95 protein-coding genes and 1 tRNA gene (1 of these 96 only partly in view) are annotated in these 115,065 nt (G+C 74.0%); 43 read left to right on the top strand and 53 right to left on the bottom strand.

Going from position 1 to position 115,065, the window contains the following annotated elements:
• The 4 genes in view from ABD234_RS16805 to hemE are tightly spaced (at most 39 nt apart) and all read right to left on the bottom strand, a layout consistent with a single transcriptional unit that may run on beyond the window.
• Positions 1-461, bottom strand: partial view of a ferrochelatase gene (locus tag ABD234_RS16805; protein ID WP_038374043.1) — the beginning only. It extends 739 nt beyond the left edge of the window; only the first 461 of its 1,200 coding nucleotides appear in the window; the start codon lies at positions 459-461; its stop codon lies off the left edge, out of view.
• 39 nt (positions 462-500) lie between these two features.
• Positions 501-1,247: a hydrogen peroxide-dependent heme synthase gene (hemQ, locus tag ABD234_RS16800; protein WP_038374044.1), complete on the bottom strand. Its 747-nt coding sequence runs from the start codon at positions 1,245-1,247 to the stop codon at positions 501-503.
• Entirely contained in the window at positions 1,244-2,704 is a 1,461-nt protein-coding gene (locus ABD234_RS16795; RefSeq protein WP_038374046.1) for a protoporphyrinogen/coproporphyrinogen oxidase, read from the bottom strand. Before ABD234_RS16795 ends, hemQ begins: the two co-directional genes overlap by 4 nt.
• Positions 2,701-3,882, bottom strand: coding sequence for a uroporphyrinogen decarboxylase (gene hemE / locus ABD234_RS16790; RefSeq protein WP_084148637.1), 1,182 nt, complete (start codon positions 3,880-3,882; stop codon positions 2,701-2,703). The genes ABD234_RS16795 and hemE overlap by 4 nt, the downstream gene beginning before the upstream one ends.
• Positions 3,883-3,953: 71 nt before the next feature.
• Between hemE and ABD234_RS16785 the strand changes: the two genes are divergently transcribed.
• The 3 genes from ABD234_RS16785 (at position 3,954) to ABD234_RS16775 (ending at position 6,386) form a co-directional block, all read left to right on the top strand.
• On the top strand, positions 3,954-5,486 hold the full coding sequence (locus ABD234_RS16785; protein ID WP_084148638.1) for a glutamyl-tRNA reductase: 1,533 nt from the start codon (positions 3,954-3,956) through the stop codon (positions 5,484-5,486).
• Positions 5,483-5,797 (top strand): hypothetical protein, encoded by a 315-nt coding sequence (locus ABD234_RS16780; protein WP_232226471.1) that lies wholly within the window; start codon positions 5,483-5,485, stop codon positions 5,795-5,797. The genes ABD234_RS16785 and ABD234_RS16780 overlap by 4 nt, the downstream gene beginning before the upstream one ends.
• Positions 5,798-6,017: 220 nt before the next feature.
• Complete coding sequence (locus ABD234_RS16775) at positions 6,018-6,386, top strand: VOC family protein (RefSeq protein ID WP_156954180.1); 369 nt, start codon at positions 6,018-6,020, stop codon at positions 6,384-6,386.
• A gap of 126 nt (positions 6,387-6,512) precedes the next feature.
• Here the strand turns inward: ABD234_RS16775 and ABD234_RS16770 are convergent, their stop codons facing one another.
• The 6 genes from ABD234_RS16770 to ABD234_RS16745 all read right to left on the bottom strand — a co-directional run bounded on the left by ABD234_RS16770 (position 6,513) and on the right by ABD234_RS16745 (position 16,621).
• Positions 6,513-8,630, bottom strand: a complete 2,118-nt coding sequence (locus tag ABD234_RS16770; protein WP_344358699.1) for an acyltransferase family protein — start codon at positions 8,628-8,630, stop codon at positions 6,513-6,515.
• A complete protein-coding gene (locus ABD234_RS16765; RefSeq protein WP_344358697.1) occupies positions 8,627-9,967 on the bottom strand; it encodes a M18 family aminopeptidase in 1,341 nt (446 codons plus the stop codon). Before ABD234_RS16765 ends, ABD234_RS16770 begins: the two co-directional genes overlap by 4 nt.
• Positions 9,964-12,099, bottom strand: a complete 2,136-nt coding sequence (locus tag ABD234_RS16760; RefSeq protein ID WP_344358695.1) for a DUF6541 family protein — start codon at positions 12,097-12,099, stop codon at positions 9,964-9,966. The genes ABD234_RS16765 and ABD234_RS16760 overlap by 4 nt, the downstream gene beginning before the upstream one ends.
• Positions 12,100-12,192: 93 nt before the next feature.
• Entirely contained in the window at positions 12,193-13,185 is a 993-nt protein-coding gene (locus tag ABD234_RS16755) for a glycosyltransferase family 2 protein (RefSeq protein WP_344358693.1), read from the bottom strand.
• Positions 13,182-14,444, bottom strand: a complete 1,263-nt coding sequence (locus ABD234_RS16750) for a hypothetical protein (RefSeq protein WP_344358691.1) — start codon at positions 14,442-14,444, stop codon at positions 13,182-13,184. Before ABD234_RS16750 ends, ABD234_RS16755 begins: the two co-directional genes overlap by 4 nt.
• The gene (locus tag ABD234_RS16745) at positions 14,441-16,621 is read right to left on the bottom strand and encodes a DUF6541 family protein (RefSeq protein ID WP_344358688.1); all 2,181 of its coding nucleotides are present in this window, start codon (positions 16,619-16,621) and stop codon (positions 14,441-14,443) included. Before ABD234_RS16745 ends, ABD234_RS16750 begins: the two co-directional genes overlap by 4 nt.
• A 171-nt stretch (positions 16,622-16,792) precedes the next feature.
• Between ABD234_RS16745 and ABD234_RS16740 the strand changes: the two genes are divergently transcribed.
• Genes ABD234_RS16740 through ABD234_RS16730 form a run of 3 tightly spaced genes read left to right on the top strand, consistent with a single transcriptional unit; the run spans position 16,793 to position 19,197 of the window.
• A complete protein-coding gene (locus ABD234_RS16740) occupies positions 16,793-17,554 on the top strand; it encodes a glycosyltransferase family 2 protein (RefSeq protein WP_051487097.1) in 762 nt (253 codons plus the stop codon).
• Positions 17,555-17,569: 15 nt separating this feature from the next.
• Positions 17,570-17,989: a DUF2304 domain-containing protein gene (locus ABD234_RS16735; RefSeq protein WP_051487098.1), complete on the top strand. Its 420-nt coding sequence runs from the start codon at positions 17,570-17,572 to the stop codon at positions 17,987-17,989.
• A complete protein-coding gene (locus ABD234_RS16730) occupies positions 17,986-19,197 on the top strand; it encodes an acyltransferase family protein (protein ID WP_051487099.1) in 1,212 nt (403 codons plus the stop codon). The genes ABD234_RS16735 and ABD234_RS16730 overlap by 4 nt, the downstream gene beginning before the upstream one ends.
• 27 nt (positions 19,198-19,224) lie before the next feature.
• Here the strand turns inward: ABD234_RS16730 and ABD234_RS16725 are convergent, their stop codons facing one another.
• The 5 genes from ABD234_RS16725 to ABD234_RS16705 form a co-directional block, all read right to left on the bottom strand.
• Positions 19,225-20,322, bottom strand: coding sequence for an NAD-dependent epimerase/dehydratase family protein (locus ABD234_RS16725; RefSeq protein WP_344358683.1), 1,098 nt, complete (start codon positions 20,320-20,322; stop codon positions 19,225-19,227).
• A gap of 37 nt (positions 20,323-20,359) precedes the next feature.
• Positions 20,360-21,247, bottom strand: a complete 888-nt coding sequence (locus ABD234_RS16720) for a glycosyltransferase family 2 protein (protein ID WP_038374056.1) — start codon at positions 21,245-21,247, stop codon at positions 20,360-20,362.
• An 80-nt stretch (positions 21,248-21,327) separates the two neighbouring features.
• Positions 21,328-23,433: an acyltransferase family protein gene (locus ABD234_RS16715; RefSeq protein WP_344358679.1), complete on the bottom strand. Its 2,106-nt coding sequence runs from the start codon at positions 23,431-23,433 to the stop codon at positions 21,328-21,330.
• A gap of 62 nt (positions 23,434-23,495) precedes the next feature.
• Positions 23,496-26,165, bottom strand: a complete 2,670-nt coding sequence (locus ABD234_RS16710) for an acyltransferase family protein (RefSeq protein ID WP_344358676.1) — start codon at positions 26,163-26,165, stop codon at positions 23,496-23,498.
• On the bottom strand, positions 26,162-28,741 hold the full coding sequence (locus tag ABD234_RS16705) for an acyltransferase family protein (protein WP_344358672.1): 2,580 nt from the start codon (positions 28,739-28,741) through the stop codon (positions 26,162-26,164). Before ABD234_RS16705 ends, ABD234_RS16710 begins: the two co-directional genes overlap by 4 nt.
• Before the next feature lie 174 nt (positions 28,742-28,915).
• On the opposite strand from ABD234_RS16705, the gene tgt reads away from it, so the two are divergent.
• Both tgt and ABD234_RS16695 read left to right on the top strand, forming a co-directional pair.
• Positions 28,916-30,325, top strand: a complete 1,410-nt coding sequence (tgt, locus tag ABD234_RS16700; RefSeq protein WP_344358669.1) for a tRNA guanosine(34) transglycosylase Tgt — start codon at positions 28,916-28,918, stop codon at positions 30,323-30,325.
• Positions 30,300-31,868 (top strand): PQQ-binding-like beta-propeller repeat protein, encoded by a 1,569-nt coding sequence (locus ABD234_RS16695; protein WP_344358666.1) that lies wholly within the window; start codon positions 30,300-30,302, stop codon positions 31,866-31,868. Before tgt ends, ABD234_RS16695 begins: the two co-directional genes overlap by 26 nt.
• 156 nt (positions 31,869-32,024) lie before the next feature.
• Here ABD234_RS16695 and ABD234_RS16690 read toward each other — a convergent pair whose 3' ends face one another.
• The 3 genes from ABD234_RS16690 to ABD234_RS16680 all read right to left on the bottom strand — a co-directional run bounded on the left by ABD234_RS16690 (position 32,025) and on the right by ABD234_RS16680 (position 37,196).
• Positions 32,025-32,915 (bottom strand): hypothetical protein, encoded by an 891-nt coding sequence (locus tag ABD234_RS16690; protein ID WP_344358663.1) that lies wholly within the window; start codon positions 32,913-32,915, stop codon positions 32,025-32,027.
• A gap of 137 nt (positions 32,916-33,052) precedes the next feature.
• Positions 33,053-34,132 (bottom strand): hypothetical protein, encoded by a 1,080-nt coding sequence (locus tag ABD234_RS16685; protein WP_344358660.1) that lies wholly within the window; start codon positions 34,130-34,132, stop codon positions 33,053-33,055.
• Positions 34,133-34,214: 82 nt separating this feature from the next.
• Positions 34,215-37,196 (bottom strand): glycoside hydrolase family 2 TIM barrel-domain containing protein, encoded by a 2,982-nt coding sequence (locus ABD234_RS16680; RefSeq protein WP_344358657.1) that lies wholly within the window; start codon positions 37,194-37,196, stop codon positions 34,215-34,217.
• Positions 37,197-37,308: 112 nt separating this feature from the next.
• On the opposite strand from ABD234_RS16680, the gene ABD234_RS16675 reads away from it, so the two are divergent.
• The gene (locus ABD234_RS16675) at positions 37,309-38,823 is read left to right on the top strand and encodes a DUF3375 domain-containing protein (RefSeq protein ID WP_344358654.1); all 1,515 of its coding nucleotides are present in this window, start codon (positions 37,309-37,311) and stop codon (positions 38,821-38,823) included.
• Between the two features lie 165 nt (positions 38,824-38,988).
• Here the strand turns inward: ABD234_RS16675 and ABD234_RS16670 are convergent, their stop codons facing one another.
• On the bottom strand, positions 38,989-40,581 hold the full coding sequence (locus tag ABD234_RS16670; RefSeq protein ID WP_344358651.1) for an MFS transporter: 1,593 nt from the start codon (positions 40,579-40,581) through the stop codon (positions 38,989-38,991).
• Between the two features lie 102 nt (positions 40,582-40,683).
• On the opposite strand from ABD234_RS16670, the gene ABD234_RS16665 reads away from it, so the two are divergent.
• The gene (locus tag ABD234_RS16665; protein ID WP_038374063.1) at positions 40,684-41,565 is read left to right on the top strand and encodes a helix-turn-helix transcriptional regulator; all 882 of its coding nucleotides are present in this window, start codon (positions 40,684-40,686) and stop codon (positions 41,563-41,565) included.
• Positions 41,566-41,590: 25 nt separating this feature from the next.
• Here ABD234_RS16665 and ABD234_RS16660 read toward each other — a convergent pair whose 3' ends face one another.
• Positions 41,591-42,766 (bottom strand): hypothetical protein, encoded by a 1,176-nt coding sequence (locus tag ABD234_RS16660; protein WP_344358647.1) that lies wholly within the window; start codon positions 42,764-42,766, stop codon positions 41,591-41,593.
• A 189-nt stretch (positions 42,767-42,955) separates the two neighbouring features.
• On the opposite strand from ABD234_RS16660, the gene ABD234_RS16655 reads away from it, so the two are divergent.
• The 5 genes from ABD234_RS16655 (at position 42,956) to ABD234_RS16635 (ending at position 49,693) form a co-directional block, all read left to right on the top strand.
• Positions 42,956-43,324 (top strand): MGMT family protein, encoded by a 369-nt coding sequence (locus ABD234_RS16655; RefSeq protein ID WP_084148577.1) that lies wholly within the window; start codon positions 42,956-42,958, stop codon positions 43,322-43,324.
• Positions 43,325-43,448: 124 nt separating this feature from the next.
• Positions 43,449-44,150, top strand: a complete 702-nt coding sequence (locus ABD234_RS16650) for a DUF4194 domain-containing protein (RefSeq protein ID WP_344358642.1) — start codon at positions 43,449-43,451, stop codon at positions 44,148-44,150.
• A complete protein-coding gene (locus tag ABD234_RS16645) occupies positions 44,080-45,525 on the top strand; it encodes an MFS transporter (protein WP_344358639.1) in 1,446 nt (481 codons plus the stop codon). Before ABD234_RS16650 ends, ABD234_RS16645 begins: the two co-directional genes overlap by 71 nt.
• Positions 45,526-45,554: 29 nt before the next feature.
• Positions 45,555-48,944 (top strand): ATP-binding protein, encoded by a 3,390-nt coding sequence (locus ABD234_RS16640; protein ID WP_038373614.1) that lies wholly within the window; start codon positions 45,555-45,557, stop codon positions 48,942-48,944.
• Between the two features lie 224 nt (positions 48,945-49,168).
• A complete protein-coding gene (locus ABD234_RS16635; RefSeq protein WP_344358635.1) occupies positions 49,169-49,693 on the top strand; it encodes a hypothetical protein in 525 nt (174 codons plus the stop codon).
• A 64-nt stretch (positions 49,694-49,757) separates the two neighbouring features.
• On the opposite strand, the gene ABD234_RS16630 is transcribed toward ABD234_RS16635, so the two are convergent.
• Positions 49,758-51,314: a maltokinase N-terminal cap-like domain-containing protein gene (locus ABD234_RS16630; protein ID WP_344358632.1), complete on the bottom strand. Its 1,557-nt coding sequence runs from the start codon at positions 51,312-51,314 to the stop codon at positions 49,758-49,760.
• 93 nt (positions 51,315-51,407) lie between these two features.
• Between ABD234_RS16630 and ABD234_RS16625 the strand changes: the two genes are divergently transcribed.
• Complete coding sequence (locus ABD234_RS16625) at positions 51,408-53,387, top strand: Ig-like domain-containing protein (RefSeq protein WP_344358630.1); 1,980 nt, start codon at positions 51,408-51,410, stop codon at positions 53,385-53,387.
• A 68-nt stretch (positions 53,388-53,455) separates the two neighbouring features.
• Here ABD234_RS16625 and ABD234_RS16620 read toward each other — a convergent pair whose 3' ends face one another.
• The 6 genes from ABD234_RS16620 to ABD234_RS16595 form a co-directional block, all read right to left on the bottom strand.
• The gene (locus ABD234_RS16620) at positions 53,456-54,040 is read right to left on the bottom strand and encodes a LytR C-terminal domain-containing protein (RefSeq protein ID WP_344358626.1); all 585 of its coding nucleotides are present in this window, start codon (positions 54,038-54,040) and stop codon (positions 53,456-53,458) included.
• Positions 54,041-54,042: 2 nt separating this feature from the next.
• Positions 54,043-55,452 carry a beta-N-acetylhexosaminidase gene (locus ABD234_RS16615; protein WP_344358623.1) on the bottom strand — a complete coding sequence of 470 codons (1,410 nt, stop codon included), beginning with the start codon at positions 55,450-55,452 and terminating at the stop codon, positions 54,043-54,045.
• Positions 55,453-55,719: 267 nt separating this feature from the next.
• The gene (locus ABD234_RS16610; RefSeq protein ID WP_051487002.1) at positions 55,720-57,117 is read right to left on the bottom strand and encodes a C40 family peptidase; all 1,398 of its coding nucleotides are present in this window, start codon (positions 57,115-57,117) and stop codon (positions 55,720-55,722) included.
• 629 nt (positions 57,118-57,746) lie between these two features.
• Positions 57,747-57,820, bottom strand: a tRNA-Pro gene (locus tag ABD234_RS16605).
• Between the two features lie 66 nt (positions 57,821-57,886).
• Entirely contained in the window at positions 57,887-58,810 is a 924-nt protein-coding gene (locus ABD234_RS16600) for a metallophosphoesterase (protein WP_344358620.1), read from the bottom strand.
• A 1-nt stretch (position 58,811) separates the two neighbouring features.
• Complete coding sequence (locus ABD234_RS16595; protein ID WP_038373622.1) at positions 58,812-61,205, bottom strand: penicillin-binding protein; 2,394 nt, start codon at positions 61,203-61,205, stop codon at positions 58,812-58,814.
• A gap of 165 nt (positions 61,206-61,370) precedes the next feature.
• On the opposite strand from ABD234_RS16595, the gene ABD234_RS16590 reads away from it, so the two are divergent.
• The 4 genes from ABD234_RS16590 (at position 61,371) to ABD234_RS16575 (ending at position 63,251) form a co-directional block, all read left to right on the top strand.
• Positions 61,371-61,673: a WhiB family transcriptional regulator gene (locus ABD234_RS16590; protein ID WP_051487012.1), complete on the top strand. Its 303-nt coding sequence runs from the start codon at positions 61,371-61,373 to the stop codon at positions 61,671-61,673.
• 61 nt (positions 61,674-61,734) lie between these two features.
• Positions 61,735-61,905, top strand: coding sequence for a Sp36 family protein (sp36, locus tag ABD234_RS16585; protein WP_156954159.1), 171 nt, complete (start codon positions 61,735-61,737; stop codon positions 61,903-61,905).
• Positions 61,905-62,393: a RidA family protein gene (locus tag ABD234_RS16580; RefSeq protein WP_038373623.1), complete on the top strand. Its 489-nt coding sequence runs from the start codon at positions 61,905-61,907 to the stop codon at positions 62,391-62,393. The genes sp36 and ABD234_RS16580 overlap by 1 nt, the downstream gene beginning before the upstream one ends.
• 33 nt (positions 62,394-62,426) lie before the next feature.
• Complete coding sequence (locus ABD234_RS16575) at positions 62,427-63,251, top strand: MBL fold metallo-hydrolase (RefSeq protein WP_038373624.1); 825 nt, start codon at positions 62,427-62,429, stop codon at positions 63,249-63,251.
• Positions 63,252-63,318: 67 nt separating this feature from the next.
• Here the strand turns inward: ABD234_RS16575 and ABD234_RS16570 are convergent, their stop codons facing one another.
• Positions 63,319-63,996, bottom strand: a complete 678-nt coding sequence (locus tag ABD234_RS16570) for a Crp/Fnr family transcriptional regulator (protein WP_038373625.1) — start codon at positions 63,994-63,996, stop codon at positions 63,319-63,321.
• 255 nt (positions 63,997-64,251) lie between these two features.
• On the opposite strand from ABD234_RS16570, the gene ABD234_RS16565 reads away from it, so the two are divergent.
• From ABD234_RS16565 to ABD234_RS16550, 4 genes are all read left to right on the top strand, one after another.
• Entirely contained in the window at positions 64,252-64,929 is a 678-nt protein-coding gene (locus ABD234_RS16565) for an endonuclease III domain-containing protein (RefSeq protein WP_425546803.1), read from the top strand.
• Positions 64,926-65,639 carry an NUDIX domain-containing protein gene (locus tag ABD234_RS16560; protein WP_051487014.1) on the top strand — a complete coding sequence of 238 codons (714 nt, stop codon included), beginning with the start codon at positions 64,926-64,928 and terminating at the stop codon, positions 65,637-65,639. Before ABD234_RS16565 ends, ABD234_RS16560 begins: the two co-directional genes overlap by 4 nt.
• A 173-nt stretch (positions 65,640-65,812) precedes the next feature.
• Entirely contained in the window at positions 65,813-66,199 is a 387-nt protein-coding gene (locus ABD234_RS16555; RefSeq protein ID WP_038373626.1) for a cold-shock protein, read from the top strand.
• A 2-nt stretch (positions 66,200-66,201) separates the two neighbouring features.
• Complete coding sequence (locus tag ABD234_RS16550; protein ID WP_344358606.1) at positions 66,202-67,185, top strand: DUF3027 domain-containing protein; 984 nt, start codon at positions 66,202-66,204, stop codon at positions 67,183-67,185.
• Positions 67,186-67,514: 329 nt separating this feature from the next.
• On the opposite strand, the gene ABD234_RS16545 is transcribed toward ABD234_RS16550, so the two are convergent.
• From ABD234_RS16545 to ABD234_RS16505, 9 genes are all read right to left on the bottom strand, one after another.
• A complete protein-coding gene (locus ABD234_RS16545; protein ID WP_038373628.1) occupies positions 67,515-68,654 on the bottom strand; it encodes a DNA polymerase III subunit delta' in 1,140 nt (379 codons plus the stop codon).
• Between the two features lie 40 nt (positions 68,655-68,694).
• Positions 68,695-69,453 (bottom strand): dTMP kinase, encoded by a 759-nt coding sequence (gene tmk / locus ABD234_RS16540; RefSeq protein WP_084148580.1) that lies wholly within the window; start codon positions 69,451-69,453, stop codon positions 68,695-68,697.
• A complete protein-coding gene (locus ABD234_RS16535) occupies positions 69,450-70,508 on the bottom strand; it encodes a Gfo/Idh/MocA family protein (RefSeq protein ID WP_051487003.1) in 1,059 nt (352 codons plus the stop codon). Before ABD234_RS16535 ends, tmk begins: the two co-directional genes overlap by 4 nt.
• 98 nt (positions 70,509-70,606) lie before the next feature.
• A complete protein-coding gene (locus tag ABD234_RS16530; RefSeq protein ID WP_038373629.1) occupies positions 70,607-71,461 on the bottom strand; it encodes a carbohydrate ABC transporter permease in 855 nt (284 codons plus the stop codon).
• Complete coding sequence (locus tag ABD234_RS16525; protein WP_425546801.1) at positions 71,458-72,618, bottom strand: carbohydrate ABC transporter permease; 1,161 nt, start codon at positions 72,616-72,618, stop codon at positions 71,458-71,460. Before ABD234_RS16525 ends, ABD234_RS16530 begins: the two co-directional genes overlap by 4 nt.
• Positions 72,615-73,961, bottom strand: coding sequence for an ABC transporter substrate-binding protein (locus tag ABD234_RS16520; protein WP_344358600.1), 1,347 nt, complete (start codon positions 73,959-73,961; stop codon positions 72,615-72,617). The genes ABD234_RS16525 and ABD234_RS16520 overlap by 4 nt, the downstream gene beginning before the upstream one ends.
• 256 nt (positions 73,962-74,217) lie before the next feature.
• Positions 74,218-76,911, bottom strand: a complete 2,694-nt coding sequence (gene topA / locus ABD234_RS16515; RefSeq protein ID WP_344358597.1) for a type I DNA topoisomerase — start codon at positions 76,909-76,911, stop codon at positions 74,218-74,220.
• A gap of 119 nt (positions 76,912-77,030) precedes the next feature.
• Positions 77,031-78,053 (bottom strand): phosphatase PAP2 family protein, encoded by a 1,023-nt coding sequence (locus ABD234_RS16510; RefSeq protein ID WP_344358594.1) that lies wholly within the window; start codon positions 78,051-78,053, stop codon positions 77,031-77,033.
• On the bottom strand, positions 78,050-79,585 hold the full coding sequence (locus ABD234_RS16505; RefSeq protein ID WP_038373637.1) for a DUF7059 domain-containing protein: 1,536 nt from the start codon (positions 79,583-79,585) through the stop codon (positions 78,050-78,052). Before ABD234_RS16505 ends, ABD234_RS16510 begins: the two co-directional genes overlap by 4 nt.
• An 88-nt stretch (positions 79,586-79,673) precedes the next feature.
• On the opposite strand from ABD234_RS16505, the gene ABD234_RS16500 reads away from it, so the two are divergent.
• Complete coding sequence (locus tag ABD234_RS16500) at positions 79,674-82,157, top strand: DEAD/DEAH box helicase (protein WP_344358590.1); 2,484 nt, start codon at positions 79,674-79,676, stop codon at positions 82,155-82,157.
• A gap of 33 nt (positions 82,158-82,190) precedes the next feature.
• Here ABD234_RS16500 and ABD234_RS16495 read toward each other — a convergent pair whose 3' ends face one another.
• The 7 genes from ABD234_RS16495 to ABD234_RS16465 form a co-directional block, all read right to left on the bottom strand.
• Positions 82,191-82,574 carry an Rv3654c family TadE-like protein gene (locus ABD234_RS16495; RefSeq protein ID WP_344358587.1) on the bottom strand — a complete coding sequence of 128 codons (384 nt, stop codon included), beginning with the start codon at positions 82,572-82,574 and terminating at the stop codon, positions 82,191-82,193.
• The gene (locus ABD234_RS16490; RefSeq protein ID WP_344358584.1) at positions 82,571-83,020 is read right to left on the bottom strand and encodes a TadE family type IV pilus minor pilin; all 450 of its coding nucleotides are present in this window, start codon (positions 83,018-83,020) and stop codon (positions 82,571-82,573) included. The genes ABD234_RS16495 and ABD234_RS16490 overlap by 4 nt, the downstream gene beginning before the upstream one ends.
• Positions 83,017-83,376 (bottom strand): DUF4244 domain-containing protein, encoded by a 360-nt coding sequence (locus ABD234_RS16485; protein ID WP_344358581.1) that lies wholly within the window; start codon positions 83,374-83,376, stop codon positions 83,017-83,019. The genes ABD234_RS16490 and ABD234_RS16485 overlap by 4 nt, the downstream gene beginning before the upstream one ends.
• A 94-nt stretch (positions 83,377-83,470) precedes the next feature.
• Positions 83,471-84,586: a type II secretion system F family protein gene (locus tag ABD234_RS16480; RefSeq protein WP_344358576.1), complete on the bottom strand. Its 1,116-nt coding sequence runs from the start codon at positions 84,584-84,586 to the stop codon at positions 83,471-83,473.
• Positions 84,583-85,761: a TadA family conjugal transfer-associated ATPase gene (locus ABD234_RS16475; protein ID WP_344358573.1), complete on the bottom strand. Its 1,179-nt coding sequence runs from the start codon at positions 85,759-85,761 to the stop codon at positions 84,583-84,585. Before ABD234_RS16475 ends, ABD234_RS16480 begins: the two co-directional genes overlap by 4 nt.
• Positions 85,749-87,026, bottom strand: coding sequence for a CpaE-like family protein (locus ABD234_RS16470; RefSeq protein ID WP_344358569.1), 1,278 nt, complete (start codon positions 87,024-87,026; stop codon positions 85,749-85,751). Before ABD234_RS16470 ends, ABD234_RS16475 begins: the two co-directional genes overlap by 13 nt.
• A 416-nt stretch (positions 87,027-87,442) precedes the next feature.
• Positions 87,443-88,243 (bottom strand): exodeoxyribonuclease III, encoded by an 801-nt coding sequence (locus ABD234_RS16465; RefSeq protein ID WP_344358566.1) that lies wholly within the window; start codon positions 88,241-88,243, stop codon positions 87,443-87,445.
• A 96-nt stretch (positions 88,244-88,339) separates the two neighbouring features.
• Between ABD234_RS16465 and ABD234_RS16460 the strand changes: the two genes are divergently transcribed.
• Together ABD234_RS16460 and pyrE are read left to right on the top strand one after the other, a co-directional pair.
• Complete coding sequence (locus ABD234_RS16460) at positions 88,340-89,185, top strand: SDR family NAD(P)-dependent oxidoreductase (RefSeq protein ID WP_038373643.1); 846 nt, start codon at positions 88,340-88,342, stop codon at positions 89,183-89,185.
• Between the two features lie 56 nt (positions 89,186-89,241).
• The gene (gene pyrE, locus ABD234_RS16455; RefSeq protein WP_344358561.1) at positions 89,242-89,802 is read left to right on the top strand and encodes an orotate phosphoribosyltransferase; all 561 of its coding nucleotides are present in this window, start codon (positions 89,242-89,244) and stop codon (positions 89,800-89,802) included.
• 94 nt (positions 89,803-89,896) lie between these two features.
• Here pyrE and ypfJ read toward each other — a convergent pair whose 3' ends face one another.
• Positions 89,897-90,817 (bottom strand): KPN_02809 family neutral zinc metallopeptidase, encoded by a 921-nt coding sequence (ypfJ, locus tag ABD234_RS16450; protein WP_344358558.1) that lies wholly within the window; start codon positions 90,815-90,817, stop codon positions 89,897-89,899.
• Between the two features lie 119 nt (positions 90,818-90,936).
• Between ypfJ and ABD234_RS16445 the strand changes: the two genes are divergently transcribed.
• The 3 genes from ABD234_RS16445 to fbaA all read left to right on the top strand — a co-directional run bounded on the left by ABD234_RS16445 (position 90,937) and on the right by fbaA (position 93,468).
• Positions 90,937-91,611, top strand: a complete 675-nt coding sequence (locus ABD234_RS16445; protein ID WP_344358555.1) for a DedA family protein — start codon at positions 90,937-90,939, stop codon at positions 91,609-91,611.
• Complete coding sequence (locus ABD234_RS16440; RefSeq protein ID WP_344358552.1) at positions 91,595-92,263, top strand: TrmH family RNA methyltransferase; 669 nt, start codon at positions 91,595-91,597, stop codon at positions 92,261-92,263. The genes ABD234_RS16445 and ABD234_RS16440 overlap by 17 nt, the downstream gene beginning before the upstream one ends.
• Before the next feature lie 179 nt (positions 92,264-92,442).
• A complete protein-coding gene (gene fbaA, locus ABD234_RS16435; protein WP_038373651.1) occupies positions 92,443-93,468 on the top strand; it encodes a class II fructose-bisphosphate aldolase in 1,026 nt (341 codons plus the stop codon).
• A 147-nt stretch (positions 93,469-93,615) separates the two neighbouring features.
• Here the strand turns inward: fbaA and ABD234_RS16430 are convergent, their stop codons facing one another.
• The 6 genes from ABD234_RS16430 to ABD234_RS16405 form a co-directional block, all read right to left on the bottom strand.
• Positions 93,616-93,936, bottom strand: coding sequence for a DUF2516 family protein (locus ABD234_RS16430; RefSeq protein ID WP_038373652.1), 321 nt, complete (start codon positions 93,934-93,936; stop codon positions 93,616-93,618).
• 146 nt (positions 93,937-94,082) lie between these two features.
• Complete coding sequence (locus ABD234_RS16425; protein ID WP_038373653.1) at positions 94,083-95,375, bottom strand: FUSC family protein; 1,293 nt, start codon at positions 95,373-95,375, stop codon at positions 94,083-94,085.
• Positions 95,372-95,809 carry a hypothetical protein gene (locus tag ABD234_RS16420; RefSeq protein ID WP_038373654.1) on the bottom strand — a complete coding sequence of 146 codons (438 nt, stop codon included), beginning with the start codon at positions 95,807-95,809 and terminating at the stop codon, positions 95,372-95,374. Before ABD234_RS16420 ends, ABD234_RS16425 begins: the two co-directional genes overlap by 4 nt.
• Before the next feature lie 107 nt (positions 95,810-95,916).
• Complete coding sequence (gene ygfZ, locus ABD234_RS16415; protein WP_344358545.1) at positions 95,917-97,029, bottom strand: CAF17-like 4Fe-4S cluster assembly/insertion protein YgfZ; 1,113 nt, start codon at positions 97,027-97,029, stop codon at positions 95,917-95,919.
• The gene (locus ABD234_RS16410; protein WP_038373657.1) at positions 97,022-97,666 is read right to left on the bottom strand and encodes a heme-binding beta-barrel domain-containing protein; all 645 of its coding nucleotides are present in this window, start codon (positions 97,664-97,666) and stop codon (positions 97,022-97,024) included. Before ABD234_RS16410 ends, ygfZ begins: the two co-directional genes overlap by 8 nt.
• 193 nt (positions 97,667-97,859) lie before the next feature.
• A complete protein-coding gene (locus ABD234_RS16405; RefSeq protein WP_038373658.1) occupies positions 97,860-98,609 on the bottom strand; it encodes a hypothetical protein in 750 nt (249 codons plus the stop codon).
• Between the two features lie 156 nt (positions 98,610-98,765).
• Here ABD234_RS16405 and mshD point away from each other — a divergent pair, with 156 nt between their 5' ends.
• The 10 genes from mshD to ABD234_RS16355 all read left to right on the top strand — a co-directional run bounded on the left by mshD (position 98,766) and on the right by ABD234_RS16355 (position 108,608).
• A complete protein-coding gene (gene mshD, locus ABD234_RS16400; RefSeq protein WP_344358539.1) occupies positions 98,766-99,674 on the top strand; it encodes a mycothiol synthase in 909 nt (302 codons plus the stop codon).
• Positions 99,671-100,621 carry an NUDIX hydrolase gene (locus ABD234_RS16395; RefSeq protein ID WP_344358537.1) on the top strand — a complete coding sequence of 317 codons (951 nt, stop codon included), beginning with the start codon at positions 99,671-99,673 and terminating at the stop codon, positions 100,619-100,621. The genes mshD and ABD234_RS16395 overlap by 4 nt, the downstream gene beginning before the upstream one ends.
• A gap of 172 nt (positions 100,622-100,793) precedes the next feature.
• Positions 100,794-101,333 carry a DUF4190 domain-containing protein gene (locus tag ABD234_RS16390; protein ID WP_344358534.1) on the top strand — a complete coding sequence of 180 codons (540 nt, stop codon included), beginning with the start codon at positions 100,794-100,796 and terminating at the stop codon, positions 101,331-101,333.
• A 260-nt stretch (positions 101,334-101,593) separates the two neighbouring features.
• Complete coding sequence (gene pstS, locus ABD234_RS16385) at positions 101,594-102,709, top strand: phosphate ABC transporter substrate-binding protein PstS (protein ID WP_344358531.1); 1,116 nt, start codon at positions 101,594-101,596, stop codon at positions 102,707-102,709.
• 112 nt (positions 102,710-102,821) lie between these two features.
• Positions 102,822-103,793: a phosphate ABC transporter permease subunit PstC gene (gene pstC, locus ABD234_RS16380; protein WP_344358528.1), complete on the top strand. Its 972-nt coding sequence runs from the start codon at positions 102,822-102,824 to the stop codon at positions 103,791-103,793.
• A 9-nt stretch (positions 103,794-103,802) separates the two neighbouring features.
• Positions 103,803-104,972: a phosphate ABC transporter permease PstA gene (gene pstA / locus ABD234_RS16375; RefSeq protein ID WP_344358525.1), complete on the top strand. Its 1,170-nt coding sequence runs from the start codon at positions 103,803-103,805 to the stop codon at positions 104,970-104,972.
• 34 nt (positions 104,973-105,006) lie between these two features.
• Entirely contained in the window at positions 105,007-105,786 is a 780-nt protein-coding gene (pstB, locus tag ABD234_RS16370) for a phosphate ABC transporter ATP-binding protein PstB (RefSeq protein WP_038373665.1), read from the top strand.
• A gap of 114 nt (positions 105,787-105,900) precedes the next feature.
• Positions 105,901-106,716, top strand: coding sequence for an ABC transporter ATP-binding protein (locus tag ABD234_RS16365; protein WP_344358522.1), 816 nt, complete (start codon positions 105,901-105,903; stop codon positions 106,714-106,716).
• A complete protein-coding gene (locus ABD234_RS16360; RefSeq protein ID WP_344358520.1) occupies positions 106,713-108,065 on the top strand; it encodes an FtsX-like permease family protein in 1,353 nt (450 codons plus the stop codon). The genes ABD234_RS16365 and ABD234_RS16360 overlap by 4 nt, the downstream gene beginning before the upstream one ends.
• A 219-nt stretch (positions 108,066-108,284) precedes the next feature.
• Complete coding sequence (locus tag ABD234_RS16355; RefSeq protein ID WP_344358517.1) at positions 108,285-108,608, top strand: rhodanese-like domain-containing protein; 324 nt, start codon at positions 108,285-108,287, stop codon at positions 108,606-108,608.
• Positions 108,609-108,665: 57 nt separating this feature from the next.
• Here the strand turns inward: ABD234_RS16355 and ABD234_RS16350 are convergent, their stop codons facing one another.
• Positions 108,666-109,262: a PadR family transcriptional regulator gene (locus ABD234_RS16350; protein WP_344358514.1), complete on the bottom strand. Its 597-nt coding sequence runs from the start codon at positions 109,260-109,262 to the stop codon at positions 108,666-108,668.
• A 121-nt stretch (positions 109,263-109,383) separates the two neighbouring features.
• On the opposite strand from ABD234_RS16350, the gene ABD234_RS16345 reads away from it, so the two are divergent.
• Entirely contained in the window at positions 109,384-111,825 is a 2,442-nt protein-coding gene (locus tag ABD234_RS16345; RefSeq protein ID WP_344358512.1) for a M28 family peptidase, read from the top strand.
• A gap of 54 nt (positions 111,826-111,879) precedes the next feature.
• Here the strand turns inward: ABD234_RS16345 and ABD234_RS16340 are convergent, their stop codons facing one another.
• A complete protein-coding gene (locus tag ABD234_RS16340) occupies positions 111,880-112,632 on the bottom strand; it encodes a CPBP family intramembrane glutamic endopeptidase (protein WP_425546802.1) in 753 nt (250 codons plus the stop codon).
• 115 nt (positions 112,633-112,747) lie between these two features.
• Here ABD234_RS16340 and ABD234_RS16335 point away from each other — a divergent pair, with 115 nt between their 5' ends.
• Both ABD234_RS16335 and ABD234_RS16330 read left to right on the top strand, forming a co-directional pair.
• Positions 112,748-114,085, top strand: a complete 1,338-nt coding sequence (locus ABD234_RS16335) for an amidohydrolase (protein WP_344358507.1) — start codon at positions 112,748-112,750, stop codon at positions 114,083-114,085.
• Complete coding sequence (locus tag ABD234_RS16330; protein ID WP_344358505.1) at positions 114,082-114,813, top strand: SDR family oxidoreductase; 732 nt, start codon at positions 114,082-114,084, stop codon at positions 114,811-114,813. The genes ABD234_RS16335 and ABD234_RS16330 overlap by 4 nt, the downstream gene beginning before the upstream one ends.
• The last annotated feature ends 252 nt before the right edge of the window (positions 114,814-115,065 follow it).

The following is a 115,065-nucleotide window of genomic DNA, read 5'->3' as shown; positions in this document are numbered from 1 at the left end:
TAGGAGCGGGACTTGGTGATCTCCACCTCGCCCAGCAGGCCCGCCTCGTCCAGGCGCTGCGCGAAGTCCTCGCGGTACTGGCGGCAGCCCGAGTACGAGGAGTACGCGCTGGTGATCAGCGCCAGCACGCGGCGGTGGCCGTCGGCGTGCAGCCGGGTGAGGGCGTCGGCCGTGTACGGCTCCCAGTTGCGGTTGCCGAAGTAGATCGGCAGGGAGACGTCGCGGCGGGCGAGCTCCTCCTCCAGGGCGGCGATGAGCGCACGGTTCTGGGCGTTGATGGGCGAGCGGCCGCCGAGGGCGCGGTAGTGGCCCGCGACCTCCTCGAGGCGCTCGTCCGGCACGCCGCGGCCGCGGGTGACGTTGCGCAGGAACGGGATCACGTCGTCCTGGCCCTCCGGTCCGCCGAAGGAGGCGAACAGGACGGCGTCATAGCGCGGGGAGACGGGAGCGGGGGTGGTCATGGGGTCTTCTCCTCCGGAGCGGTCGGGGCGGGCGCCGGCTCAGGCCAGCAGGGCGGCGACGTCCTCGAGCGAGGCGAGGCGGCGGCCCGTGTGGAAGGGCAGCTCGTCGCGCACGTGCAGACGGGCCTTGGAGTAGCGCAGGTGGCGCATCATGTCGACGAGGTCGTGCAGGTCATCGGCCTCGAAGGAGAGCAGCCACTCGTAGTCGCCGAGGGCGAAGGCGGCCACCGTGTTGGCGTTGACCTGCGGGAAGTCCCGGCCCAGCAGGCCGTGCTCGCGCAGCATCTCGGCACGCTCGGCGTCCTCCAGCAGGTACCAGTCGTAGCTGCGCACGAAGGGGTAGACGGTGATCCACTCCTTGCGGGTCATGGAGTCGACCATGAACGAGGGGACGTGGCTGCGGGTGAACTCGGCCTGGCGGTGCACGCCCATGGCCGCCCACTCGCGGTTCAGCCAGGTGCCCGGCAGGGAGCGCTCGAACTCGCGCAGCGCCGCCTGCAGCGCCTCGGGGCGGTCCGCCGCGAGCCACAGCATGAGGTCGTCCTCGGCGCGGAACCCGCTGACGTCGTAGAAGCCGAGGATCTCGACGTCCTCCGCCTCGATCAGCGCGACGGTCCCGGCCAGGGCCTCGAGGATCTGCTCCGGGGCGACCTCGCCGTCCTCGGTCAGGCCCGAGAGGCGGCGGAACACGGTGTACGAGGTGTACCGGGTGACGTCGCCGCCGGAGCCGGTGCCGCGCTCGGCGGCGTCGCTCGGGGTGGGACCGGGGTGGTGGCTGCTGCTCATGGACGGGTTCCTTCCGTGATGGGTCGAGGGGCCTTCGTGGGGCGGTGGGCGGCGCGTGCGGCCTGGTGGGCGCGCACGATCGCGTCGATGCCGGTGCCGGAGCGCCAGGAGCCCACGAGCTCCAGCGAGGCGGCGGCGGAGCCGGGCGGGGCGTGCTCGAGCAGGTCGCGCAGCGCCTCGAGGGCCGCGCGGTGGCCGGGCCCGGGCTGGCGCATCGCGCGGGACCAGTCGATCACCTCGGCGCCGAGGAGGTGCCGGGCGGTCAGGGGCGTGCCGAGGATCGCGCCGGCATCGGCCAGGGCGAGCTCGCGGATGCCCTCCTCGTCGGGCAGCTCCTCCCCGGGCCGGCCGTAGGACAGCCGCACCACGTGCGGGGAGGCGGCCTGCGGGTGGGCGGCCCGGGCGGCGGCGGCCACGTGCTCCCACTTGGCGCTGGCATGGGTGAGGGCCTTGGCCCGCACCCCCGGGGTGCCCGGGGCGACCAGGGCGCCGGTGCCGCTGGGCAGGGCGTCCAGCGCCGGTGCGTCCAGGACCAGGGCCACCAGGCGCACCGGGGCGGAGGGGGCGTCGGGGATGGCGGCGGCGATCTCCGGCGCGGCCTCGCGCAGCAGCGCCGCGGCCGCATCGGGCGGGCAGGCCAGCACCAGGCGGTCGGCGACGCGGCGCTCGCCGGCGGCGGTCGTGGCCCACCAGCTGCCGTCCTCGCGGCCGATGCGGGCGACCGGGGTGCCGGTGCGGATCTCGCCCCCGGCCGCGGCGATCCGCGCGGCGAGGCGCTGGGGGAGGACGGCCATGGTGGGGGTCAGGGAGCGGACGTTCGCGCCGGCGCTGCGGGTGCCGGGGGCGCGCAGGCGGCGCACCGCCGCGGTGAGGGAGCCGTCCTCGCGCAGGCCCGCGAGCAGCGCGGGGGAGGCGGTCGCGAACTCGAGGACCGCGGGATCGGCCGAGTGCACGCCGCCGACGACGGGGGCGACGAGGCGCTGCGCGACGCGGCGGCCGCAGCGGGCGGTGACGAGATCGGCGACGCTCGCCCCGGGGCGGTCACCGAGGCGGGCGGGCAGGAAGCGCTCGGCGGCGGCGCGCAGCGCGCCGGTCCAGCCGAGGACGGCGCGGGCATCGCGGGCCAGGGGACGGGCGGGGATGCCCAACAGGGCGGGCGACGGGGCGCGGTGCGTGCCGGCGGCGGAGACGACGCGGCTGGCCAGGCCCGTGCGCGGGGCGACGGTGCGGTCGGCGAGGTCGAGCTCGGCGAGCAGCGCGTCCACGGCGCCGGAGGCGATCGAGTACGCCTCCGCGCCGATGCTGAGCGGCACCCCGGCGACCTCGCGGGCGGCGATCGCGCCGCCCGGTTCCGGGGCGGGCTCGAGCAGGGCGACCTCCCGGCCCTGCTCGAGGTGGCGGGATGCGGCGAGGAGCCCGGCCAGGCCCCCGCCGATCACCAGCACGCTCTCGGTCATCGCTGCTCGTGCAGGAAGGCGACGAGGTCGGTGAGGACCTGGGGGTCGGCGTCCGGCGGGACGCCGTGGCCGAGGTTGACGACGTGGCCGCTGGCCGCGGCGCCGGCCGCGAGCACGGCGCGGGCCTCCGCGAAGCGGGCCTGCTCGGAGGTGAACAGCACTGCCGGGTCGATGTTGCCCTGCAGCGGGGTGCCCTCCGGCAGCTGGGCGAGGGCCTCGTCCAGGCGGATCCGGTGGTCGACCCCCATCACGGTGGCGCCGGCCGCGTGCATCGGGGCGAGCAGGTGCGCGGCCCCCACCCCGAAGTGGATCCGCGGCACGGGCAGGTCCGCGACGTGCGCGAACACGGCCGCAGAGTGCTTCTGGACGTGCGCGGCGTACATGTCGGTGCCCAGCGAGCCGGCCCAGGAGTCGAACAGCTGCACGGCCGATGCGCCGGCCAGGATCTGGGCCCGCAGGAACCGGCCCGAGAGCTCCGCCACCCACGCCGCCAGGCGGTCCCAGACCTCCGGCTGCGAGCGCATCAGGGCGCGGGTGCGCAGATGGTCGCGGCTGGGCCCACCCTCGACCATGTAGCTGGCCACGGTGAAGGGGGCGCCGGCGAAGCCGATCAGCGGCGTGGTGCCGAGCTCGCGGACGGACAGCGCGACGGCCTCGCGGATCGGGTCGAGGGCGGCCTCGTAGGCATCGCCGACCGGCGGCAGGGCGTCGACGTCGGCCGCCGTGCGCACCGGGTGCTCGAAGACGGGGCCGACCCCGGGACGGATCTCCACGCCGACGCCCGCGAGCAGCGCGGGCACCACGATGTCGGAGAAGAAGATGCCGGCGTCGACCGTGTGCCGTCTCACGGGCTGGGCGGTGATCTCCGCCACCAGATCCGGCTTCACGCACGCCTCGAGCATGGTCGTGCCCTCGCGGACGGCCCGGTACTCGGGCAGCGACCGGCCGGCCTGGCGCATGAACCAGACGCTCGCCGGAGCGGTCGTGGCCTCCCCGCGCAGGCGTGCCAGCAGCGGCGCATCGGCGACCCCGCCGGAGGCCGCGGAGCGGAGGAACGGGTGGTCGGAGGGGAGGTCCGAGGCGGAGAGGGCGAGGGTCGCGGCGGCCGCGGGGGCGAGCGGCTCAGGATCTGACGACCTGTCGTGAAAAAGGGCCTCTGACGTGCTGTTCTGTGTCATGACGCACCTATTGTGCACACGTTTCCTGCGAGCCTCGAGCCCCGGGCCGGTGCGGGCCTAGACTCGAGGACATGCTCGTCGCCGTCCGCGCCACCCATGATCACCTCGATCTCGGAGTCCTCGATGCGCTGACCCGTGACGCCGGCAGCCTGCCCGCCGTGATCGGCGAGGTGCTCGCCGAGCGCGCCGACGCCGAGCCCGCCCTGGACGGCTGGGTCGTGGTCAGCACCTGCAACCGCCTCGAGGTCTACGTCGACGCCCGCCGCTTCCACGACGGCGTCGACGTCATCGTCGAGGCCGTCTCCCGCACCAGCGGCATGAGCCGCGACCTCGTCGCGCTGTGCTTCGAGACCGCGATGGACGCCCCCGTCACCCATCACCTGTTCGAGGTGACCTCCGGTCTGCGCTCCCTGGTGATCGGCGAGGCGGAGATCGGCGGCCAGGTGCGCAGCGACTTCGAGGCCGCGCGCGCCGAGGGGCTGACCACGACGCTGCTCAACGACCTCTTCCAGCTCGCCTTCCGCTACGCCAAGCGCGTGGCCACCGAGGCGCCCGTCGGCGCGGCCGGCCGCTCCGGCGTGGCCGTCGCCCTGGACCGCGCGTCCCAGGCCCTCGGCGGTCTCGGCGGGCGCCGCGTGCTCGTGATCGGCACCGGCGCCTACGCCCGCCTCGGCGTGGCCGAGCTGACCCGCCGCGGCGTGCGCTCCGTGCTCGTGCACTCGGGCTCCGGCCGCGCCCCCGCCTTCGCCGAGCGCCACGGCGTGGCCGCCGTGCCCGCCGGCGGCCTCGATGCGGCGCTGCGCGAGGCGGACCTCGTCCTGGCCTGCTCCGGCCGCGGCACCAGCCTGTTCCCCGAGCAGCTGCTCGAGGCGGGGCCCACCCTGATCCTCGACCTCGCCCTCCACTCCGACCTGCACCCGCTGCTGCGCCACCTCCAGGGCGTGCGCGTGATGGGCCTGGCGGACCTCGCCTCCCAGCTCGACGACGCCGCGGAGCCCGCGCTCGTGACCGCCCAGGCGATCATCGCCGAGGGCGCCGCGGAGTTCCGCTCCCGCCAGCAGGTGCGCCGGGTCGACCCGGCCATGGCCGCCATGCGCCACGCTGTCGCCGAGAGCGCCGATGCGGAGATCGCCCGCCTGCGCCGCGATACCTCCGACGACGTCGCCGATCAGGTCGAGCGCTCCATCCGCAAGATCCTCGCGAAGGTCATGCACTCCCCGGCGGCCCGCGCCCGGCGCCTGGCGGAGAACGGCCACGCCGACGAGTACGTCGAGGCCTTCCACACCATCTTCGGCATCGACATCTCCGCGCACCGCGAGGGCGAGGCCGATGGCCAGGAGACGGGCCCCGACGGCTGGATGCGCCTGGACCGGACGATCCCGCCGCGCATCAGCGAGGACGCCGCCTCGCTGACCGCCCTCGACTCCCGCGGCGCGCCGGCCACCGCCCTGGCCTCCGCCCGCTACGCGCGCATCGCGATGACGGCCTGCCCCGTCGACCACGGCATGGGGCGCCACGCCTCCGTCGAGGCCCCGGCCGTGCCGGAGGCCTCCCTTGCCGCCGATCCCGCCGCCCGGCCCGAGATCCTGGGAGCCGCCCGATGACCCGCCCCGACACCCCGGCCGCCTCCGACCCGGCGGCCGCCCGCGAGGAGCAGGGCCGCGCCATCACGCGCCTGCTCGCCCTGCTCGAGACCGAGGACGCCCTGGACCCGCGCGTCATGGAGGCCCGCGCCGAGCTCGCCGAGGCCACTGCCCGCACCGGGGAGTACGAGGACGCCATCAAGCAGGCCGACGAGCTGCTCAAGGACGCCCAGCGCGAGCACGGCCCCGAGCATCCCACGGCCGTCCGCTCCGGCGCCGCCGTCGACCTGATCCTCGAGCTCGCCGGCCTCGCCGGTCTCGAGCGCGCCTGAGCAGCGTCTTTGTGCGCTGGGAGCCGACATGGTCCCAGCCCTCGAGGTGACCTGAGACGTCGGGGCAGGCGCTGGTCGCCAGAACCAGGTGAGGGGATCAAATGGTCCTGCAGGGAGAACTTCTGTAGGGGAATCGCTGCAGTTCGACGGCAAGCCTGGGGCACGTCGGAGGGTGTCTAGGTGGGGCCGGGGACGAGTGGAACCTGGGTAGGGTTGGACGATGGAAGATGCACCCGTTCTGCACAATCCCGTAGTGATCATCGACGTCACAGACCTGGTCAGATCAGGTGAGTTCTGGGGGCGTTTGCTTGGAGTCACGCCCGGATCACCTCGCAGCAACGGCGACTACCTGACCGTCGGCCCCATCGCCGTCGGGGCATCGTTGGTCCTGCAACGTGTGGAGGAGGCGCACCTCCAGAAGAACCCAGTCCATCTCGACTTCCAAGTGGCTGACGTCGAAGATGCGCTGCAGCTGATCATCAGCCTTGGAGGGAAAGAGCTTCCGACGCACTTCACCGGTGAAGGCGTCACGGTCGCCGACCCGGACGGAAACGAGTTCTGCATTGCTCCTGCTTCCCGGAGCTCATAGGTCCTCCCTGCTCGCCGATTCGCGCTCCACTTCTCGCTCGGACATGCAACTTGTGTGTGGTCCGACGGCCCCAATCACCGATACGGGTGATTGCTCGGTGGCTGGTGAGGACGCTGCGGCCGCGGGTCACCACCGCCAGCCGGCGGCGTCCAGCTGGTCCTGCAGGGCGCCGGAGGTGCTGCGCGCGTAGGTCCCCGAGATGTGGTCCTCGTCGAGGTAGACGGCGACGTTCCCGATCACCGGCCGGCAGGTGCCCTCCGGGCAGTACAGCGGCGTCATGTCCACGGGGACCACGGGAGCGGGACCCTCGGCATCGGCCCGGGCCAGCAGCTCGGCATCGGGGCGCTGCGGGGCGAAGATGTCGGCGGCGGGGACGGTGCACAGCGGGGAGTCCGCTCCGTGCTCCTCGAGGCACTCGGTGGGCTGGACGTCCACCAGCCGCGGCTGGTCGCGGAAGGCGAGCACCGCGATGCCCCGCTCGGTCAGCCGCGACAGGCCGTCCTCGATCCCCGGGGAGACCCGCTCCTCGGGGTCGTACGTGACCAGGGTCGTGGTGGTCGCGACGGCATCGGGAGGGGTCTGCTCCAGGTATGCGGCCACGGCGTCGTTGTGGGCGGCGCACTCCGGCCCGCGGTTCTCCGTCCCGGGGGAGTAGGGGCAGGACTTCTGCCACAGCATCATGACCCGCCACCCGTTCTGCTCGGCCAGGGGGATGATCGCGCCGGCATGCTGCTCCATCCGCGAGCTGCCGACCACCACGATCACCGGGTCGTCCTCGTCCCCGGGCGTGATGGTGCAGCTCTCCCGCAGCCCCGGGTCGCGCGGGGCGCGGTCGCCCTCGCACGGCTCCGGCGCGAAGACCCAGTCCCGGGCGGCGTTCTCCGGGGCCGGGAGCACGGGGGCGTCGGGGTCCGCTTCGGGATGCGGCGTGTAGTCCTCGGCGAGGACCCGCGCCCCGGGGTTGTCGCGGGAGGCCCGGGCCTCGGCCTCCGCCCGGCGATGCTCGAGGACCTGCTGGGCGCCGACGGCGGGGGCGAGGCCGGTCACCAGCGCCAGGGCGGCCACGGCGCCGGCCCGCGCGGGATGCGCATCGGCCCAGGGCCAGCGGCGCACCGGGGTGTCGACGAGCTTCGTGAGGAGGTGGGCGAGGACCAGGCTGAGCACGATGAGCACGGCGCCGTCCAGCAGGCCGGCGCTCTCGCGGCCGCGCCCGGAGAGCCACAGCACCAGCAGCGGCCAGTGCACGAGGTACAGGGCATAGGCGACATCGCCCAGGAAGGCGGCCGGACGGGTGCTGAGCAGGGCATCGGCCGATCCCCGGACGCCGGTGCATCCGGCCACGAGGATCAGCGCGGCGCAGGCCAGCGGCCAGGCGGCGATCCAGCCGGGGAACACCCCGTCGACGTCCAGGATGATGCCGCAGGAGATCAGCCCGGCCAGGCCCAGCCACCCGGCGAGCACCCGCAGCACGATGCCGCGGGCGGCCATGGCCTGCTCCAGCCGCGGCATCAGCAGCGCCAGCAGGGAGCCGGCGGCGAACTCCCAGGCCCGCGCGGCGGTGTCGAAGTAGGCGACGGGCTGGTCGACGGCGGTCGACCAGACCGACCAGGCGAAGGACGCCGCCCCGACGACGGCGAACATCAGCACCAGCGCCCGATGGGGCCGCCGGCCCAGGGCCCGCGCGACCAGCCCGGTGCCCGCCATCAGCAGCGGCCACAGCACGAAGATCTGACCCTGCACCGACAGGGACCAGAAGTGCTGGAGCGGAGAGGTGCCGGAGTCGTGGGCCGCATAGTCCACGGAGCGGTCGATGAGCACCCAGTTCTGCACGTGCAGGAGGGAGCCCACCGCGTCGTCGAGCAGGTTCGTCCAGGTCGACGGCGGCATCCACAGCAGCGCGCCGGCGAGCGTCGCCAGCACGACCACGGCGGCCGGGGCGAGCAGGCGCTTGAAGGTGCGTGCCAGCAGGGTCGCGACGTGCACCCGGTCCCCGCGCTCGAGCCGGGCCGCGATGGTGCCGGTGAGCAGGAACGCGGAGATGAACAGGAACACGTCCACCCCGCCGGAGACCCGGCCGATGAACACGTGGTACACGACCACGAGACCGATCGCCGCGCCCCGCAGGCCGTGCAGCTCGGGCCGGAACCGCCGCGGGGCGGGCCCCGACGCGACCCCGGCGCCCGCCGCGGCGGCGGAGGGCCCGGTGCCGGGAGGCGGGCCGGTGCTCGCTGCGGCGCCGCTCACCCGTGCAGGAACTGCGCGAGCCCCCGGCGCAGGTACAGCGGATCGGCCACGGCGCACATCTCCCGCGCCGAGTGCATGGACAGCAGGGCGATCCCCAGGTCGATCGTCACCATGCCCAGGCGGGTCGCGGTGATCGGACCGATGGTCGAGCCCGAGGGCATGGCGTTGTTGGCCACGAAGCTCTGCAGCGGCACGGCGGCCCGCTCGCAGGCCTCGGTGAACACGGCGATGCCCACCGCATCGGTCGCGTAGCGCTGGTTGGCGTTGATCTTGAGCACCGGCCCGGCGCCCAGGCGGGGCCGGGTGACGGGGTCGTGGCGCTCGGGATAGTTGGGGTGGGCGGCGTGGCCGGCATCGGCCGAGACGACGATCGAGGAGGCCAGCGCACGCCGACGGCTCGCGTCGTCCCCGCCGAGGGCGGTGTGCATGCGCACCAGCACGTCCTCGAGGAACGGGCCGGCGGCGCCCGAGCGGCTCGCCGAGCCGACCTCCTCGTGGTCGTTGGCGACCATCAGCGCGATGGGCGCCCCGGCGGAGCGGGACGAGGAGCCGGCGACCGCGATCAGGGCCTCGACCTCCGCATGCATCGAGGAGAGGTTGTCCAGCCGCGCCGAGGCGAGGAACTCCTCGTGCGCCCCGAACACGGCGGGGGCCTGCGCGTCGACGGTGACGACGTCGTACCCCAGCACGTCGTCCTTGGCCACGCCCGCGGCCTGCGCGAGCAGTCCGAGGACGTCGACGGGGCCCAGGCCGATCACCGGCTGCATGTGCCGCTGCGGGTCCAGCGTGAGGCCGTCCTTGGTCACGCCGCGGTCCAGGTGCACGGCCAGCTGCGGCAGGCGCAGCACGGGGCCCGTCGCGACGAGCACCTCCTCGCCGCCGCGCAGGGCGAGACGGCCGGCCAGGCGCAGCTCGCGGTCCAGCCAGGAGTTCAGCAGCGGCCCGCCGTACACCTCGACGCCGACCTGCGCGAAGCCCTCGGCGCCCAGCTGCGGGTTCGGCTTGAGCTTGAGGGCGGGGGAGTCGGTGTGGGAGCCGACGATCCGCCAGGGGGTGGCGGCGTCGGCCTGCGGCGGGGCGGACCAGGCGATGATCGCGCCGTCGCGGATGACGTAGCGGTTCCCGCGCACCTCGGGCCAGTCGGCGTCCTCCTCCAGGCGCGTGAAGCCGGCGTCCTCGAGGCGGCGGGCCGCCTCGGCGCAGGCGTGGAAGGAGGACGGGGACGCGGCGACGAAGGCGCCGAGGTCCTCGGCGGCGGCGCGCGCGGCGGGGGACGGGCGCGCCGGGGTCGAGGGGGCGTCGGTCAGCGGGTCCTGCGCGGAGAAGGCGTCGGTCATCCCAGCATTGAACCATCTGTGCCGGTGCAGGGCTTGATCCGCAGCAGCTTCGCCTCGCCGACCTGCGCGACCACCTCCGCCGCGCCGCCGGTGGAGATCTCGTTCAGCCCCACATAGGTGGCGCGCCGCCCGAACAGCTCGCGGGGACCGAAGTCCAGGGCGTACTCGACGTTCAGCTCGTGCGCGGCCTCGCACACCTCCGGGTCCTCGTCGGCCTCGTCCAGGGCCCGGTTCAGCAGATGGACCTCCTCGGGGGCCTCGAAGCCCATGAAGCGGCTGAGCACCTGCCGGTCCGAGATCGCGTAGGCGAGGGCTCCGCCGTTCCACGGGTTCACGGCGATCACGGCGTCCTCGGGCACGTAGTCGGGGACCAGCTCGAGCAGTGCCTTCTCATCGGGGGTGAGCAGGTCGTAGCGGGTCCAGTTCAGGGCCGCCTGGTCGTGCGCGAACCGGCCGGCGGGGCCCAGGGAGGCGAGGGCCGTCCCCGCGAGCACGGCCAGCACGGCGGCCAGGGCGAGGGCCGGGCGCACCGGGGCGGTCCGCCGCGGGGACGGGGGGACGGTCGTCTCCGCGGCGGCGCGCTCGTGGCGGCCGCGGGTCAGCACCCGCGGGCCGATGCGCACGACCTGCTCCCGCGGCGCGGCCGCGGCACCGGCCCCCGCCGCCGCGGCGGACGCGGCTCCGGGACGCAGGCGGCCGGTCAGCAGCCCCGCCAGGGAGTCGAGGCCGAGGGCGAGGATCGGCACGCCCGCCGCCACGGGGATCGCCGCGATGCGGTAGGTGTCGGAGTACCAGTTGCCGGTGATCGCATAGCGCAGGTCCAGGTCCCACACCGAGGCGGAGACCATGAACACCGCGGAGGACACGGCGAAGGCGGGCAGCAGCCAGCGGCCCTGGCCCCGCAGCAGCACGCCGACGATGGCCGCGGCCATCGCCAGGCCGACGACCACCACCGGCAGCCCGCCGGTCCCGGCCAGGGAGATCGCCTCCAGGAACGACCAGGCGTGATCGGTGTACGGCCCCCAGACGGCCGAGGACTGCGAGGGGCGCAGGCGCGGCCAGATGACCACGGCGATCGCGGTGAGCAGGACCAGGACCGCGAGCGCCCGGAGGAGCAGGCCGCGCCGCACGGGATCGGGCGCGGCGGAGCGGCGCAGCGCCACCAGGTGCGCCCCGGCGGCCCAGGCGGCGGCCGGCACCGCCAGCAGCAGCGCGGCGAACACGCCCTGGGGGTGGGAGAGCGCCAGGGCCAGGCCCGACAGGGCGAGCAGCCCCAGCAGCGGGCCCAGGGCGATGCGCTCGCGGGCCTCGGGCACGAGACCCACCAGGTGCGCGCCCAGCAGGATCAGCGGCGGCAGCAGGACGGTGGACAGGAAGTTCGGCCACACGATGCCCCAGGACATGAGCATCAGCGGGAAGGCGGAGGAGATCCCCGACAGCGCCCCGGCCAGGAACAGCCCGAGCCGGCCGGAGCTCGTGCACAGCCGCACCAGGGCGACCAGGCCCACCGGCCACACGAGCACCGCCAGCACCAGCATCAGCACGTTGGAGCCCAGCACGATGTCCCCGCCGCTGAGCATCACCACGAGGCTGGTCAGCTGGTGCCAGGCCGAGGGGTAGAAGGTGCCGTCGGCGCCCGGCATGGCGGTCATCGTGCTGACGTTCCAGGCGGAGGCGGAGCCGGTGTCCAGCACCCAGCGCACGGCGTTGAGATGGAAGACGGCGTCGTACGTCTGGCTGACCGCGTCGATCGATCCCATCATCACCAGGGCGCGGACGAGGGTCACCGTCCCGCCCAGCAGCACGCCGGCCGCGATCACGCCCGCCGTAGCCGAGGCCCGCAGCCGGTCCCGGGCGGCGGGGAGCAGCCCCCGCAGCTCCGTGCGGCGCCGCCACAGCAGCGGGGCGCCCACGAGGAGGCCCAGCAGCAGCGGGGCCAGGGGGTTCCAGGGGAGGCCGATCAGGGCGCAGCCCTCCGCGGCGACGGTCACCACCGCGATCGACAGCGGGGTCAGCACGGCGGCGCGCGCCAGCGGGTGCATGCGCAGGCCGAGCGCGAGGGGCAGGCCCGGCAGCGCCAGCACGGCGAGGGAGGCGAGGGCGGCGGCCGCCGTGGCCAGGACCAGGATCACGTGCACTCCGTTTCTTCCGTCCGCGTGGCGCCAGGTCATCGTACGGCCCCGGGCTGTCCCCGGGATCCAGGCGAGGGCCGTGCCGCGCCGGGGTCAGCCGCGGGCGGCGCCGCCGTAGCGGCGGCGCGTGCGCCCGCGCACCGCGGCGGCGAACAGGCGGGGCCGGGCGAGCAGGAGCGCGGCGGCGATCCCGGCCGCGGGGCTCGTGCGCAGGGCCGCCGGCAGGACGCGGGCGGACAGGTCGCGCCGGCAGGCGGACAGGACGGCGCGGGAGCCGTCCGCCCCGGTCCCGGACAGGGCCGCGGACTGCGCGATGAGGACGGTCAGCAGCAGGTGCAGCACCGCCATGTCCTGCGCGGCGCCCTCGCGCACGGCCGGGGGCAGGTGCGCGCGCACGAAGCCGAGGGCGGCGTCGCGCTCGACGCGCTCGGGAACGCGTCCCCAGGTGAGAGAGTCCGGGCTGATGCGGTACTCGACCAGCGGCGCGGGCAGCGAACGGACCGTCCGGGCCCGCGAGAGCGCCACGATCACGCCCGCGAGGTCCTCGAAGCGGTGCACGCCCCGGGGGAAGGGCTCCGTCCCCAGCAGCGCGCGGCGGAACGCCTTGTCCCAGGGGAACGGGGTGATCGCATCGCGCATGGCGGCACGCGCCGCCTCCGGTCCGGTGAGCAGGCCCTGGCGGCGGCTGGCCTCCTCGCGCACCTGGCTCCCCGTCCGCACGCGGCGGCCGACGACGACGGCGTCGACGTCTCCGGTGAGGGCCCGATCCACGGTGTCGAGGAATCCGGGCAGCTGCACGTCGTCCGCGTCGAGGAAGGCGACGATCTCCCCGCGCGCCCTCGCGAGGCCGGCGGTGCGGGCCGCGGAGACCCCGGCGTTGGCGTCCAGGGACAGCACGTGCACGCGGTCCGGGGCGGCCGCGGCGGCGGCCCGGGCGGCCTCGGCCGTGGCATCGGGGGAGGCGTCGTCCACCACGATCACCTCGACGTCCGGCCGGCCCTGCTCCAGCACCGACGCGATCGCGGGGCCGATGCTGCCCTCGGCGCGGTGGGCCGGGATGATGACGCTGATGCGCACCGCGGTCATCGGGCCCCCTCCGCCCCGGTGGCCCGCCGCAGCAGGAGCAGGTGGGCGGCGATGCCGAGCATCGGCCCGAGCAGCAGTGCGAGCACGACCCGCAGCTCGAGGCCCAGCGGGACCCACAGCACGGCGACGCCGATGGCGCTCGCCAGCAGCCAGCCGGCGGCGTAGTCGCGGTGGCGGTCCACGGCGAGGGCCGCGGTGCCGCTGAGGGTCAGCAGGGCCACGGTGCCGCCGGCGAGGGTGAGACCCGCCCAGGTCAGCGGGTGCGAGTCGTACAGCGGGTTGACCAGCCGCAGGGCGGGAGGGCCCAGCAGCGCCGCGAGCACGGCGGCCCCCGCGGCCAGCAGCGCGATCCGCGCCATCACCGGGGCCAGGGCCTGCAGCGGACGGTCGCGGTGGGCGACGAAGGCGGTGATCGCCATCCCCTGCAGCGCCTGCAGCGGGATCATGATCGGGGCGCGGGTCAGCGACAGCATGAACAGCAGCGCGGCGACGGCGGCGGCGTCCTCGCCGCGGGCGGAGGCGTCGATGAACGTCGGGTAGGCCGTCACCAGCACGGCGGAGCAGGCGGCGGTGAGCATCGCCCCCAGGCGCCGCCCCAGCAGCTCCCGGCCGGTCAGGGCGACGCGGGCGCGGGCCGCGGCGCGCCCGGCCCGCGTGGCCAGTACCATCACCACCCACACGAGGACGGCGGAGGCCGCGGCGAGCTGCAGCAGCGCCAGGCCGGTCCCGGCGCCCACCGCGCCCAGCACGATCGCGAGCCCGACCAGCGCGCAGGCCAGCAGGCGGAGGATCGCCTCGCTGCCCATCAGATCGGCGTAGGGGCGCCATCGGCCCCGGCCGGCGAGGGTCCCGGCGACCGCGGTGTGGCAGGCGTACAGGCCGGCGGCCACGACGACCACCGCCACCGCGCCCACGGTCCCCGACGGCAGGCGCCCCGGCGCCCACAGCGGGGCGGTCGCCGCGAGCAGCACGGCGGCGGCCGCGCCGATGCCGGCGGCGGAGCCCAGCACCCCGGTCCCGGCCCGGCCGCCCAGCGGCGCCGGGGCCGCCGAGACCGCGCGGGTGGTCTCGTGCTGGATGCCGGAGAGCACGCCGAAGACCCCGAACAGCACCGCCCAGAACACGAGGAACTGGCGGTTGGCCTCCGGGGGCAGCGCCCGTGCCGCGAGCGCCATGATCGCGAAGCTGGAGACCGCGGCGAGCAGGGAGGCCAGCAGGATCCGGCGGGTGTCGCTGCGCTGCACGGCGGGAGCGGTCATGGCGAGCAGGCGTCGATCCGGTACAGGGCGGCCTCGCCCTCGGAGTCGACCAGGGTGAAGCCGGGGGCGTCGCCCAGGTCGTGGAAGCCCGGGAAGTCCCAGGGGGAGCTGTTGACGTTCTCCGAGCCGAAGTCCAGGACGTAGTCCGCACCCGTGTCCTGCACCGCGGCGCAGACCTCCGGGTTCGTGGAGGCCTCCCGCAGGTGCTGCTCGAACATCTGGTCCTGCGGCGAGGCGTACTCCAGGGTGTGGTGCGAGGTGGTCGCGATGCCCGTGTACGGGTAGGCCATGGAGCTGCCGTTCCAGGCGTTGGTGATGATCACCGCGTCCTGAGGCACCGACGCGGGCAGGCGCTCGATGAGTGCGAGCTCGTCCGCGGTGAGGACGTTGGACTTCTCGTCCAGCCGGTAGCTCCAGCCGGCGCTGCGCTCGGCGAAGCGCATCCAGTCGGTGTCGTGGGTGACCTGCAGCGTCAGCACGCTCGCCACGATCGCGAGCAGCGGCCACAGGGCGCGCCGCGGGGCGCGCGGGAGCAGGGGGCCCAGCACGTCGGCGGTGCGCCGGGTCAACAGCGCCACGCCCAGGGCGGCGATCGGCACGGCGGGGATCGCGAGGACGGCCGCCAGGCGGTACGGGTCGTTGTACCAGACCCCCACCAGGGCGGTGCGGGCCTCGCCGTCCTCCCAGCCGGAGATCGCGACCCACAGGTAGACGACCACGACCCAGGCGCCCAGCAGCTCGGCGCGCCGCACGCGCACGGCGGCGTAGGCGCCCATCAGCAGCAGCACCATCAGCGACCAGGCGGGCATGCCGGCGGCGGCATCGAAGGTGAGGGCGCGGCCGATGGCCTCCGGGATGCTGGAGCTCGGGGGCCAGGTCAGGGCCTCCTCGGGCGGGCGGATGATCGGCCAGATGGCCCGGGCCCCGGCGAAGAGGCCGTACGCGCCGGCGGCCAGCAGCAGCACCGGCAGCACGGTGCCGCGCACGCGGGGATGCGCGGCGCGCAGCAGCGCCCCCACCGCGCCGACGGCGGCGATGGGGATCACCATCGCGACCAGCGACATGGAGGCGTTGGGGTGGGCGAGGGACATGCCGATCGACCCCATCAGCCCGCCCACGACCACGGCGGTCCAGGAGATCCCGTCGCGGCGGCCGATGCGCAGGAAGCGCAGCACCAGCACCAGCATCCCCGGCAGCAGCGACAGGCCCAGCAGGTTCGGGTAGAGCACGCCGAAGACGATGAACAGCAGCGGGAACAGCGGGAAGGACGCGGCCAGCACCCCGGCCGGCAGCAGCCCCAGCCGCAGCAGCGAGGAGGGCAGCACGGCCCGGCACAGCAGCACGATGCCGGCCGGCCACACCAGGGCGCACACCGCCAGGGCCATGGCGTTCGTGGCCACGACGATGCTGTCGCCGCCCGTGGTCAGCAGCACGAGGGAGACGGTGTCGTGCCAGGCGGCGGGGTAGAAGGTGGAGTCGCCGGGGGAGGCGGTCATGGACAGCAGGTCCAGGCTCGAGGCGCTCGCCCCGTCGAGGATGTAGCGCACCGCGTTCTGGTGGAAGATGTTGTCGAAGGTCTGCGAGAGCGCATCGGGCACGCCGATCACGCCCGTGACCGTGCGGGCCAGGAGCACGCCCCCGATGACCATCGCGAGGATCGTCAGCAGCTCCACCGAGGTGAGGATCGACACCGCCCGGGCCCCGGGCGTGCGCCGGCGGGGGACGGCGGTCCCGGTGCGGGGCGGGCCCTCGGCCTCCGGGGCACGTTCGATCCGCGCCGCAGGGGCGGCGCCGGAGGCCTCGACGGACGCCTCGGTCCTCTCGGACGCCTCGGCGTCGTCGGAGGTGCCGGCATCCTCCGGGGCATCGGCCGCGAGGGGATCATCGGCCTCGGCCGCTTCGTCGGCGGCGGCGGGGCCGCGACGGCGGCGCAGGCGCGAGGAGATCACCCTCACGGCCCAGAACAGGGCGCCGACCAGCACCGCGAGTCCCCCTGCCGGCAGGGGGCCCCAACCGATCCCGGCCATCGGCGCGAGGATCGCGGCGACGGAGATCAGCGCGAGGGAGAACAGCGGCGCCAGGCCCCAGGCATGGGCGGGGCGCAGGCGCAGGGCGGTGGTGCAGACGAGCCCGGGGACGAACAGCCAGGCGGTGGTGACCGCGAACGGGATCAGCATCGGAGCCCACGTCGCCACTGAACCCTCCGTCTCCCCGTCCGTCCGCGAGGCCCCACTGTATCGGGCGGCGCGTCGCCGCCGGAAACCGGGACGGTACGCTGGCCCGGACCGGCTGGCCGTGCGACCGCCGGGGATTCCTGGGACGGCACCGGCATACGGGGGAGCGAGCGGATGGACGAGGGCGCGGCCCGGCTTCTCGTGATCGTGCCGGCATGGAACGAGGAGGAGACCGTCGGCGCGACGGTCCGCGAGGTGCTCCAGGCGGTGCCCTCGGCCGACGTCCTCGTCGTGGACGACGGCTCGGTCGACGGGACCCCGCGGATCGCGGCCGAGGCCGGGGCGAGCGTGCTCAGCCTCCCCTACAACCTCGGCGTCGGCGGGGCGATGCGGGCCGGTTTCCGCTACGCGCGCCGCTTCGGCTACCCCCAGGTGATCCAGGTCGACGCCGACGGCCAGCACGATCCCCGCGACATCCCCCACGTGCTCGAGGGCCTGGAGCGGGCGGACATCTCCATCGGCGCCCGGTTCGCCGGCAGCGGCGAGTACACGGTCCGCGGCCCTCGCCGCTGGGCGATGGTCTTCCTCGCGGCCGTCGTCTCGCGGCTGGCCCGCACCCGCCTCAGCGACGTCACCAGCGGCTTCCGCGCCGCGAACCAGCGGGCCATCGAGCAGTACTGCCACCACTACCCGGCCGAGTACCTGGGGGACACCGTCGACTCGCTGGTGGTCGCCGTGCGCTCCGGGCTGCGGGTCACGCAGGTCGGCGTGCACATGCGCCCGCGCCAGGGCGGCACCCCCTCGGCCAACCCGGTCAAGGCCGCGCTGTACCTCGGCCGCAGCGTGTTCGCGGTGATCGTGGCCATGACGCGCGCCCCCGTGCGTCCGGAGGACCGCGGGGACATCCGCGAGCGCATCGCCCGGGCCGAGGACTGAGGACGAGGAGACGCCATGCCCAGCTCGCTGTTTTTCGGAGTGATCGCGGTCGCCGTCCTGGTGACGGTGATCGTGCTGATCCGCTCCCGTCTGCTGCGCGAGAAGTACGCCGCGCTGTGGATGCTGGTGGGCCTCCTCGTGGTCGTCCTGGCCGTGTTCCCGCGCGTCCTGGAGGTCCTCTCCCGGGCGGTGGGCGTCGCGATCCCCTCCAACCTCCTGTTCGTCCTCGCGATCCTGCTGCTGCTGGGCGTCGCCCTGCACCTGTCCCTCGAGGTGTCCCGGCTGGACGAGGAGACCCGCGTGCTCTCCGAGGAGTCCGCGATCCTGCGCCTGCAGGTCGAGCGGCTCGAGCAGGCGGTGCTGCCGCCCCGGCCGGCCGATGAGGACGAGGCGGCGCAGGCCCGCCGGGCCGCGGATCCCGAGGACCCCGCGTGAGCGCATCCACGGCGGCCGGCGCGCAGGACGCGGCGCCGCGCGACGGTGCCCGACCGGCGGGGATGCTCATCGGCCGCCCCTTCTCGCTGCAGCGCAACGGGATGAACCTGGTGCGCCTGGTGCTGGCGACCTCCGTGCTGTTCCACCACAGCTTCCCCCTGCTGGGCCTGGGCGAGGGGCCGGTCTGGGGCGTCGAGGCGATCGGCGGCTGGGCCGTGATCGGCTTCTTCAGCCTCTCCGGCTACCTGATCATGGCCTCGCGGCGCACCAAGACCTTCGGGGAGTACCTCACCCTGCGCATCGCCCGGATCTACCCGGCGTTCCTGGTGTGCCTGGCCGTGACCGCGCTGGTGTTCGCCCCGATCTCCTGGCGCCGGGCCCACGGCTCGCTCGAGGGCTTCTGGACGGCTCCGGCCATGCCCTGGCAGTACCTCTGGAACAACATCACCCTGAAGATGACCACGTGGAACGTGGCCGGAACCCCGCTGGACGTGCCCTACCCCGGGGCGTGGAACGGCTCCCTGTGGAGCCTGTACTACGAGTTCTGGTGCTACCTCGTCATCGCCGTGCTGGGCATCCTCGCCGTCGCCCGCCGCCGGGCCTGGCCCGTCCTGCTGCTGTGGGCGGCCTCGGTGGCGTTCTGGGTGCTCGTCCACCGCACCGGGCGCTTCGACATGATCGGCTTCGACCTGCAGATGCTCGGCAAGCTCCTGCCGTACTTCCTGGCCGGCAGCGTCCTGCAGATGCTGCGCGGCAGGATCGGCATGCACCCCCTGCTGGCGCTCGCGGCGGCGGCCGGGTTCATCGCGGCGGTGCAGTGGGACCCGGTGATCGGCGGGCAGATCGCCTCGCTGTGCGGGACCTACGTGCTGCTGTGGATCAGCCACGTGCTTTGGTCCCCGGGCTGGGTGCGCCGCCACGACATCAGCTACGGCATGTACATCTACGCCTTCCAGGTCCAGCAGCTGCTGGCCGTGCTGGGCTTCGCGAGCCTCGGCTACTGGCGCTACTCCCTGCTGGCGCTGGCGGCGACGGTGCCCTTCGCCCTGGCCTCCTGGTTCCTGCTCGAGCGGCCGGTGCTGCGGGCCGCCCGGCGCAGCATCGCCCCGCCGGCCGCTGCGGCGGCCGGAACGGCGACGGCCGGTGCGCCGACGACCTCAGGGCCGGATCGCACCGACGAGAGCATAACGTCGCCGGGCGGCTCCTGAGCGCAGGGGCGGGACGCCGAGCGCGGCTCAGGCCGGCAGCGGCGGGACGGAGGGCTGGGCCTCGATCCAGGCGACGAGACGGGCGACCCCGGCCTCGAGGTCGTAGTGCGGCTCCCAGCCGAGCGTCGCGCGCGCGGCCTCGATGTCGGCCCAGGCGTGGCGGACATCGCCCTCGCGGAACTTCCCGGTGACGTGCGGGGCGGGCGCCCCGTAGGCCGCGGCGATGGTGCGGGCGGCGGTGCCGATGGTCTGCACCTGGCCGGAGCCGATGTCCAGGGGGTCGGTGCTGACGTGCTCGGCCGTGGCCGCGGCGACCACGGCGGAGGCCACGTCGTCGATGAGCACGAAGTCGCGCCGCACCTCGCCGTCCTCGTACAGCGGGATCGAGCGGCCCTCGCGGGCGTAGCGGCAGAACAGCGTCATGATGCCGGTGTAGGGGTTGGCCATCGCCTGGCCGGGGCCGTACACGTTCTGCAGGCGCAGGATCGCCGCCTCGACGCCGAAGCTCGCCGCCCACACCCGCAGCAGATGCTCCTGGGCGAGCTTCGTGGCCGCGTACACGCTGACCGGGTTCGGCTGCACGCGGCGGGCATCCATCGCCACGGGCTGCGCGCCGGGGACGTCCCACTGGGCATCGGCCAGCGTGGCGGCGGTGCGCTGGGCGGGGTAGAAGATCGCGGCCTCGCCCTCCTCGTCGGTGCGCCGCCAGGCGCCCTCGCCGTAGACGGCGCGGGAGGAGGTCAGGACGATCCGCCCAGGCCGCGTCGGATGGGCGGCGAGGGCGTCGAGCATCCGGGTGGTGCCCAGCACGTTCGCCTGGGCGTGCCGGCTGGACTCGGTGAGGGACTGGCCGGTGCCGGTCTCCGCGGCGAGGTGGACGACCACCTCGGGCCCGTCCTGCCCGACCCGGCCCAGGACCTCGTCCCAGGTCGCCGGCTCGCAGATGTCGCCGCGCACCAGCTCGACCTGCTCGGGGAGGTCCGCCGGGCGCTGCTGGGCGGGATGGATCTGCGGGTGGAGGCTGTCCACGGCGATGACGCGGTCGAAGGACTCCAGCAGTCCGGGCGCGATCGCGCAGCCGATGAACCCGGCCCCTCCGGTGACGACGACGGTGCGGGTGCTCATGAGGAATGCCTCCGGGAGGTCGAGGACGGGTGCGGGCTCATCGGCCCAGGGCGTGGCGGGCTAGGGCGCGCACCGAGCCCCATTCGCGGCGCATCGCGGCGCCCGGCATCAGGGTCGCGGCATGGGCGCGGGAGGTCAGACGCGCCTTCGCGGCGCGCTCGGCGCGGCTCCAGCCGAGCTCGCGGGCCTGGGCGGCGGCCAGGGCGAAGTAGTCGCGCTCGCCGGCGAAGCGGGTGCCGTCCAGCAGCTTCACGCTCGAGGCGGAGCCCGAATGGCGGCGGTAGCGGAAGCAGACCTGCGGGGCCACGAGCATCTGGTCGCCGCGGTAGACCATGTCCAGGATCAGGGCGAGGTCCTGGATGATCGGGAATCCGTCGCGGAAGTCGACCGAGCGGATCCGGTCGGTGCGGAAGGCGAGCGCCGGCCAGTACAGCCAGTCCCCGGTGAGCAGGTTCGCGGCGAGGGACTCCCCGGACAGCAGCTGGCAGCCGCCGCCGTGGGGTCGCACGATGCGCTGCTTGACCTTGTCGACCAGGGGGTCGACGATCCGGCCGTGCTCGTCGATGACCTCCACCCCGGGCTGGATGATGGCGGCGCCGGGGAAGCGCTCGTGGACCTCGCGGATGGTGCGCACATAGTTCGGCAGCAGCTCGTCGTCGCTGCCGATCATCACCATCACCGGCTCGGTCGCCAGGGACACGCAGGTGCGGTAGTTGGCGGTGATGCCCTCGTTGGAGTCCTTGCGCAGGTAGGTGATCCGCTCGTCGTCCAGCGACTGCACCCACTGCCCGGCCGAGAGATCGGGGTAGGCGTCGTCCACCACGGTCAGGCGCCAGTTCGGGTCGTCCTGGGCGAGGACGCTGAGGACGGTCGCGCGGAGGTACTCGGGCTCTCCCCAATAGGGGATGAACAGGTCGAGGATCACGGCGGCGGCGCTCCCTGGCGAATCGACGGTGCGGTGGGACCAGTGTACGGAGGCGGGGCTGTGGGCCGTCCGCGCCGGGCTCAGCCCCAGCTCCAGCCCTGCGCGGAGAGCTGCCCGTCCACGGCGGGGGCGAGGGTGCGGGCGTAGGCGGCGGAGATGTGGCTGCCGTCCATCCACACGAACACGTTGCCGATGATGGGCACGCAGACGCGGCCCGGGCACATCTCCTCGACGGCGTCGACGCTGTAGTAGCGGCCCGTCCCCTCGCCGACGGTCACCTGCGGCTGCGGGTTCTCGGGGAGGTACTGCTCGGCCACGTCGATGCGGCAGTCCTCGCCGTCGGTCTCGTGGCACTCGAAGGGGTCCCGGGGCAGGCGCGGCATGTCGCGGTAGCCGATCACGTCGATGCCGGCGTCCAGCATCGGCTGCTGGAGGTCGGCGATCCCGGTCATCGGCTGCTCCGCATCGGGCTCGGCCGCGGGCAGGAAGGTGGAGGCGGAGGCGAAGGCATCAGGCTTCAGCTCGAGCATCCAGGACATCAGCGCCTGGTTGTGGGCGTTGCAGTCCGGTGGGACGGGCTCGCCGGTGGAGAAGGCGCAGCCGCCGCTGACCACCAGCATCACGTCCCAGCCCCGGGCCTTCGCGGTCTCGAACAGGGCCGGGGCGAACTGCTCGTCGCGGGAGTTCCCGGCGACCACCAGCAGCGGGCCGGAGCCGTCGCCCTCGAAGCCGCAGTACTGGGCGAGGTCGTCCGGGACGCCGTGGTCGGCGCAGGTCCCGCTCAGGGCGAACCAGTCGGAGGTGCGCTTGTCCGGCGGGGGCAGCAGCTCGGGGGAGGCATCGCCCTGGTACTCGTACTGCGGGGCCAGGGCCCCGGCGCCGGGGTTGTTGGTGGCCGCCTCGGCGAGGAGCTCCTGCTCCTGGCGGTCCAGGGCGCGGGTCCAGGCGGTGGTGGTCCCGAGGATCAGGGCGAGGCTGGTGACGATGATCAGCCCGCCGCGCCACCACGAGGCGCGCAGGCTGCGGCTGGTCCGGATGGGCGCGTCCACCAGCACGGTCAGCAGCCAGGCCAGGACGATGCTGGCCGCCACCAGGGCGGTGCCGAGCTTCGGGCTCGCATGCGTGGAGTCCCGCAGGACCAGGCCGAACACGAGCAGGGGCCAGTGGACGAGGTAGAGGGCGTAGGAGATGTCTCCGAGCCATTGGAGGGGCCGGGAGGACAGGAGCCGGTCGGCTCCCCAGCGGGTGCCGGTGGGTCCGGCGATGATGACGAGTGCGGCGGCGAGCAGGGGCCAGAGGGCGACGTAGCCGGGGAAGGCGCCTTCGACGTCGATCACCCATCCGGCCGAGAGGATCAGCGCCAGGCCGATCCATCCGGCTGCGGCGCGGAGGGCGGCGAAGCCCTGGGCTCCGTCGGCCTGCCGGTAGCGGAGGCGGCGTTCGATGGAGGGCAGGACGAGGGCGATGACGGAGCCGAGGCTGAACTCCCACAGGCGGGTGCGGGTGTCGAAGTAGGCGAAGGTCTGGTCCGTGGCGGTCAGGTGCACGGACCAGGCGAAGGACGCGGCGGTGATCGCGCTGAACAGGACGAGCATGACGGTGCGGGGGCGGGCGCGCAGGATCTTCGCCGCGAGGGCGGCCAGGGCGAACAGCAGCGGCCACAGCAGGAAGACCTGCCCCTGGATCGACAGGGACCAGAAGTGCTGGAACGGGGAGGCGGTGGAGTGATCGGCCGCGTAGTAGTCCACCGAGCGGAAGGCCAGCAGCCAGTTCTCCCAGTACGTGCCGGAGGCGACCGCCTCTGCGATCAGCTCGCGCCACCGTTCCTCCGGCAGCAGCAGGAACACCCCGGCGAGGCTGCCGAGGATCACGATCGCCGAGGGTGGCAGCAGGCGCTTGAACGCGTGGATCCAGTAGGAGGGGATCTGCAGCGCCGAGCCGGTCTCCAGCTTGCGGGCGAAGGACCCGGTCAGCAGGAACGCGCTGATCAGCAGGAAGATGTCCACGCCGCCGGAGACGCGGCCGAACCAGATGTGGTAGCAGACGACCATGAGGATCGCCACGGCCCGCAGGCCCTGCAGCTCCGGACGGAAGGTCGAGGCGACCCCGGCGCCCGCAGCAGCCGCGGGCGCCGCAGGGGCGGGGGAGGCCGCGGGGTCGCGGAGGTGCTTGGGGTATCCGGTCATCGACGGGGACCGGGCGCGGGCTGGTCGAACACCTGGCCCAGGGTACAGAGCGGAGGGGCCCTCTACGCGGAGGCGGGCGCGAAGCCCGACGCGTCGACCGCATCGTGGAACGCGCCGCCGAGGGAGGCCGAGTACGTCGTGGAGAGATGGTTGGAGTCCACGAACACGTGGACGTTGCCGACCTCGGGCGTGCAGGTCCCGCCGGGGCAGATGCGGGAGGTGAGGTCGATGGTCGTGATCCGCGCCCCGGAGGATTCCTGGTTCAGCCGCAGGGCGAGCGGGATCATCGGGTCGAACGGGGCCAGGGACGGATGCGCGGGCGTGTCGCAGTCGGTGCCCTCGGCGACGCATTCGGCCATGTCCACGGCGAAGCGGGGGTTGTCGCGCAGGGAGAGGATCGGCACGCCGGCGTCCAGCAGCTGCGGAGCCAGCGCGGCGAAGCCGTCCACGACCTGCTCGCTGCCGCGCCCGGGGACCGCCGATCGGGTGCCGACGGTGATGAAGGCATCGGCGTCGTTGTCCCGCACGAAGTCCACGACCTGCTCGTTGTACTGGGCGCACCAGGAGATGCCGGTGGTCTCCCCGAAGGCGCACTGGGGCCGGGCGACGGTGATGACCCGCCATCCCAGGTCCTGCGCGGCGGCCTGGATCATGGGAAGGGCCTGCATGGCGTGGGAGTTCCCGGAGACGATCACGAGCGGGGCGTCCGCGGTGCCCGGGTCGTGGATCTCGGAGCAGAAGGCGGCGATGTCGCCTCCGGTGGGGACGATGATGTCCTCGCGGCAGGGGACGTCGGGCCGGAACATGTCCCCGGGGAGGTCCTGCGGCAGCGGGAGCGCGGGGGCGGCGGGATCGATCCCGGGGCTGGGCGTGTAGCCGTCCTCCAGCACCCGGGCGCCGGGGTTGTCGATCCACTCCGCCGCGGCGGCGGCCTGCTCGAGCTGCTGCCCCTGCTGGTCCAGGTTCGCCCGCCAGGTCAGGGCGGTGGCGAGGATCAGCGCGAGGGCCAGCACCGCGACGAGGGCGCCGCGCCACCAGCGTTCGCGGAGCCGGCGGCTGGTGCGGATGGGGCGGTCCAGGGCGACGGTCACCAGCCAGGCGAGGGCGATGCTGGCGGTGACGAGCCCGGTGCCGAGCAGGGGGCCGGCGTGTCCGGTGCCGGTGGCGACGAGGGTGAACACCAGCAGGGGCCAGTGGACGAGGTAGAGGGCGTAGGAGATGTCGCCGAGCCATTGCAGCGGCCGGGAGGACAGGAGCCGGTCGGCTCCCCAGCGGGTGCCGGTGGGTCCGGCGATGATGACGACCGCGGCGGCCAGCAGGGGCCAGAGGGCGACGTAGCCGGGGAAGGCGCCTTCGACGTCGATCACCCAGCCGGCCGAGAGGATCAGAGCCAGTCCGATCCATCCGGCCGCGGCCCGTCCCCGCGCATGACCGTTCGCCGCCGGATCCTGCGGGAGGCGGAAGCGCAGCCGCTGCTCGATCGACGGCAGCACGAGCGCCATGACGGACCCGAGGCCGAACTCCCACAGGCGGGTGCGGGTATCGAAGTACGCGAAGGTCTGGTCGGCCGCGGTGAGATGCACGGACCAGGCCAAGGACACGACCGTGACCGCGCCGAACAGGACCAGCAGCACCGGCCGCGGCCGCAGCCTCGTGCGCCGGCACACGAGGGCGGCCAGGAGGAACAGCAGCGGCCACAGCAGGAACACCTGGCCCTGGATCGACAGGGACCAGAAGTGCTGGAACGGCGAGGCGGTGGCGTGATCGGCCGCGTAGTAGTCCACCGAGCGGGCCGCCAGCAGCCAGTTCTCCCCGTACACCCCGGAGGCCATGGCCTCGTCGATGAGCTCGCGCCACCGCGTGCGGGGCAGCAGGGCGGAGGTCGCGGCGAGGCTGCCGAGGATCACCAGCGCCGCCGGCGGCAGCAGCCGCGTGAACACGTGGATCCAGTACGACGGCACCTGCAGAGGCCGGCCGGTCTCGAGCTTGCGGGCGAAGGATCCGGTCAGCAGGAACGCGCTGATCAGCAGGAAGATGTCGACGCCGCCGGAGACGCGGCCGAACCAGATGTGGTAGCAGACGACCATGAGGATCGCCACGGCCCGCAGGCCCTGCAGCTCCGGACGGAAGGTCGAGACGGCCGGGGCGTCCACGGCGATCGGCGCCGCCGGGGAGGTCCGCTCGGCGTCGGCCCGGCGCCGCCCGGGCGTCGCCGCGGCCGCGGGGGCCGGGGCCGGACCGTCCGCGAGGTCCTCCCGGGGCGGGGACGGATCGGCTGCCGCGAGATCCTCCCGGGGCGGGGCCGGATCGTCCGCCACGAGATCCTCCCCGGGCGGGGCCGGGGTCTCGTCCTCGGGTGGGGACGGATCGTCGTCCTTCCCGTCCTGCAGCCAGGGATCGGGGGCAGGTGTCGACGGCGGGGCGGGATCCTCGGGCACGGCATCGGCCGGCGCATCGGGGGTCGGCGCCGTGTCGACGACGATCGTCGGTGCCTCCGATGCGGACGCCGCCGGTGCTGCTGGTGCCTCCGATGCCGGTGCTGCCGGAACGTCGGCTCGGCGGCGCCCGCGGGCGTGCCGGTGGGCGGCGGCGCGCGCGGTGGGTCGCGCGGCGCTGCGCAGCTCCTCCTGCTCCGGCCGAGGGGTGCCGCGGCGGCGGCCGCGGGGAGCCGCGGGAGGCGTGCCGCCCGGACCGGCCGTCCCGGCATCGGCCTCGGGGCGCTCCTGCGTCATGAGGCCTCACCGGGCGCGGCATCGGCCCGGCGCGCGGCGGAGCGGTCGAAAGCCTGCAGGAGGCGGTCCTCCAGCTGCGGTGCCGCGGAGCGCGCGTAGGTCGCGGTGATGTGGTTGTCGTCGAGATACACGTAGACGTTCCCGATGATCGAGGGGCAGCGGCCCTCCGGGCAGATCACGTCGTTCATGTCGATCGCGGCGTAGCCGGGGTGGCTCTCCTCCCAGCCGGCCGTCGGGTCGGGCGTCGTCGCGGCGACGTGCTCGAAGGAGCAGCTCTCGGCCTTCGTGCTGAGCTCGCACTCCTCGTGGGAGGTCGCGAACCGGGGGTTGTCGCGGATCCCCAGCACCGTCGCTCCGCCCTCGGTCCAGCGGGACACCTGCGCCTCGGTGCCCTCCCGGATGACCTCCTGCGTGCCGTCGCGGGTGGTGAAGGTGGACTGGATGAGCACGGCGTCCGGGTCGTGCCGGGCGATGAAGGCCTCGGCCTGGCCCAGCCAGGCGTCGCAGTCGGCCGCAGGATTGTCCTCGGCGGAGGTGAAGAAGCACGCCGGGCGGCGGACGATCACGAGGTCCCAGTCCTGCCGCTGGGCGATGGGGATGAGCGCGGCCATCCACTGGTCGGTGTGGCTGTTGCCGACGGCGACGACCCGCCGGGTCGGCTCCTCGGGGGCGACCAGGTGGGCGCAGTCCAGGTGCGCGAGGCCGCCGATGTCCATGCCGGGCTCCTCGTCGCACCAGCCGGTCATCTCGTCCGATGCCCAGTCCGAGGTGCGGGCGCCGAGCGCGGGCACCACCGGGGCGTCGGGGTCGCCGGCGGCGACATATCCCTCCGCCAGGACGCGGGCCCCGGGATTGTCGGCCGGGGCGGCCTGCGCCGCGAACCGCTCCTGCTGCTGGTCCAGGACCCGGGCCCAGCCCACGCTCGGGCCGATGATCAGCGTCAGGCTGGTGAGGACGACGAGGGCGCCGCGCCACCAGCGTTCGCGGAGCCGGCGGCTGGTGCGGATGGGGCGGTCCAGGGCGATGGTCACGAGCCAGGCGAGCGCGATGCTGGCGGTGACGAGCCCGGTGCCGAGCAGGGGGCCGGCGTGTCCCGTGCCGGTGGCGACGAGGGCGAACACGAGCAGGGGCCAGTGGACGAGGTAGAGGGCGTAGGAGATGTCGCCGAGCCATTGCAGGGGCCGGGAGGACAGGAGGCGGTCGGCTCCCCAGCGGGTGTGGGTGGGTCCGGCGATGATGACGAGCGCGGCGGCCAGCAGCGGCCAGAGGGCGACGTAGCCGGGGAAGGCGCCTTCGACGTCGATGACCCATCCGGCCGAGAGGATCAGGGCCAGTCCGATCCATCCGGCGCCGGCGCGGAGGGCGGCGACGCCCTGGGCTCCGTCGGCCTGCCGGTAGCGGAGGCGGCGTTCGATGGAGGGCAGGACGAGGGCGATGACGGAGCCGAGGCTGAACTCCCACAGGCGGGTGCGGGTGTCGAAGTAGGCGAAGGTCTGGTCCGCGGCCGTGAGGTGCACCGACCAGGCGAAGGACGCGGCGGTGATCGCGCTGAACAGGACGAGCATGACGGTGCGGGGGCGGGCGCGCAGGATCTTCGCGGCGAGGGCGGCCAGGGCGAACAGCAGCGGCCACAGCAGGAAGACCTGGCCCTGGATGGACAGGGACCAGAAGTGCTGGAACGGGGAGGCGGTGGAGTGGTCCGCGGCGTAGTAGTCCACGGACTGGAGGGCGAGCAGCCAGTTCTCCCACGAGGTTCCCGCCGCGAGGGCCTCGGTGAGGAGGCTGCTCCACCGGGTCTGGGGGAGCAGGAAGAAGATCCCGGCGAGGGTCGCGAGGATCACCAGCGCCGAGGGCGGCAGCAGGCGCTTGAACGCATGGATCCAGTACGACGGCACCTGCAGCGGCCGGCCGGTCTCGAGCTTGCGGGCGAAGGACCCGGTCAGCAGGAACGCGCTGATCAGCAGGAAGATGTCGACGCCGCCGGAGACCCGGCCGAACCAGATGTGGTAGCAGACGACCATGAGGATCGCCACGGCCCGCAGGCCCTGCAGCTCCGGACGGAACGGCGAGAGCGGGGACAGCGCGCGCCGCTGCGCATCCGGTGCGGCGGGCGCCGACGCCTCTGCCGCGGGCGCCGACCTCTCCGGGGCGGGCGCCGGCTTCTCCGGCGGCGGTGCCGGGGACGCAGGAGCGGGCACGGTCGCGGGCACGGTCGCGGGTGCGGGGGCAGGGGCAGGCTCGGCAGCGACCGCCGATGCGACCGGGGCCCCGGGGCCGGTCTCGGGCTCGGCTCCGGGCGCGGCGGCGCGGCGCCGGCCGTGGGCACGGCGTCCGGGAGCCGCGCCGGCAGGGACGGGCTGCTGCGGAGTGCTCGGATGCGAGGGGGTCGAGCCCGGGCTCGTCGGCGCCGCGTCGCCGGCAGCTCTCAGCCGGGCGAGCTCCTCCTGCTCGGACAGCGGCGTTCCGCGGCGGCGCCCCCTCGACGGGCCGGCGGAGGCGGGGGGAGCGGGTCCATCGTGGTCGATGTCCTTCTCCTTCTCGTCGCCGGGCGCTCGGGCGCCGGGTCGCGCGAGCACGGAGATTCTAGTGCGCGCCGGGGCGCGGGGTCCCGGGGTTCGCAGACACGTCACAGCGCGCCCCGCGGACCATCGGCCGCCGACGGGCCGGCCGGCAGGACCCGGCCACGACAGCGACCCGGTCGCCGCGCCTCGGGCGGGGACGGGCGGTGCGGGCCATGGGACCATAGGGCCGTGACCTCCGCGCCCTCCGCCTCCGACCCTCGCGACACCGCCTCCGCCGCCTCCCGGGGCACGGACCCCGGCCGCCGCGCCACCGGCTCCGATGCCTCGTCCGGGGGGCGTCCCGCCGGGGCCGACCTCGCCGCCGGCGTCCCCTCGGCCGGGGCGCACCCGGGCCGGGCCGAGTCCGGCTTCGAGGTCACCGCACGGCACGGCGAGAAGGCCCGCGCCGGGGTCATCACCACGCCCCACGGGCCGATCGCCACGCCCGCCTTCATCCCCGTGGGCACGAAGGCGACCGTCAAGGCGGTGCTGCCGGAGTCGATGACCGACCTCGGGGCGCAGGCGCTGCTGGCCAACGCCTACCACCTCTACCTCCAGCCGGGCCACGACCTCGTCGACGAGGCCGGGGGCCTGGGCGCCTTCATGAACTGGCCCGGACCGACCTACACGGACTCCGGCGGCTTCCAGGTGATGAGCCTCGGCGCCGGCTTCAAGAAGGTGCTCTCGAGCGAGTTCTCCGGAGGCCAGAAGGCCCGCACCGCCTCCGGCGAGGACGACGACGTCGCCGCCGGCAAGGAGCGCCTGGCCCACGTCGACGACGACGGCGTCACCTTCCGCTCCTTCATCAACGGCGACGTGCATCGCTTCACCCCCGAGATCTCGATGCAGATCCAGCACGGCCTGGGCGCGGACATCATGTTCGCCTTCGACGAGCTCACGACGCTGATGAACTCGCGCGGCTACCAGGAGTCCGCCCTGGAGCGGACCCGCCTGTGGGCGCTGCGCTGCCTGGCCGAGCATGCCCGCCTCTCGGCCGATCGCACCCATCGGCCCTACCAGATGCTGTGGGGCGTCATCCAGGGGGCGCAGTACGAGGACCTGCGCCGGAAGGCCTCCCGCGATCTCGGCGGGATGGATGTGGAGGGCTGGTCCTTCGACGGCTTCGGCATCGGCGGGGCGCTGGAGAAGGAGAACCTCGGCACGATCGTCGGCTGGGTGACCGATGAGCTGCCCGAGGAGAAGCCGCGCCACCTGCTGGGCATCAGCGAGGTCGACGACCTGTTCACGGCGGTCGCCGCCGGGGCGGACACCTTCGACTGCGTCTCGCCCTCGCGGGTGGCCCGCAACAGCGCCGTCTACACCCGCACCGGGCGGGTGAACCTCACCGGGTCCCGGTACCGGCGCCAGTTCGCGCCCATCGACGAGACCTGCGACTGCTACACCTGCACGCACTACACCGCCGCGTACATCCACCATCTCTTCCGCGCCAAGGAGATGCTGTCCTCGACGCTGTGCACCCTCCACAACGAGCGCTTCGTGGTGCGGCTGGTCGACGAGATCCGCGAGAGCATCGGCCGCGGGGACTTCGAGGCTCTGCGCGAGGAGCGCACCGGTGCCTACTACGGCGCGCCCCGCTGACCCGGCCGCGGGGACGCACGACGGCCCGGCCCACGACGCCGCGACCCTCCTGGGGTTCGCGGTCGCGTCCCTCGCCCTGGGCGGGGTGTGCTGGATGCTGGGGGCGCATCTGCTGATCGGCGCGCTGCGCCTGGCCGCCGGCATGCTGATGGGTCTCGGCGCGGGCCTCACGGTGCTCGCGATCCTCGCCCGGCTGCGGCCGGGGAGGCGGGGGAGCGGGCGGGGCCCCGCCGCGGCCCTGGGCCTCGCCCTCGCGCTGGCCCTGACCGTCCCCGCAGCGATCGCGCACCGCCCCGACTCCCTGGCCGATGCCGCGATCGCCCGTCTCGCCCCGCTCGCCGAGGGCGACGGGATCATCGCGGGCCGGGACCCGGACGCCCCGGTACTCATCCACCGCGCCACCGGTCCCGACGAGCTCCTGGACCCCGCCGACGGGAGCCTGCGCACCCTCCCCGAGGCGGACGGCGACCGCGTCCTGCTCGCCGCCGACGGCACCCGGGTGCTGCTGGCCGGCGCCGGCTCCACCCGCGTGCTGGATGCGACGGCTCCCGGCGCCGCGCCGCCCCTGCTCGCCGAGGTCGCCGGCACCCCGATCGCCCTGGCCGGGGACCTGCTCGTCGTGCAGGAGCCGACGCAGACCGGCTGCGCGACCCGCGGGCACGATCTGGCCACCGGGGAGGAGGCCGCCGCGGCCCTCTGGACGCTGGTGGATGCGACGGAGGGAGGCTGCGAGGCCACCCGCGCCCTCGTCGGCGACGACGCCCCGGCCGCGGTGCTGCCCACGGTCCCCGTGCGCACCGACCCGCGCCAGGGGATCCTGCAGATGGACCCTGCCACGGGCTTCCCCGTCGGTCAGGTGCTCGCCCGGGCCCAGGAGCACTGCCGCGCGCACGTGACCGGCCCCGAGCCCGCGCCGCCGGGGAGCAGGCCGGGGACGGAGGACCTGGTGCTGCTGGTGTGCTCGGGCGAGGACGGCGCGCTGAGCGTGCGCGCCTTCGCAGGCGGGGCGCCGCTGTGGGCATCGGCCCCCTCCCCGGCCGGGCAGTGGGAGGTCCGCGCCGACGCCGGGCGCGTGATCGCCACCGGCACCGAGCAGGGCACGGACGTCCCCGGGGAGATCGTCGCGAGCCGGGAGCGGGCCGCCTGGTCCGCCCCCGGCGGGCCCGTGATCACCGCCGCAGGCGACTTCCGGGCGCGGCTGGGCATCGACGGGACCGCGATGGTGGTCGTGAACTCCGGCGCGCAGACCGTCGCCTACGACACGGCGAACGGTCGGCAGCTGTGGGCCCTGCCGGCGAGCGGCCCCGACGCCGAGGTCACCGGCAGCTCCGCGCACGGCACGAGCATCGTGCTGGATCCCGCGGTCCGCAGCGACGCCCTGGACCCCCGGGACGCGCAGCGGCTGCGGGTGGTCGACGCCGACGGGACGGTCACCGCCGAGCTCGTGCTGCGGGAACGGCCCGGGAGCCTGCACCCGCTGCCCGGGGGCCGGGCCCTGGTCGGCACGGGCGACGCGCTGCTGCTGATCGCGTCCCGCATCTGATCCGGGCGCCGTCCGGGGCCGCGCGCGGTCAGCTCGGGAGCCCCGCGACCTGCGCGCTGCCGGGAATGCGGAGCGGCCCCCGCCGGAGCGGGGGCCGCTTCTGCCTGTGAGGGCTGCCGGGACCGGGAGAAGGCGGCCACGGACGGCAGCCGGCTCTCAGGCGCCGAGCTTCTTCTTCGCGGTGCTGAAGACGAAGTACGAGCCGACGAGGTAGACGACGCCGATCAGGAGGATCCGCGCGATATCGGCACCGAAGGTCGCGCGCACCGTCCCCTCGGTCAGCAGCCCTGCGGGGCCGAGGCCCATCGCGCCGGCGATGAACCCGACGACGAAGCTGAGGACCCAGTAGGCGATCGCGGAGACCGGCACCGCGACGGCGACGAGGATCCCGCCCAGACGGGCCTTCTCCCGGGCCGTGACGGCCACGATGACGGCGATGACGAACAGGGCGAAGGCCAGCACCACCCCGCCGCCGCCGATGACGAGGTTCGCCAGGCCCAGCCCGATCGCGCCGCCGGACTGGATGCCCATCTGCGCGTCCTGGGCGGCGCCGGCGCCGAAGATGTAGGCCAGGTCGAGGATCAGCCGGGCGAGGACGGCGAGCACCGACAGGGCGATCATCGCGATGCCCAGGGTGCGGATCCGCTTCCAGGCGACGCCGTCGGGACCCGGGGTCGCGCCGACCGCGCCGGGGTAGCCGGCACCGGCGGGGGAGGAGCCGACGGGCGCGCCCGCCGGCGAGCCGAAGGATGCCGAGCCCGCGGGCTGCGCCTGCTGGGGCACCTCCTGCCAGGAGCTCGCACCCGCCGGGGACCCGGAGGGGGCGCTCGCGGGAGCGCCGTAGGGGGAGCTCGCCGGGGCGGCGTACGGCGAGGCCTGCGGGGCGGGCTGCGGGGAGGCGGCCGGCTGCTGCCAGCCGTCCTGGCCCTGCCACCCGCCCTGGTCCTGCGACGGCGCACCCTGCCAGCTCTGCGGGGGTACCGGGTTCTGCGGGTCCTGGCCCTGCGGGGCGCCGGGGTACGGGGACGGGGGGTTGCCCTGGGTCATGGCGGGGCGCTCACTTCTCTCGCGTCACGGGTCGGTCCAGGCCCGATGGTCCGCGCCTGATCACCGACCACGATACCCGTCGCCGCACGTCACCTCCCGTTCGGGGAGGGGCGGGCGCGACTGGGGCCGCGCAGCGCTCACGACCGGCGCGCCGCCGACCAGGACAGGACGACGACCGCGGTCGCGGCGAGGAGCCACAGGAGCACGGAGGAGGAGTTCGCCAGCAGGTTCGCGACGGCGTACCCGGCGACCTGCGCGGCGGCCCCGGCCAGGGCGATCAGCTGGGTCACCGCGACGGCGACCACGCCCGCCCCGGCGGCCACGAGCACCGCGATCCACGCCGGCCGGCGGCCGTCCTCGCCGACGCGGCCGATGAGCGAGCCCAGCGCGATCAGCAGGGCTCCGTGCGCCAGGGCGCTCGGCGCGCCGGCCACCAGGGAGGCGAGCTGGATGCGGGCGATGAGGAGGCCCGAGGGCTCCCCGACGAGCAGGTCCCAGGCGGCGGGCAGGCGGACCACGAGCACCCACACGGTCGTGAGGACCATGAGGATCGCGATCGCGGTCACGGCGATCGCCGCCGCCCGCGCACTGCGCCGGGAGGCGGCGGGGACCTGTCCTCGTGGCGCGCCCGAGCCCTCGGCCTGCCGCTGCGGGGCGCGGACCGCCCGGAGGGCGAGGACCACCGCCACGGCGAAGCCCGCGGCGGCGACCAGGACAGGGATCCCCAGGGCGAGGACCCGCAGGATCGTGGGCAGCAGGGAGGCGGGCCGGTCCCCGCCCCCGGCGGGGAGCAGATGGATGATCCCGGTCAGAAGGGTCGGGAGGAGATCCGCCGCGAGCACGGCGAGGACGATCGCCACGACGGCGCCCATCGCCCCGCGCGGGGCCCGCGCGTGCAGCCCGAGGGCCGAGACCGCGGCGGCGGCTCCGGCGACGGCGAGCGGGAAGGAGCCGAGGAACGAGGAGACGACGGACAGGACCTGGATGGAGCGCATCCCGGCGGCCGAGGTGTACAGCATCGGGCCGATCACGAGCGAGCCGATCAGCTGCCATCCCGAGGCGAGCACGAGCAGGACGCCCAGCCCGATCGTGGCCCGGAGCCAGCGCCGCGTCCCGGCCGCCTGCCCGGCAGGGGCCGGGACCGTCCCCGGGCCGGCGTCGGCTCCGGGGGCGGACGGCGGGGTCGGTGCGAGCGGGTTGCGGCGGTGCGGGTCCATGGGTGCTCCTCCGGGGCCGGGCATCGGGCCGGGTCCCCTGAACGATCACACCGTAGTCGCCGCCGGCTGCTCCCGCGCCGTGTCAGCCCTCCGGAGCGCTGAGCGCCAGGCGGAAGGACACCGGGCGGGCGCCGAGCACGTACTGCGGCAGCGGCACGGGCCCGCAGGCGGCCGAGCCCACCCCGTGCAGCGCCGCCGAGACCGTCACCCAGGTGCGGCCGTCGGGGCGCAGGGCGCCGTCGTGGGCGCGGCGGTCCAGCTCGGCGCTGGACCAGGGGCGCACCGCCAGCCCCAGGCCCTCGGGCATGCTCAGGTGCAGCCCGCGGCCGGGGGCCTCGCCGCGCACGTGCGCGGAGACGACCCCGGCGCGGTTCCCGTTCTCCTGCGGCAGCACGTAGGGGACCTGGAGATCGTCCACCGTCGCGGCCCACGCCCCGAAGGTCGTGCCGCCCCCGGTGTCCGGGTAGGACTCGTGCGGGCCGAACCCCAGGTACCCGACCATGTCGAGGTCCCCGGGGGCCGAGAGGGTCCAGCCGACCCGCGGGAGCGGCAGATCCTCCGGCCAGGAGGCGCTGGGGGTCACCTCGACCTCGAGGACCAGGGCGGTGCCGTCGCTGGAGTAGCGCTCGCGCACATCGGCCCCCAGCGCGGTGCCGTCCAGGCCCAGGCGCCGCGTCACCTCGAGCACCCCGTCGCGGGCGGTGATCGAGACCAGGCGCGAACGGGCCGCGTCCAGGCCGATCCGCCGCCAGCGCGTCTCGAGGGCCACGTGGGTGAAGGCCCGCTCGTTGTCCACCGGTGCACGCCACAGGTCCACGCCCGCGCCGACGATGTCCAGCGTCCCCAGCCGCACCAGGCGGCCCAGGTCGTCGAGCTCCGCCGGGCCGATCCTCCAGCCGCGCCCCTCCGGTGTCGGGGCGGCGCTCGGGGCGGGCAGGGCGAACTGCTCGGCCAGACGCCCGGCATCCACGTGCGAGGCGGCGACGACCACGTGCCCGGCAGGGACGGGGCCCTCGGCCTCGCGGGTGAGCAGCCGCACCGTCACCGCGCCGTCGGCGAGAGCGGGCAGCGGGATCTCTGCTCTGCCGCCGGGGGCCAGCTCCGGCAGAGTCAGCGGTTTCCAGCTGCGCTGGTCGTCGACCGACACCTCTGCCCGCAGATGTGCGAGGTCGCGGAAGGCGTAGCGGTTGGTCACGCGCGCCGCGCCGTGCGAGACCTCCAGGCCGACGGGGGAGTAGTGGTGCGCGGCGTCCTGCAGCGCCGGCGACGGCGTGCGGTCCGGCAGCACCAGCCCGTCGGCCACGAAGTTGGCGTCGTGCAGGCGCTCGCCGAAGTCGCCGCCGTAGCCGAAGATCTCGTTCCCCTCGGCGTCCCGGGTGCTCAGGCCGTGGTCGATCCACTCCCAGATGAACCCGCCGTGCAGCGAGGGGTAGCGGTGGACCAGGTCCATGTACTCCTTCAGCGAGCCGGCGCCGTTGCCCATGGCGTGCGCGTACTCGATCCACAGGAACGGCTTGGTCAGCGCCGGCGGCTCCGCGAGGAGCTCCTCGTCCGGGGTGACGCCCAGGTGCTCGAGCATGGCGCGCAGCTTCGCCCGGGTGGGCTCGGACAGGTCCTTGCGGCCGATCTCCTCGCTCTCCGCATGGGTCGGGTACATCAGCGAGAAGACGTCGACGTGCTCGGCGAGGTAGTCCTGCTCGTAGATGACCGGCCGGGTCGGGTCCACGGCCCGCACCCGCTCGATCATCGCGTCGGTCACCGGGCCGGTGGAGGCCTCGTTGCCGATCGACCACAGGACGATCGAGGGATGGTTCAGGTCGCGCCGCACGAACCGGTCGGTGCGCTCGATCAGGCTCTGGCGGAACAGCTCGGAGGCGGCAGGACGCTCGGCCGCACCGGTGGCGTCCTCCCCGGTGATGTCCAGATGGAACCCGTGGGCCTCGAAGTCGCCCTCGCAGATGACGTACAGGCCGGCCTCGTCGCACACGTCCAGGAAGCGCTGATGCGGCGGGTAGTGGGAGGTGCGCACCGCGTTGATGTTGTGCCGCTTCATGAGGGCGACGTCGAGGTCCTGGTTGTCCGGGTGCTGGGTGCGGCCCACGACGGGGTCGGCCTCGTGGCGGTTCACGCCGCGGAAGACGATCCGCTCCCCGTTGACGCGGAAGATGTCCCCGTCGACCTCCACCCGGCGGAACCCGGTGCGCAGGCGGACCGTCTCCGCGGCCGATGCCACGCGCACGTCGTACAGCGCCGGCGTCTCGGCGCTCCACGGCTCGACGGCGCCGACCTCGAGCACCCCGCCCTCGGCGGGGAGATCGGCCGCGATCTCGAGCTCCGGGATCTCCACGCGCACCGGGAGGCCCTCGCCGCTGATGCCGCAGGCCCGCACCGCGAGGCTCCCCGTGCCGGAGGCCGGGTCGAAGTCGGCGTGGGTGACCAGGTCGTGGATGCCGCCGGCAGGGCGCAGCAGCAGGTCCACGCTGCGGAAGATGCCGCTGGCCCACCACATGTCCTGGTCCTCGAGGTAGGTGTTGGCCGACCACTGCACCACCCGCACCTCGAGCAGGTGCGGGCCCTCGGCGGTCACCAGGTCGGTGACGTCGAACTCCTGGGTGAGGCGGCTGCCCGCGGTCACCCCGACCACGGCGCCGTCGATCCAGATCTTCGCGGCCGAGTCCACGCCCTGGAGGCGCAGCAGCACGCGGCCGCCGTCGGCGACCGTCGCCGACCACTCCTCGGGCGTCTCGATCAGGCGCGAGTAGTGCCCGGTGGGGTTCTCATCGGGCACGTGCGGCACGTCCCGCGGGATCGGGTAGACGATGTTCGTGTACTGGGGCGCGCCGTGGCCCTGCAGCTGCCACAGCCCCGGCACGGTGATGGGGGAGACGGTGCCCAGGTCCGAGCCGTCGGCCCGCATGCCGTGGCGGAAGTCCCAGGTGCCGTCGAGGGAGAGGGCGGGGGCGTCCGAGGTCAGGTGGGCACGGCCGCGCAGGCGACCGCGGCCCGCGGGCAGGGCCTCCCACCAGCGATCGTGCGCGGGGGTCGTCGGGGCAGCGGTGGTCATCCTCGTCCTCCTGGTCGTCACGGTCCGGCACCAACCTACCGGGCCGGGGGATCGGTGGGGAAAGCGCTCGCGGTGCGGGAGGGCTCCGTGCGGATTGGTAGGCTCGCCGCTTGTGAGCACGCCCGAGCAGACCCCCGCGCGAGATCGTCGCGCCGACGCGGTCGCCGCGCGCAAGGAGGAGTACGAGCAGCTGCGCCGGCTGAGCACCTGGCGCCTGCTGTCGGCGACCAAGGCGCCTGCGGTGCTGTCCATCCTCCAGTCCGTCTTCCCCGCCGGGAACCGGCGCCTTCCCCGCAGCGAGCTCGTCGCCCGGGTGGAGACGCACGTCGGCCTGCTGCACGACGAGGAGCAGGACCCCGAGCGCGGGCGCACCGGCCGCTCCGCCGCCGAGTACGTGGACGCCTGGGTGCGCGAGGGCTATCTCACCCGGCGCGATGACCCGCAGCGGGTGGAGACCACCTTCGAGCCCTCTCCCGCGACCATCGACGCGGTCCAGTTCATCGCGTCCCTGCAGGAGCATCGGCCCACCACCACCCAGTCCCGCCTGCAGCTGGTCATCCAGCAGTTCGACCGCCTCGCCCAGGAGACGGAGACCGACCGCGACGCGCGCCTGGCGGACCTGCAGCGCCGCCGTGCCCGGATCGAGCAGGAGATCGCGGAGCTCGCCCAGGGCGAGCTGATGCTGCCCAGCCCCGAGTCCTCCGTGGACCGTCTGCGGGACATCCTGCAGATCGCCGCGGAGCTGTCCGGCGACTTCCTCCAGTACCGCGAGGACCTGCGCGGCGTGGACCTGCACCTGCGCGAGCAGATCCTGTCCCCGGAGGGCTCCCGCGGCGAGATCCTCGAGCAGCTGCTGGCCGGCGACGACCTGCTGGGCCAGTCCACGGTGGGCCGCACCTTCACCGCCTTCTTCCGCATGCTCAACGATCCGGTGCAGACCCGCCAGGCCCAGGAGGTCGTGGACCGCCTGCTGGAGCGGGACTTCGCCTCCGCGCTCACCCGGGACGAGCGCGAACGCCTCGCCAACGTCTTCAGCGACCTGTACGAGCCGGCGCAGGAGGTGCTGGACGTCAAGACCGAGCTGTACCGCTCCCTGGCCCGGTTCGTGCGCAGCCAGGACTTCCGCCAGCACCGGGTGCTGCTGGACCTGCTGCAGGAGGCGCAGGGGATCGCCCTCGCCCAGAAGGACGAGGTCCCCCCGCGCGATCCGTTCCCGCTGGAGATGCATGTGGCCCGGGCACGGATCGCCTCGGTCGCCCAGCATCAGCTCAAGGACCCCACCGACCCCGGCGCCCCCGTCGAGGCGGAGGTCCATGACGCCACCACCCTGAGCGTCGAGGTGCTCGCCGATCTCGTGCGCAGCAACGACATCGACCTGGTGGGCCTGAGCTCCGCGGTCAACACCGTGCGCGGCCGCGCCGGGCAGGCCTCCATCGCCGACGTCCTGCGCGAGCAGCCCGCCACCCAGGGCCTGGCCAGCGTCATCGGCCTGATGTTCCTGGCGACGCAGCACGCGCAGGTCCGCGAGGGCTCGACCGAGATCGTCACCTGGCGGGAGCTGGACGGCAACGACTACGCCGCCCGCATCCCCGCCTTCTACTTCCTCGACGACGTCCCCGCCGACTGACCGTCCCTGCTGCCGTGCCCTGCGAGCACAGGGTTCCATGGCGGCGTGCTCGCGGAAACGATCGGAGTGAATCCGTCGCTACGAGATCCCCCGGAGTGAATCCGTCGCTTCCCGGCGAGGTAGCGACGGATTCACTCCGGGCGATGGCGCGTCGCGCGCCCGGGGTCAGCCGGCTGGCCTGGCCGATGCCGGCGCGGCGTCGACGACCGGCGCGGCCTCGGCGGGCGGTGCGGCGTCGGCCACCGGTGCGGCGTCGGCCACCGGTGCGGCGTCGGCGGGCGGGAGGGACATGAGCGAGCGGGCCAGGGCCGCGAAGACCAGGGCGCACAGGGCATGCACGGCGAACACGACGCCCAGCGCGTGATCCATCGCCGCGGCCGCGTCCGCGGCGGTGCGCCCGGTCGCCGCGTCCGCCGCCCCGCCGGCGGCATCATGTCCGGCCAGCGACCAGAACAGTCCGCCCAGCAGGGCGACGCCGAGGCTGAGGCCCAGCTGCTGGACCGTCGCGAACAGCCCGCCGACGGTGCCGGCCGCCTCCTGGGGCGCGCGGGAGAGGACCGTGGTCAGCACCGGTCCGAACATGCACGCCTGGACGACGCCCATCGGGATCAGCGCCCATTGCAGGGTGGCGAGGTCGTCGTGCCCGGTCGCGGAGAGCCCGGCGATCGCCAGCAGGATCAGCGACTGGACGACGGCGGCACGCAGCATCGTCCGCTCCCCGGCGCCGGGCACCAGGCGCGGCAGCAGGGCCGAGGTCGCGATGAACGCGATCCCGAAGCCGAGCACGAGCAGGGCCGGGCCCATCGGCCCCATGGCGTAGCGGGACTGGGCCAGCGCCGCCAGCTCGTACAGCATCGCGCCGTAGGTGGTGAAGAACAGCAGAGCCATCACCAGACCGCGCCGCACCACGACGACGCGCAGCACCGACGGCGGCACGACGGGGATGCGGCCCGCCCGCTCGGAACGCAGCTGCAGCGCCCAGAACGCCACCAGCAACAGGCCGCCTCCCACCAGGGCGGCGAGGGACCAGGCGGGCCAGCCCGAGGACGGTCCGATGGTCAGCGGCACGACCAGCATCAGCAGGGCGGCGCCGAGCACCGCGGAGCCGGGCGCATCCAGGTCCAGCGGGTGCGGGGAGCGGCTGGCCGGGACGGCCCGCAGGGCGAGCACCCCGGCGAGGGCGAGCAGCCCGGTCAGGACCTGCACGGCCCGCCAGCCCAGGTGCTCGGGCAGGGAGGTCGCGACGACGCCGGCGACGATCTGCCCCAGCACGGTGCTCACGCCGCTGACCGCCGCGAACAGCATCAGCCCCCGGGATCGGGCGGCGCCCCGCGCCGTCGTCTGGATGGTCGCGAGCACCTGCGGGGTGAGCAGCCCTGCGCCGATGCCCAGCAGCACCCGCAGCACGACCATGCTCGCGAGCCCGGGGGCGAACGCGGTGGCGATGCTGATCACGGCCATGGCCAGGCCGCCGATCCGCAGCATCCGCCGCCGTCCCCACCGGTCGCCGATCCGCCCGGAGACGACCAGGCCCGCGGCGAAGGCGGTGGTGTACGAGGCGAGGACCAGCTGCTGGCCGGCGGGGCCGGTGCCGAGGTCGTGGCCGATCGCATCGGCCAGCACGTTCACGCTGCCGAAGACGAAGTTCACCGGCATCACCGCGATGAGCAGCACGGCGAGCCCGGCGGCGGTCAGTGGGGCGGGAGGGGAGGAGGGCCCCGCCGCGATCGGTGGGGCGGAGAGGGGTCGTGTGGTCATGGCGACCACCCTCGGCTCCCCGTGATCCTGTGACCAGGAGCCCGCTCATCATGGTACTGACGCCACCTGGCTGTGCCGTCGAGGCGGGGCCACACTGGAGGCATGGAGAACTTCCGCGATCGACGCCAGGAGCTGGGCGCCTTCCTCAGGGCGCGCCGCGAGAAGGTCTCCCCGGCCGATGCGGGGCTGGTCGCGACCGGCCGTCGTCGCACCCCGGGGCTGCGCCGCGAGGAGGTCGCCCAGCTCGCAGGCGTGGGCGTGACCTGGTACACCTGGCTCGAGCAGGGGCGGGCGAAGGGCGTCTCGGAGCAGGTGCTCGATGCCGTGGCGCGGGTGCTGCGGATGAGCGAGGCGGAGCGCCACCACATGCTGGTGCTCGCCGAGCGCACCCCGGCCAAGCCCGCCCCGCCCATGGCCCTGCGCCCCGAGCACGTGTTCCTCCTGGAGCAGATGCTGCCGTGGCCGGCGGCGGTGCAGACCGAGGCCTACGAGATCGTCGCCTCCAACCGGGCCTACCGCTTCCTGTTCGCGGACCTGGACGCGTACCCGCCCGACGACCGCAACTGCGCCTGGCTCATGTTCACCGACCCGGTGTGGCGCGGCAGCCTGGTCGAGGAGGAGCTCGTGCTGCCGGAGATCGCCGCCCGGCTGCGCGCCCGGCAGGCCGAGCATCACGAGGAGCCGCGCTGGCGGGCCCTGGTGGAGCGCCTGCGCGAGGGCTCGGAGGAGTTCCGCGGCTACTGGGACCGCCACGAGGTCGCCGACGACCAGCCGCGGCTGCGGCGCTACCGCTCCCCGCGCGCCGGGCTGATCACGGTGCACTTCCAGAGTCTGTGGCTGGACCCGGCGCTGGGGTCCCGCCTGATCGTCCTGGTCCCGGCCGATGCCGAGTCCCGCGAGCGGCTGCAGCGCAGCGCCGCCCTGCTGGAGGCGGCCCCGGCGTGGACGGCCCGCGAGGACGCGATCGACGCCCTCGCCGGCTGAGGGCCGGGACCGCGACGCCGGCAGGTCAGCGGTCGCGGCCGGAGCCGTCGCCCGTGGTGCCTTCCCGGGGATCGGCGTCCTCGCGGTGACGCTCGTAGTACTCCTCGTAGTCGACCTCGGCGCCGATCTGTCCGTCCGCATACGGCGAGGCCGGGTGCTCCGGGTGCGACGCGCCCTCCGGGGCGGGGCCATCCGGCAGCGCGGCGTCGGCCGGGGGAGCCGTCCGATCGGGGGCGACCCGCGGCTCGGCCGGATCCGGGGCCTGCTGCGATGCGCCCGATGCGGCGTGCTGACCGGCCCGGTCGGACTCCCGGTCGGGGACGGGCTCTCCGTCGGGGGAGGCCGGGGCGCGGAAGGTCACCGCGTCCTCGGAGTCCGGACGCAGGATCTCGACGTCGTCCGACGCCTCGGCCGCGCGCCGGCCGTGCCCCTCGGGACGGCCCTCCCCGGGAGCCGGGGCCGCGGCGCGGTCCTGGTCGGCGCGCTCCCGGTCGGCACGGTCGGGGTCGTCGAGGTCGTGGTCGAAGGCGGCGAGCGCCGCGGCGCCGGCCGCCACGCCGGGGCCGGGGCCCGCGCCGACGCCCACCCCGGCTCCGCCGCCGGCGGCGACGGCGGCGGCCGTCGGACCGACCTCGCCGCGGCGCGCGTCCTCGGCATCGTCCCGGTCGGCGACGTCGCGGTCGACGGCCTCACGGTCGACGGAATCGCGGTCGACGGACTCGCGGTCGACGGACTCGCGGTCGACGTCGTCGTGGACGTCGTCGGGCCGCGGGGAGCGGCCGGTCGCGGTCCGGTCGTCCTCGCCGGGGCCGGGGTCGAGGCGGTCCGCCTCGGCGAGGCGCTCGGCGACCGCCTCGCGGGAGCTCTCGACATCGGCGCGCTCGTGCTCCGCCTCGGCGGCCCGGCGCTCGGCGGCGAGGCGCTCCTGCTCGGCCTCCGTGGCCTTCTGCTCGGCGTCCAGACGGGACCGCTCCGCCTCGAGCTCCGTCGCGCGGGCCGACAGATCGCGTTCCTGGACCTCCTGCTGCTCACGCTGCGCCTGCTCGCGCAGCTGGGCCGCGCGAGCCCTGTCGGCCTCGAGCTGGGCGGCGCGCCGCCGGCGCGAGGCGACCACCCCGGCGACGATCAGGACGATCACCAGGAGCGCCAGGAGGATGACGATGGCGATGATGACAGGGGTGGAGATGGGCAGGTCGTTCATGATCAGCTCCTTGTCGTCGGCCTCTTCGCCGAGCAGGCGGAGAGGATCCTGCGGACCCCTCGATCACACCACGTCCTGAGGCCCACGTCACGGTCCGGTCACGAACCGGTGCGGGGATCGCGACGTCGATGCAGGTCGTGGCGCGGCCCGGATCTCCTCCCGATCGGTCGGCGGTGGGACACTGGCGTCATGTCCGATGCACCTGCCCGCCCTCGCCTGGACGACGTCACCGTGGAGCGGGTGCTGCGCACGGTCGAGGCGATCCCGCCCGGCCGCGTCGCCGCCTACGGGCAGATCGGGGAGATCTGCGGGGTGGGCCCACGCCTGGTGGGCCGCATCATGCGCGACTGGGGCGGCTCGGTGACGTGGTGGCGCGTGACCAACGCGTCCGGGGATCTGCCGGCCCCGCTACTGGCGCGGGCGCGACCGCACTGGGACGCCGAGGGCATCCGGGTGAAGCCGAACGGCCGCGGCTGCAGCCTGCGGGAGGCCGGCGCGGATCTGCGGGAGCTGCGCCGGGCGGCCGAACGGTCCTTCGCCGAGCATCCGGAGCTGTGATCCTCCGGGCCGTGCTCCCCGGGACGGCCTCCTGCCGGTGCGTGCCCCGGGCCGGCTCGGGCCGCACCTGCCGGTGCGTGCCCCAGGCCGGCTCGGGCCGCGCGAACCGGTACCCTCGTGACCCGTGACGATCTCCCCCTCCACGCCGAACGAGGCCGATGACCGCGCCGCGGGCCGCTCGGTCATCCTGCACCGCCTGGTCGACGAGTCGCGGCGCGTGCTGGTGGCCCTGCTGCAGGGCCCCTTCCTGGACGGACGCAAGGACGCGGTGCGCTACTCCCAGCTGCTGCGGGATCGCGCCGCGATCGAGGCGCGGCTGGCGGACCTGTTCCTCGAGCTGGTCGTCGACGACGACGCCCAGGTCGCCTTCGTCCGCCAGAGCGAGGAGGACCCCGACGCCCCCAAGCTGCTGCGCCGCCTGACCGGCCTGAACCGGCTGGACTCGGTGCTGCTGCTGGTGCTGCGGCAGATGCTGCTCACGCAGTCCTCCCGGGGGCAGCGCGCCGTCGTCTCCGAGGCGGAGATCCAGCAGGCGCTCGCCGCGTACCGCCGCTCGACCTCCACCGACGAGGCCGGGTTCGCCAAGGACGTGCGCGCCTCGATCGCGAAGGTCCAGCGCGCCGGTCTTCTGGACGAGCAGGGCGACTCCTACGAGGTCTCCCCGGTGCTGCGCCTGATGATCGGCCCGGACACCGCCCGGGAGTTCATCGGCCTGTACCGTCTGGCCGGCGCGGACACCCTCGAGGACCCGGCCGATGCGGAGGACGGCGAGGACGGCGACGCCGGGGACGGGTCGCCGCAGCCCGCCGAGGAGCCCCACGTCTGAGCCGCCCCGGCCCGCAGGACCGCGCCCGCCGCGGATCCGGGGGCGCGCGGGCACGCTGCTGGGCACGCAGGCCCTGTTCAACGTCGGCTTCTTCGCCGTCGTCCCCTTCATCGCCGTCGTCCTCAGCGAGGACTTCGCCCTCGGCGGCGCCGCCGTCGGCATCGTGCTGGGCGTGCGGACCTTCGCCCAGCAGGGCATGTTCCTGCTCGGCGGCGCGCTGGCCGACCGCTGCGGCGCGCGGGCGGTCATTCTCCTGGGGTGCGGGGTGCGGATCGCCGGCTTCCTCACCCTGGCCGCGTCGGTGCAGGCGCGGCCCGCGCTGCTGGCCCTGTTCGTGGTGGGCACGATCCTCACCGGGCTGGGCGGGGCGCTGTTCTCTCCGGGCCTGAACGTCCTGGTCGCCGAGGCGGAGTCCCGGCGCCCCCGGACCGGATCGCCCGGGCGGGCGACCCTGTTCGCGTGGTTGGCGGTGAGCGGGGAGATCGGCGCCGTGGTCGGACCGCTGCTCGGCGCGGCCATGCTGGGATGGGGCTTCGCGGCCGTCGCCGCCGGGGGAGCGGCGCTCTTCACGGGCATCGGCGTGTTCCTGGCGTGGGCGCTGCCGCGGCGCCCGCCGGCGACGGGAGGTGCCCGCCCCGTCCCCGCCCGCGGGGCGGCGCGGACCGGCACCGCCCCGGGAGCGCCGGCGGACCGTGCGCCGGACCGGCCCCGCCCTGCGGCCCGGGGGAGCTCGTGGGCCGCGCTGCGCGATCGGCGCTTCCTCGCCCTGGCCGGCTTCCATGCGAGCGACCTGCTGGCCTACAACCAGCTGTACCTCACGCTTCCGCTCGCGCTGACCCGCAGCGGGCAGGGTCCGCAGGCGGTCGGCCTCCTGTTCGCCTGGGTCTCCGTGCTGACCCTCGCCCTGCAGATCCCGGTCTCCCGCTGGAGCGTGCGCGTCGGGGCGCCGGCGGCGCTGCGGACCGGCTATCTGCTGACCGCCGGCGGCTTCGTGGTGCTGCTGCTCGCCACCCTCGCCGGTCCCGCGGCCGATGCCGGGGGAGCCGGCGGGGCGGCGGACGGAGGCGCCGGCGGCCCGGGGACGGCGGCGGTGCTGGGCGCGGCGACCCTGCTGATGATCGGCCACCTGGCGGCCTCGCCCACCGCCCTCGGCCTCGTGCCGCGCTTCGCCGCGGGCGGGCCGACGGGATCGTACTTCGGCCTGCTCGCCTCCTGCGGGGGAGCGGCGGTGCTGCTGGGCAACACGGCGGTGGGCCGGCTGCTGGACGTGGGCGCCGCCCGTCCCGAGGCGGCGGGGCTGCCCTGGCTGCTGCTGGCGGCGCTGCCGGCCCTCTCGGCCTGGGCCGTTCCGCGGATCCTGCGCCGCGGGATCTGAGCGGATCCCCGCACCGGTACCCTTGTGCGGTGGCTTCCGTGACCGAGACCCTCGACCTGCCCGGGATGGCTCCCGAGGAGCGCCCCGCCGACGACGGCGCCGTGCGCGACGCGGAGCATCCCCACCCCGGCCAGTGGCGGCTGACGCACGTCCAGCTGTCGAACTGGGGCACCTTCCACGGCACCCATGACCTGGAGATCTCGCCCAAGGGCTTCTTCCTCACGGGGGGACCGGGCACCGGCAAGTCCACCCTGCTGGACGCCATCAGCGCCCTGCTCACGCCCCCGCGCACGCTGCACTTCAACGCGGCGGCATCGGACGCGGGCCCGGCCCGCTCGAAGTACCGCCGCACCGTGGCGAGCTATGTCCGCGGCGCCTGGGCGATGCACTACGACGCCGCCACCGGCGAGTTCAGCCAGGAGGTGCTGCGCGAGAAGAGCACCCTGTCGGTGATCACGCTGCGCTACTCCGACGGGACGGGCGGCACGGTGCAGCTCACGCGCCTGCTGCTGCTGCACGCCGGCCACACCGCCGACTCCGACGTGAAGAGCCTCTACGTCATCGCACGCACCCCGCTGGACGTCTCGGACCTGCGCAAGTTCGTCGCCAGCAGCATCGAGGGCAAGGCGCTCGAGGCCGCGCACCCGGGAACCGAGACCTTCCGCCAGTTCCGCGAGTACCGCGCGAAGTTCAGCCAGATCCTCGGCATCCCCGACGAGAAGGCGCTCGCGCTGCTGCACAAGATCCAGTCCGCCAAGGAGCTGGGCGACGTCAACGCCCTGCTGCGCGACTACATGCTCGACGAGCCGCGCACCTTCGAGCTGGCCGACCAGGCCCTCGCCAACTTCCACAACCTCTCCGAGGTGTACGAGGCCCTCGTCACCGCGCGCGAGCAGCGGGACCTGCTGGCGGGCTTGAAGGAGGCCCACGAGTCGTGGACCGCGATGCGCGCCCGCGGCGCGGAGCTCGTGGATCGGCGCGCGGACATCGACCTCTTCGCCGCCCAGCACCTGGTGCGCCTGCTCGGGGAGGACCAGGACCGGCTGGGCCTGGAGAAGGAGCGGCTCGAGGCGCACCAGCGCCGGCTGACCCAGGACGTCGGCGAGGCCCGCGCCGACCTCGCCCAGCTCAAGGAGCAGCGCCGCCGCGCCGGCGGCGGGGAGATCGACGACTGGAAGCAGCAGATCGCCGGTCTCGAGGTCGAGCGCACGCGCCGCAAGGAGCGGGCGACGGAGTTCGCGGCCCAGCTGGCCACCGTCGACCTGCGCACCCCGATCAGCGAGGACCTGTTCCTGGCGACCCAGCGCGAGGTCGCCGCCCTGCGCACCTCCCTCGAGGAGGAGGAGCGCGGCGCGGACCGCGCCCGCTGGGACGCGGAGGCGAAGGTCCGCGAATGGCAGGAGGCGCTGCAGCGGACCACGCAGGAGCTCAAGTCCCTCACCACCCGCGCCTCCAATCTCCATTCCGAGGACGTGGCGCTGCGCGACCACATCGCCCGGGAGGTGGGCGTCGCCCCCACCGATCTGCCGTTCGCGGCGGAGCTGCTGCAGGTGCGCGCCGGCGAGGAGGAGTGGACCGCCGCCGCCGAGCAGGCGCTGCGCGGCCTCGCCCGCTCGATCCTGGTGCCCGATCGGGTCTACCGGGACGTGGCGGCCGCGATCGACCGCACCAAGCTGCGCCGCCGCATCTCCTACAACCGCGTCAACACCGACCTCCACCGCCCCGTGCGGAGCATCGACGAGCGCACGCTCGCCGCGAAGCTCGAGGTCAAGGACGGCGAGTTCCACGGCTGGCTGGTCGGCGAGATCGCCGCCCGCATGGACTACGTGTGCGCCGAGGGGCTCGAGGAGTTCACGCGCCTGCCCCGCGCGGTGCTGCGCTCGGGCCAGATCAAGCATTCCGCCTCCCGGCACGAGAAGAACGCCGACCGCTCCATCAACGACCGCTCCCAGTGGGTGCTGGGCTTCGACAACCGCGCCAAGCGGACCGTGTTCGAGAACGAGCGGGTGCGCGCCGAGCAGGAGCTGTTCGAGGCGCAGGCCCGGCGCAAGGACGTCGAGAGCGACGCCGAGCGCCGCCGGGAACGGCTCTTCGCCCTGCAGGCGCTCTCCGCCGTGACCTGGGACGACATCGACGCCGCCTCGATCGCGCGGCGCATCGCCAACCTCGGCGACATGGTCCGTGCGGCGGAGAACGGCTCGGAGGCCCTCGCCGAGCTGGCCCGCCAGATCGACGACGTCGAGCAGGCGATCAAGGACTCCGACGAGGAGCTGCTCGAGGTGGTGCGCAGCGCCGGGAAGCTCACCGAGCAGGCCGAGCGCACCGCGGAGCGCCTCGCCGAGGCCCGCGGCCGCATCGCCGAGCGCGAGCTGTCCGAGGAGGTCCGCGAGGAGCTGGACGAGCGCTTCCGGGCGATCGCGAAGAACCTCGTGCTGGGCAACATCGACCGGGTCACCAAGGACGCCTCGGCGACGCTGGACGCGGAGCTGATGGACCTCACCCGCCGCACCTCCCGCGCCGAGGAGGACATGCGCACGGCCATGCGCGAGTTCGCCCGCCGCTGGCCGGCCGATGCCGGGGACACCGACACGTCCCTGGACGCCGCCCCGGACTACCTCGCGATCCACCAGCGGATCCAGGAGGAGAAGCTGCCCGAGGTGGAGGACCGCTTCTTCGAGTTCTTCACCGGCAACACCCTCGGGGACGTGCAGGCCCTGGCCACCGCGATCGCCCGGGAGCCGGCCGAGGTGCGCAAGCGCCTGCAGCGGATCAACTCGCTGCTGGCCCAGGTGGAGTTCCACTCCGGGCGCTACCTGCAGCTGTCGATGCGCCCCGTGCACCTGGCCGCCCTCGACGAGTTCCGCAAGGCCCTCGAGGACGCCGTCGCCGACACCGTCGAGAACGACATCACCCGCGACCGCGAGAAGGCGGAGGAGCGCTTCGTCTCCCTGCGCCACCTGATGGGCATCATCTCCGACGCCCGCACCCAGGACGACCCGGTCTCCCGCGTGATCCTGGACGTGCGCCGCCACGTGCACTTCCACGCCGAGGAGGTCGACGCCGAGGGCACGGTCGTGCACGCCCACGAATCCGGCGGGCCGCTGTCCGGCGGGCAGAACGAGCGCCTGGCGACCTTCTGCCTCGCCGCCGCGCTGCGGTACCAGCTCGCCGGGACAGGGGTGGACGTGCCCCGCTATGCGCCGATCATCATCGACGAGGCGTTCTCCAAGGGGGCCGGCAAGTTCATCACCGCCGCCATGGAGTCCTTCCGGCACTTCGGCTTCCAGGTCGTCCTGGCCAACCCCGGCAAGAACCCGCAGGCGCTGGCGCCGTTCATCGGCGGCGTGGGCGTGGTCTCGATCCGCGAGGACCGCTACTCCTCGGTCAGCCCGATCGAGTTCGTGCCCGTCCCCGACTGACCCGGCGGCCGGCGGGGCGAGCATCCACCCTGGTCAGGGGCGTGCTCGGCGCGCCCTGGCGTCCGGCCCGCGCCGTCTCGCGGCGTATCGGCACATCGCGGCGCCGGCGTCCATGGGGACTTCTCCCCATCGGCGGCGTACCGCGGCCGCGCATATCCTGGTCGCCCCCGGAGCTGCGCCCGCAGCCGTGCCGGGATCCGCGCGTGCAGGGAAGGAGCCGGAGCATGTCGTCCGTCCCGGCCTCCCCGGAGCCGTCCGTCCCCACGCAGGACGAGACCCACGGGCGGGTCCGCGCCCTCCTCGCGGAGATGACCCGTGCACTGCTGGACCAGCACCCCGAGATCGAGGGCTTCGAGGAGGCACGGCCCTTCCGGGACCGCTCCTCCGGCGGGAGCTGGCAGGGGCTGGGGACCATGGTCCACGTCTCGAGCCTGCTCGTCTCGCGGGCGCCCCTGCACCGCGCCGGGTCTGCCCGCGCTCCGGAAGAGCTGTGCACCGTCGCCGAGCTCGAGGCGGCGGCATCGGGCCTGGACGGCCCCCTGCGCGGATTCGCCCTGCACCGGGTCGAGGCGCCGCCCGGGACGAGCCTGCCGCAGGCGCGATGGCGCGGCGAGGACGGGCTGACGGCGGAGCTGATCGGCGCCGGGCGGCTCGCGGTGCGGGTGATCAGCGGCGCGTTCCTGCCCGGCTCCGTGCAGCCCCTCAGCAGCACCTCGCCGATCACCCCGCCGCCGCGGCCCGTCCCCTGACCGCGGCCGATGGCCGCCGTGCCCCCGCTGCGCAGGGGCGGGCAGGTCAGCAGCGGCGCGCGGGTCAGCGGGCGTCGGCGGCGATCCGGGCGATCGCCGCGAGCGGGATGTCGATCCACCCGGGCCGATGCCGCAGCTCGTACAGCGCCTCGTAGACCGCCTTGTCCGCTTCGAAGGCCGTGAGCTGGTCGTGCACGGCCTCGGCATCCCAGCCGGCCCGGGCGCAGTACCCGTCCCAGAACGCCTCGCGCGCCCGGCCGCTCCAGGCGGAGGCGTCCGCATCGTGCTCCCGCCGCACCGTCGCGCTCACGTAGTCGACGCTGCGCAGCATGCCGGCGACATCGCGCAGAGGACTGTCCACGGCGCAGCGCTCCTCGAGGGAGCGCAGCGGCTCGCCCTCGAAGTCCAGCAGGATCCACCCGCGGTCGGGGACCGCGAGGACCTGGCCCAGGTGGTAGTCCCCGTGGATGCGCTGCAGCAGCGGCCAGTCGCCGCTCCCGGCCCGGTCGATGATGCGCTGCAGCTCCGCCTCGTAGCGGGCCACCTGCGCCACGGCGGCCGCCACCGTGCGCAGCCGCTCGCGCATGGCCTGCAGGACCGCCGCGCGCGCCGCGTCATCGGCCGGAGCCGTGGGCAGCTCGCGGGCCAGATCCCGATGCACCTCGGCGGTCGCCTCGCCGAGCTCCCGCGCGGCGGCGGAGAAGTCCTCCCCGCGGCGGGCCTGCTCCAGCGCGACCCGCCAGGCGTCCTGCACCCCGGGCAGGAACTGCTGGGCGAACAGGGAGTGCGCCGTCCCGGCGGCGGGGCCCGGACCGGCGCCGGCCGGTGCGTCCTCCCGGCCGGCCGCCGGATCGGCCCTCGGCGCGAGGGCCGCACGCACCGCCCCGACCATGGGGGCGATGCGTGCGCTGCCGGCGGCGTCCAGCGCCCCCTGCACCTCCACATCGGGGTTCGCGCCGTCCTGCAGCACGCGGAAGAGCTTGAGGATCAGCGCGGCAGAGCCTTCGACGTCGAAGATCATCGACGTGTTGGACTGCTCTCCGCCCAGCAGGCGGGAGGACAGGACCGCGCCGCCGATCCGGTCCTCGCGCACCGCCTCGGGGCGCAGGAGCAGGCCGCCGGCGCCGGCGGGGCCGGGGCGCGTCAGCAGCGCCAGCAGGGCGCGGCGGCCCGCGTCCTCGCAGGTCGCATCGACCGCGCGCACGGTGCGTCCCTCCCACGGCACCTCGCCGATGACGGCGTCGGCCTCGTGCCCGGCCGTCTCCGCGGCGTCGCGGTGCCGCAGCAGGATCGGCACCTGGTAGTCCCGTGCGCCGCCGGATCCCTCCGCCCGGCTGCGCAGCACGACCATCAGGGCCAGGGGATCGGCCAGGGCGTCCCGCTCGGCATCGGGCACGAGCAGGGACCAGGCGCGGATCTCGAGGCGCGGCCCGTCCTCGCCCTCGCGCACGTACCAGCGGCGCTGCGGGAGCCAGACGGCCAGATCGGGAAGCAGCGCCTCGAGGATCCCGGCGATCGGATCGGGGCCGCGGTGCGCGGACGGCACCCCGCCCGTGCCCGCGGCGCGCGCAGGGACCGAGGGATCGGCGCCGGCCGCCGGTGGGGGAGTGGTCGCGTCCATCGGCCCAGGATAGTGGTCTGGGGCACACCGCGCGCGCGGTGCCCGGGAGGTCCGCGCCCGGCTCCTGCCGAGGCCCCCTGGTACTGTGACGGCGTGCCGTACGCCCCTCGTGAGACCCCCCGGAGCGGCGGCCGGCGCAGGACGCGCGCGGCCGCGGCCACCTTCGCGGCAGGGCTCGCCCTGGGCCCGATGATGATCGCCGCCCCGGCGGCGGCGCTCGGCGAGGACGGCCCCTTCGAGCTCCCCCTGACCACGTCCGAGATCACCGTCGCCCCGGCCACGGAGACCCGGGTGGACATCGCCGCCTTCGTGGAGGACTCCGCGGAGCCCGAGCTCGACCTCGGCTCGACCCGGCTCGAGATCCCGCAGGACGCCCCGGCCGATGCCCGCGAGCGCATGACCCTGTCCGAGGACGGGCGGCGTCTGGAGATCGCCGGCGAGGGGACCTGGAGCATCCAGGGCACCCAGATCGTCTACCTCCCCGCCCCCGGCTCGCCCGGCGCGGCGACACCGGTCGCCCTCACCATCGGTTCGGTGCACGAGACCCGGTCCGAGCCGGCCGAGCTGACCGTCGCCGCCCCCGACTCCGTGGTCCAGCGGGTGCGCGCCAGCGCCGGCCAGTCCGTGACCGTCCATCTCCTCGAGCAGGACCCGCAGCTCGTCGCCGGACAGCAGGAGCTGCTGCTGGAGGGCCTGCCGAACGGGTCGACCGTCACCAGCGACGGCACCCGGCTGGTGGTGCCCCAGCAGGGCAGCTGGCAGCTGTCGGAGGACCGCCTCTCGCTCACCTTCACGCCGGTGCGCTCGAAGCTGGGGAGCCAGCCCACCCCGGTGCGCTACGCCTCCTACGACGAGAGCGGCCAGCCGGCCCGCGCCGGGACGGTCACGGTGATGACCCCGGTCATCCCGGACACGTATCGTTCGGCGCCGTTCGGCGATCCGATCGTCTTCAACCTCGCCGAGGGGATGCAGAACGTCAGCGCCTCGACCCTCGAGCTCGCGCTCCCGACGGACGAGCCCGGCGCCATCGAGCTCTCCGAGGACCGCACCGAGGCGGTCGTCCCCGACCAGGGCGTGTGGCGCCTGGACCGGAGCGCGGGGACGGTGACCTTCACCCCGGACAGCCGCGAGGTCACCGTCGCCGCCCCGATGGGGGTCATCGGAGGCGACGGCGAGGGGGCGACCTCCTCGCGCGCCCTGCTGGACCCGGGCTATCCGGTCATGGCCGATCTCACCGCGGCCGGGGTCCACGGCTCGCCCGTCGTCTTCGATCTGGCCGACCAGCCCGGGCGCGATGTGCGGGCCGATGCGATCACCTTCACGGTGCCGATCCCCGAGGGCGCGACGCTCGCCGCGGACGCCCGGAGCCTGCGGGTGCCGGGGGAGGGGACCTGGGCCTACGACGTCGACGCGAAGACGGTCACGTTCACCCCGGCGACCGCCGAGCCGGGGCTGGTGGTCACGCCGGTCACGATCGAGTCGCCGAGCGTCTACTCCGACAACGCCACGACCTCGACCCTGACCGTGCAGTACGCGAGCAGCGTGCCGACGATCCGCGCCGACGACGCCCGCACGCCCCCCGGCACCCCCGTCACCGCGGACGTCCTGGCCAACGACACGCCGGGCGCCGTGGGGCAGCCCCTGGACCCCGCCTCGCTGCGGCTGCGCTCCCTGGACGCCGTCAACCTCGAGGAGCTGGAGAACTGGACGGGCAGCCGCCTGGAGATCCCCGACGAGGGCGTCTTCACGATCGGGAACGACGGCGTGCTGAGCTTCCAGCCGGCCGCGGGCTTCGTGGGGACGACGCCCCGCATCGACTACCTCGTCACCGATTCGGCCGGCGTCGTCTCCCGCGGCACCTTCGCCGTCGAGGTCGATCCCGAGGCCGAGTCCGGCGCGGCCACCCCGCAGGACACCGCCGGGATCAACACGGTCCTGGCGGGGCTGCTCCCCGGTGCCGCGTCCACCGCCGTCGTCTTCGGCGCGGTGGTCGGGCTGACCCTGTTCGCGGGCGGGACCATGCTCTGGATCGGCACCCGCATGGAGATCGACCGCCGGACCTGGAAGGACTGACCGTCCATCCCGGAGCCGCGCGCGCGGGTCGTGCGCGAGCCGCGCCGCCGGCGATCACGGCGCGTCGCTCAGGCGCATCCCTCGGGCGGCGTGACCGGCTCGGCCAGGGCGGCGGTGGCGGCGTCGGCCGGGCGCAGGCCCGCCCATCCCTCGCCGATGAGCAGACGCACCTCCGTGCCGGAGAGGTCCGCCTCCTGCAGCACCGCGCCGTCGACCTGCGCGGCGACCGAGGCGGCCGCGAGGTAGCCCTCCGGGCCGTACTGGACCGTCGCCGGGCCCTCGGCATCGGAGGTGTTCCCGGCGGTGCCGGTGACGTAGCCGCGCGCGGCGAGCTCATCGGTCACGGTGCCGGCCAGGCCCCGGGTGTCCGTCCCGTTGAGCACCGTCACCTGCACATCGGCGGGCGCGGCGGGGACGGCGCCGGGGGCGGGGCAGCCCTCCGGCGCCGCGGAGGTCGCGGCGACGGTCGGCTCCTCGGGCCCGCGCAGCTGCATCAGGGCGAAGGCCACCGAGCCGACCAGCAGGATGACCAGCAGGGAGAAGGTGACGAGCTGGGTGATCCGCACGCGCCGCAGCCGCTTCTCCCGCAGGGTGCGACGGCGGACGTCCTGGCCGGATCGGCCGTAGGGGTGGGCGTCGTGATGGTTCGACATGCTCAGTCCAGCGGGCGGTAGGCGATGCCGAAGGCGTCCAGGCGCGGCAGGTGCCCGCGCAGCCGCTCCTCGAACTCCTCGTAGTTCTGGCGGGGGGAGCCCCAGGCGCGCTCGGCGAGGGCGCACACCCGCGGGAAGGCCATGTACTCCAGGTGCTCGGGGGTGGAGATGTACTCCGTCCACAGCTGCCCCTGGATGCCGAGCACCAGCGAGGCGCCGTCGGCCTCCGCCTTCGCCGGGACGAGCTCGGCCTCGTAGACGTCCTCGACGGTGGTCCTGCCGCCGATGGCGAGCGGCTCCAGGTCCGGGTCGTCCTGGTAGTGGTCGAAGTAGAGGACGTCCGAGGTCGCCACGATCGTCTGGAAGCCGCGGCCCACGGACTCGACCACTCCGCGGGGCCGGCGCCAGTTCATGACCACGGTGTCGTCGGGCAGATGGGACTCGAGGACCTCGTCCCAGCCGATGATCCGCTTGCCGCGCTCGGCGAGGACCTCGGCCGCGAAGGCGGTGAAGCGCCCCTGGATCTCGGAGACGCGGGTCAGTCCCCACTCGGTCATGCGGGTGCGGGCCGCCGTGGAGCGCTCCCACTCGGTGCGCGGGCACTCGTCGCCGCCGATGTGCACGTAGGGGGCGGGGAAGATCTCGGCGACCTGCAGGAGGACGTCGCGCACGAAGGCGAAGACCTCGTCGGAGACGCCGAGCACGTGGTCGGAGATGCCCCAGACCTCCCGCACGCCCACCTGGACGGAGGGGGTGTTGCCGAGCTCCGGGTAGGCGGCGATCGCGGCCTGCATGTGCCCGGGGAGGTCGATCTCGGGCACGATCATCACGCCGCGGCGGCGGGCGTACTCGACCAGACCGCGCAGCTCCTCCTGGGTGTAGAAGCCCTCGTGCGGGGTCCCGTCGAAGGTGAACTCCTCGGGATCGCCGGACATGTGCCCCTGCAGCGTCCGCTCGCGCCGCGCGCCGACCTCGGTCAGGCGCGGGTAGCCCTTGATCTCGACGCGCCAGCCCTGGTCGTCGGTGAGGTGCAGATGCAGGACGTTCAGGCGGTGCAGGGCGAGGGCGTCGATCATCTTCTCGAGCTGGGGGATCCCGAAGAAGTGCCGGGCGACGTCCAGGTGCAGGCCGCGCCAGGCATGGCGCGGGAAGTCGTGGATGCTCACGCAGGGGATCGGGCCGTCGCTGCCCGCGACGATCTGCGCGAAGGTGTTGCGGCCGTCGGCCAGGGCGGCCTCGCTGCCGGCGGTGAGGGCCGCGCCCTGCGGGGAGATCGCGAGGGTGTACTCGGTGCGGGGGAGGTCCTCGGACAGGCCCACCGAGAGCTCCTCCCACGGATCCGCCGGGTCCCAGACGCCGGAGGACCAGCTGACGTGCTGGGGAAGGGGCACGAGGCTCAGAGGTGCCGACATGTCATCACTCCTGGAGGACGCCGCTGTGATCTGGGTCGCCGACCATCCTTCCACACTCCCGCCGCCGGTGAGGACGGTGTCGCAGGTCGGGCCGGGGCCGGCGGCGGCGCCGGGCCGCACGGCCCGGAAGGCTCGGGAGGCCCGGGCGCGGACATGACGAGGGCCCGACCGGCATCCGCCGATCGGGCCCTCGTCCACGGGTCCTGCTCCTTCCCGGTGATGCTGTCGCATCGAGCAGGGGCCGTGGTCCTGCGTGCGTGCTCCGCGTCAGCGGTAGGTCACGTACACGTGTGGGGAGTTCCAGATGTCGCGCTGGACGACGCGACCCTTCGAGTTGCCGGCATCGATGATCTGGCCGTTGCCGATGTAGATGCCGATGTGGCCCCAGTTGCCCGAGGAGAACGCGACGAGATCGCCGGGCTTGGCCTCCGACTTGGGGATGATGCGGCCGCCGTAGACCTGGTTGCGGGCCACCCGGGGCACCTCGATGCCGTGGGCGTTGTAGACCAGCTTGACCAGGCCCGAGCAGTCCATGCCCGAGGACGACGCGCCGCCCCACACGTAGGGCGTGCCGAGGTAGGACTTGGCCTGCGCGACCATGGTCTTACTGTTGAACCCGGAGGCCTGCGTGCTGCCGGTGGACCGCGCGGGGACGTCCTCGGCGCTGGAGTTGACCAGGACGTCCCAGGTGCGGGGGCCGACGACGCCGTCGCGCGAGATGCCGGCGTTGGACTGCAGGGCACGCACCGACGCCCGCGTCGCCGGGCCGAAGCGCCCGTCCTCGGGGATGTCGGCCCCGCGGTCGTTGAGGCGGGCCTGCAGGTACGTCACGGCGGCGCCGCGGTCGCCGTAGCGCAGCACGGTGCCGACATAGGACGAGCCGCCGGAGTCCGGCGAGGTCGCGGGAGCGGAGCTCTTCGCCTTCGCCGGGACCTCGTCCGCCCCGGTGTTGAACAGGATGTCCCAGGTGACGGGCCCGACGACCCCGTCCACGCCCACCCCGCCGTTGCTCTGGAGGGTGCGCACGGCGCTGCGCGTGGCGGGGCCGAACCTCCCGTCCACCGGGATCCCGGCGCCGCGGTCGTTCAGCCGCGCCTGCAGGAAGGAGACGGCCTCGCCGCGGGAGCCGTAGCGCAGCACCTGGGGGGCGTAGCGCGCCTCGTCGGAGCCGACGGAGGAGGTCGAGGCGGCCGCGGGCTCGGTGGTGCGCGGGGCGGGCGCCGCCTCGGGCAGCACGGCCGGCACCTCCTCGGCCGAGGTGTTGACCAGGAGGTCCCAGGTGGAGGGGCCGACGGCGCCGTCGACGGTCACGCCGCCGTTGGTCTGCACGGCCTCGACCGCCTTGCGGGTGGCCACGTTGTAGTAGCCGTCCACGGGGAGACCGGCGCCGCGGTCGTTCAGGCGGTTCTGCAGGTAGGTGATCGCGTCGCCGCGGGCACCCGGGCGCAGCACGAGCGCGGTGTACGTGTCGATCTCCCGCTGGACCTCGGGGGAGAACTCGGTGGGCGCGATCGGGGCGCCCGGCGCGAGGGCCGAGAGCTCGACCGGGGCGAGCGCCTCGGCCTCCGGGATGGCCACGAGCGAGCCGGTGGCGGTGACCGCGCCGAGGACGGCGACGCCGCCGACCCCGCGGCCTACGGGCGCCGCGATCCCCCGGTAGTTCACCACCGCTCGGCCCGGGGCCCTGTGCGTGGCACGTGAAGGAGCTTGGAACATGGCGGTCGTCTCTTTCTCCTCGCCTCGCCGGAGGCTCGCACGGGAGACGGATCTCCCGCCTCGCGCACAGCGCCCGTCCCCAGGGGAAAGTGAGGAAGTGACCGGAATGGGGACGGAGCGGCGACCACACCGGACGGCGCCCCAGTCCTGGCGGCACCACCGACACTCTAGGGTTCTGGCCTGTGCGCCTGTCGCCTGGCTTTACGCGGGCTTGCGAGCAGCTTTGCCCAACTTTTACCAAGAATGAGGGATGTGCGGGGTGTTGTTCCGTGCTCTTTTCGAACCTCTGTGTTAGTTACACGGCTGTTATTTCCCGATGTCACGTCCCCTCGGCTCCCCGGTTCTCCCCGCTGCCGCATCGGCGCGAGCCCCTCATCGCCCCTGCTCCCGGCGCGCGACGACCCTGCCGTCCTCGCAGATCCCCGATCCGCCCCCGCCCCGGGGGCGATCACCGCGGTGCGCCGCGGTCCCCGTCGAGCAGGACGATAGCCGCGATCGCACGCGGCCGTCCACAGAAACCGTCCACGGAAGCGGAAACGCGGCACCATCCGTGGATGATGCCGCGTTCCGGCCGGCGGTCGGGGTGACAGGATTTGAACCTGCGACCTCCTCGTCCCGAACGAGGCGCGCTACCAAGCTGCGCCACACCCCGCCTGGTGATCCACCGAAGTGCCTCACCGACGTGAAACTCTACCCCGACCAGGGGCGTGGTGCGAACTCAGGTCCGGTCCTGGGCGCGCAACGTGAGCAAGGTCGCCTCCGGCGGGTTGAAGGTCCGGAAGTTCGAGAAGGGGCTCGCGCCCAGGCCGCCGCTCACGTGCAGCGCCATGCCGTCCCAGGCGGAGACCCCGCGGGCCTGGGAGCGCGGCAGGTCGCAGTTGGTCACCAGCGCCCCGATCCCGGGCAGGCGCAGCTGGCCGCCGTGCGTGTGGCCGGCCAGGGCCAGGTCCGTGCCATCGGCCGCGAAGGCGTCCAGCACCCTGCGGTACGGGGCGTGGGCGACGCCCAGGCGCAGCACCGGCACGTCGCCCGCGCCCGCGGGGACGGGCCGAGGGAACTCGTCGCGCTCGAGGTGCGGGTCGTCCACACCGGTCAGCTCCACGTCCAGTCCGGGCAGGCGGATCGTGGCGCGGGCGTTGGTGAGGTCGGCCCAGCCGTGCGCCCCCAGCACCTCCCGCAGCGCCTGCGTCGGAAGATCCGGATCCCGGGCGGTGTCCGTGAACCCCTCCGGCCGCGGGTCGGGCAGGAAGTAGCGCAGCGGGTTCTTCGGGGACGGCGCGTACATGTCGTTCGAGCCCATCACGAAGGCGCCGGGACGGTGCAGCAGCGGGTCCAGGGCGCGGCCCAGCGGCCCGATCGCGGCGGCGGAGGCGATGTTGTCGCCGGTGTCGATGACCAGATGCGGGCGCAGGGCCGCGAGATGGCGCAGGAAGGCGAGCTTGCGGTCCTGGTCCGGCATCAGATGGATGTCGCTGATGTGCAGCAGGCGCACCGTCCGGGCCCCCGCGGGGAGGATCGGCAGCGTGTGCTCGCGCAGCGTGTACCGGTGGATCTCGATATGACGGGCCCAGACGTGGGCGCCGGCGGCACCGAGGGCGAGGGCCCCGGCGCCGAGCGCGAGGGCCCTGGTCCTCCGTGCCACCTCAGCCCCGTCCGACGGATTGGCGGATGGTGACGGTCTCGCCCTGGGCCAGACGGGTGCCGGCGCCGGGGGAGCTGCCGATCACCCGCCAGCGCTCGACGTCGGAGTTCTCCCGCCGGACCTCGACGCGGTAGCCGGCGCCCTCGAGGGTCGAGGTGGCCTCGCTGAGGACCATCCCGCTCACGTCGGGCACGGTGCCGTTGCTCTGCGGCGCGGTCGAGACCGCTCGGGCCGGCTGGGCGGGGAACGGCTCGTTGGGCAGGCCCTCATGGACCCGGGTCATGTACTCCTGCCAGGTGGGCAGGGAGACGGTGTTGCCCCACACCTTGCCGTAGCGGAGGTTCGTCTCGCCCACCCGGAAGCCGCCGGGCTTCACGTTCGTGGTCGGGTTGCCGAACCACACGGCGGTGCTCATCTGCTTCGTGAAGCCCACGTACCAGGTGTGGAACTGGCTGCCCGAGGTGCCCGTCTTGCCGCCCGCGTCATGGCCGGGGATGACCTTCCCCTTGCCGGTGGCGCGCGGGTCCACGAGGTCCTGCTCGAGGGTCCAGGCGACCGCGTCGGCGACCTCGGGCTCGAGGACCTGCTTGCAGCTGTTGCCGGTGAAGGCGACGTCCTCCCCGTCGCGGTCGGTGACCGAGGCGATGGCGGTGGGCCGGCAGTAGGTGCCGCTGGTGGCGAACGTCGCGTAGGCGGCGGCCATGTCCAGCGCGGAGATCCGCAGCTCGCCCAGGACGACGACGGCGGGAGCGAGCTCCTGGCCGTAGAGGTCCTCGACCGGCATCGAGTAGGTGTCCGGGTCGAAGGGGTTGTAGGTCGCCGGGACCACGCCCATCGTGCGGGCGCGGTTGGCGATGTCGCACAGGTCCATCTGCTGGGCCATGTTGGCGTAGGACGTGTTCACGGAGAACTTCGTCGCGTTCAGCGCGGGCTCCATCGGAGCCAGCGCCACGGAGACGGCGTTGTCCGGGTTGTAGCCCGCGCGCTCGCGCCAGGCGCCGCCGGGCAGGCACTTGCCCGGGAAGTTCGTCATCGTCTTGCGGGCCGTGCCCACGGTGTCCCACAGCGTGTGCCCGGTGACCAGCCATTCGGTGAGCACGAAGGGCTTGAACGTCGAGCCGACGGGGAATCCGCTGCCGCCGCCGAGCGCCTTGGGAACGTTGTAGTTGATGGCCGTCTCGCCCGGACCCGCGTCCTCGTAGGGGTTGTAGGTGCGGTTCTGGGCCATCACGAGGATGTTGCCGGTGCCGGGCTCCACCGTCACGATCGAGTGGCCGAAGCCGGAGTCGTCGGTCGCGCTCAGGCGGGACTCCAGCAGATCCTCGGCGACCTTCTGCTTGGCCGGATCCAGGGTGGTGCGGATCGTGAGGCCGCCGCCGTAGAGCTTCTTGGCGCGCTCCTCGGAGGTCTCGCCGAAGGCGGGATCGTTCATCAGCGACCGCGTGACGTAGTCGCAGAAGAAGCCCGAGCGCCCGGCGGTGGCGCAGCCGGCGGAGACGTTCTTGACGTTCAGCATCTCCCCGACGGGCTGGGCGGAGTACTGGTCGTACTCCTCCTGGGTGACGTAGCCGTCGCGGAGCATGGCGCGCAGCACGTCGTTGCGCCGCCGCTCGCCGTTCTCGGGGTGCTTGACCGGGTCATAGATCGCCGGGCCGTTCGTGATCCCGGCGAGCAGCGCGGCCTCGCCGGGGTTGAGGTCCTTGGCCGACTTGGAGAAGTAGTGCTGCGCGGCGGTCTCCACGCCGTACTGGGAGGGGCCGAACTGGGCCACGTTGAGATACCCGTTGAGGATCTCCTCCTTGGACCAGTTCTTCTCGAGGGAGATCGCCAGCTTGGCCTCGCGGGCCTTGCGGCCGTAGGTCTGCTCGGTCGCCTCCGCCTTGGCCTCGTCGTCGCCGCGCTGCACGGCGTCCATGAGCAGCGCGTTCTTCACGTACTGCTGGGTCAGGGTCGAGCCGCCCTGCGTGGAGCCGCCGCCGGCGTTGCTCAGCAGGGCGCGGGCGGTGCCGCGGATGTCGATGCCGCCGTGCTCGTAGAAGCGCCGGTCCTCCTGGGCCACGACCGCGTGCTGCATGTACGGCGAGATGTCCTCGAGCGGGACCATGATGCGGTTCTGGTAGTAGAAGGTGGCCAGCAGCGAGCCGTCCGACGCCTCGATGCGGCTGGACTCGTTCAGCGGCTGCACCTCGAGCTCCGAGGGCAGGGACTCGAACAGCTCGACCCCGTCCTCGGTGGCCGTGGAGGTCAGCGACACCATCGGGAGGAAGAACCCCGCCATCAGCACGCCGGCGATGCCGGATACGGCCAGCAGGCCCACCAGCAGGTACACCGTCTGCAGGAAGGTGCCCGCCGCGGTGGCGCCGGCCTGGGGTGAACGAGAGTCGTGGTCCGCCATGGTCCTACAGTACGTCGGACGGCTGGGCGCTTCCACGTCCCGGGACCGGGGTCACCGGGCTCGTGCGCAGGACCTGCGGCCATGGCGCATTTTGCATGTTCGCTGGGAATCCCTACTATGGGCCTCCACGAGTCGACGATGATTCGAAAGGGGACACCTGTGACCATCAGCGTGACCAGGAGTGCCGTCACCGAGCGGGAAGGCTGGGCCGCCCGCGGTGCGTGCACGGATCAGGACCCCGACGGGTTCTTCGTCCAGGGTGCGGATCAGCAGAAGGTGAAGATCACCTGCCTGAGCTGTCCGGTCCGCACGGAATGTCTTGCCGACGCGCTCGACAACCGCGTCGAGTTCGGGGTGTGGGGAGGGATGACCGAGCGCGAGCGGCGCCGCCTGCTGCGCCAGCACCCGGGGATCCGCGACTGGTACGCCGTGCTCACGCGCGTGGCGCAGCGGGCCGCGGGGCAGTGAGCGCCTCCTGCGCTGCGAGACCGCGACCGCGTCCCGGAGGCGCGGCCGGTAGGCTCGCGCCATGACCGAACGCATCCGCTGGGAATACCTGACCGTGCCCCTGCTCATCCACGCGACCAAGCAGATCCTGGACAACTACGGCTCCGAGGGCTGGGAGCTCGTCCAGGTGGTGCCCGGGCCGAACCCCGAGTCCCTGGTCGCCTACCTCAAGCGGCCGCTGGAGCAGGCCTGATGGCCCCGGCCGGATCGGTGACGGCCCGGCTCCAGGAGCTCGGCCTCGCCCTCCCGCCGGTGGCGGCCCCCGTCGCCAGCTACGTCCCGGCCGTCGTCAGCGGCTCGTGGGTCCACACCTCCGGCCAGCTGCCCCTGGTGGACGGCGCGCTGCCGGCCACGGGCAAGGTCGGCGCCGCGGTGGATCCGCAGCTCGCCCAGGACCTCGCGCGCACCTGCTGCCTCAACGCCCTCGCCGCCGTGCAGGCGCAGATCGGCTCCCTCGACCGGGTCACCCGCGTCGTCAAGCTGACCGGCTACGTCGCCTCGGACCCCTCCTTCAGCGGGCAGCCCGCCGTGATCAACGGCGCCAGCGACCTGCTGGGGCAGATCTTCGGCGAGGCCGGGGCGCACGCCCGCAGCGCCGTCGGCGTGGCCGTGCTGCCGCTGGACGCTCCGGTCGAGCTGGACCTCGTGGTCGAGTTCGACCCGGCGGCTGCGGAGGCCTGAGGTGCCCGCCGCGGTCACCATCGGCGGGCCCCGATGACCGAGCAGTCCCCGCGCCGCGACCCCGAGGCCGCGAGCGTCGAGGTGCTGCGGCGCCGGGCCGACAACCCCGGGCCGATGACCCTCACCGGCACCAACGCGTACGTGCTGCGCGACGGGCGCCAGTGCTGGGTGGTCGATCCGGGCCCGCGCCGGGCCGACCATCTCGCCGAGCTGATCCGCCTCTCGGCGGGGGAGGACCGTCGCCCGATGGGCGTGATCGTCACCCATCGCCACGAGGACCATGCCGACGGCGCCGGGACGCTGCGCCGGCAGCTCGAGGCCCGCAGCGGTCGCACGGTCGCCCTGTGGGCGGCGGACCCGCAGGCCCTGCCCGGGGCCCAGCCCCCGCCGGTCGCGCTCGAGGGCGACTCCGGCCTGGTCGCCGACGTGATCTCCCTGCCGGGCCACACCGCTGACTCGATCGCGCTGCTCGTCCAGGGCGGCCGCCTGCTGACCGGCGACACCCTGCTGGGCGGCTCCTCGACGGTGATCGCGCCGCCGGACGGCAGCCTCACGGACTACCTGCAGTCCCTGGCGATCCTGCGGGCGATGGCGCTGGACGGCCGGATCTCCAGCATCCATCCCGGGCACGGCGAGCCGATCGACTCCCCGACCGCGGCCCTCGCGGCCATCGAGGAGGCGATCGCCCATCGCGAGCAGCGCATCGAGCAGGTGCGGGCGGCGCGCGCCGCCGGGGTCCTGACCCTGGACCGCCTGATCCGGGAGATCTACGGCGACGAGCTCGAGGGCCGGCTGCGCGAGGCGGCGAGCTGGAACCTGCGCGCCGCGCTGGAGCACCTGGCCCGCACGGATCGCTGACCCGCAGCGCACGCAGACGAGGGCGGCTCCCGACCGGGAGCCGCCCTCGGGCGTCTTCGGGGCCGCGTCAGCGCGAGCGGCGGCGCAGGCGCTCGACGTCCTGCAGCAGCACGGCGCGCGCCTCGAGGCGGATCCACCCGCGCGAGGCGAAATCGGCGAGGGCCTTGTTGACGGTCTCGCGGGAGGCGCCCACCAGCTGGGCGAGCTCCTCCTGGGTGAGGCCGTGGGCGACCATCACGCCGTCATCGGTCTGCCGACCGAAGCGCTGGGCGAGGTCGAGGAGGTTCTTGGCGACACGGCCGGGGACGTCGGCGAAGACGAGGTCGGCCAGGGACTCGTTGGTCTTGCGCAGGCGACGGGCGAGGCTCGCCAGGAGGTGACGGGCCACCTCCGGACGCTGCGCCAGCACGCGGTACAGGTCCTGCTGCGTGAGGGAGTAGAGGGTCGTCTCCGCCACGGCGGTGGCCGTGGCGTTGCGCGGCGCCGGGTCGAACAGCGACAGCTCGCCCAGCGTCTCGCCCGGCCCGAGGACGGCCAGCAGGTTCTCGCGGCCGTCGCCGGAGGCGTGGCCCACCTTGACCTTGCCGGTGCCGATGATGAAGAGCCGGTCGCCGGGCTCCCCCTCCCGGAAGATCACGGCGCTGCGGTGGAAGTCCTCCTGCGTCATCGACGCGAGGACTGCCTGCTTGCCGTTGTCGTCGAGTGCGGCGAACAGCGGTGACGACCGTACGATGTTCTCGTCCACGGAACCTCCTGATTACTGGGTCCCGTGGGTGCGGGACCAACGATGTCGACTCCCATTGTGACCGAAAGAGCCTCGTGCCGCGTGGTTGCGGTCACAGCTCGCGCGTCGTCGGGACCCGATGATGCTACACATCATGGCCTCGGACCAGTGCCATCGGGAAGGAGAGACGTGCCCGGACGTCCCGCCCCGCCCCGCTCCGCCCCGGGGGACGCCGCCCCATCCGGGGCTGCCGCCCCGGGCCCGTCGGGCCGGCCGATGGCCGATCCGGCCGAGGTCCACCGCCGTCTGCAGGCCCTGCACGGGCCGGCTCGCACGGAGCTGGATCATCGCGATGCCTTCGAGCTGCTGGTCGCCACCGTCCTGTCGGCGCAGACGACCGACGTGCGGGTCAACGCCGTGACCCCGGAGCTGTTCTCCCGCTGGCCCGATGCGGCCGCCCTCGCCGGCGCCGACCCCGCGCAGGTGGAGGCCGTCGTGCGGCCCCTGGGCATGGGCGCCACGCGCGCCCGGCGGATCATCGGCCTGGCCGCCGGCCTGTGCGAGGACCACGGCGGGGAGGTCCCGGAGGACCACGACGCCCTCGAACGGCTGCCCGGGGTGGGGCGCAAGACCGCCCACGTGGTGCGCGGGACCTGGTTCGGGCGCAGCGCGCTGGCCGTGGACACGCACGTGGGCCGCCTGGCGCGCCGTCTGGGCTGGACCGGGCACAGCGATCCCCGCCGGGTGGAGGAGGACGTGGTCGACCTGGTCGAGCGCACCGCACCGCGCCCGTCGGGGCGGGCCGCGCCCGGGCCGGAAGAGAGCGGGGCCGTCGACCTGACCTCCCTCTCGCTGCTGCTGATCCTGCACGGGCGCCGCGTGTGCACGGCCCGGTCGCCGCGATGCGACGACTGCGTCCTCGCCCCGCTGTGCCCGTCGGCGGGCATCGCATGAGCGCCCCGGACGCCCCGCGGATCCCCGGCTTCCTCCGCGCCCTCGCCGCCCGGGCGTCCACCGGCGACGCCGAGCTCATCGACCTGGGCACCCCGGTCCCCGCCGCGTGGTCCCCGCGGCGCGGAGCGGTGCTGCTGCTCATCGCCGGGGACACCCTCGACGGCGCCCGGATCGTCGTCGAGGAGCGCGGCCACGGCCTGCGCTCCCAGCCGGGCCAGTTCTCCCTGCCCGGCGGCGGGGTCGAGCAGGCCGATGCCGACGACGCCGCGGCCGCGCTGCGCGAGGCCGAGGAGGAGGTGGGGCTGGACCCGGAGGAGGTCCACGTGATCGGCTCCTTCGCCCCGATCCCCATGCCGTGGCGCGAGTACGAGGTCCGTCCCGTCCTGGCCTGGTCCCCGCACGTGCCCGATCTGCACGCCGCGCAGCCGCGCGAGGTCGAGCGCGTCGTCTGGGCGCCGCTGATCGGCCCCGGCTCGCTGAGCGACCCCGCCGTGCGCCGCACCGCCCTGCTGGACGGCCGCGATGTGGGCACCGCCTACGACCTGCCGGAGGACGCCTTCGTCTGGGGCTTCACCGCCTACCTCCTCGAGGCCGTGCTGCGCCACGTGGTCGAGGTCCCCGGGCCGCAGGGACCTCGCACCGAGATCCCTCCGCTGCGCCGGATGGAGGGCTCGACCCGCCCGCGCGGACCGCACCCCGGAGGCTCCTGAGGACCGCCGCGGCGGCGGTGGCGTGAGCGGTCCCACGTTCGAGCAGACGGCTCTGCCCGCAGCCCTGCGCGCGCGGTAGACTCACAGGTCGCGAGGCGGCTCTGCGCCGTCTCCGTCCGCGGGCCGACCGGCCCCCGGGCAGACCGATGAACCAGCAAGGAACGGGATCCGCGGTGCCACGTGGCAAGGTGAAGTTCTACGACGCCGAGAAGGGCTTCGGCTTCGTCCTCGACGAGGAGAGCGGCGAGAGCGTGTACGTGCACGCCACCACGCTCCCGGAGGGCGTGGAGACGCTGCGTCCTGGCGCCAAGGTCGACTTCGACGTCGCCGACGGCCGCCGGGGTCCGCAGGTGCTCTCCCTGCGTCTGCTCGAGTCCGCGCCGTCCGTGTCCCGGGCGCGCCGCACGAAGCCCGAGGAGATGGCGGTCATGGTCGAGGACCTGATCCGTCTGCTCGACGACGCCTCGACCGGGCTGCATCACGGCCGCTACCCCGATCGCGGGCACTCCCAGAAGATCGCCACCGTCCTGCGCGCCGTCGCCGAGAACTTCGAGGCCTGAGAATGACAGCTGCCACCGCCCCCTCCGCGGGCCGGCCCGCCCGCACCCGTTCCGGGAAGGCGAAGCCGAAGCTCGACGCGATCGCCGCCGATGCCGTCGAGATGGCGCGCGCGGCGCTCGAGGAGGTCACCGAGCCGGGCCAGGTCGGTGAGCATCTGCGGGTGGAGGCCACCGGCGACCGGATCGTCGACCACGTCTTCGCCTGCGCCATGCCCGGCTACCGGGGATGGTCCTGGCACGTCACGGTGGTGCGCGCGTCCCGCGCCAAGGTCGCGACCGTCGCGGAGACGGCGCTCCTGCCCGGCGAGGGCGCGCTGCTCGCGCCCGACTGGGAGCCCTGGTCCGAGCGTCTGCGTCCCTCCGACGTCGGCGCCGACGACCTCCTGCCCTACCGCGACGAGGACGAGCGCCTCGAGTTCGGCTACGAGCAGACCGACGACGAGGAGGCCGACCGCGTCGCGCTGTGGGAGCTCGGCCTGGGCCGCCCCCGCGTGCTGTCCCCGCAGGGGCGCGCCGAGGCCGCCGAGCGATGGGTCGGCGGGGAGTTCGGGCCGCGCGAGACGTCCTCCCGGGGGCGCAAGGGCACGGTCACGGCCAACTGCTCGAGCTGCGGCTTCCTCTCGCAGCTGTCCGGCGCCCTGCGCGGCGAGTTCGGCGTCTGCACGAACGAGTGGTCCCCGGCTGATGGCCGCGTCGTCCATCTCCAGTACGGCTGCGGCGCGCACTCGGAGACGGGCAAGGAGGAGGCCGCCGCGAGCGAGTTCGCGATCGCCGAGTCCGTGGTCGTCGACGAGCTGCAGGTCGACTACGAGCTGATCCCGACCTCGGGCGACGACACCGCGACCGACGCCGACGCCTCGGCCGACGCTGACGGCTCGACCGACAACACTGCGACCGACAAGGCCGCGACCGATAAGGCCGCGACCGATAAGGCCGCGACTGACGGCGGCGCCGCGGACTCCTCCGAGGAACCGACCGAGAACTGATCCCTCCCCGCTTCGCGCGTGCGCGGGGCGGGCCGGGACATCGAGCGGAGTCATGTCGTCGCTTCCTTCACGGGAAGCGACGGGATGACTCCGCTCGTTCTCGTAGCGACGACGTCACTCCGCTCGATTCCGACGGACTCCGCCCGGCGTGTCATCACCGGCGCCCCTCCGCGCCTCCAGGACGGTCTCGTGACGCCGGCCCAGGGGCCCGGGAAAAGGTGGTGCCGGAGACGGCGCGGACGTCACCCGGCACGAGGTGCAGGTCCGTGCCGGGCGATGCGGTGCGCGACGCGTGCTCGGGCCGCGCGCGGCGCGGTGCTCGGGCGGGGTCAGCGCAGGGTGACGGCGATGCGCGAGAGGAGCGCCTCGATCGCGAGCAGCGGCGGCACGTTGCCGGCGATGCGGGCCCGGGTGCGCTGGACGGCGTCCAGCAGCGCGAGCGTGGTGCGGCCGTCCCCGGCCTCGGCGGCGACGCGGATCTCCGTCTCGACGCCGGGGTTGACGAGGTCGCTGCCGGTGCGGATCTGCAGGGTCAGCACGTCGCGCAGCACGGAATGGGCATCCAGCAGGTAGCGGTCCAGCACGTCGCGCACCAGGCGGGTCTGGCGGCGCTTGGCATCGTCCTCGAGCTGCTTGACCTGGCTGCGCAGCGCCGGAGGCACCTTGCCGTCGTCGATCCCCGCCGAATGCAGGAACCGGCTGCGCTCCTCGGCGGCGACCTGGTCCGCGTGCTCCTTCGCCTCCGCCGTCGCCCGCTCCACCAGCGCCGCGGCGGCGAGCACCGCCTCGCCGCTGGAGCGCAGGCCCAGCAGGGTGCGGGCGGCGTCCTCCCGTGCCGCGAGGACGCCGTCCTGCGTGGCGTAGCGCAGCGCCAGGCCGATGTGCCCCTGGGCGGCGCGGGCGGCCCGCGCCGCGAGCTCCGGCTCCACGCCGTCGCGGCGGACGAGCAGCTCGGCGACCACATCGGCCGCCGGCACGGTGAGGGTGACGACCCGGCAGCGGGAGCGGATCGTCGGCGCGAGATCCTGCGGGGAGGGGGCGCACAGCATCCAGACCGTGGCCGGCGGCGGCTCCTCGATGGACTTCAGCAGCACGTTGAAGGTCCCCGCGCTCATGCGGTCCGCGTCCTCGATGACGATCACGCGGTGACGCCCGGTGGCGGGGGCACGCTGCGCCGTCTGGACCAGGGAGCGGATCTCCTCCTTGGCGATGGAGAGCTTGTCCGTCGCCACGACGGTCACGTCGGGGTGGGTGCCGGCGAGCACCGTGCGGCAGGCCAGGCAGGAGCCGCATCCGGTGCCGTCCTCGCACTGGAGGGTCGCGGCGAAGGCCCGCGCGGCGGTGGACCTCCCGGAGCCGGGCGGGCCTGCGATCAGCCAGGCCTGGGCGAGGGAGCCGCCGGGCGCGGCGGCGCGGCGGAAGCCGGCGACGGCGTTCTCCTGGCCGACGACGTCGTCCCACACGCTCATGCGTGCCGTCCTCTCGGGGTGCTGCAGGGCATCGGGGCGTTCACTCCTCGTCGCGGCGCGACGGCGGGGGCGCGGGCTCGAAGGTCGGGTCGAAGCGCGAGAGGTCCTCGGCGATCGCGTCGAGGACGCGGCGATGGATCTCCTCGCGCGGCAGCGTGGCGTTGATGACCTCGAAGCGCTCCGGTTCCGCCGCCGCGAGCTCGAGGAACTTCTCGCGCACCTGCCCGTGGAACTCCTGGCCCTCCTGCTCGAGACGGTCCAGGGTGCCGGCCTCACGGCGCTCGGCGAGAGCCTCCGGGGGCAGGTCCAGCAGGATCGTCCGATCGGGGATGATGCCGCCCACGGCCCACAGCGACAGGGCGGCGATCTCGTCGCCGTCCAGGTCCCGTCCCGCGCCCTGGTAGGCGATCGAGGAGTCGAGGTAGCGGTCGGTGAGCACCAGGCCCCCGCGGGCGAGGTGCGGGCGCACCACGGACGCGATGTGGTGGGCGCGGTCCGCCGCGTAGAGGAGGGCCTCCGCCTTGTCCTCGACATGGTCGCCGTGCAGGACGAGCTCGCGGATCCGCTCCCCGAGCGGAGTGCCGCCGGGCTCCCGCGTGACCAGCACGAGGTCCTCGTCGACGGTGCGCTCGGAGACGAGGTACTGCTGCAGCAGGGAGATCTGCGTGGTCTTGCCCGCGCCGTCGCCGCCCTCGAAGGAGATGAGCAGCCCGCGACGGGGGCGGTGCGGGGTGGGGATGCGCAGGAACGGCGGGGCGAGGCCGGGGACGGGCGGCGGGGCCGGGGAATCGTGGCTCACGCGCGGGCCTCCGAGGGGTAGACCACGCCCAGCGCGGCGCGGGCCTGGTCCATCGAGCGCATCACGGAGATGCTGTCCTCCCAGGTCATCAGCGGGGACTCGAGGAGCCCCGCGGCGATGCACCGGGCGGCCTCGGCGGCCTCGTAGACCAGGCCGTCGGCCGGATCGCCGGGATGGGAGAACGAGGCGGAGCGCCCGTCGCGCAGCTCGACGCGCAGGGTCCCCGGGGCGAAGAAGGCGCCGTCCAGGCGCACGCGGCCCTCGGTGCCGCTGATGACGGCCTCGATGGGGGTGAGGGAGCGCAGCGTGGTCGACAGCGTCGCATGCCCGCCGCGGGCACCGCGGGCGACCATCGCGACGGTGGCGTCCACGCCCAGGGAGGTCTGCTCGCCGAGCGCGGCGAGATCCTGCAGGTCGCCCAGCACCATCTGGGCGAAGCTGATCGGGTAGACGCCGAGGTCCAGCAGGGCGCCGCCGCCCAGCTCGGGGGCGTGCAGCCGGTGCGCAGGGTCCTCCGGGAAGGACTGGCCGTGGTCGGCCTGGACCAGGACGGTCTCGCCGATCAGCCCCTGCGCGAGGACCTGGCGCAGGACGTCGAACTGCGGCAGGAAGCGCGCCCACAGCGCCTCCATGAGGAACACTCCGCGCTCCCGGGCGAGGGCGACGAGATCCTCGGCCTCGGCGGCGTTGAGGGTGAAGGCCTTCTCGAGCAGGACGGGCACGCCGGCCTCGAGGGCCTGGCGGGCCATGGCGTGGTGCTGCGCCATCGGCGAGGCGATGTAGACCGCGTCCAGCCCGCCGGCGGCGAGCATGGCGCCCAGGTCGTCGTGGGCGCCCTCGACGTCGTGGGCCGCCGCGAAGGCCTGTGCGCGCTCGAGGGAGCGGGAGGTCACGGCGACGACGCGGGAGGCGGAGGCGCGGTGCAGGGTCTCGGTGAACTGCGTGGCGATGTGGCCGGGGGAGACGACGCCCCAGCGCAGCGCGGGCGCCTCGCGGGGGTCGGGGACCTGGGACGGCGGCAGCGCGAGGTCGCCCTCGGCATGGCGGGAAGTCATGGCACCAATCTATCGGCTGCGCCGACGGACGAGGCCCACCGGCTGTCCGATGTGGACAGCCGATGGGTCCGTCGTGCGCCGCATGCCGCAGCGGCGGATCAGCCCTTGACGGCGCCGGAGGTCATGCCGCGCACCAGGAACTGCTGCAGGCTGAAGAAGACGATCATCGGGATGACCATCGACAGGAACGCGCCCGCCGTGAGCAGCTCCGCGCCCTGCCCCTGGGTGCCCAGCATCTGCTGGAGGTCGACGATGACGGTCTTGTTCGCTCCGCCGCCGATGAACAGCTTCGCGATGAGCAGGTCGTTCCACACCCACAGGAACTGCAGGGTGGCGAAGGCCGCGATCGCGGGCGAGGACATCGGCGCCACGAGCTTCCAGAAGGTCTGGAAGTGGGAGGCGCCGTCGATCTTCGCGCTCTCCACGACCGAGTTCGGGAGCGTCGCCATGTAGTTGCGCAGGGTGTAGACGGCCAGCGGCATGCCGAAGCCGGTGTGCAGGAGCCACACGGCCACGAACTGGCCGTTGATGCCCAGGCCGCGGGGCCCCAGGAGGTCCAGCATCGGCTGGAAGGCCACCTGGATGGGCACCACCATCACGGCCACGATCACGATGAAGAGCACATCCTTGCCGGGGAAGCGCATGAACGTGAAGGCGTAGGCGGCGAAGGCCGCGAACATGATGGGGAGCACCGTGGCGGGCACGGCGACCACGATCGAGTTCACCAGCGAGCTGCCCATGCTGGTGTTCTCGAACAGGCCGCGGTAGTTGTCGAGGGTCCACCCGCCTCCGAAGATCGAGCTCCACCAGCCGCTGGTGGCGGCCTCCTCACGGGTGCGGAAGCTCGTGACCAGCAGGCCCACGGTGGGGATGGTCCACAGGATCACCATGAGGGGCATGGCGATCATGGCCAGGGGCGAGCGACGCCGCCCGTCCTTCATCGTGCCGCTCATCGGTTCGCCTCCTGCTGACGGAAGCTCCGCACCTGGTACACCAGGATCGGGAGCACGAGGATCAGAAGCACCACCACGACGGCGGAGGCCTGCCCGGCCTGCTGCTCGACGAACAGCTTGCGGAAGAACAGGTTCGCGATCACGTCGGTGCTGTCACGGCCGTTGGTGGTCACGTAGATGATGTCGAAGACCTTCAGCACCAGGATCAGCACGGTGATGAAGACCGCCAGCATGGTGGGGCGGACCTGGGGGAACACGATCTGCCAGAAGATGCGGCCCTCGCTGGCCCCGTCCATGCGGCCGGCCTCGATGGTGTCCTCCGGCACGCCCTTGATGGCCGAGCTCAGCAGCACCATGGCGAAGCCCGTCTGCAGCCAGATGAGGATGACCATGAGCAGCAGCGAGTTGAGCCGGGCGGTGTCGATCTGGTACCAGGCGTGGGGCTCGCCGCCGAGGGCGACCACGATGGCGTTGAGAAGGCCGGTCTGCGGGCTGCCGGGGGTGTTGTAGGCGTAGATCAGACCCCAGATCGTCGCCGCGCCGACGAAGCTGATGGACATCGGCAGGAAGATGAAGGACTTCGCGATCCGCTCCCCGGTGGCGGAGAGCTTGTCCGCCAGCACCGCGACGGCCAGGCCGAACGCGACGGTGAGGATCGGGACGATGAGGATCCAGAGCAGGTTGTTCAGCAGGGCGGACCAGAAGCCCGCGTCGCCGAAGATCGCCTGGTAGTTCTGGAGCCCCACCCAGGCGGTGGAGTCCTTGTTCGCGAAGGAGTACACGATGGTCTGCACCGTGGGGTACAGCAGCAGGATCGCGATGAGGCTGAATCCCGGCAACAGGAAGGCGTAGGGGATCAGTCCCTCGGAGAAGCGGGACGGGAACCCCTCGATGCAGAGGTTCAGGAAGTAGAAGAACACGACCGAGCCGCCGATGCCGACGATCAGGCCGAGAAGGCCGATGAGGATCCCGGACCCGGCGAACCACTGCGGGTAGTAGGCGAAGGCGAGGAAGATGTTGCACACGAGCCAGGCCGTGACGACCATCCCCACCGCGCCGATGAGCAGCCGCACGGGGCGCGCCGGGGAGCCGGCGCGACGCTCCGGCTCCGGCGCGGCCGCGGCCGCGCCCGGGGAGGTGCTGGTTGTGGTGGTCACGACGGCCACCCGGCCTCGATCTCGTCGCACACGGTCTGTGCGTCCTTGGCGCCCTGCAGCCACTCGACCATGCCGGTCCAGAAGGAGCCGCCGCCGACGGCATTGGGCATGAGGTCGGAGCCGTCGAAGCGGAACACCTGGGCATTGGTCGCGATCTCGGCGAGCTTCCGGGTGAGCGCATCGGCGTAGTTCTCCGGGGCGAAGGTCCTGTGCGCGCTGAGCCAGCCTGCGTGCTGCGCCCACGGCTTGCCGAAGTCCTCGGAGGTCAGGAACTGCATGACCTTGACCGTGTCGTCGTTCAGGGTGAACATCGCGGCGAGGTCGCCGCCGCCCAGGATGGGCTGCCCGTCGAATCCGCCCTCCCAGGTAGGCATGGCGAAGACTCCGACCTCCTCGTCCAGATTCTCCTGGATGGCCTGCGGGAAGAAGCCCGTCACGAAGTTCCCCTGTCGCACGAACATCGCCTGCGGCGGATTCGTGAACAGGGGCAGCGGCGCCTCGGAGAACGGCGTGTTGATGATCGTGGATGTCCCGCCGAGGACGTTGCCCTCGGTCTTGAGCAGGTCGCCCACGATGTCGAAGACCTCGACGACCTCGGGGGAGTTGAAGGGGATGTTGTGGCTGGTCCACGCGTCGTAGATCTCGGGCCCGTGGACGCGGAGCATGAACTCCTCGACCCAGTCGGTGCCCACCCAGCCGGTCGCCTGGTCAGCACCCCAGCCGTCGGACCACGGGGTGATGCCGTCGGCCTTGATCTGGTCGGCGATCGTGTAGAGCTCCTGCATCGTCACGGGGTCGGTCGGGTAGCCGCCGGCCTCGTACGCCTTCTTCGGGTACCAGATCATCGACTTCAGCGTGAGACGCATCGGCGCCCCGTAGACGCGCCCCTGGAGACGGGCGGAGTCGAGGAAGCCTGGGATGAGGGTGTTCTCGAGAGCGTCATAGTCGAGGTAGACGTCGATGGGGGTGACATGCCCCTGCGCTGCGAGGTCGAAGAGCCCGCCTGGCTGGGGGAACAGAGCGATGTCGGGGGCGTCGCCGGCACCGACCCGCTGCTGGATGGTCGTGGTGAAGTCGGAATCCGGCGTGTACTGGATCGTGATCTCGGACTCGGCCTCGAAGTCCGCGAGGGACTCCTCGAACGCGTCCTTCTCCTGCCCGCCGAAGGCGCCGAGGATGGTCACGGTGCCGGTGCCGGGGGTGTCGCCCTCGGTGTACTTCTGCCCGCCGCCACCTCCTCCGCCGTTGTTCGGATCGGGGTTCTGCAGGCAGCCGGAGAGGCCCGCGGCCGCCGTCGCGGCAGCCCCTGCCAGGACCGTGCGCCTGCCCGGACGTCGAATCATGGTCACTCCTTCGTGGACGGGCTGGTGTGCTGAGGGTCACTCTATGGCGTTCCGTCCTGCCCGGCACTCGTCCCGGGGGTCCTGGCACGTCCCGTGTCCGCACGGTAACCCTGGCGCGCGATCCTGACCGTTCCATCGGCGGCAATGACGCGCTTCGGTCATGCGCTGCGAGGCTCCCGGCGCGCTGCCGGGCACGCGCGAGGGCCCGGCCTCCCTGAGGAGACCGGGCCCTGCATCCCTCGGGCGAGGGACGGGATCACTTCTTCGCGGTGGAGGACTTCTTCCGCGGGGTCGTGGTGCGGCGCGTGGTGCTCTTCTTCGCCGGGCCCTTGGCGCGCTTCTCGGCGAGGCGCTCGACGGCGACCTCGTGGGTCAGCGACTCGAGGGCGTCGTCCTTGCGCAGCGTCACGTTGGTGGTGCCGTCGGTGATGTAGGGACCGAAGCGGCCGTCCTTGACGACGATAGGCTTCTCGCTCGTCGGGTCGGTGCCGAGCTCCTTCAGCGGCGGCTTCGCGGCCGCGCGCCCCCGGGTCTTGGGCTGGGCGTAGATCGCCTCGGCCTGCTCGAGGGTGATGGTGAACAGCTGCTCCTCCGACTCCAGCGAGCGGGAGTCGGTGCCCTTCTTCAGATACGGCCCGTAGCGGCCGTTCTGGGCGGTGATCTCGGTGCCGTCCTCGGTGGTGCCGACCAGGCGCGGCAGGCTCAGCAGCTTCAGCGCGTCCTCGAGCCCGACGGTCGCCAGGTCCATCGACTGCAGCAGGCTGGCGGTGCGGGGCTTGGGCCGCTTCGACTTCGGGGTCTTGTCCTCGGGATCCTCCGGCAGGACCTCGGTGACGTAGGGCCCGAAGCGGCCGTCCTTGACGATGATCTCGTGGCCCGACTCCGGATCGGTGCCCAGCACGCGGCCGTCGTCCTTCTGCCGCTCGAGCAGCTCGCGGGCCTTCTCCACGGTGAGCTCGTCGGGGGCGATGTCATCGCCGACCGAGGCGCGCTGCGGATCCGCGCCCTCGATGATCTCGCCGTCCTCGCCGCGGGCCGCACGCTCCACGTAGGCGCCGTAGCGGCCCACGCGCAGGGTGATGCCCTCGCCGATGGGGATGCTGTTGATCTCCCGGGCGTCGATGTCGCCCTGGTTCTCGACCATCGGGCGCAGGCCGATGGGCCCGCTCGAGCCGTCCGAGGTGTAGAAGTCGCGCAGGTAGTCGCCCCGATCGAGCTCGCCGCGCGCCATCAGGTCGAGCTGCTGCTCCATCTGCGCGGTGAAGTCGTAGTCGATGAACGTGCCGAAGTGGTCCTCGAGCAGGCGGACGACGGCGAACGCCGTCCAGCTGGGCACCAGCGCGCTGCCGCGGCGCAGCACGTAGCCGCGGTCCTGGATCGTGGTGACGGTCGAGGCGTAGGTCGAGGGGCGGCCGATGCCGCGCTCCTCGAGGGCACGCACCAGCGAGGCCTCCGTGTAGCGGGGCGGCGGGGTGGTCGTGTGGCCGTCAGGCACGAGCTCGCGCACGTCGAGCTGCTGGCCCTCCTCCATCTGCGGCAGGCGCTTGTCGCCGCCCTCGTCGTCGTAGCGGCTGGCGTCGCGGCCCTCCTCGTACGCGGCGAGGAAGCCGCGGAAGGTGATCACGGTGCCGGCGGCGCGGAACGTCGCCGAGCGCCCGGAGCCCTGGACCTCCAGCTCGACGGTGGAGGTGGTGCCCTTGGCATCGGCCATCTGCGAGGCGACGGTGCGCTTCCAGATCAGCTCGTACAGACGGAACTCGTCGCCGGTCAGGCGCCCGGCGACCTCCGCCGGGGTGCGGAAGGTGTCGCCGGCGGGGCGGATCGCCTCGTGCGCCTCCTGCGCTCCCTGGGACTTGTTCTGGTAGGAGCGGGGCTTGTCGGGCACGAACTGCGACCCGTACAGCTCGGAGGCCTGGGCGCGGGAGGCCCGGATCGCCTCGCCCGAGAGGGCGACCGAGTCCGTTCGCATATAGGTGATGTAGCCGTTCTCGTACAGGCCCTGCGCCACGCGCATCGCCTGACGGGCGCCCAGGCGCAGCTTGCGCGAGGCCTCCTGCTGCAGCGAGGAGGTCGTGAACGGCGGGGCCGGACGGCGGGTGTACGGCTTGGACTCGAGCGAGGTGACGGTCGCGGGGGAGTCCTCCAGCGCCGCGACGAGCTCGCGGGTGCTCTCCTCGGTGAGCACGACGGCGTTCTTGGCGCGGGTCTTCAGCGTGCCGTCGTCCTCGAAGTCCGATCCGCTGGCCACCCGTGCGCCGTCGGCCGTGGTGATCTTGGCGGTGAAGGCAGAGCCCTCGGCCTCCTCGGTCGCGAAGGTGCCGGTCACGTCCCAGTAGCCGGCGGCGACGAAGGCCATGCGCTCGCGCTCGCGCTGGACGACCAGGCGGGTGGCGACGGACTGCACGCGGCCCGCGGACAGGCTCGGACGGATCTTGCGCCACAGCACCGGCGAGAGCTCGAAGCCCACCAGGCGGTCCAGGATGCGGCGGGTCTCCTGCGCGTCGACGAGGTTCGTGTCCAGCTCGCGCGTGTTCGTCAGCGCCTGCTGGATCGCGTCCTTGGTGATCTCGTGGAAGACCATCCGATGCACCGGCAGGGACTTCTTGGGCTTGAGGGTCTCCAGCAGATGCCAGGCGATGGCCTCGCCCTCGCGGTCCTCATCGGTGGCGAGGTAGAGGGCGTCGGCGTCCTTGAGGAGCTTCTTGAGCTCGGCGACCTTCTTCTTCTTGTCGGGGTCCACGACGTAGTACGGCTCGAACCCCTCCTCGACGTTGACGCCGAACTTGCCGAAGGGGCCCTTCTTCATCTCCGCCGGGAGGTCCCGGGGGACGGGGATGTCCCGGATGTGGCCGACGGATGCCTCCACGACGAAGTCATCCCCGAGATACCGCCCGATGGTCTTCGCCTTCGCGGGGGACTCGACGATCACCAGATGCCGTGCGCCAGTCACGATCACACTTCCTTCCAGGGCAGGACCGGGGGTGTTCTTCGCGCCGCACGGCGGATCCCCCGGAAGATCGGGGCCCATCGCCCCGGCGATCCATCACGGTACACGGTCCGGGCCGGGCCTCACCGAGAAGTGTGGTCTACCCGAAGCACCAGCACCGTTCCGACCAAAGCGCTGGTGCCCGCGAGGATCGCGAGGATCGAGGCGGCATAGGCCGTCCGCTGGTGGGCGATGTCCTCCAGCTGCAGCGGGGTGGGGATCGCGGCGCCGGCCAGGAGCGCACCGGCGACGGCGACGATCGCCACGGCGATCAGCAGCACGGCTCCGGCCGCTCCGGAGCGGCGGGCCGGGGCGCCCTCCCGCGCCCTCGGACGCGCGGGGGCCGCGGGGCCGCCGGCCGCTGCGGCCGCGGCGTCGAGCGCCAGCATGAGGAAGGTCCATGCCCCCACCACGAGCACGGCCCCGGCCACGTCGCTGGGCCGATGCCAGCCCTCGGCCATCGTCCCCACGCCGGCGCCGACGGCCCAGCCCGCCGCGAGCACGGCCGCCAGGGACCGCAGCCGGTCCGGGACGGCGAGCACGATCGCGACCGCCGCCGCCATGGCGAGGGTGGTGTGCCCGGAGGGGAAGGAGTTGGGGGTGACCTCGATGCCCTCGGCGAGGACGTCGCGGGGCACCAGCAGATGCTTGACGACCTGGGTGGTGAGGTTCGCGCCGATCACCATCGCGGTGATCTGCGCGAGCAGCCCCACCCGCCGCCGGGCGATGCACAGCACCCCCGCGGCTAGCAGGATCGCGATGATCACCGGGACGGTCACGGTGGAGATCGCCGGGAACACGAGCTGCGCGACGAAGGAGCCGTCGGCCTGCGCGGCGCTGAGGATCAGCTGGTCCAGGCGCTGCCCGCGCGCGGTGCCGACGGCGAAGCGCACCAGCTGCCAGGTCCCGAGCCCGCAGACGACGGCGGCCAGCAGCGCGCTCACCGCCCGCACGACGTGCCCGGCGCGTCCGGTGCGCGCGGCGGGCGACGGCGGTCCGGGCTGCGGGGGAGCGTCGGCCGGGGCCGGGGCCGGGGCCGGGGCCGGGGCGGGGGAGGGCGAGGGCGGCAGCTCGGGCGTGGCCGGCGAGGGCGGGACGGCGCTCACAGCTGCAGCATCCCGGTGCGGACCAGCTCGCGCAGCCGGCCGGTCTCCTCCGCGCGCACCTGCGCCTCGTCGGCATCGGTCAGCGCGCACACGGCGGAGATGATCTGTCCCAGGGTGAGGGTGCCGTCGCAGGCGCCGACCGTCGCGGCGAGCGTCTGCGACAGGGGCACCGCCCGGGCGAGCCCGCCGCCCTGGACCAGCTCGATGAGCATCGGGTCCCAGGCCCCGGGGGTGAGGTGGCGGCGCTCGACGACGTCCTCGGCGCGCACCGGACGGGAGGCCAGGAGCTCCTCGTCGCCGAGGTCCGCCAGATGCTCCAGGGCGTCCAGGCTCTCGCCCATGTGCGCGCCGAGGGTCCCGCTGCCGGTGCCGTGCACCTCCTCGGCGACCAGCCGGGCGGTCGTCGGCCGGGCCGGGCGGCGCAGCAGCAGGTAGCCGAAGCCGATGCCCTCCACGTCCCGGGCCTCGAAGTCGTCCAGCCATGCACCGATCAGCGGCTCCCACCGGGCATCGCGGGTGGTGACGCCGCCGTCGCGGGCCCAGGTGGCCGCGTAGGCCGCGGGATCCTCGCGATCGCGCTGGACGACCCAGGCGTGGACGCCGTCGGCGATCGCCGGGGCGAACCAGGCGCGGGGGTGCTCGTCCCAGGCGGCGCCGGTGGAGATCTCCCAGTTGCCGAGCATGACGGCGGTGCCGCCGGGAGCCAGGTGCGCGGGCAGCTCCTCCAGGAGGGCGGCGAGCAGCGTGTCCCCGGCGCGGCCCCCGTCGCGGTAGGTGTACGCCGACTCCTCGCCGCGCGGGGTGATGACGAACGGCGGGTTGGAGACGACGAGGTCGAAGGTCTCCCCGGCCACGGGGTCGAGCAGGGAGCCCTCGCGCAGCTCGATCTCGATCCCGTTCAGCGCGGCGGTGAATCCTGCGAAGGCGAGGGCGCGCGCGGACAGGTCGGTGGCCACCACCCGGCGGGCGTGCCGGGAGGCGTGCATCGCCTGGATCCCTCCGCCGCAGCCCAGATCCAGCACGCTGTCGACCCGTCGTCGCGGGGTGATCCGGGCCAGGGTCAGGGACGCGCCGCCGACGCCGAGGACATGGTCGGGGTGCAGCGGGGCACCGGTCGCGAGCTCGGACAGGTCCGAGGCGATCCACCAGCGGATCTCGCCGAGGTCGTCGGAGGCGGCGTACGGGGAGAGGTCCACCTGCGCGGCGACGGTCCCGTCCGCCTCCTCGCGCACCAGGCCCAGGGCGATCGCCCCGTCGACCGTGAGGGCGGGAAGCGCCTGCTCGAGCGCGGGCCGCGGAGGCCGGGCACCGAGGGTGAACAGCGCATAGAGCACCGAGAACGCATCGGTGCGCGCCGCGAGCACGCGGCGCGCCGGCGCCGGGTCCTCCCGGCGCAGGGCGCCCACCGCGACAGGCCCGAGGACCTCCTCGGCACGGGCCACCGAGTAGTCGGCCGCGCGGAGGTCGGAGCGCAGCGCGGGCAGCAGGTGGGGGAGCGGGCGGGGCGGGGCCGCAGGCGGCGGTGTGGGCATGGCTACGATTGTGCCCCAGCGCCCGAGGGGCGCCCGGGGAGGCCCTGTGAGGGGACTGCGCGGATCCGTCGGGGAAGCGAGGAACACGGTGCGCCGAGGCAGGGCCCATGATCTGCTGCGCGATCTGTCCGAGCCGCTGACCCGCCGCTCCTGCATCACCCACGTCGAGGACCTGCCGCGGCGGGAGGGACGCACCGGCCGGTTCCCCGACTGGACCGACCCCCGGCTGCTCGAGCATCTCGCGGACCAGGGCATCCATGCCCCGTGGATCCACCAGGAGCAGGCGGCGCGGCTCGCGCACGAGGGCCGGCACGTGGTGCTGTCCACCGCCACCGCCTCGGGGAAGTCGCTGGCGTACCTGCTGCCCGCGCTCACCGCCATCGGCGCCCGCGAGCTCGATCCGGAGCAGCGCCGGGCGAGCGTGCTCTACCTCTCGCCGACCAAGGCGCTGGCGGCGGACCAGATGACCAACATCGTCGCCCTGGCCGACGGCGCGGGCATCCGCGACGCCCGGGTGGCGGTCTTCGACGGGGACACGCCCACCGAGATGCGCCGATGGATCCGCCGCCACGGCTCCTTCGTGCTGACCAACCCCGACATGCTCCACTTCGGGATCCTCCCCGGCCACGAGCAGTGGGCGCACTTCTTCCGCGCCCTGCGCTACGTGGTGATCGACGAGTGCCACAGCTACCGCGGCGTGTTCGGCTCGCACGTGGCGATGGTGATGCGCCGCCTGCGCCGCATCGCGGCGCACTACCGCGCGGACCCGACGTTCATCCTCGCCTCGGCGACCACCGCGAACCCCGAGCTGTCGGCCTCCCGGCTGATCGGTGCAGACGTCGAGGCCGTCACCGAGGACGGCTCCCCCCGGGCGGGCCTCACGTTCGCGCTGTGGGAGCCCGGCACCCGCACCCCCGGCGCCCGCCGGGGCACCGACCCGGCCGGCGAGCCCTCCGGCGCGGCCGGGGCCTCCGCATCCCCGGGCGCGGCGACCGGCTCTGCGGAGCCCGATGCGCAGGATGGGGAGGAGGCGGACGCCGACCGGGAGGAGATGCTGCGCCGCTCGGCGACCACGGAGGCGGCGTCGCTGCTGGCGGACCTGGTCGCGCGGGATGTGCAGACCCTCGTGTTCGCCCGGTCCCGGCGCGGCGCGGAGCTCGTCGCCGACGGGGCGCGCCGGATGCTCGGCGAGCAGGCCCAGCAGCGCTCCTCGGCCGAGCTCGCCGACCGGGCCGGACGGATCGCCGCCTACCGCGGCGGGTACCTCGCCTCCGAGCGGCGCGCCCTGGAGGAGTCCCTGCGCTCGGGCGCGCTGCGGGCGCTGGCCTCCACCAACGCCCTCGAGCTGGGCATCGACGTGGCGGGACTGGATGCGGTGATGATCGCCGGCTGGCCGGGGACCCGGGCCTCGGTGTGGCAGCAGGCCGGGCGCGCCGGACGGCGCCAGGACGGCGACGGCGGCGCCCTGGCGGTGCTGATCGCCCGGGAGGACCCGCTGGACACCTACGTCGTGCACCATCCCGAGGCGCTGTTCGGCACGGAGGTGGAGGCTGCCGTGTTCGACCCCGCCAACCCGTACGTGATGACCCCGCACCTGTGCGCCGCGGCCTCCGAGCTGCCCATCCGGGACGGCACCGAGGGCATCTTCGGGCCCACGGCGCGGGACCTGCTGCTGACCCTCTCCCAGCGCGGCGTGCTGCGGCACCGGACCGCAGGCTGGTACTGGACCCTCACCGAGAGCGCCCACGACCTCACCGACCTGCGCGGCAGCGGAGGCGAGCCGGTCCGGATCGTCGACGCCGGCAGCGGGGTGCTGCTGGGGACGGTCGATGCCGCGAGCGCGCACACCCAGGTCCACGACGGCGCCGTCTACCTCCACCAGGGGCGGACCTTCGTGGTCGACCACCTCGACGTGGAGAAGGCCGTCGCCTTCGTCCACCGCGAGGACCCCCTCCACTCCACGCACCCGCAGTCGACCTCCAGCATCCGGGTGCGGCAGGTCGAGCAGCAGATCCCCTGGGCCGGCGGCATCTCGCTGTGCTTCGGCACGGTCGACGTCACCGACCACGTCACCGGGTACCAGGTGCGGGACGTGTTCACCCAGGCGGTGCTCGCCCAGCACCCCCTGGACCTGCCGCCGCGGACCCTGACCACCCGCGCCGTGTGGTGGGTGGTGCCGCAGACGCTGACCGATGCCCATGAGCTCTCCGGCGAGATGCTGCCCGGCGCGCTGCATGCCGCCGAGCACGCTGCGATCTCGATGCTGCCGCTGCTGGCGACCTGCGACCGATGGGACATCGGCGGGGTGTCCACGGCCCTGCACGAGGACACCGGGGAGCCGACGATCTTCGTCTACGACGGCGCCCCGGGCGGGGCGGGCTTCGCCCAGCGCGGCTTCGAGGACGCTGCGGCCTGGGTGCGTGCCACCGCCGACATGATCGCGGAGTGCCCCTGCGCATCCGGCTGCCCGGCCTGCGTCGTCTCGCCCAAGTGCGGCAACGGCAACGAGCCCCTGAGCAAGTCGGGGGCCGCGCTGCTGCTGGACCTGCTGCGGCCCGCCGGGACGGACTGACCGCGGCCTGCCGCCCCCGGGCGGCTGCGCAGCTCATCGGGGCAGGCCCGACGACGGGGCGGGGCCGGCCCGGGCCCGGCCGGAGACCGGCGGCAGGGCGCCGGCATCGACCGCGACCGTGACGATCACGTCCCTCCCGGCGACGGCGCAGGACGCGAGCTGCGCGCCGTTGCGCCGGGCGACCTCGCCGGCGATCGGGCACGGATCCCCTGATCCTGCGGCCAGCGCATCGGCCCCGGCCAGGGCGGCGAGGTCCGCGGCGGTGTCCGCCCTCGCCTGCGCGGCCGCCCCCAGGCCCAGCAGCGACAGCGCCCCGAGCATCGTCACGGCCATCCCGACCCAGGCGATCACGGCCGCGGGCGCCGACCCGCGATCGGAGACGATCGCGGCCCGGGCGCCGCGCCGTTCCGCGCTCACGGTCCCCTCCGTCGCCGCGCCGGGAACCCGGCGACCGCGAGCGCGGCGCCGTCCAGCAGATGCGGCTCACGGCGCGCCTCCGCATCGGCGCGCAGGGTCCAGCGCGCCCCGGACAGGAGGCCGGCCGGGCCGTGCAGGGTGCGGCTGGTCTCGACGCGCACCCACGTCCCGTCCCCGCCGATGGACACCTGCGTGTCCGCGCCGCCGACCCGCTGCGCCGCCTCCCGGGCCGATCCGGGGCTCTCGCCGCGGGCCAGCTCGCGGGCCCCGGCCCGCGCCGCCGCCTCGAGCCGCACCTGCAGCGACAGCCCGACCCCGGCCACGGCGATGACCAGGACGAGCGCCACGATCACGGGGAGCACGATCGCGGTCTCGGCGGTGGCGGAGCCCCGGTCCTCCCGCAGCGAGGAGGACCGGGGCCGGCCGGATCGGGGTGTTCCGGTCACTGCCCCAGGGAGAGCGCGGTGGTGATGATGCTCATCAGCATGCCGCGGACCTCTCCCGACTTCAGCAGCACGACCAGCACCGCGGCGAAGCCGCAGGCGGCCAGGACGGTGATGGCGTACTCCGCGGTCGAGGCGCCGGTCTCATCGGCCAGGGCGTCCAGGAGCCACGGCTCCTCGATCTCGTCCTGGGCGGTGGTCGCCTCGGGGCCTCGGGCCGCAGGGCACTCGGCGCAGAGGGCGGCGGGGACCTCGGAGCCGCGGGCTGCGGGGCCGTCGCCGGGGACCGGGGCGAGGGAGTGCGAGAGCTCGTCCGCGGGGGAGGAGAGCTCCGGCACGGTGGTGAGGGTGATGGACATGGTGTTCCTTTCGTCGGGCGGCGCGAGCGCCGCGGGGTGGGCGACCGGAGCGGCCGCCCGGCCCGGAGAGCTCTCCGGGGGTCTCGGGTGCGGGTCAGGGCCCGGCGGAGAGCAGCGTCCCGCCCTCGAAGGCCCCGCCGAGCAGGGAGCTGAGCGTGGGGATGATGCCGAGCACCACGAAGGCGGGCAGCAGGGTGAGCCCGGTGGGCAGCACCAGGCGCACGGCGAGCCGCGCGGCCGCGGCCTCGGCGCCGCGGGCGAGCATCCGGCGGGAGTCGGCGGCGCTCGAGCGCAGGATCTGCGCGAGGTCCGCGCCGGATCCATGGGCCAGCAGCGCCGCCTCCCGCAGCGGCGCCAGGCTCGGCCCGAGCTCCCGGGTGGCGGCCTCGGGGCCGACCCCGGCGGTCAGCGCCGCGGCGAGGGCGCACAGCCGCGCGCCCGCGGCCGTCGGGTGGATCGCCTCGCCGACGGCACGGACCGCACCGGCCAGCGGGACCCCGGCGACCAGCGGCCCGGCGATCAGCTCGAGCACGACCGAGGGGTCGACCTCGACCCGCGGACGTCCCGAGGCGGCCCGCAGCAGGCGGTGCATCCACCACCAGCCCGCGGCCGTCAAGGCGCAGCCGATCACCAGCAGCGCCCTCCCGGAGGGGGTCCCCAGCAGCACGCCGACGGGATCCACCCCGATCAGCGTGCCCAGGGCGATCCCCGCCAGCGGCAGCACCAGCAGGATCCGGGCGGTGCTGCGCGGTCCGGCGAAGGCGGAGCCCCGGGCCAGCTGGGCATCGTGGAGGTCGCGCAGCGCCTGGGCGAGGGAGAGCAGCACCCCGGAGGCGGGCGCGCCGGTGCGGGCGCAGACGTCGAGCGCCGCCTGCAGGGAGGCCACCTCCCCGAGCCCGCGCAGCGCCGGACCGGCTGCGGCGCGCGGGGTGGAGCCCGCTGCGAGGCGGCGGGAGAACTCCGCGAGCTCACCGGGCGGGAGGGACCGCGCGACGCTCGACCAGGCCTCGGGCATGCTGACGCCGCTGCCGAGCACCGTCGCCAGGCGCTCGACCATGCGGGCCACGTCCAGCGCATCCGGCCGGGACCTGCCCCGCCGGCCCGGCGGCGGCGCGGTCCCCGCCGTCGGCGCCACGACCGGAGCGGGGGCGGCGGCGCACACCCACAGCAGGAGCACCAGGAGGGCGGCGAGCACGAGAGCGGGGATCACGGGGCGGCCCTCCGTCCCGCGCTGCGCGCCGTCGCGAGCGTCTCGGGCAGGCCCAGGCGGGCGGACAGCTCCTCCCAGCCCGGTCCGGCGGCCGGCGCCTCCCCGGCGAGGTCCAGGGCCGGCGTGGTGGTGAGCTCGCCGCCGCGGGCCCGATGCAGCAGGGCGATGTGCTCGAGGCGACGCCTCCCGTCGTGCCGCCCCAGGTGGATGACCACGTCCAGGGCGCTCGCGGCCTGCGCGGCGAGCGCCCGCGGGTCCAGGCCGCCGAGGGCGCCGAGGGACTCCAGCCGGGCAGGGACGTCCGCCGCGGTGTTCGCATGCAGCGTCCCGCAGCCGCCCTCGTGCCCCGTGTTCAGGGCCTGCAGCAGGTCCCGCACCTCGGCGCCGCGGCACTCGCCCAGGACGATCCGATCCGGGCGCATGCGCAGGCACTGGCGCACCAGCACCGACAGGTCCACCCCGCCCGCGCCCTCGCTGTTGGGATGGCGGGACTGCAGCGACACGGCATGCGGGTGATCGACCTCGAGCTCCTGCGCGTCCTCGACGATGACGATCCGCTCCTGGGCGGGCACGCGGGCGAGCATCGCCGCCAGGACGGTGCTCTTGCCGCTGCCCGTGCCGCCCGAGACGACGAACGCCACCTTGGCTGCGACCACGGCCTCGAGGACCTCCCGGCCCAGGGCATCGAAGGCCCCGGCGCGCTCGAGGCCCTCGAGGTCGAAGGCGCGGGCCGCGGGGAGGCGCAGCGAGATGAGCGTCCCGGCGGTCGACAGCGGCGGCAGCACGGCGTGCAGGCGCGCGCCGCCGGGAAGGTGCGCGTCCACGAACGGCACCGCGTCGTCCAGGCGGCGGCCCCCGAGGGTGGCCAGGCGCACCGCCACGTCCCGGGCCTGCGCGGGGCTCAGCACGATCTCGCTGCGCTGCAGGCCCTCGCCCGCGTCGACCCAGGCGCTGCCGTCGCCGTTGACGAGGATGTCCGTGACCCCGGGGCCGAGCAGACCCTGCAGGGGGCCGAGACCGTGCACGTGGTCGCGCAGCATCGCGGTGGTGCGCAGCAGCTCGGCGGCCCCGACGACCTGTCCGGCGTCGCGCAGCAGCCGCGCCACGCGCGGCACGTCCACGGGCCCCGGCGAGCGCACCAGATCGTCGCGGACCCGTCGGATCAGCTCGTCCATCGCGATGCCTCCTGCCAGCGCCGCGCCAGCTGCGCGCACAGCTTGTCGGCGCCGCGGCGGCGCACGTCCAGCAGGGGGACCAGCTGCGGGGAGGAGTCGGCGAAATGCCCGGCCAGCGGCAGCCCGAGGTCGGCGGAGACGTCCCCGGGGCGCAGCGGCCCGCGCGATCGGCGCACCACCAGCTCGCAGCGGCCGCGGGCGCCGTCCCAGCCGGCCAGGCGCCGGGCGGCGGCCCGCACCGCGTGCTCGGCGGCGGGGACGACCAGCGCGAGGCGGTCCAGGTGGGCGAGGGCGGCCGGCACGTGGTCGGGGGCGAGATCGGCGACCACGACGCCGTCCAGCGGGGCCAGGGCGGCCAGCGCGGCCGCGGTCCGTTCCGGGCTCGGGGCGCCCCCGGCCCGGGCGGTGAGCAGGTGCACGCCGTCGACCACCGGCAGGCCCTCGCGCAGCTGGGCTCCGTCCTGGGCGTCCAGGCGGCCCACGTCCTCCCAGGCGCCGCCGCGCGAGGCCGGCGCCTCCACCAGCAGATCCAGGCCGCCGCCCAGGGGATCGGCATCCACCAGCACGGTCGGCGTGCCGCGCCGCGCCCAGGCTCCGGCGAGGCGGGCCGCCAGGGAGCTGGCGCCGGCGCCGCCGCAGCCTCCCGCCACGCCCAGCACGAGCGCGCCGCCGCGCGGGCGCAGCGCCTGCCCCAGCAGGTCCAGCAGCTGTCCCGACTCCTGCGGCAGCCGCACCACCGCCTCCACGCCGAGACGGAGGCAGAGGCGCCACTCCTCGTCGTCCAGCGGGGCCTCGCCGGTGACCGCGATCAGCGTCGGGGCGCTCTCGCGGGACCGGGACGCGGCAGGGGAGCGCCGGGCGAGCCCCGGGACGGTGCCGATGACGAGGTCCGCCCTGCCCGAGCCGGGTGCCGGGGGAGCGTCGGCCTCCGTCTGCGGTGCGAGGATGCCGCCGGCGGCGGCCACGTGATCGCCCACGAGGCCGCGCAGCCCCTGGTCGTCCCCGCACCACAGCACCCGCGGCGCGGACCTGGCGCGGTCGCGCGGGGCGGTCGCCTCGGCCTCGGCCCTCGAGCCCCCCGTCGTCCTCGCCGCCCCCGCGGCCGACGGGACGGCGGGCGCGCGGACCGGGTCGGCGCCGTCCGCGGGGGCCGGGGCCGGGGCCGGCACGGCGGTGCCGGGCACGGCGGGGTCGCGCACCGCGGGGAAGCGGGAGGGCGGGCGCCGGACATCGGGGGTGCGGAGGTCTGCGGGAGGAGCTGCCATGCGCCACATCGTGGGCGCGGGACGCGTGCCGGCGCATCGGCCGCGGCCGTTCTGGGGAGAAGTCGGCGCTGGGGAGGAACAGCGGCCCAGCCGCCCCGGCCGCTGCGGATCGACGGGGCGTCCGTGCAGGTCAGAGGCTCTTGTCGACGGCCGACGCCGGGAGTATGGTGTACCTCACATCGACGCGGAAGGGGCTCGGAACCCACGTGCGGACGGTCCACGACACGGACCCGCTGCGGGGAGCCGACAGCTCCTCGACAGCAGGACAGGTGCACGCCTGATCCCGGGTCCCGACCGCGTCGAGGCGGCGCCGTGGGAGGACCGCGGCGCCGGAGCCCGGCGAGGTGGCGCCGGACGCGGACGGCCCGCCCCCGCACGTCGCGGAGAGCGGGCCGCACCTGTGCGCGGGAAGGTCCTCAGAGGTCGACGTCGACGACGACCGGCGCGTGGTCGGAGGCGCCCTTGCCCTTGCGCTCCTCGCGGTCGATGAACGACCCGGTCGTCGCGGCCTGCACGGCAGGGGACCCCAGCAGGAAGTCGATGCGCATGCCCTCCTTCTTGGGGAAGCGCAGCGCCTGGTAGTCCCAGTAGGTGTAGACGCCGGGGCCGGGGTGCTCCGGGCGCACCAGATCGGCGTATCCGGCCTCGACCACGGCGCGGAAGGCCGCGCGCTCGGGCTCGGTGACGTGGGTCCGGCCCTCGAAGAACTCCATCGACCAGACGTCCTCGTCCTGCGGGGCCACATTGAAGTCGCCGCACAGGATCGCCCGCGCGGCGGGGTCCTGCGCGAGCTCCCGCGCGCCCTCCGCGCGCAGGGCCTCCAGCCAGCGCAGCTTGTAGGCGTAGTGGGGGTGGTCGATCTCCCGGCCGTTGGGCACGTACAGCGACCAGATCCGCAGGCCGTCGCCCACCACCGCGCTGATCGCGCGGGCCTCGACCACGCCACCGGGCTCCTCCGGCCAGGTCGGCACCGCCGGCAGCTCCCGGCGCACGTCGGCCAGCCCGACCCGGGAGATGAGCGCGACCCCGTTCCACTGGTTCAGGCCGTGGGCGGCGACCTCGTACCCGGCCTCGAGGAGGGGATCCAGGACCAGCTGCGCCGGCTTCGCCTTGATCTCCTGCAGGGCCAGGACGTCGACCTGATGGCGATCCAGGAACGCGACGACGCGTTCGGTCCGGGCGCGCAGGGAGTTGATGTTCCACGTGGCGATTCGCATGCTCCCGATCCTAACGGCGCGCACCGACGCCGGCCCCGGGTGAAGGGTCCGTGAAGGGCACCTGCGCAGATGCCCGGCTCGCCGTACGATCGGCCTATGACGCGCGCATTGGTCACCGGCTCCACCGCAGGCCTGGGCCTGGAGTTCGCCTGGCAGCTCGCCGGGACCGGCCACGACCTCGTCCTCGTGGCGCGCAACGAGGGCCGCCTGCACGCGATCGCGGCGCAGATCCGCGACGTCCACTCCGTGGAGGTCGACGTGCTCGCGGCCGATCTCTCCGACAGACGCCGCCTGGACGCCGTGGCCCGGCGCCTGACCGATCCCGTCGACCCCATCGACCTGCTGGTGAACAACGCCGGCTACGGGCTGCGCGGCACCTTCCTCGAGGTCCCGGTCGAGGACCACGAGCGGCAGATGGACACGCTCATGCGCGCCGTGCTGGTGCTCTCCCATGCGGCGGCCCGGGTCATGGTGCAGCGACGCCGCGGGGCGATCCTCAACGTGTCCTCGCTCGCCGGCTACACGGCCACCGGCCCCTATGCCGCATCGAAGAGCTGGGTGACCGTGTTCACCGAGTCCCTCGCGACCGAGCTCAAGGGCACGGGCGTGACCGCGACCGCGCTGCTGCCCGGGTTCGTCCAGACCGAGTTCCATGAACGGGCCTGCATGAACGTCGAAGGGCTGCCGCGCGTGACCTGGCTGAAGGCGCCCTATGTCGTCGAGCAGGCGCTCAAGGACACGGCGAAGGGCCAGGTCATCTCGATCCCCTCGGTGAAGTACCGCACCGCCGGGGAGTTCTCCCGCATCGCGCCGCGCAGCCTGATGCGGCGCCTGGCCTCGCCGCGCTGGCAGCAGCGGCTGATCGAGAAGAAGGTCTCCCGGGCCCGCCGCCGCGCCTCCCGGCGCGATCTGCACGCCCCCTGGCAGCAGAGCGAGGAGTGAGCCGGCGGCCGCGGGCGCAGGAGGCCGAGTCGGGGCATGGCCGCTACCCTGGGGCCATGACCGACACCGCCGCTCGCGACCGCCTGCTCCAGCTCATCCGTGACCTCGCCGTCGTGCGCGGGAAGGTCACGCTCTCCTCCGGCGCGGAGGCCGACTACTACGTCGACCTGCGCCGCATCACCCTCCACCACGAGGCCTCGCCGCTGGTGGGCACGGTCATGCTGGACGTGCTGCGCGAGGCGGGCCTGGTCCCCGGGGTCGAGGCCGTCGGCGGCCTGACCCTCGGCGCGGACCCGGTCGCCACCGCCGTGATGCATGCGAGCGCCGCCGCCGGGCTGGGGATCGACGCCTTCGTCGTGCGCAAGGAGCAGAAGGCGCACGGACTGCAGCGCCGCATCGAGGGCCCGGGCGTCGCCGGCCGCCGCGTGGTCGCCGTCGAGGACACCTCCACCACCGGCGGAAGCGTGCTGACCGCCGTCGAGGCGCTGCGCGAGGCGGGCGCCCGGATCGACACGGTCGCCGTGATCGTCCACCGCTCCGAAGCCTCCCGCGAGGCCGTCGAGAGCGCGGGGCTGCGCTACCTGTACGCCTACGAGCTGGACGAGCTGGGCCTCTGAGCCGCGCGCCCGGGCACCGTGCCCGGGAGGGCGCCGCGCCGCGGGTCGACCGGGATCGCCGCGCGGCGCCTCGGGCGCGCGGAGCCCTGGGGCCTCAGACCTCCGCCTCCGAGAAGGTGTCGCAGGCCTGGTAGGTGCCCTCCTCGTAGCCGCGCAGGAACCAGGTGCGGCGCTGCTCGGAGGAGCCGTGGGTCCAGGAGTCGGGGTTGACCTCGCCGCCGGCGACCTCCCCCTGGATGTGGTCGTCGCCCACCGCGCTCGCCCCGGACAGGGCGTCCTCGATGTCCTGGCGCGTGAGCGGGGCGAGCATGGCGGTGCCGTTCTCGTCCACGGTGCTGGTGGCGTGCCGCGTCCACAGGCCCGCGTAGCAGTCGGCCTGCAGCTCCAGGCGCACCCCGTCGGACTGCGGGCCGGTGCCGCTGCGGTCGATGCGGGACATGGTGCCGTCGAGGTTCTGGATGTGGTGCCCGTACTCGTGGGCGACCACGTACATCTTGGACAGCTGGCCGCCCGAGGCCCCGTACCGGGACTCCAGCTCCTCGAAGAAGCCGGCGTCGATGTAGATGGTCGCATCGGCCGGGCAGTAGAAGGGCCCCACCGCGCTGGTGGCGGGACCGCAGCCCGTCTGCACCTGGCCGGGGTACAGCGTGCCGCGCGGCTCCGAGAAGTCGATCCCCGCCGCGGGCGCGGCCTGGGACCAGAACGAGTCCGCGGACTCGATGGTCGCCTGGACGAGGCAGTCGTCGCGCCGGTTGGCGTCCTCGCCGGTCTCGCAGCCCGCGAGCGCCTCGCCCGTCACCGGCTGCTCCTGCCCCGTGGTCGTGCCGCCCAGCAGCTCCAGCGGGTTCCCGCCCGCGAGCGCGTAGATGATCACGATGATCAGCAGCAGGCAGCCTCCGCCGCCGCCCAGCGCGATCCTCCCGCGGGGGCCGCGGCCCCCGCCCAGCATCCCGCCCCCGCCGCCCGAGCTCGAGACGTTGTCGGAGCGGATCTCCGCATTCGGGTTGAAGGTCATGGCCACACAGTAGCGCCGCCCCGGCAGGGGCACAGGGCGTGCCTGGAGGCTCCTCGGAGGGGCCCGCCCTACGATGTGCTGCGACGCGGGTTCTCGGAAGGATCGGCGGGAAGGGGCCGATGAACATCGTCGACTGGGCGGTCAGCACGATGGACCGCTTCGGCGGGCTCGGGGTGGCGCTGCTGATCTTCCTCGAGAACGTCTTCCCCCCGATCCCGTCCGAGGTGATCCTGCCGCTGGCCGGGGTCGCGGCCGCCGGGCCGCACCATTCCTTCCTCGGGATGCTGGCCTTCTCCCTGCTGGGCTCCGTGAGCGGGGCATGGCTGCTGTACGGGCTGGGCCGCGCGCTCGGCCCGGTGCGGCTGCGCCGCCTCGTCGTCCGCCTCCCGCTGGTGCACGTCGAGGATTACGACCGGACGGTCGGCTGGATGGACCGGCACGGGACCAAGGGGATCTTCTTCGGCCGCATGGTGCCGGGCGTGCGCTCGCTGGTGTCGATCCCCGCGGGCCTGTACGCGATGCCCATCGGCCGCTTCACCCTGCTCACCGCGGCCGGGAGCTCCCTCTGGAACACTCTGTTCCTCACCCTCGGGTACACCCTGGGCAGCAACTGGCACGTCATCGAGCCGTACACCGACGCGGTCTCCACGGTCGTCTACGCGATCGTGGCGCTGCTGGTCGGGTGGTGGTTCGTGCAGCTGCTGCGCCGGGAGCGGCGCCGCCGCGCCGCCGGACTGCCCGACCCCGATGCCGACGAGCTGGAGGCGATGACGGACCATGACCGCGAACGATGATGCGGCGGCGAGCGCGCCCGACGGGCCCGAGGCGCGGCACGGCCGTCCCGTCGGCGTCGGCCCGCACCCGGAGCCCTGGCCCGAGGACCCGCGGCTGGACCCCGCCCTGCTCGCGGCGGGCGATCACCGCAACGTGGTGGACCGCTACCGGTACTGGCGGCGCGAGGCGATCATCGCGGACCTCGACCGCAGCCGGCACGGCCTGCACGTGGCCATCGAGAACCTCGAGCACGACGCGAACATCGGCTCGATCGTCCGCACCGCGAACGCCTTCGCGGTGGAGGCCTTCCACATCGTCGGGCGGCGCCGCTGGAACCGGCGCGGCGCCATGGTCACCGACCGCTACCAGCACGAGATGCACCACCCCGACGTCGCCGATCTCGTCGCCTGGGCGCGGGCCGAGGACCGGGTGCTGATCGGCATCGACAACGTGCCCGGCTCGGTCCCCCTGGAGACGGCGGTGCTGCCGCAGCGGGCCGTGCTCGTGTTCGGCCAGGAGGGCCCCGGCATCAGCCCGGCCCTGCTGGACGCCTGCCGCGACGTCCTGGCCATCACCCAGTACGGCTCGACCCGCTCCCTGAACGTCGCGGCCGCGGCCGCGATCGCCATGCACACCTGGGTCCTCGTCCACGGGTCCGGACCGCGGCCCTGAGCAGAGCCCCGGCCCCGGCAGAATCCGTGCAGGTCAGGGAGGCATCGCGCGGCCGGGCCGGGGCCGCGTCCCGAGGGCGGGGACGCCTCGCTGCCCTCGGCCCGGACCATGAGAGAATCGGGCTCGCGTGGGAGCTCCCGAGCGCCCACAGACCGTGACCCTGCGTGCAAGGAGCATCCATGCCCATCGCAACCCCTGATCAGTACGGCGAGATGATCGACCGCGCGAAGGCCGGCAAGTTCGCCTACCCCGCGGTGAACGTGTCGTCGTCGCAGACCGCCATCGCGGCGCTGCGCGGCTTCGCCGAGGCGGAGTCCGACGGAATCATCCAGGTCTCCGTGGGCGGCGCCGAGTACCTCTCCGGCTCGACCGTGAAGAACCGCGTCTCCGGTTCGATCGCCCTGGCGCAGTTCGTCACCGAGGTCGCCAAGGACTACGGCGTCACCATCGCGCTGCACACCGACCACTGCGCCAAGGAGAACCTGGCCAGCTGGGTCGAGCCCCTCATCGAGTGGGACCTCGAGAACCGCGTGAAGAAGGGCCTGGACCCGCTGTTCCAGTCCCACATGTGGGACGGCTCCGCCGTCCCGGTCGACGAGAACCTCGAGATCGCCGAGAAGCTGCTCGAGAAGTCCGTCGCCGCCAAGAAGATCCTCGAGATCGAGGTCGGCGTCGTCGGCGGCGAGGAGGACGGCTACGAGGCGGACGTCGACGAGGACAAGCTCTTCTCGACCCCCGAGGACGGCCTGAAGACCGCCGAGAAGCTCGGCCTGGGCGAGAAGGGCCGCTACATCACGGCTCTCACCTTCGGCAACGTGCACGGCGTCTACAAGCCGGGCAACGTGAAGCTCACCCCGTCGATCCTGCTCGACATCCAGAAGACCGTCGGCGAGAAGTACGGCAAGGACATGCCGTTCGACCTCGTCATGCACGGCGGCTCCGGCTCGACCCTCGAGGAGATCCGCGAGGCCGTCGACAACGGCGTCATCAAGATGAACATCGACACCGACACCCAGTACGCGTTCTCGCGTCCGGCGGCCGGCCACTTCTTCACCAACTACGACGGCGTCCTCAAGGTCGACGGCGAGGTGGGCAACAAGAAGGCCTACGACCCCCGCGCCTGGGGCAAGCTCGCCGAGGCCGGCATGGCGAAGCGCGTCGTCGAGGCCTGCGAGAACCTGCGCTCGGCCGGCACCAAGGCCTGAGACCTGCTCTCCCGGCACGGCCCGTCCTGACGCGGCCGCGACCCCCGAAGGGCCCCGCCCGGATCGTCCGCGATCCCGGCGGGGCCCTTCGGCCGTCCGGCGGCGTCCCGATGGGGCGCCGGCGGCGCCTCGGCGGGAGGGCCGGGGTCAGTAGCGGTTGTTGCGGGCGCGGCCCATCACGGCGCGCAGGGCCGGCAGCACGTCGGCGAGGAACACCCCGGCGATGACGATCCCGCCGATCATGAACAGCATGGTCCCGCCGCCGCCCCCGATGGGCCAGGGCAGGGAGAGGAAGCCCAGCAGCACCGCCAGCCCGGTCAGCAGCATCCAGAAGTTCTTGGTGCGCTTGCTCGCGGCGAGATACGCATCGGGCCGGTATCGCACCGCGTTGACGAAGGCCCACAGCTCCGCCACGAACAGGGCGAGGGCCAGCACGGCGAAAATCCACTGCTGCACGGCGAAGATCATGCGACTCAGGATAGTCCTCGCGTCCGGGCGGCTCCTGGACCTGCCCGGCGGAGCACCGCCCGCACCGGCCCGCCGGGGCACCGCCTGGACCTGTCGGCCGGGGCGGCTCGCGGGACTGCCGGGTCTGCGCGAGGACCGCGCGGCCCTCAGCGGCGGCGGTCGGGGTCGGAGCGGTCGGCGATCAGCAGCTCGAGGGCCTCGGTGGTGGCCGGCGGCTCGACCGCCTGCATCTCCCGGGTCATCGGGCGGGGGCCGACGGTGTCGCCGTCGGCGGCCACCAGCAGGCTGGGCAGGAACTGCTTGGCGTCCTTGTGGGGCAGCCCCGTCGCCTCGAGCAGGTCGATCGCCAGCGAGCGCAGCTGGATCACCAGGGTCACGCCCTCGAAGTGCCCGGCGCGGCCCGGCCGCACGCCCTCGTCGCTGAGCAGCAGCGTCTCGGGGGTCAGGTACGAGGTGAACAGCCGCAGCCGGCGGCGGGCGGCGGTGAAGTCGACGTCCGACTCGATCCCGTCGCGGATCGCGGTCACGGCGTCGCGCCCCGCGAGCAGGGCATCGGCCAGCCGGGCATGCGGGGCGCCGTCGACCACCGAGAGGAACTCGACCTCCCGCCGGGCGATCACGCGGACGTTGCGCATGGCGCGGTCCGAGCCGACCAGCAGCTGCTGCATGCGTCGGACATCGGCCGCATGGCGCAGACCGGTGGGGGAGAAGGTCGCCATCTCGTTGGCGGCGTCGTTGGCCAGGCGCCACTCGTCGGTGTGCTTCTGGGAGTTCTTGCGCACGCTGACCAGCGCCGCGCGGGCCACCTCGGCGCTGCCGGTGCGCGCGGCCAGGGCCAGGGCGACCAGGGCGTCGTCGAGCTCCTGGAAGAAGACCTCCGCGGCGCGGCGCTGGATCCGCCGCGGGTCCCCCGACAGCAGCAGATGCACGAGGATCGCGATGCTCACGCCCGTGATCGCGTCGAGGATCCGCCCGCCGGGGGTCATCGTCGGCGTCGCGGGCATGATCATGACCAGCAGCGACTGGATCGAGGTCTGGATGCCGAACATGACCCCGGAGTCCAGCAGTCGGGCCAGCATCCCGGCGCAGAAGATGACCACGAAGATCTGCCAGGTGCCGGCGCCGATGGTGACGTGGGCGAGCTCGCCCAGGAGCACGCCCATCATCACGCCGCAGGACATCTCCATCACCTTGCGGATCTTCGCATCGGCCGAGAAGCCGATGATGACGAACGCGGCGATGGAGGCGAAGAACGGGAACTGGTGGCCCCACAGCAGCCCGGCGACCATGTAGGCGATCGAGGCGGCGAAGGCGGCGCGCAGGATGATCAGCCAGTCCTTGCGGCCGCGGCCCACGCCGGCGCGCACCCGCCCGGCCAGCGCATCGGCGGCCCGGCGGGGCAGCGAGGGGCGATCGGCGGGGATCGGGCCGGTGCTCACGGGCGCACCGGGTCCTCGAGCCGCATCTGCAGCAGCTCGGGAAGATCGAAGGACTCGCCGTCGCGGCCGCCGCGGCCCACGACCATCGGCGCGTCCACCGGATCCGGGGTCGCGCCGCGCAGGCGGGAGCGGAGCCCGCCGTCCACGCGCAGGATGTAGTAGCGGGCCTCGGTGTCCACCGCGACGGAGCGGTCGTGCTTGAGGTACCAGCCCTGCAGCTGCGTGCGGATGCTGCCGCCGCCCTTGTAGGGCAGGGCCCGCAGAGGCACCGGATCGATCCCGGCGGCCCGGAAGCGGCCGATGGCCTCGCGGATCAGGGCGGTGGCCTTCTCATGCTCCTCGCGGCGGGCGGCGGCCAGGGCGCGCTCCTGGGTGGCGAGCACCTCCGCGCGCTGCTCGCTCCATGCCCTGCCCTGTCCTGCGCTCGCCGTCATGCCTCCATTCTGGCAGGCGCCGGCGCGCTCGGGGTGGCGAGGACGCGCGAGGCCCGTGCACGCCCTGTGCAGATGCGGGGGACCCGCGGCGGCGGCGCGAGGGGCGGTCAGAGGCGGGGCGTCTGCGGGCGGGCGCCGTGCTCGCGCTCGAGCACGATCGGCTCCTGGGAGGCGTCGAGCCAGAGCTGCTGCTGGCCGTGCTCGTCGCCGACGGTGACGCCCACGCTCAGCGGGGCGTCCACCGGCACGGCCCGGCGCACCACGGCCAGGGCGATGGGGCCCAGGTCCACGTGCACGGCGGCGCTGGTGACGGTGCCCACGGGCTTGCCCTCGGGGCCGCCGAGATGCACCGGGCCGCCGGCGGCGGCAGGGACGTCCTGCGAGCCGTCCAGGTGCAGCATGACCAGGCGGCGCGGGGGCTGGCCCAGGTTGAGGACCTTCGCGACCGTCTCCTGGCCGCGGTAGCAGCCCTTCGCGGTGTGCACGGCGGTGCGCAGCAGGTCGAGCTCGTGGGGGATGCTGCGCTCGTCGACCTCGGTGGCATGGCGCGGCCGATGGTCCGCGATGCGCAGCGCCTCGGCCGCATGCATCCCGGCCAGGACGTCCCGGTGCCAGGGAAGAGCGGCGAGCGCCTCGGCCGGGAGGACCGTGAGCACCCAGCCGGCCGGGTCCTCCGGGTCGGGGCCATAGGCGACGCCGCCGGGGGCGACGGCGGGCCACGGGTCCGTCCACACGGCCGCGGCCTCGGGCAGGCCCAGCTCGACCAGAGCCGGGATCTCGTCGGCGCGGCGCACCCCGCCGAGGACCCGCAGGTCGTCCCGGTCGGTGATCTCCACCCGGGCGGCGAAGCGCATCATCTCCAGGTAGCGGCGCAGCCCGGCGCGATGCCCGGGGTCGGTGATCAGCAGCGCGGCGTCCGGTCCGGTGATCGCGGCCGATGCCAGGTGCTCGACGCGGCCCTGCGGGGACAGCACGGCGAGGGCGGTGCTCTCGCCGACCTCGCGGCCGGTGAGGACCTGCGAGGTGACGGTGGTCAGCCAGGTCATGGCGTCGGGCCCGGAGACCTCCAGCAGCTCGAGCTGGCCGAGGTCGACGACGGCGCGGCCGCCCAGCAGGCGCCGCTGCTCGCGCAGCAGCTCGCCGTAGTGGGCGGGGACGGCGGCATCGGCCCCGTCGGCGAGGATCGCGCCGTGGCGCAGCAGCGGGGCGCGCTCAGACACGATCGAGCTCCACCGAGAGGTAGGGCGCGAGCTCGGTGGGGGCGGCCGGGTCCGTGGCCCGCTCCCACAGCCACATGAGGCGCCCGCCGACGTAGCCGAACATGCGGGTGGCCGCGATCGAGCCGTCCGCCGCGCGGGCATCGGGGGAGGTGCGCAGGGCCAGCTGGATGCGCGGGCCGCGCAGCTCGCCGATCCAGACCTCGTGGCCGTCCTCGCGCTCGATGCTCGCCTCGAGGCCGTAGGAGATGATCCCGGCCGGGTCTCCGGGCTTGGCCGCGCGCGCGGCCTCGAGATCCTGCCCGGGCAGCGGATCCAGGACGCGCCAGATCCCGCGCTCCTTCGCCAGCAGGGTGCGCTGCCCGGTGCCGGTCGGCGCCGCGGGGGCCGGGGCGTCCTCCCGGGAGAAGGCGCTCGTCGGCGGCAGGGGGGCGGCGGTGTCGACCATCTCCGTGCGGGCGGTCCAGGAGAGGGTGCCCTCGGGGGTCGGCTCGGCCCGAAGCTCCTGCTCGATGCGGCGGGAGCCGGGGGTGCCGTCCTCCTCGCTCAGCTGGATGGCGCCGAAGCCCTGCCACCGGCCGACCAGCCAGGCCAGGGGGTAGAGCGGCTCCGGGAGGGAGGGGTCCAGGACGATGGGCACAGGCGCGGCCTCCCGATCAGCGATCGAACAGGCGGGCGAGGACCAGGACGGCGAAGGCGGCGGTGCCGAGGCCGACGAGGACCACCAGGGTCAGGAAGAACAGCGAGAGTGCAGTCATGGCCGCCAGTCTACAGACGCGGCAGGCCCGGCGGGCGTGCCGCGGGCGGCGCCGCGGCAGGGGTCCGGCGGGGTCTCAGCCGAGGATCCGCACCGCCATCAGCACCACCACGCCGGTGGTGGCCACGGGTGCGGCGGCGACGGCGAGGGAGGCGGTGGGCTCCCGGGCGACGAGGATCGATCCCAGCAGCTGGTGCACGCCGCCGGCGCCGAAGGCGACCAGCAGCCCGAGGGCAGCCCCCACGGGCAGGACGCTCGCGCCCAGCTCCGCCGCGACCACGCCGGTGACCGCGGCCGATGCCAGCATCGACAGCGGCAGGCGCAGCAGGCCGGGCAGCGGGGTCTCCTCGATCAGCAGGGCGACGGCCAGGCCCGCGCCCGCAGCCGTGACCAGGCCCGCCGCCGGGGCGCCCGCCGATTCGGAGGAGGCCAGGGTCCAGCAGCACGACAGCGCGACGAGAAGGGAGCCGCTGACGGTCCCGGTGAGCGAGAGGGTCAGCGCCCGCCGCTCGCGGCGCAGCATCTGCTGCACGAACGCCGCGAGCAGGCCGACGGCGGCGACCACCGCCACCCCCTGCAGGGGGCTGGGGCGGTCGGTGCCCAGCAGCGTCAGCGCGGCGCCGACCACTCCCGTGGCCGCGATCACCACCCGCGAGCCGAGGGCGTCGGGCAGCTCGAGCAGCTCCGTCCACCCCGCGGCGACCATGATCGCCATGGCGCCGACCGCGACCGCGATCAGCCCCGGCGCATGGGGGCCCGCGAGGGACGTCACGGTCAGCAGCAGGGCCAGGGCGGCCCCCAGGGGAGCCCGCTCCGGCGCGGTCATAGGGCCTCCAGGGGGTCGCGGGCGGACAGCTCGGGCACGGCGTCCGAAGGGGCCTGCGCGAGCGCTACAGTGGGCAGTCTACGAGCCGTTGCGCGTCCTTCGGCGCAGCGCGCCCCGCCCCGCGCCCGCTCGACCGCCTCGGAAGGACCCCTCGGGATGATCACCACGGACCGGCTGACTCCTGCCGCTCGGCGCGGGATCGGGCGTCTGCTGGACGCCTGCGCCCAGGCCGACGGCGTGAGCCCCCTGGACGAGGCCGCCCGCCTCGCCCTGGCCGCCGCCCCCGCCGACCCCTCCGCCGGCCCGCGCCACCTGCTGGTCCCCGCCGAGGGCGCCGAGGCAGAGGACCCCGGCGCTGTGCTGGGCTATGCCAGCGTGCTCGCCGACGGCACCGTGCAGGGGATGGTCGATCCCGCGCACCGGCGCCGCGGCATCGGCCGCCGGCTGCTCGCCGAGGTCACCGCGCTCCGGCCCGATGCGGCCGTCTGGGCGCACGGCGCGCTCGCCGGCGCGCTCGCCCTGCTCGAGGGCGCCGGGTACACCCCCCGCAGGACGCTGCTCACCCTCGGGCGTCCCCTTCCCGGGGCGGCGCTCCCGGCCGCCGAGTCCTCCCTGCAGCCGCTCGAGATCACCGGCTTCGACCTGGACCGGGATGGTGAAGAGTGGGTGGCGCTGAACGCCGTGGCCTTCGCCTCCCACCCCGAGCAGGGGCGGATGACCCTCGCGGACCTGCGCGAGCGCGCCGCCCAGCCATGGTTCGACCCGGAGGGATTCTTCCTGGCCCGCCACCGCGGCGAGCTCGTCGGCTTCGTGTGGACCAAGCGGGAGGGCGAGGCCGCCGAGGACGGCGAGATCTACGTCGTCGGCACCGCCCCGGTCGCGCAGGGCCGCGGCGTCGCCCGGCTGCTCATGGTCCGGGCCCTCGACCATCTGGCCCGTGCCGGCTGCCGTCGCGCCGTGCTCTACGTCGAGGGGGACAACGCCCCCGCGCTCAGCGTGTACCGGCGCCTGGGCTTCAGCACCATCGGCCGCGACGTGCAGCTGCGCCGCGCGCAGGAGGCGTGAGCGTGCTGGCGGCCTCCGGGAGCCCGGCCCCCGTCCTCGCCGCGGGCGCCCTGGTGTGGCGCGAGAAGCGCGGCGGCATCGACGTGCTGCTCGTGCACCGGCCGCGCTACGACGACTGGTCCATCCCCAAGGGCAAGCTCGACCGCGGGGAGACGTTCCCCGCCGCCGCGGTGCGCGAGGTCGCCGAGGAGACCGGATACCGCGTGCGGCTGCATCGGCCGCTGCCCGCCTCCGTCTACCTGCTGCCGGACGGGCGCACCAAGATCGTGCAGTACTGGGCGGCCACGGTGCGGGCGCGCTCCGGGCCCGGCCCCGAGGACCGCCGCGAGATCGACGAGACCCGCTGGGTGCCGCTGGACGAGGCGATGGCGCTGACCACCCGGCGCGGGGACCACGTGCAGCTGGAGGCGCTGCAGCGCTATCGCAGCCGCGACGAGCTGGTGACGGTCCCGATCGTGATCCAGCGCCATGCCGCGGCGCTGTCCCGGGCCAAATGGCGCAAGGGCGAGAAGTCCCGGCCCCTGAACAGCAAGGGGAAGCAGCAGGCCAAGGCCCTGCCCCCGGTGATCGACGCCTTCGACCCCGGCCGCGTGGTCACCAGCCCGTGGAAGCGCTGCCGGGACACGGTGGAGCCCTTCGCGAAGCTCGGCGGCATGGACATCGTCGAGAAGCCCGAGCTCACCGAGGCCGGGCACGCCGACCATCCCTCGCGCACCCGGGCGGTGATGGACCGGGTGCTGCAGGAGGCCCAGCCCACCGTGGTGTGCACCCACCGCCCCGTGCTGCCCACCGTGATCGCCGCCGCGCGGGACCTCGCCCTGCAGGACGTCGCCCTCGAGCTGCCCCGGGCGAACCCGTATCTCGCCGCCGGGGAGGCGCTGATCCTGCACTGCACGGCCGATGCCCGGATCGTCGCCATCGAGAGGCACCTCCCGAACATCCGGTGAGCGCCCCGGACGAGCCGGGGGCGGCGCGGACGAGCCGGGGGAGCGGCGCGATCGCCGCACCGCGTAGCATGCCCGTGCGGCCGCTCGGCCGCAGCCGGATCGCCGCGGGGTGGGGCGCTCCGGTCCACCGGGGTGCGGAACGCGCCGCGCCGACAGCACGCAAGGAGCGGGGATGACGGACTCGGACGGCTACGGACGGTACAGCGCTTCAGGGCCCTCGGATCCGTACGCCGGGACCTACGGCGGGGCGGGCGGCTACGGGAGCCCCGGCACGGATCCGTACGGCGTCCCCTCGGACGAGCTCGGATCGGCCGGCTCGTCCGCGTCGGCCGCCGCGGCCCCGGACCCCTATGCGAGCAGCGCGGCGACGGCGGCCCCCGGCTACACCGGCCCGGAGTTCGGCTCCGGCGCCCTGCCCTACGGGGGTCCGGCGCAGCCGCAGTACTACGTCGCCCCGCCCAGCAGCGGCTCCGCCACGGCCGCGATGATCCTCGGGATCCTCTCCCTGACCTGCCTGCCCCTGGCCGGTCCCGTCGCCGTCGTGCTCGCGGTGATGGGCATGAAGGCGACGGCGGACGGCACGCAGGGAGGCCGCGGGCTCGCGATCGCAGGGCTGGTCACCGGCATCCTCGGCACCCTGTACCTGATCTTCGTGGTCCTGTGGATCCTGCTCTACGTGGTCGTCGGCGTCTGGGCGGTCGGCACCTCGTGAGCAGGCCGGTCCCCGCGCCGCCCCGGCGCCCCCGACGGGCACCCCGGGCGCGTCGTGACCGCATCGTGACCGCATCGTGACCGCGGGTGTGACGAACCTGTAATGTGAGCCTGACCTGCGGAGATGCCAGTCGGGATGGGGTGTTCACCTGGCGTTCACATCGGGGGCGGCGGTGTGTCATCTCGACTCCCTAGTTTCGAGGACGGACGTCAAAAGACCCCATGACCTTGGTGGGCCAAGGCCCCCCGAAAGGACCAGCTGTGAACGCTCGCAAGAACAAGCTCGTCGCGCTCGCCGCCCTCGGCCTCACCGGCGCCCTGGCCCTGTCCGCCTGCGGCGGCGGCAGCCCCTCGGCCGACGGCGGCTCCGACGCCGGCGGTGCGCAGCCGGGCGCGGCCTCGGGCCAGCTCGCCGGCGCCGGCGCCTCCTCCGCGGAGTCCGCCCAGGGCGCCTGGACCCAGAACTTCATCGCCCTGAACCCCGAGGCCCAGGTCACCTACGACTCCGTCGGCTCCAGCGCGGGCCGCGAGCAGTTCCTCGCCGGCGGCGTGCAGTTCGCCGGCTCCGACGCCGCGCTCACCGAGGACGAGCTGGCGCAGTCGGCCGAGGCCTGCCAGGGCGGAACCGCCTTCGACCTGCCCGTCTACATCTCCCCGATCGCGGTCGTGTTCAACCTCGAGGGCGTCGAGGATCTGCAGCTGTCCGCCCCGACGATCGCGGGCATCTTCGCCGGCACCATCACGAAGTGGAACGATCCGGCCATCGTCGCGGACAACCCCGAGGCGACGCTGCCGGATCTCGCCATCACGCCCGTGCATCGTTCGGACGGCTCCGGCACGACCGAGAACTTCACCTCCTACCTGTCCGAGACCGCGGGCGACGTCTGGACCCACGGCGAGGTCGACGAGTGGCCCATCGAGGGCGGCCAGTCCGGCGACGGCACCTCCGGCCTCGTCTCCGTCGTCGAGGGCGGCAACGGCACCATCGGCTACGCCGACGCCTCCAAGGCCGGCAACCTCGGCATCGCCAAGGTGAAGGTGGGCGAGGAGTACATCGAGTACAGCCCCGAGGCCGCCGCCAAGGCCGTCGAGCTCTCCCCGCGCGCCGAGGGCCGCTCCGAGCACGACATCGTGATGGAGCTGGACCGTACGATCGACGACCCGAGCGCCTACCCGATCGTGCTCGTCTCCTACCTGGTCCTGTGCGACACCTATGCTGATCAGGAGACCGCGGACCTGGTGAAGGCCTACGCCGGCTACGTCGTGTCCCCCGAGGGCCAGGAGGCCTCCGCGCAGGCCGCCGGCAGCGCCCCGCTGACCGAGGGCCTGTCCACCGACGCGACCGCCGCGATCGAGTCGATCAAGGCCGCGGCCTGACGCACCGCCGCATCACGGCGCACCGGAGGCCGGGGGCGGAGCCCCTGAGCACCCGGTGCGCCGTGCCACCCGGCGCACCGGGTTCCTCGTCCCCACCTCAGGAAGGCTGTTCGTGAGCACGTCCGCCGCGGCCACCCCCACGCCGCAGAAGCAGTCCGATCCCCCCGAGACGAAGGCTCGGACCGCGAAGCGGCCCGGTGACCTGATCTTCAGCGGGCTGAGCATCGGCTCCGGCCTTCTGATCTTCCTCACCCTGCTGCTCGTCGCCGTCTTCCTGACGATCCGCTCCCTCCCGGCGATCCAGTCCAGCCGCGAGGTCACCGGCGATGCGGACGCCGTCTCCCTCCTCGAGTACACCGCCCCGCTGGTGTTCGGCACCGTGTTCGCGGCGGTGCTCGCGCTGATCATGGCGGTCCCGGTGGCCGTCGGCATCGCGCTGTTCATCTCGCACTTCGCGCCGCGGCGCCTGGCCACGCCGCTGGGCTTCATGATCGACCTGCTCGCCGCGGTCCCCTCGGTGGTCTTCGGTTTGTGGGGCGGCGTCTGGCTGGTGCCGCGCCTGGAGCCGCTGTACATGTGGCTGAACACGTATCTCGGGTGGATCCCGCTGTTCGGCGGGGAGCCCAGCGCCCCGATGCGCAACCTCGCCACCGCCTCCGTGGTCCTCGCGGTGATGATCCTGCCGATCATCACCGCCGTGTCGCGGGAGGTCTTCCTGCAGACCCCGCGGCTGCAGGAGGAGGCGGCCCTCGCCCTCGGCGCCACCCGCTTCGAGACCATCCGGACCGTGGTGCTGCCCTTCGGCCGCTCGGGCGTGGTCTCCGCCTCGATGCTGGGCCTGGGCCGCGCGCTCGGCGAGACCATGGCCGTGCTCATGGTGCTCTCGCCCGGCTCCTCGTTCTCGCTGCACATCCTCGAGGTGGGCCGGCACAACTCGATCGCCGCCAACATCGCCTCCCAGAGCGCCGAGGCCACCCCGGACGTCATGGCCCGCCTGATCTTCACCGGGCTCGTGCTGTTCGTGATCACCTTCGTCATCAATGCGATCGCCCGCGCCGTCGTGGCGCGCAGCACCCAGGGCTGAGAGGGAACCATGAGCACCACGACCACCTCCAAGCCCACGCACTCGGAGCTGCTGACCGGCTCGGCGACCGCCGAGAACCGGCTCCCGGGCTGGCACATGCTGCTGACCGCCCTCGCCGCCGTCCTCCTGGCCGTGCTGGTCCTGGCCTTGTTCGGGTCGGTGAGCATCGGCGGCGTCCTCGTGCTGGGCTACGGCCTGCACCTCGTGATCGGCTATCTCTACTCGCGGGTCCGCGAGGGCCGCCGCTGGGCCGCCGACCGCCTGGTGACGATGCTCGTGTACGGCGCCTTCGCCGTGGCGATGATCCCGCTGATCTCGCTGCTGTGGGAGGTGCTGCACCGCGGCATCGTCCGCATCATCGGCCCGATCCCGCTGCAGTTCTGGACCATGGACATGGCCGGCGTGATCGGCGGCATGGACACCGGCGGCATCTCCCATGCGATCGTGGGAACGCTGCTGATCACCCTGGGCGCCTCCCTGATCTCCGTGCCGATCGGCCTGTTCACCTCGATCTTCCTCGTCGAGTACGCCCGCTACGGCGCGCTGAAGGTGCTGGGCCGCGGCGTCACCTTCCTGGTGGACGTGATGACCGGCATCCCCTCGATCGTCGCGGGCCTGTTCGGCCTGGCGCTGTTCATCACCATCACCAACGATCCGGGCATCCGCATCGGCCTGATGGGATCGGTGGCCCTGTCCGTTCTCATGATCCCGACCGTGGTGCGCTCCAGCGAGGAGATGCTCCGCCTGGTGCCGATGGAGCTGCGCGAGGCCGCCTACGGCCTGGGCGTGCCCAAGTGGCTGACCATCGTCCGGGTGGTGCTGCGGACCGCGATCGCCGGCCTGACGACCTCGGTCACCCTCGCCATCGCCCGCGTGATCGGCGAGACGGCCCCGCTGCTGCTGACGGTCGGCGCCCTGCCTCTGATGAACGCCAACCTGTTCGAGGGCCGCATGCAGACCCTGCCGACGTTCATCAACAGCCAGTACCGTTCGGGCAACGCCGTGTGCAACTCCGACGTCATGACGAACCCGATCACGCAGATCGACTACGCGTGCTCGACGACGATCAACTACGACCGGGCGTGGGCCGCAGCGCTCACCCTGATCCTCATCGTCATGCTCCTGAACGTCATCGCCCGCCTGGTCAGCTACTACTTCTCGCCGAAGCTCGGCCGCTGAGCCGCTCCCGCCGGCCGCATCGAAAGGAATCTCCATGGCCCAGGCCATCAACGTCGAGGATCTGAACATCTACTACAGCGAGTTCCTCGCCGTGGAGAACGTCAACGTGACGATCCAGCCCCGCTCGGTGACCGCGCTCATCGGCCCCTCGGGCTGCGGGAAGTCCACCTTCCTGCGCACCCTGAACCGCATGCACGAGGTCATCCCCGGGGCATACGCCACCGGCTCGGTCGAGATCGAGGGCGCGAACATCTACGGCAGCGGCGTGGACCCCGTCAACGTCCGCCGCCGGGTGGGCATGGTCTTCCAGAAGCCGAACCCCTTCCCGACCATGTCCATCCGCGACAACGTGCTCGCGGGCGTGAAGCTCAACAACCAGCGCATCTCCCGGTCCACGGCCGATGAGCTCGTGGAGAGCTCCCTGCGCGGCGCGAACCTCTGGGAGGAGGTCAAGGACCGCCTCGACAAGCCCGGCATGGGCCTGTCCGGCGGCCAGCAGCAGCGTCTGTGCATCGCCCGCGCCATCGCCGTCAAGCCCGAGGTCATCCTCATGGATGAGCCGTGCTCCGCGCTGGACCCGATCTCGACCCTGGCGATCGAGGACCTCATCCACGAGATGAAGCAGGACTTCACCATCGTCATCGTCACCCACAACATGCAGCAGGCCTCGCGCGTGTCCGACCGCACCGGCTTCTTCAACATCGCCGGCACCGGCAAGCCCGGGCATCTCATCGAGATCGACGAGACCGAGAAGATGTTCACCAACCCCGAGAACAAGCAGACCGAGGACTACATCTCCGGCCGCTTCGGGTGATCCGCGGGCGGTCGCCGGTCGCACGGCGCCGTCCCCCCACGGTCTGACGCCGGCCCCGGGAGTTCGATCCCGGGGCCGATGCGCGTCCCGGGGCGGCGGCGGGATCGTGGAGCCATGAACACGACGCATCCCTCCGCCGTCCCGCAGAGCGCCCCCGCGCTGCCCGTCCCGCCGGTCGCGGGCCCCGCCCCGCAGCCGCAGCCCCTCCCGGCCGGACCGCCGCCGGTCCTGCAGGCCCGCCGCCTGCGCCACACCTACGGGAAGTCCGCGAGCGCGACCCCCGCCCTGAACGGGATCGACCTCGACATCCAGGTCGCCGAGTCGCTCGCCGTCATGGGCCCCTCCGGCTGCGGCAAGACGACGCTGCTGCACGTGCTCGCCGGCATCATCGCCCCGACCGACGGCACCGTCCACCACGGGGGACAGCCGCTGCAGGACCTGTCCGACGCGGCACGGACCCGCCTGCGCCGCAGCGCCTTCGGCTTCGTCTTCCAGGACGGCCAGCTGCTGCCGGAGCTGACCGCGCTGGAGAACGTGATCCTGCCGCGCATGCTCGCCGGGTCCTCGCGGCGCACCGCGACCGCCGATGCCCGCGGCTGGCTGGACCGGCTGGGGCTCGCGGGCCTGCACGACCGCCGTCCCGGGCAGCTCTCCGGCGGGCAGGCGCAGCGCGTCGCGATCGCGCGGGCGCTCGCCGGCCGGCCCACCGTCGTCTTCGCCGACGAGCCGACCGGCGCCCTGGACCAGGCCACCGGCCACGCCGTCCTCGAGGTCCTCACCGAGGCGAGCCGCGAGGCCGGGGCGAGCCTCGTGATGGTCACCCACGACCCGGCGGTCGCCGCGGTGTGCGAGCGCACCATCGCCATGCGCGACGGGCGCATCGAGCAGCAGTTCCGCCGCCGGAGCGCCGCGGAGGGACAGGTCCGATGACTCTCCTGAACGTCGCCCCCCTCGTCCTGCGCCGCCGCGGAGGGATCGCCGGGATCCTCCCGATCATCGGCTTCGCCGCCTCCACCGCGATCCTCGCGACCGTCCTCGGCGGCCTCACGGCATTCCTGGGGAGGGCCGCCGTCGTCCCGGAGGGCGTGGACTTCTCCGATCCCCGCGCGAACCTGCCGTTCCTGCTGACCTGCGCCGCGGTCGCGACGGCCCTGCTCGTCCCGAGCGCCATGGGCCTCGGCAGCGCGGCCGCGAAGCTGTCGCTCAGCCGTCGCGAGCGCGACCTCGCCTCGATGCGCCTGGTGGGCGGGACGTCCGCGCAGATCGGCACCATCGCCGTGCTCGACGTCGTCCTGCAGGCGCTGATCGGCTCCCTCGCCGGCATCGGCCTGCACCTCGCGGTGACCCCGGCCCTGACCGGTCTCGACTTCGGCCTGGCGCCCTTCACGATCGGCGAGCTCATGCTCCCGGTCTGGGGGTACCCGGTGCTCGTCCTCGCCGTCGCGCTGCTGTCGGCGTTCTCCGCGGCGCTCGGTCTGCTGGGCGTGGTCATCTCACCGCTCGGCGTCGCCCGGGACTCCCGGATCGTGCGCATGTCGGTGATCCGCCTGGCCGTCTGGGTGCTGCTCGTGATCGGCTTCGGCGCCGCCTTCCAGATCGTGCCCCAGCTGGCCGGCACGGCGGACGACCCGCTGCTGGTGACCACCGTCGTGCTCGCCGTCTTCATGGCGGTCCTCGTGGGCAGCGTGAACCTGGTCGGTCCGTTCGTAGTGTGGCTCGCCGCGCGGATCCTCGCCGCCGTGGCGCCCCGCCCGGCGCTGCTGGTGGGGGCGCGGCGCCTGGCCGCGGACCCCCGCGCAGGCTGGCGCAGCGTCTCCGGGGTGACCTTCGGCCTCGTGATCGCCGGATTCCTGACCCTGCTGACGATCTTCGGCCGCTCCACCGACCCGGCGGAGGCGGCGCTCATGACGGCGCTGAACACCGGCGGCTATCTCACCCTCGGCATCGCCGCAGTGCTCGCCGCGGTGTCCACCGGCGTCACCCAGACCGCCCGCGTCCTGGACCAGGCGAGCGTCTACCGCTCCCAGCACGTCTCCGGCGCGCCGATCGCGGCGCTGCAGCGGGCGCGGATGGCCGAGATCGGGCTGCCGCTCGCGATCGCCGCGATCATCGCGGGGGTGAGCGCCGCGGGGCTGATCATGCCGGTCCTGGGCGGGGCGGCGATCCTGGGCCCGCTGGTCCAGTACCTGCTGAGCGCCCTGGTGGCCCTGGGCCTGGTCGCCGTGAGCGTCCTGGTCAGCGTCCCGCTCGTGTCCCGGGTCGCGCGCAGCGAGGCCTGACCGGACGGGGAGCCCGGGGCGAGGGGGCCGCGGGACCAACGAGGGGTTCGCGGGACCAATACGGGGACACAGGCGGTATATGGCGCTGTGTCCCCGTATTGGTCCCGTGGATCCTCGGCCGGTGCGTCGACGCCGCGGCGGGCCCGTCCCGCGGTGCCGGTGCATCGACGCGGCAGCGGGCACGTCCCGTGGTGCCGGTCCGGTCGCTACGCTGGATGCATGAACTTCGAATCCGTGGCCCCGGCCGAGGTGCCCGAGGGCGCCCACCTCATCGACGTGCGCGAGCAGTCCGAGTGGGACGCCGGGCATGCCCCGACCGCCCAGCACCTCGCCGCCAGCACCCTCCTGGAGAACCTCGACAAGCTGCCCGAGGACGGGGACCTGTACATCGTCTGCCGCAGCGGCGGGCGCAGCGCGCAGGTCTCCCAGTGGCTGAACCAGAACGGCTACGACGCGATCAACGTCGCCGGCGGCATGGACATCTGGTTCGAGTCCGGGCTGCCGATGGTCTCCGACGGCGAGGGCGAGCCCTACGTCCTGTGATCGGGCGTCCGCGCCGTGGCCGGCTCGCCTGTTCGGCGGGGGACGCAGGCCGGGCGGCTACGGGGACGGTTCGGCCTCCGGACCGGGCCGCCCCTCCACGAGGTGCCGGGGCAGGTCGTCGATCCAGTCGATGACGGACTGCTCGTAGCGGATGCCGAGGTCGAGCACGGCGAGCGTGAAGTCGTCGACCCCGGGGATCTCGACGCCCTGGGCTCTCGCCCGTTCGGCGGCGTCCCGTTCGGCCAGGTACTGCTCGCGCACCGCGGCGTGCCTCACCCGTGCCTCGTCGAGCATCCCCGCGACGGCTTCCGGGGCGAGGAACCGTCCGAATCGCAGCCGGAGCAGCAGCGGATAGCGGATGACCTCCGGGCCGGGATCGGTCGCCAACCATTCCTGGAAGGCGGCGCGTCCCGCATCGGTGAGGGAGTAGGGGCGGCGGTCGCGAGCTCCCGCCGGTCCGGCGTCGATCAGCCCGCGCTCCGACAGGGTCTTCAGCTCCCGGTAGACCTGACTGCGGGTGAGGGTCCAGAAGGCCCCGATCTCGGATTCCGCCGTGGCCATCAGGTCCCACCCGCTCGAGGGCCCCTGGTGCAGCAGGCCGAGCAGCGATGCCGCGGTGGTGTTGAGGGGCGTGCTGGGGCGGCTCCCTGCCACGAATCCTCCTGTGCTCGCGTCGTCCCGGGCAATCCTACCTCTTGACATTCCCTTGTGGACGGTCCAGGCTGTCCATATTCCACTGTGGACTGTCGTCGGTCCGAGGAGCGTGCGTTGAGTGATGGGAAAGAACCCCGGCGCGGCACGACCGCGCATCCCGCAGCAGCCCCTCGTCAGCGGCCCGGGCAGAGGGGGCGCGGGCGTCCTGGCGCTCCTCCTCCTCGTCCTGGTCGGGGTGATCAGCGCCGGCGACCTGGCACCTCCGCCGCCGAGATCGGCCTCGGCACCGGCGACGGAGTTCAGCGCCGCGCGCGCCGCCGAGCAGCTACCGGAGCTGGCCTCCCGGCCTCGTCCGATCGGAACTCCTGCGGGGGAGCGCGCTCGCGATGATCTCGTCGAAAGGCTCCGAGAGCTGGGTGTCGAGCCGGAGGTTCAGACCGCCACCGTCCAGTCGCCGCTGCGCTCGGGATACGACGGCTCCGTGCTGGCGGGCCGGGTCGACAATATCGTGGCGGTGATCCCGGGGACCGACCCGACGGGGCGCGTGCTCCTGGTGGCGCACTACGACTCGACGATGAACAGTCCGGGCGCATCCGACAACGGGTCATCCGTGGTCTCGATCCTGGAGACGGTGCGCGCGCTGCAGTCCGGCCCCGCCCTGCGCAACGATCTCGTCGTCGTGCTCACCGACGGCGAGGAGCCGGGCCTGCTCGGGGCGCAGGCCTTCGTGCGCGAGCACCCCCTCGCCCGCGACGGCGGCATCGTGCTCAACTTCGACGCCGGAGGCAGCCATGGCCCGTCGACGATGTTCGAGACGTCCGCGGGAAGCAGCTGCCTGATCGATGCATACACCGCCGTGCCCCACCCGTTCGCGGACTCCGCCACGGCGACGTTCTATGGGATGACCTCGCACAACACGGACTTCACGGTGTTCTCCGGCGCGGGCTTCGCCGGGATGAACTCCGGCTTCTTCCGCGACAGCACCGACTACCACACACCGCAGGACTCCATCGCGAACCTCAGTCCGGCCAGCCTCCAGCACCACGGTGCGAACATGCTCAGCCTCGCCCGGACATTCGGGGCGGCCGACCTCCGATCAGAACGCATGACGCAGTGCGATGACTCCGTGTTCTTCACGGCGTTCGGCACGGTGGTGCGGCATCCGGCCGATGCTGCGCTCCCGCTGGCCGTCCTGGGCCTCCTCGGCATCGCGGCGGTGCTCGCCATGGCTCGTCGCCGCGGGCTCATCACCATGCCGCGCATGATCGCGGGCTTCGGCGCGGCGCTCGTGCCCCTGGTGCTGGCGCCCCTGGCGGCCTTCGGACTGTGGCAGGCGCTCCTGGCGCTGCGACCCGGCTATGCCGACCTGGTGCTGGGCGATCCGTACCGCGCCGAGCTCTACCGTCTCGCCGTGATCGCCCTGACGGCCTCGGTGCTGGTCGGGTGGTACGCCGCCCTGCGGCAGCGCATCGGTCCGTTCGCGCTCGCCCAGGGTGCGCTGCTGTGGCCCGCCCTGCTCGGCGTCATCCTCGCGTGGGCCGCGCCCGGTGCGTCGTTCCTGCTGGTGATCCCGGTGATCGGAGCGGCGCTCGGCACCGCGGGGGCCTTGGTGATGCCGCCCTCCGGGTGGCGCGGCCGGCTCGTCGCGATCACCCTCGGCGCGGCCTTCACCGTGTTCCTCCTGCCCCAGCTCGTCTGGGAGCTGCTCGCCTCCTCCGGCGGCATCGCAGCCGGTGCCATGGTGGCCTTCCTGATGGCCCTGCTCGCGCTCCCGCTGCTGCCGGTTCTCGAGCTCGCCTTCCCGGAGCGGACGGGGACGCCGGCCCCCTCGGATCGCCCCCGGTGGCGCCGGATCATGGCCGGCCGGGGCACGGTGCTCACCGCCGTCCTGCTGGTCCTGAGCGGATCCCTCACCGGGGCGGGCCTCGTGGTCGACCGGTTCGACGCCGATCATCCGCGTCCGGCGCATCTGCACTACGTCCTCGACGCCGACTCCTCGACGGCGACCTGGGTCAGCCGCGATCGCCAGCCCTCGGACTGGACCTGCCGTTACGTCGACTGCGGCGCGGACGCCGACTCCGGCTCGTCGGCGGTCCGATCCCAGGCACCGTGGGTCGCCGACGGTGCGATCCGCACGGGCACGGCGGAGCCCGCCCGTCTCGAGGTGCCGGAGGTGATCGTGCTCGACGACCGCGAGGAGGATGGCCACCGCGTCCTCGAGGTGCTGCTGCGGTCCCCGCGGGGCGCCCCGGTCGTCTCCCTGTACGCAGACCGACCGGTCCTCGAGGCCACGGTCACCGGGGTTCCGCTCACCGACCTCTCGGCGTCCGGTCAGCCGACCTGGGCGTTCGGGCTCGAGCTCCACGCCCCGCCCCCCGAGGGAGCCGTGGTGACCCTGCGCCTCGCGAGCACAGACCCCGTGCGTCTCCGGATCGTCGATCACAGCTACGGCCTCGCGGGCATCCCCGGCTTCACGGCCCGGCCCGAGGGGATCGGCATTGCCCTCGCTCCGTCCGATGTCGTGTCCGTCGGGCGGACGCTCACCGTGAGCCCGCATCCGTGAGAGGCGGCTCCCCGCCCGGGCGAGAGGGGGCCGTGTGCGCGCCCGGTGGGATGCTCAGAGGCTGATCGCGTCCTTCAGCACGGCGTAGCCGACGAAGGCGACGACGTCGAGCAGGGTGTGGGCGATGACCAGCGGCATCGTCCGGCCGGTGCGCCGGAACCAGGCGGCGAACACGACGCCCATGACGGCGTTGGCGATGCCGGGGCCGATCCCCTGGTACAGGTGGTAGGCCCCGCGCAGCAGCGCCGAGGCGAGGATGATCCGCCCCGGCCCCCAGCCCAGCGCCTCCAGGCGGCGCGACAGGTAGCCCACCGCGATCACCTCCTCCACCACGGCGTTCTTGACCGCCTGCAGCACCAGCACGGGCACCGTCCACCAGTGCTCGGCGAGGGCCGCGGGGATGACCTCGACGGTCGCGCCGATCGCCCGCCCCGCCGCGTAGACGGCCAGTCCCGGCAGGCCGATGCCGGCGGCCAGGGCCAGGCCCGCCAGCGCATCGCGCAGCGGCGCGGCGAGGTCCAGGCCCAGATCGGCCAGCGCCGCCCGGACCGACCCGGCGGTGAGCGCGAGCAGCAGCACGGCCAGCGCCACCGGGGCGAGCGTGAAGACGATCCCCAGCAGCTGGCGCGCCAGATCGGCCCAGGGCATCTCGGAGGCGGAGGCGTTCAGCGCCACGCTCTGCTCGGCCAGCGGGCCCCGCGCCATCGCCTCCACCAGCGCGAGGATCGCGTAGAGGGCGCTGCGGCCCAGGGACAGCGCCAGCACGACGACGATCTCGGCGCGCAGCAGGCGGGCGGGGATGACGATGCTCACGGGCACATCGTGCCAGGCGCGCGGCCGCCGCGGCCCGGGGGAGGGGCTCATCCGGCAGGCGTACGGTGTCATCCCCGAGAACGTCGTCGGAAGGAACCCCACCGTGTCCGTGCCTGAGCCCGCTGCCGCCTCTGTCCCCGAGCCCGACCCTGCCTCGTCGTCCCCGGGGGCCGGCGCGCCCGCCGCCGGCGAGCCGGCTGCGGAGGCCGTGGACGCCGCTCTGCGCGACCTGTCCGAGCATCGCGACTGGCGCCGCGAGCTGTACACCGACCTGCACCGTCACCCCGAGCTGGGCCTCGAGGAGACCGCCACCGCGCAGCGCATCACCGCGGAGCTCGAGGCGCTGGGGGCGCGGCCGATGCGGATCGGCGGGACCGGGGTGGTCGCCGTGCTGACCAACGGCGACGGGCCCGTGGTGCTGGCCCGCGCCGACATCGACGGCCTGCCCGTGCAGGAGCGGACGGGACTGCCGTACGCCTCGGAGGTCGAGGGGGTGATGCACGCCTGCGGCCACGACACCCATGTGACCGCGCTGCTGGGCGCCGTGCGCCAGCTGCTCACGCACCCGGGGACCTGGTCCGGCACCTACATCGCCCTGTTCCAGCCCGCCGAGGAGACCGGCGAGGGCGCCCGGGCCATGGTCGAGGACGGCCTCGCCGAGCGGATCCCGCACCCGGACGTGGCGCTGGGCCAGCACGTGATGCCGATGCCGGCCGGGATGATCGCGGTGGGCCCCGGCCCGGTGATGTCGCAGAGCGACTCCCTGCGCATCACCCTGCACGGCCGCGGCGCCCACGGCTCCATGCCGCATCTCTCGGTGGACCCCGTGGTCCTCGCCGCGAGCGTGGTGCTGCGCCTGCAGACCGTGGTCTCCCGCGAGGTCGCCCCGGGGGAGTTCAGCGTCCTGACCATCGGCGCGCTGCACGCCGGCACCCGGCCCAACATCATCGCCGACCGCGCGGAGCTGCAGGTGAACATGCGCCACTTCGACCCGGCGGTGCGGGACCGCGTGCTCGCCGCGGTCGAACGGGTGGTCCGCGCCGAGTGCGCGGCCTCCGGAGCGCCCCGCGACCCCGAGATCGTCCTCGAGCACCAGCTGCCGCCCACCCTCAACGACCCGGAGACCGCCGAGCGGGTGGCCGCGGCCTTCCGCGATCGTTTCGGCGAGGACCGGGTCGTGCCGATGCCCCAGGTCACCGCGTCCGAGGACTTCTCGGTGATCCCCGATGCGCTGGGCGTGCCCTACGCCTACTGGCTGGTCGGGGGAGGGGACCCGGAGGCCTTCGCCGCGGCGATGCGGGAGGACGGCGGCGCCGCCTCGCTCCCGGTGAACCACTCGCCGCTGTTCGCCCCGGTGATCGAACCGACGCTGGAGGCGATGACCAGCGCCCACGTCGTCGCGGCCCTGGCCCACCTCGGCCGGGGCAGTGGAAGGATGGAGGCATGACCACGCCTGCGCCTGCTGCCCCCTCCCGCCCGCTCGTCCTCGTCACCGGTGCCACCCGGGGCATCGGCCGCGCCGTCGCCGAGGAGCTCGCCGCCGATCATGACCTGGTGCTGGGCGGCCGCGACGCATCGGCCCTCGCCGAGCTCGCCGCGTCCCTGGAGGGAGCCGGCGGCGCCGCACCGCTGCTGCTGGCCGCCGATCTCACCGACGCCGCGCAGGTCGCCCGCGCCGTCGAGGAGCTCGGACTGGCTGCGGGGCTGGACGGGGTCGTGCACAGCGCCGGGATCCTCGTCCCCGGGACCGTCGAGGACTTCGCCCCCGAGGACTGGGCGCGCTCCTTCGCCACCAACGTCACCGCCGTCGCCGAGCTCACGCGGCTGCTGCTGCCCGGGCTGCGGGCACGCCGCGGCACCGTGGTGACCATCAACTCCGGCAGCGGGTACACGGCAGGGGCCGGCGGCGGGGCCTACGCCGCCTCCAAGTTCGCGCTGCGCGCCCTGACCGACGCGCTGCGCCAGGAGGAGCGTCCCCACGGCGTGCGGGTGGTCTCCATCCATCCCGGCCGCGTCGACTCCGACATGCAGCGCCAGCTGCGCTCCTTCGAGGGCGGCGCCTACGAGGTGGAGAAGTACCTGCGCCCGGAGTCGGTCGCCGCGACGGTGGGCCTGGCCCTGCGCCTGGGCGAGGATGCCGTCATCGAGTCCCTGAACGTCCGCCCCCGCGGCTGAGGCTCGACGAGGCCGATGCCCCCTCGCGGGCATCGGCCCCGTCGTGGCACCGGCCCCGTCGCGGGCATCGGCCGTGTCGTGCGCCAGGCGGGGTCGCGGGCCCGGCCCGCCGGTGCGGCCCCGGGCGTCGGCCCGGCCGCCCCGACGGGGCCCGACCGGCTCAGTGGTGCAGCTCGAAGGAGTCCTCCAGCAGCTTCGCCCGCCCGGCCTCGAAGCGCGCCACCGGCACCCGGAACGGGGAGCAGGAGACGT

The organism is Brachybacterium phenoliresistens, assembly GCF_039530785.1.
GTDB lineage: Bacteria > Actinomycetota > Actinomycetes > Actinomycetales > Dermabacteraceae > Brachybacterium > Brachybacterium phenoliresistens.
Note: the sequence above shows the minus strand (reverse complement) of the source record. Positions and strands in the feature narration are given on the sequence as shown.

What these genes read in the sequence shown, in the direction of transcription:
- hemQ (WP_038374044.1), bottom strand. Translation starts at nt 1,247, where the DNA reads ATGAGCAGCAGCCACCACCCCGGTCCCACCCCGAGCGACGCCGCCGAG.
- ABD234_RS16795 (WP_038374046.1), bottom strand. Translation starts at nt 2,704, where the DNA reads ATGACCGAGAGCGTGCTGGTGATCGGCGGGGGCCTGGCCGGGCTCCTC.
- hemE (WP_084148637.1), bottom strand. Translation starts at nt 3,882, where the DNA reads ATGACACAGAACAGCACGTCAGAGGCCCTTTTTCACGACAGGTCGTCA.
- ABD234_RS16785 (WP_084148638.1), top strand. Translation starts at nt 3,954, where the DNA reads ATGCTCGTCGCCGTCCGCGCCACCCATGATCACCTCGATCTCGGAGTC.
- ABD234_RS16780 (WP_232226471.1), top strand. Translation starts at nt 5,483, where the DNA reads ATGACCCGCCCCGACACCCCGGCCGCCTCCGACCCGGCGGCCGCCCGC.
- ABD234_RS16775 (WP_156954180.1), top strand. Translation starts at nt 6,018, where the DNA reads ATGGAAGATGCACCCGTTCTGCACAATCCCGTAGTGATCATCGACGTC.
- ABD234_RS16765 (WP_344358697.1), bottom strand. Translation starts at nt 9,967, where the DNA reads ATGACCGACGCCTTCTCCGCGCAGGACCCGCTGACCGACGCCCCCTCG.
- ABD234_RS16755 (WP_344358693.1), bottom strand. Translation starts at nt 13,185, where the DNA reads ATGACCGCGGTGCGCATCAGCGTCATCATCCCGGCCCACCGCGCCGAG.
- ABD234_RS16750 (WP_344358691.1), bottom strand. Translation starts at nt 14,444, where the DNA reads ATGACCGCTCCCGCCGTGCAGCGCAGCGACACCCGCCGGATCCTGCTG.
- ABD234_RS16745 (WP_344358688.1), bottom strand. Translation starts at nt 16,621, where the DNA reads ATGCTGATCCCGTTCGCGGTCACCACCGCCTGGCTGTTCGTCCCCGGG.
- ABD234_RS16740 (WP_051487097.1), top strand. Translation starts at nt 16,793, where the DNA reads ATGGACGAGGGCGCGGCCCGGCTTCTCGTGATCGTGCCGGCATGGAAC.
- ABD234_RS16735 (WP_051487098.1), top strand. Translation starts at nt 17,570, where the DNA reads ATGCCCAGCTCGCTGTTTTTCGGAGTGATCGCGGTCGCCGTCCTGGTG.
- ABD234_RS16725 (WP_344358683.1), bottom strand. Translation starts at nt 20,322, where the DNA reads ATGAGCACCCGCACCGTCGTCGTCACCGGAGGGGCCGGGTTCATCGGC.
- ABD234_RS16715 (WP_344358679.1), bottom strand. Translation starts at nt 23,433, where the DNA reads ATGACCGGATACCCCAAGCACCTCCGCGACCCCGCGGCCTCCCCCGCC.
- ABD234_RS16710 (WP_344358676.1), bottom strand. Translation starts at nt 26,165, where the DNA reads ATGACGCAGGAGCGCCCCGAGGCCGATGCCGGGACGGCCGGTCCGGGC.
- ABD234_RS16690 (WP_344358663.1), bottom strand. Translation starts at nt 32,915, where the DNA reads ATGACCCAGGGCAACCCCCCGTCCCCGTACCCCGGCGCCCCGCAGGGC.
- ABD234_RS16685 (WP_344358660.1), bottom strand. Translation starts at nt 34,132, where the DNA reads ATGGACCCGCACCGCCGCAACCCGCTCGCACCGACCCCGCCGTCCGCC.
- ABD234_RS16680 (WP_344358657.1), bottom strand. Translation starts at nt 37,196, where the DNA reads ATGACCACCGCTGCCCCGACGACCCCCGCGCACGATCGCTGGTGGGAG.
- ABD234_RS16670 (WP_344358651.1), bottom strand. Translation starts at nt 40,581, where the DNA reads ATGACCACACGACCCCTCTCCGCCCCACCGATCGCGGCGGGGCCCTCC.
- ABD234_RS16665 (WP_038374063.1), top strand. Translation starts at nt 40,684, where the DNA reads ATGGAGAACTTCCGCGATCGACGCCAGGAGCTGGGCGCCTTCCTCAGG.
- ABD234_RS16660 (WP_344358647.1), bottom strand. Translation starts at nt 42,766, where the DNA reads ATGAACGACCTGCCCATCTCCACCCCTGTCATCATCGCCATCGTCATC.
- ABD234_RS16655 (WP_084148577.1), top strand. Translation starts at nt 42,956, where the DNA reads ATGTCCGATGCACCTGCCCGCCCTCGCCTGGACGACGTCACCGTGGAG.
- ABD234_RS16645 (WP_344358639.1), top strand. Translation starts at nt 44,080, where the DNA reads ATGCGGAGGACGGCGAGGACGGCGACGCCGGGGACGGGTCGCCGCAGC.
- ABD234_RS16635 (WP_344358635.1), top strand. Translation starts at nt 49,169, where the DNA reads ATGTCGTCCGTCCCGGCCTCCCCGGAGCCGTCCGTCCCCACGCAGGAC.
- ABD234_RS16630 (WP_344358632.1), bottom strand. Translation starts at nt 51,314, where the DNA reads ATGGACGCGACCACTCCCCCACCGGCGGCCGGCGCCGATCCCTCGGTC.
- ABD234_RS16620 (WP_344358626.1), bottom strand. Translation starts at nt 54,040, where the DNA reads ATGTCGAACCATCACGACGCCCACCCCTACGGCCGATCCGGCCAGGAC.
- ABD234_RS16615 (WP_344358623.1), bottom strand. Translation starts at nt 55,452, where the DNA reads ATGTCGGCACCTCTGAGCCTCGTGCCCCTTCCCCAGCACGTCAGCTGG.
- ABD234_RS16595 (WP_038373622.1), bottom strand. Translation starts at nt 61,205, where the DNA reads ATGGCGGACCACGACTCTCGTTCACCCCAGGCCGGCGCCACCGCGGCG.
- sp36 (WP_156954159.1), top strand. Translation starts at nt 61,735, where the DNA reads ATGACCGAACGCATCCGCTGGGAATACCTGACCGTGCCCCTGCTCATC.
- ABD234_RS16580 (WP_038373623.1), top strand. Translation starts at nt 61,905, where the DNA reads ATGGCCCCGGCCGGATCGGTGACGGCCCGGCTCCAGGAGCTCGGCCTC.
- ABD234_RS16575 (WP_038373624.1), top strand. Translation starts at nt 62,427, where the DNA reads ATGACCGAGCAGTCCCCGCGCCGCGACCCCGAGGCCGCGAGCGTCGAG.
- ABD234_RS16565 (WP_425546803.1), top strand. Translation starts at nt 64,252, where the DNA reads ATGGCCGATCCGGCCGAGGTCCACCGCCGTCTGCAGGCCCTGCACGGG.
- ABD234_RS16560 (WP_051487014.1), top strand. Translation starts at nt 64,926, where the DNA reads ATGAGCGCCCCGGACGCCCCGCGGATCCCCGGCTTCCTCCGCGCCCTC.
- ABD234_RS16550 (WP_344358606.1), top strand. Translation starts at nt 66,202, where the DNA reads ATGACAGCTGCCACCGCCCCCTCCGCGGGCCGGCCCGCCCGCACCCGT.
- ABD234_RS16545 (WP_038373628.1), bottom strand. Translation starts at nt 68,654, where the DNA reads ATGAGCGTGTGGGACGACGTCGTCGGCCAGGAGAACGCCGTCGCCGGC.
- ABD234_RS16535 (WP_051487003.1), bottom strand. Translation starts at nt 70,508, where the DNA reads ATGACTTCCCGCCATGCCGAGGGCGACCTCGCGCTGCCGCCGTCCCAG.
- ABD234_RS16530 (WP_038373629.1), bottom strand. Translation starts at nt 71,461, where the DNA reads ATGAGCGGCACGATGAAGGACGGGCGGCGTCGCTCGCCCCTGGCCATG.
- ABD234_RS16520 (WP_344358600.1), bottom strand. Translation starts at nt 73,961, where the DNA reads ATGATTCGACGTCCGGGCAGGCGCACGGTCCTGGCAGGGGCTGCCGCG.
- ABD234_RS16505 (WP_038373637.1), bottom strand. Translation starts at nt 79,585, where the DNA reads ATGCCCACACCGCCGCCTGCGGCCCCGCCCCGCCCGCTCCCCCACCTG.
- ABD234_RS16485 (WP_344358581.1), bottom strand. Translation starts at nt 83,376, where the DNA reads ATGTCCATCACCCTCACCACCGTGCCGGAGCTCTCCTCCCCCGCGGAC.
- ABD234_RS16475 (WP_344358573.1), bottom strand. Translation starts at nt 85,761, where the DNA reads ATGGACGAGCTGATCCGACGGGTCCGCGACGATCTGGTGCGCTCGCCG.
- ABD234_RS16470 (WP_344358569.1), bottom strand. Translation starts at nt 87,026, where the DNA reads ATGGCAGCTCCTCCCGCAGACCTCCGCACCCCCGATGTCCGGCGCCCG.
- ABD234_RS16465 (WP_344358566.1), bottom strand. Translation starts at nt 88,243, where the DNA reads ATGCGAATCGCCACGTGGAACATCAACTCCCTGCGCGCCCGGACCGAA.
- ABD234_RS16460 (WP_038373643.1), top strand. Translation starts at nt 88,340, where the DNA reads ATGACGCGCGCATTGGTCACCGGCTCCACCGCAGGCCTGGGCCTGGAG.
- pyrE (WP_344358561.1), top strand. Translation starts at nt 89,242, where the DNA reads ATGACCGACACCGCCGCTCGCGACCGCCTGCTCCAGCTCATCCGTGAC.
- ypfJ (WP_344358558.1), bottom strand. Translation starts at nt 90,817, where the DNA reads ATGACCTTCAACCCGAATGCGGAGATCCGCTCCGACAACGTCTCGAGC.
- ABD234_RS16445 (WP_344358555.1), top strand. Translation starts at nt 90,937, where the DNA reads ATGAACATCGTCGACTGGGCGGTCAGCACGATGGACCGCTTCGGCGGG.
- ABD234_RS16440 (WP_344358552.1), top strand. Translation starts at nt 91,595, where the DNA reads ATGACCGCGAACGATGATGCGGCGGCGAGCGCGCCCGACGGGCCCGAG.
- fbaA (WP_038373651.1), top strand. Translation starts at nt 92,443, where the DNA reads ATGCCCATCGCAACCCCTGATCAGTACGGCGAGATGATCGACCGCGCG.
- ABD234_RS16430 (WP_038373652.1), bottom strand. Translation starts at nt 93,936, where the DNA reads ATGATCTTCGCCGTGCAGCAGTGGATTTTCGCCGTGCTGGCCCTCGCC.
- ABD234_RS16420 (WP_038373654.1), bottom strand. Translation starts at nt 95,809, where the DNA reads ATGACGGCGAGCGCAGGACAGGGCAGGGCATGGAGCGAGCAGCGCGCG.
- ABD234_RS16405 (WP_038373658.1), bottom strand. Translation starts at nt 98,609, where the DNA reads ATGACCGCGCCGGAGCGGGCTCCCCTGGGGGCCGCCCTGGCCCTGCTG.
- mshD (WP_344358539.1), top strand. Translation starts at nt 98,766, where the DNA reads ATGATCACCACGGACCGGCTGACTCCTGCCGCTCGGCGCGGGATCGGG.
- ABD234_RS16390 (WP_344358534.1), top strand. Translation starts at nt 100,794, where the DNA reads ATGACGGACTCGGACGGCTACGGACGGTACAGCGCTTCAGGGCCCTCG.
- pstA (WP_344358525.1), top strand. Translation starts at nt 103,803, where the DNA reads ATGAGCACCACGACCACCTCCAAGCCCACGCACTCGGAGCTGCTGACC.
- pstB (WP_038373665.1), top strand. Translation starts at nt 105,007, where the DNA reads ATGGCCCAGGCCATCAACGTCGAGGATCTGAACATCTACTACAGCGAG.
- ABD234_RS16365 (WP_344358522.1), top strand. Translation starts at nt 105,901, where the DNA reads ATGAACACGACGCATCCCTCCGCCGTCCCGCAGAGCGCCCCCGCGCTG.
- ABD234_RS16360 (WP_344358520.1), top strand. Translation starts at nt 106,713, where the DNA reads ATGACTCTCCTGAACGTCGCCCCCCTCGTCCTGCGCCGCCGCGGAGGG.
- ABD234_RS16355 (WP_344358517.1), top strand. Translation starts at nt 108,285, where the DNA reads ATGAACTTCGAATCCGTGGCCCCGGCCGAGGTGCCCGAGGGCGCCCAC.
- ABD234_RS16345 (WP_344358512.1), top strand. Translation starts at nt 109,384, where the DNA reads ATGGGAAAGAACCCCGGCGCGGCACGACCGCGCATCCCGCAGCAGCCC.
- ABD234_RS16330 (WP_344358505.1), top strand. Translation starts at nt 114,082, where the DNA reads ATGACCACGCCTGCGCCTGCTGCCCCCTCCCGCCCGCTCGTCCTCGTC.